The organism is Sphaerimonospora mesophila (assembly GCF_001417795.1).
GTDB classification, from domain to species: Bacteria; Actinomycetota; Actinomycetes; order Streptosporangiales; family Streptosporangiaceae; genus Sphaerimonospora; species Sphaerimonospora mesophila.
The window spans coordinates 114,643-225,128 of record NZ_BCBX01000033.1 but is presented as its reverse complement, the minus strand read 5'-3'; the positions used below and the strand labels follow the sequence as shown (position 1 = coordinate 225,128).

Genomic DNA, 110,486 nt, shown 5'->3' with positions numbered 1-110,486 from the left:
ATGGCCTCTGCCGTGGCTGGCTGGCGCTCGTAGTCGCGGGCCAGGCGGCGGTGGCTGGTCAGCCAGGCCAGCGACCGTTCGACGACCCAGCGTCGTTCGATCACCGCGAATCCGATCTGTCCCGGTGCCTTGCGGACGATGTGCAGCACGGTTCGCAGCACGCGCTGGGTCCAGTCCACCAGCATCCCGGCGAAGCCGGCGTCGGCGAAGACGTACTGGACCGGCGTGACCAGGTACATGCTGAGCAGAGTGGTCTTGGCTCCGTCGCGGTCTTGGACGGAGGCGGCCATCACGCAGACGACCAGCAGCAGTCCGAGGGTGTCGGTGACGTGAACCGCTTGCGTCCGTTGACCTTGTTCCCCGCGTCGTAACCGCGGCTGTCGCGGCCGATGGTGTCGGTGACGTGAACCGCTTGCGTCCGTTGACCTTCTTCCCCGCGTCGTAACCGCGGCTGTCGCGGCCGATGGTGTCGGCGCCCTTGACGCTCTGGGAGTCGATGATGCCCGCGGTTGGTTCCTCGGCTCGCCCCTATGCCGCCCGGACCCGGCGCCGCAGTACGGCGAGGATCCGCTCGGTGACCTTGGCTTCTTCCCAGCGGACGAAGTACCAGTACACGGTCTGCCAGGGCGGGAAGTCGAACGGCAACTGCCGCCAGGCGCAACCGGTACGCACCACGTACAGGATCGCGTCGACGATGTCCCGGCGCGGATGCTTCTCCGGCCTCCCTCCCGTGTTCGGCGCAGGTAGCAGTGGCTCGACCAGCGCCCATTGCGCGTCGGTCAGGTCGGAGGGGTAGCGGCGCTCGCGTGGCACTCGGTCATGATCGTGACCTGACGGCAGTCACGGTGGCAAGATGCGCACACCGTTATCAAGCCTTCTCAAACACGCTCTAAGGACCATGAATATCTGATCGCGACCTCGCTGCATGGTGTTCCCGCACCACCCCACAAAACTTGTCCCCCAGGTCGGCGGCCCGGCCGCGCCGCCCGTAGCGCTCCAAGGTGACCCGGCGGCGCACATCCGGCGGGCGCGCTTTTTCCCATCACCGGCCGACCCGGTGGTCACAGAACGCAACCATAGGCCGCTACTAAATGTACATATCTGACCACAGAATCTGCTTCAGTGCGTAGAGGTAGAGCCTAATATTGGTCGCCACTTGGACCATTTGAGGCACATCCGGAAAATACCGAGCACTCCAAGCCGACACCCGCTGAACTTTGTTGCCAATCTGTTACCAAAGGTCGTCAATTATTCTTTACTTACATACACACTTCGTGCAAAGATGCATATCACCCCCTCAAGCGCTTCAGAGAGCGCATTCGTCTCATTCCAGGGGTGGCCATACCATCGGCGACGAAAGGGTTACCATGTGTTTACCTGGTCAGGAAATGTACACAACGGCCTGCATCACAGCCTCGCCTGGTAGCTGCGAAGCTACCAACCGCAAGTACCTGCAGGGTCGCACGTACGCCTGCTACGACGGCCAGTGGTTCGAGGTAACGGCTCTGCGTAGGTTCATACGCTGCGGCTGCTAGTCACAAGACGACCGTCCGGCAGCCGACGGAGATGCGCTGTGACGAAGGCTCATAAACCTCCGGCGTAGCGCCTGGTGCCGACGCTCCGTGCCGTTCAAGAGCCAGCCGAGGAGGCATGGAGCGTCGGCCTTTAAGTGTACTGAGCCTTGAGGAGGCGAAGTGTCAACTACGGCATATTTCGCCACGATTGTTGAATTTATCCTTGGGTTGCTGTTCGCTGTCACCGCTGGCGGCAAGTTGGTGTCCCGTGCACATCGGCAGGCATTCACGAACCTTGTAGCCCAGCATCTGCCAGCCCCTCTAATCGGCGTCATCGGGGGCGCATGGGCGCGCCACACGGCCGCATGCGTAGCAGCAGTGGTCGTTGCTGCAGAGGCCGCAACAGCCATCCTTCTCCTTATCGGTCCTTCGGCTACACGCAGCTGGGGATTGCTGGCCGCAGGGGGCCTCCTGGTGGCCTTCGCCGTCGTCGTCGCCCACGCACTCGTCGGACGCCAGAACCTGACATGCCGCTGCTTCGGCGCCAAGGGGCGGACCTACTCTTGGAGGCATCTACTCCGCAACGTCGTGCTGGTCCTGGCGACGCTGGCCGCCTGGCATGTTCGGCTTGTGGTCCCAGCTGGCGAAGTCCAGGTGAGCGAGGCGGCAATGTGCCTGGCTGTTGCGGCCGTCATCGTTGCGATCATCATTCTGAATGAGACCATCCAGATTCCCTCCGACGAGAGAGCAAACACGCGCTCATGGTGATTTTGTATGTCCTTTGCTGCGTCCTCGCAACCGGGCTAATCATCAATATGGCGGTGACGTCCAAGCTGAGCGGTGCAGTGTCCGCACTACGCAAGGACCTTGACCATTCCTATGCGGAGCAGCTCGCCACCCCCCACCTACTCGGATCAACTGTTGCACACTTTATGACCCACAGCACGCAAGGAGCGCCGATTGACTCGACCGCCTTGAGCGAGGAGTTCGTGGTAGGCTTTTTCATGATCGGCTGCCCGCCCTGCAAAACGTCCTTACCACTGTTCGTCGATGTCTGCAAGCGGATACGCACCGACGGGACACAAATCGTCTCTGTTATTCGCTATGAATCCGGTGAACTGGACGACGAGGCTCGTGCTGAAGAGTTACGCAAACTCACCAGCCGGCTGGAAGAGTGCTCGCACGTGGTCACCGAGGATGGCGACCAGGAGGTCATCTCCGCCTTCGGTGCCACCGCATTTCCGGCGTTCTACCGAGTTCAAAACCGTCAGGACGGGCTATATATCGCCACCGAGGCGCCTACTGCGATGCACCTGTCCGCGCTGGAGCGCGTGTAGTAGTAACGGCATGCACATGATCCTCCCGAACGCCAAAAACGTGCTCACGGCGACGCTGGCAGCGCTCGGGCTGGTGCGCCAGGCGGCACCAGCCCATATGATCACCTATGGTGTACTTACACTGGCCTTCGCGGGCACACCGCTGGCGACCGCCTGGGCAACCAAGTTTCTTATTGACGGCCTGACACGCATTGCCCCCATCACCGAGTTGATGGGTTCCCTGGCTGTCGTCGCCGGTACTGGCCTGTCTACCGCGTTTATCCCCGGTGCGCAGCGCTACCTACTCAAAGAGATGCATCGCCGCGTTACCCTGACCGCCACCGAGTTGCTGTATGGCCTGGTGAACCGTTTCGGTGGCCTGCGCAACTTCGAGTCTCCGTTGATGGCGGACCGTATCAAGCTGGCCCAGTCGGCGGCAACCTCTTCCCCTCTCGAGGCGCTGGAAGCCTTCGCTGGTGCAGTGACGTCGGTCATCACGCTGGTAGGGTTCGGCGCCACGCTGGTGATACTCAGCCCAATATCCGCAGTGGTCGCCACTGTGGGTGCCGCACCCGCCCTCGTGCTAGAGGTACGCGTTAACCGGCAGCGCGTACGCAACATGTGGGAGCTCAGCCCGCTGCAGCGCAAGCAATTCTTCTATTCCGAGCTACTGACCAGCCATCGGGCAGCCAAGGAGATCCGGCTGCTGCGGACCGCCCCCTACCTGGTAAAGCAAGCCCTCAGGTACATCACACAGGCCAACGGTATCGCCCGCAAGCTGGATCGGCGCGTTCTCACCTATGAGGTTGCCGGCGAAGCGTTGACTTGGGCCACAACGGCCGCATGCTTGCTGTGGGCCGCCTATGAGATCAGCAACGGCCACGGCACCGTCGGCGACCTGACGATTCTTCTGGCTGCCCTCTCATCGGTGCAGGGCGCCGCCGGCACAATCGCCAACGATGTGGCGCTCTGTTACGGGGCCCAGCTAATGTTTCGCAACTATCTGGACTTGGCTAACGTGCCACAAGACCTACACACGACCGACAAGCCGACGCCGGTCCCCCCCTTGCGGCAGGCAATTCGCTTTGAGGATGTCTGGTTCCGATTCTCCGAAGATCAGCCATGGATCCTGCGTGGCGTCAGCTTGACGATCCCGGCCGGCGCGACAACCGCTCTGGTCGGAGAGAATGGCGCAGGCAAATCCACCATAATCAAGCTATTATGCCGCTTCTACGATCCCGAGAAAGGGCGCATCCTGTGGGATGGATTCGACATCCGCATCTTCGCCCTAAAAGAATACAGGGCGCATATCGGTACAGTATTCCAAGACTTCATGGAATACGACTTGACTGCCAGGGAAAACATCGGTTTAGGCGACGTATCAAAAATCACCGATATGGCGGCTATCACCCAGGCGGGCAGCCACGCGGACGTTCATGACGATCTGGAGGAGCTGCCGTACGGCTATGAGACGACCCTCAGTCTGGTGTTCCTGCCCAACCAGGACAAGGACGACCCACGTAACGGTCGCACCCTTTCGGGGGGGCAATGGCAGCGGGTCGCACTCGCGCGCAGCCTGATGCGCCGCGAGGTGGATCTACTCATGCTGGACGAACCGAGTTCCCGGCTGGACGCCGAGGCCGAACATCGCTTACACACCAAGCTCAAGGCGATGCGCGAAGGTCGCACAAGTGTCATGGTCACACACCGTATGGCTGCCGCAAGGAACGCCGAGCAGATCGTCGTACTCGCCGACGGCGTAATCGCCGAAGTGGGCAACCACAATGAACTAATGGCGCTCGACAGCCTCTATGCGCGGATGTACGCCGTGCAGGCCGAGGCCTATATGGACCCCTGAGCCTCGGGGATACAGGATTGCCTGACGACAGCCTTGAAACCACGACAGCAAACGGAGACCCCATGGGGGCTCAGCGGCGTATCCGGAGATTGACGACGGTGGCCATATACGGGCCTCATGTCCGGTTTGACCTGGCCGCGAGTTTGTGCCAGCCTGCCGATCCACGGCTCTGCCAAGGTCGCCGCCCCGAAAGCCTCGTGCGAGTGTGCATTTCGTCTCCAGTTGGGTTGTGCACGCATCTGTCGGGAGTTAGTGACCGCCGATGAGATCCATCCGGTTCAAGAATGACTAGAAAAGGAGCAATGGATATGACTATCGCTATTCTCGGAAGGAGTGGCGCGACACTACACTAGTCGGCCACATAATGCCGCGTCAGCACCCCCCGAAAGAATATAAGGAATCATTCCACAGGACACTGGATCCGCTAGGCAGCCAGCCCTAGAAGTCTGGCCTCCAAGATTGCCAGGAAAGTCCACGCCATACACTTAAAATGCCACAGGAAACACCAGTATCCCTACCGCCAAAAAGCATAGTTGAGCCAGGCATCTTGCCTTTCGTTCTATATGGCCTAACCCAACCCCTTGCTTCGATTCCTACTCTCAAAGCATTGATTTCAGGAGATCGTATGTTGAAGAAGATTTTTGCGTTTTTCGCCGTCGCGTTCTTGGGCCTCACGGCTTGCGCTTCCCCGTCCATCCCGAGCATCGCCCCCTCACCTCACGTCGACAAGCAGGGAAAGCGGCGTCAGATCGAAGCTATCCGCGCCGATTGCATGAAGCAGAAGGGGTTCAAGTACATTTCGAACGTTCCTCCCCCACGGGCGATCAGTGAGAAGCAACGGAAGATAACATCAGGCGACTACGCGGCAATGAAGGAGTACCGTTCAAAATACGGATTCGGCGTATTCGCCAAATATGTATACCGAACGGACCCCGAAGTCTCCGGAGTTGACGTCCCAGGAGGAGATCCGAACAATTCGACCCTGATGTCACTCCCGCCTGCTCAACTAAAGGCGTATAACGCTGCAGATGATCTCTGCTATGGGCAGGCCATCAAATCCGTCCTACGCAAGACGGTATCCTCCCAAAAAGACTTCTTCGATCAGCTCAACAAAGTATCCGAGCAGCGGTCGACCCGTGAACTTGACGGCGATCCCGAACTCGTCGAACTCGCTGGAAAGTTCGGGACCTGCCTCAAGGGAAAGGGTTACCAGGTCACACAGCTGCGGCCGACCTCGATCGCAGGACGCGGCGGACAGACCTTCATGCAGGAGGAGTCAGAGCTGGGCCGGAAGGAGTTCAAGGATCCGGAGCCCGGAATGCACTACATGCCGAATCTGACCAGCGACCAAGCCAGGCCGTATCTGAACCGCGAGATCAAGGCCGCGCTCGATGATCTTGAATGCGGCAAGGACTTCTACGCCGTCTATCAACCGAAGGCCTCCACCATCGGTCAGGAGACATTCCGTGAGTTCGGCATGGACGACTGGCTGTGATGTCCCGGCGACGGATCCTGATCGGTGTCTTAACAGTCATCGTGGTGATCGCGGGAGCCGCCTGGGCAGTGGGGACACGTTTGCGGTCGCCTGCCGACGAGGCGGCGTTACGACGGGCGCCGGAAGCGTCGCTGGTCACCGTTCCTGTGATGCGGCGGAAACTCACCAGCACGGTCGCCGTCAGCGGAACACTGGCGTACGGCTCTCCGCTGCCAATCTTCCTGGCCGGCGTGGTCGGGGGTACTACCGATTCCCAGCGGGTCACCAGAGCACCTCGCCCCGGCCGCCTAAAAGAGGGCCAAGTGCTGATGGAGGTCAACGGACGGCCGGTGTTCGTGCTACGAGGCAAGGTGCCGATGCACCGGACCATGACCCCCGGGGTGAACGGCGCCGATGTACGGCAGTTGCAAGCCGCGCTGAGAAGGCTTGGCATCAAGGCGCCGACTACCGGAGTGTTCGATCAGGCCACCATTACGGCCGTCGAACGCTGGTATGCCAAGAACGGTTACCAGGCCCAGAAGCCGGATCTAACGGCCAGGCAGACGCTGGAACAGCTACGCGAAGCCGTACGGACCGCGCAGGAGACTCTCGCCGCCGATCGGAAGGCACTCGACAACAGCGGCGAAGTCACCTTGCTGAAACTCAAGCTGGCGAACGTCCGCGCGGATCTGCGAACAGCCGACAGCGCGTTGAAACAGGCCGAGGAGCGGGAGGTGACACCGGAGGACGCCCAACAGTACGAGGCATTGAAGCGAGCCGTCCGGTCGGCAGAGGAGGATCTGCTCGCAGCGGAACAGGCGCTGGAGGCAGCCAAGTCGAAAGACGATATGAGCAACCCGAAAGACAACACACCCAAGCCGGAACCCAACACGGCCAACCCGGAAGGCGACACAAGGCTGCTGCAGCTGAAAGTGGACAATGCCCGGGCGAACCTCCGCTCGGCGCAGCACGCGTTGTATATCTTCAGTGAGCAGGCGGAGCAGGCTAGGCAGAAGCGGTTGACGGAGTTGCGCGCGACGGTGCGCACGGCCAAGGAGAACGTGGCCGCCGCGAAGCAGGCGTTGCGTGAGGCCCGCAACGTTTCACCGCTGAGGCTGAAAGTGTCCAATGACCGCAGGTCGCTCGCGGCCGCACAGTCGATCCTGGCTGAGTATCTCACCACCTACGGCGTGAGCATCCCTCCTGGAGAGGTGGTCTTCCTGGCTTCGCTGCCGGCGCGTCTGGACAAGGCCGCGGTGAAGCCGGGGGTGGTGATCGACGGCAAGATCGGCACGGTTACCAGTTCGACGTTCGCGGTGTCAGGCTCGGTGGACAGCGATGAGGCCAAGTTGCTGCGTACGGGCATGAAGGCCGTCATCGAGACCGCCGATGGCCAGACGTATCCGGCCCGGCTGACCGCGATCGGCAAGGCCGCCGAGGCCAAGGACGCGACCGCCTCCGCGGGGAGTGAGAGCGGCGGCGACGCTGCCGACGGCTCTGCCACGGGCGTTGGCTCCGTACCCGTCCTGCTCACCCCTATAAAGACGACGAAAGGCCTGCGTGATCTGGTCGGCGTCCCGGTCACGGTCAAAATCGCCGTCGGCGCCACTGAAGGAGACGTGCTGACCGTCCCCGTCGCCGCCGTCATCACCTCCGCTGACGGCCGCCCCCGCGTTCAGGTCGAGCGGCCTGGCGGCAAAGCCGTCGACGTCGAAGTCACCACTGGCCTCACCGCGGACGGCAAAGTGGAGGTCACCCCGGTCGAGCCGGGGACCCTCACGGATGGCGACCGTGTCGTGGTGAGCGATGCGTGACTTCAGGACGGCTGACGAGGCGGTCGAAAGTAAGGCGCGGCTCCGGGAGGGTATGCCACCGGACGGCTCGGCGACGGCCGCCGAGGAACCGGTGATCAAGCTGACCGCCGTAAGCCGTTCGTTCCCCACTGATCCGCCGGTCCACGCCCTCCGCGACGTCTGCCTCCGCGTCGATCCGGGCGATTATCTGGCGATCGTGGGCCCGTCAGGATCAGGGAAATCGACGTTGCTCAACACCCTCGGCCTACTCGATCGCCCCACCTCCGGCTCCTACCTACTCGAAGGTGTTGAGACGACGACGCTGAAGGACGGTGCGAGGACCAGGCTGCGCGGCCGAGCGATCGGGTTCGTCTATCAGTCCTTCCATCTGCTGGCCCACCGCACCGTCGTAGAGAACGTCATGCTCGGTGAGGTGTACGGCGGGCACAGCTGGAAAGGCCGACGCCAACGCGCCGAGGTGATGCTGGAGAAGGTGGGCATGGGGCATCGGCTCGGTTTCCTGCCCGACCGCCTGTCCGGTGGCGAGCGCCAGCGTGTGGCCATCGCCCGGGCTCTCATGGGCGGCCCCTCGCTCCTGCTTTGCGACGAACCCACCGGCAACCTCGACAGCAAGAACACCGGCGCCGTGCTCGACCTGTTCGACGATCTGTGTGCCCAGGGACTCACGCTCCTCGTCATCACGCACGAGATCGAAGTGAGCGGTCGCGCTCACCGCCGTGTCCGCATCAGCGACGGCGTCCTGACGGAGGAGTGACCGATCATGGACCCCCGCGATCTGTGGAACGAGGCGCTGGCCGGCATGCTGGCCCGCCCTGTCCGCACCGCGCTCACCACTCTGGGCACCGTCCTGGGCATCACCACCCTGGTGATCACCCTGGGCATCGCCGGCACCGCCGGCAATCAGATCGTCGGTCGGTTCGACGAGCTCACCGCCACTGCGATCACCGTTGAAGTGCCGCAGGGCCGCGACCCACTCGTCGCCTGGGACGCCCTCACCGACCTGGCCCGCCTGCACGGCGTCGAGTCGGCCTCCGCACTCGCCCAGAACGACAAGAGCTCGAATCTCTCAGTCACCGCCAACGCACTGATCGACCCCACCAAGGTCACCTACCAGACGCTGGCCGTGGTGGCCACCACGCCCGAGCTTCCCAGCACCGTCCAGGGCCGCATGATCGGAGGCCGGTTCTTCGATACCGGGCATATCCGACGCCGGGACAAGGTCGTCGTGCTCGGCGAGCAGGCCGCCAAGATGCTCGGCATCACCCGCCTGAACAACGCGCCCGCTGTCTTCATCAAGGATCACGCGTACACCGTCATTGGAATCCTCGGCGACCTGCGGCGCGAGCAGATCCTGTCCACCGCCGTCATCGTCCCACCCACCATCGGGGCGGACTTCGGCCTGCGGGACGTCACTCGGGTCCTGATCAACACCAGTCTCGGTGCCGCCGACCTCATCGCCCGCCAGGCTCCGCTCGCGCTATCGCCGAACCACCCCGACGATCTGCAGGTCATCGCCCCGCCCACCCCCAAACGGGCCCGGGAGGGCGTCCAGGACGACGTCAATGGCCTGTTCCTCATCCTCGGTCTGGTCTCCCTCGTCGTGGGGGCGGTCGGCATCGCCAACGTCACTCTGGTCACCGTCATGGAACGCATCGCGGAAATCGGCCTGCGCCGGTCTCTGGGCGCGGCCCGCCGCCACATCGCCATGCAGTTCCTGCTCGAATCGACCATGACCGGCCTCGCCGGCGGCGTGATCGGCGCGGGCGTCGGCACCATCGCCATCGTCGCCGTCTCCGCCGTCAAGCAGTGGACCCCCGTCCTGGACGTACGGCTGGCCCTGGCGGCCCCGGCCGCCGGCGCTCTGGTTGGTCTCCTCGCCGGTCTCTACCCCGCGCTCAGGGCCGCCCACATGGAACCCGTCGACGCCCTGCGCTGAGCGCATTGACAGCAGGGCGCCCTCAGCCGCGGAAGTGGTCCCAGCCACCGGTCGTCTCGTCCATTGTGGTGGTGTGTCCGGTGACCTGGACGCCTTCGCCCTCGGTGACGTCGCCGATGGGCGTCCACTCGGGCGGGAGCCGCACGTCCGGAGGGAACGTCGCGGCGAGGGCGTGGTCGTCGCCGCCGGTCAGCACCCAGCCGAGCGGATCCGTGCCGTCGCCGAGCACAGCGGCGGCCTCGGCGAAGACCTCGGGGAGCGGCAGCGCGGCGGCGTCCACCCGGACGGTCACCCCGCTGGCCGCCGCGACGTGCCCGAGGTCCTGCAGCAGCCCGTCGCTCACGTCGAGCATGGCGGTCGCGCCGAGCCCGGCCGCCTCGGGCCCCCGGGCGTACGGCGGCTGCGGACGCCGGTGCGCGTCGATCAGCGCCACCAGGCCCGGCGACGCCCCCTCGCCTCCCGGCAGGGTGGCGGGCGTGAGCCCGGCCCGCAGCAGGGCCAGTCCGGCCGCCGCGTAGCCAAGCCGGCCGGTGACGGCGACGATGTGTCCCGGGCGGGCGCCCGACCTGGTCACCGGAGGCCGGCCGCCGAGGTCTCCCAGCGCGGTCACGCCGATCATGACGATCTCCGACCCGGCGATGTCGCCGCCGGCCACACCGGTTCCGGCCAGGGCGCACTCGTCGCGGAAGCCGTCGGTGAGCGCGTCGAGCCACTCGATCGCGGTGTCGGCCGGCAGCCCAAGACCGACGACGAGCGACGTCGGCTCGGCGCCCATGGCGGCGATGTCCGCGAGGTTCTGGGCCGCCGCCTTGCGGCCGATGTCGTAGCCGCTCGACCAATCACGGCGGAAATGTCTTCCCTCTATCAGAACGTCGGTGGTGACCACGACCCGGCCGTCGGGCGCGCTCAGGACGGCGGCGTCGTCACCGGGTCCGAGCAGCACGGCAGGGCTTTGCGATAGACGACCCGATATTCGGCTAATTACTCCGAATTCACCGAGTTCTCCGACTGTGATGACACACCCCCTGTGTATTCGAGGTACGGTTACGCTCCGGCACTGATCTCCATCAGGGAGGACGCATGGTCCAGGCCTATATCCTTATCCAGACCGAGGTCGGCAAGGCGGCCGACGTCGCCGGTGAGATCTCCTCGATCCCCGGCGTGACCAAGGCCGAGGACGTCACCGGCCCGTACGACGTGATAGTCCGCGCCGAGGCCAACAACGTGGACGAGCTGGGCAAGCTCGTGGTGGCCCAGATCCAGGGTGTCGAGGGGATCACCCGTACGCTAACCTGTCCGATCGTTCACATCTGACGAGGGAGCCGGGCAGTCGATCCGGCCCGATCGGGTGGCTATGCGAAAACCGGCCTTTCTCTCGGGGGCAGCAGCCGTCATGGCCGTGATGTCGGCCGTTCTGGCGGGGTGCTCCACCACCGTCCAGGTCGAACCGCCGACGCCGACCGGCGCGGCCGCCGAGGTCTGTCGCAGGCTCGGCGCCATACTCCCCCACAATCTGGACGGCGCCAACCGCACGATCTTCGAGCCCGCCTCGCCGTACGTCGCGGTCTGGGGGGACGGGGAGATCGCGCTGCGCTGCGGTGTGCCCCGGCCCGGCTCGATGACGGCGACCGCCGAGGTTCTCGACGTCAACGGCGTCGGCTGGTTCCGTGATCCCCAGCGACCGGCGCTGTTCACCGCCGTCAATCGATCGGCGTACGTCGAGGTGACCATCTCCAACAAGCACGTTTCCGGTGCGGTCCTCGTCGATCTCGCCGACCCTATCAAGAAGACCATCCCGGAATAGCCCGTCACCGTCTGGACCGGGACCGGCGGGAGTGCTTCCCCGACGTTCGGCGGGATCGAGAGAGCGGAGCGGGAGGGAGCGAGGACCGCACACCGAGCCCCGCGTGACGGGGCCCGGCAGTGGACCGGAGCTTCCTCCCGGCGCATCGTGGGTGGAGGGACCGCGCCGATCAGGCATCGAGGCCGGGGTTCATCGTCACCGCGCTAGCGCAGGCCGACCGGGCGGTTCAGTGCGAGCTGGATCATCCGGTCGACCAGTTCCGGGTACGGCAGACCGCTGGCGGCCCACAGCTTCGGGGCGACCGACTGGGCCGTGAACCCTGGCATGGTGTTTATCTCGTTGACGATGACCTCGCCCGAGGGCGTGAAGAAGAAGTCGACCCTGGCCAGCCCCTCGCAGCCGAGGGCCTCGAAGGCGCGCACCGCCATGCCGCGCATCGTCTCGGCCACCTCACCTGGGATGTCGGCGGGCACGTCGAGCCGCATTCCGTCGGGGAAGTACTTCGCCTCGAAGTCGTAGAACTCGTGGTCCTCGCGGACGTGCACCTCGCCCGGCATGCTCGCCTCGGGCACGGCGTCCCCCAGCGACTCCAGCACCGCGCACTCGATCTCCCGGCCGGTGATCGCGGCCTCGACGAGCACCTTCGGGTCGTGTTCGCGGGCCAGCTCGACCGCGGTCTCCAACGAGGCGGCATCGTGCGCCTTGGAGATGCCCTGGGACGACCCGGCGCGGGCGGGCTTCACGAAGACCGGCCAGCCGAGCTCCTCGACCTCTTTGAGCATCCGCGCCCGATCCGTGCGCCAGTCGCGGTCGCCGATCACGACGAACGGCCCGACCGGCAGCCCGGCACCCCGCAGGACCAGCTTCATGTACGCCTTGTCCATGCCGATCGCGCTGGCCAGCACACCCGAACCGACGTACCGGACCCCCGCCATCTCCAGCAGGCCCTGAATCGTGCCGTCCTCGCCGAACGGCCCGTGCAGGACGGGGAACACCACGTCCACCTCACCGAGCGGGCGCGGGATCTCGCCGGGCTCGAGGGCGACGAGCGAGGCGGACTCCGACGGCAGCGCGAGAGCCGTTCCCGACTCGTCCACGGAGGGCAGGCGGTCGCCCTCGATCGCGTACGCCTGGCTGCCGGGGACCAGCACCCACCGCCCGTCCTGGGCTATCCCGATGGGGACGACGTCATACCTCGACCGGTCGATCACCTCGAGCACGCTGCCCGCTCCCATGAGGGAGACGGCGTGCTCGGAGTTGCGGCCGCCGAAGACGACTGCCACGCGCACACGTGGCCCGGGCCGGCGATCCTCGTTCGTGGTGTCCGAGTTCATGGTGTCCGAATCTACCGCCTCTTGCCGGGCAAAACGGCTCGTCAGCCGCAGGCCCGGCCAAGGGTACGACCAAGCTATGACCAGGCGTCACAGACCGTAGCGCTCGGGCTTGGGAGCCCGGGACATCAGCAGCGCGGCCGCCTCGGGAGGCGTCATGCCGCCGTGGACGACGCCGACCACCACCTCGGTGATGGGCATCTCCACGTTGTGCTTGCGCGCCAGGTCGAGCACCGATTCGCAGGACTTGACCCCCTCGGCGGTCTGCCTGGTCGCCGCGACGGTCTCGGCGAGGGTCATCCCGCGCCCCAGGTTCTCCCCGAAGGTGCGGTTGCGGGACAGCGGAGACGTACAGGTCGCGACGAGGTCGCCCATCCCGGCGAGGCCGGCGAACGTGTGCTGGTCTGCCCCGAGCGCGGCGCCCAGGCGGGCGATCTCGGCAAGCCCGCGGGTCATCAGCATGGACTGGGCGTTGTCCCCCAGGCCCATGCCGGCCGCGACGCCGACGGCCAGCGCGATGACGTTCTTGACCGCGCCGCCGAGCTCGACCCCGATGACGTCCGGATTGGTGTAGGTGCGAAACCACGGCAGGTGGCAGGCCTCCTGGAGCCGGTCGGCCACCTCGGCGTCGGAGCAGGCGACGACGGTGGCGGCGGGCTGGCGCCGGGCCAGCTCACCGACCAGGTTCGGCCCCGACACGACCGCGACCCGCCGTTCCGGCACCTCGGCCACCTCGCGGATGACCTCGCTCATCCGCTTGCAGGTGCCGAGTTCGACGCCCTTCATGAGGCTCACGAGCACGGCACCGCCGGGGATGGCGTGTTTCCATTCCACGAGGTTGGACCGGAGCGTCTGCGCCGGGACCGCGAGCACCACGTAGTCGGCGCCGTCCATCGCCTCGGCCGGGTCGGTGGTCGCGCGCAACGTCTCGGGGAGCCGCAGGCCGGGCAGGTAGTCCGGGTTCTCGTGCCTGTCGTTGATCGCGTCCACGACCGCGCCCCGCCGACCCCACAGGGTCGTGCGGGTGCCCGCCTCGGCGAGGATCACCGCGAACATGGTGCCCCACGAGCCGGTTCCGAACACGACCGCCTTGCTCACTGGCCGCCCCGTCCCTCCTTGTCACACCGGGCTCGCTCCCGGTCGTCCCCACCGTACGCCCTGTCAGGCGCTCTCACCGTTCTTGGGGTCGTACGGAACGTCGGGGGCCTTCTCGTCACGGATCTCCGCGAGGAGGTCGGTGATGGCCGCCATGATGTCGGCCGTCGCGGCCCGGAGGATCGAGGCCCGCATGGGCTGACCGGCGTACTGGGACAGGTCCACCGGCGGCCCGGCGATCACCTCGAACTTCTTGCGCGGGAACAGCCGCGGCTTCTTCGCGCCGTACGGCAGGAGCTCCTGGGCCCCCCAATGGGCGATCGGGATCACCGGGACCCCGGTGGCGAGGGCCAGTCGGGCGACGCCGGTCTTGCCTGCCATCGGCCACATGCCGGGATCCCGGGTGATCGTGCCCTCCGGATAGAACAGAATGCACGCGCCCGCGCGCAGCCGCTCCTCGGCGATCTTCAGCGATTGGGTGGCCTCGGTGCTGCCGCGGTGCACGGGGATCGCCTGGAGCTGGGTGACCGCGTGGCCGAGGAAGCGCACCTTGAAGAGCCCCGCCTTGGCCAGGATCGTCGGCCAGCGCCCGGTGTTGTAGAGATAGTGAGACAGCAGCACCGGGTCCGACCAGGACAGATGGTTGGCCGCGATGATCAGTCCGCCCTCACGGGGCACATGCTCGCCGCCGCGCCACTTCCGTTTCACGAACAGCCGGGACAGCGGTTTGACGACGACGACCGCCAGGGCCTCCCAGAAGCGGGGCGGGCGTCCGGCACGGCGGCGGCTGGGCTGGGTCACTGGTTCTCCAAATCGGCGGGATCGGCACAAGTCTCCCGGTTGGCCATCGGAAATGTCGAGGCGGGATGCTTGACGGCATGCAGTGCGCGCGATGGACCATTGTGGTGCCCGTCAAGACCCTGATCCGGGCGAAGACACGCCTGGCCGCTGCGGCCGGGCCGTACCGGACCGACCTGGCCGTGGCGGTCGCGTCCGACACGGTGTCGGCGGCGCTGCGCTGCCCGCTCGTGGCACGTGTGGTGGTGGTGACGGCGGACCCGGTGCCGGCGCGGCGCCTCGCACTGTTGGGCGCCCACGTGGTGAGCGACCCGGACCGGGGCCTCAACACGGCGCTGCGCCACGGCGCGGCCGAGGCCGTACGGCTCGCGCCCGCGGACGCGATCGGGGCGTTGCAGGCCGACCTGCCGGCGCTGCGGCCCGGCGAGCTGGAGACGGTGCTGACGGCGGCCGCGGAGTTCGAGCAGTCGTTCGTGCCCGACGCGGCGGAGGTGGGCACCACCTTCTACGGCGTACGGCCCGGCGTGCCGTTCCGGCCCGGTTTCGGTGGCGAGTCGAGGGCGCGGCACCTGGCCGGCGGGGCCAAGGAGCTGACGCTCGACGGCATCCCCTCGGTCCGCCGGGACGTCGACACGGTGACTGACCTGCGCGAGGCGCTCGCCCTGGGCGTCGGCCCCGCCACCGCTGCGGTCGCCGCACTCCTCGCACTCGGCGAGACGCCGTCCGGACCGCCCGAGGCCGGGCGTCGTTCGTCGGCCGAGCCGGCGGACGGGCACGAGTAGGCTGATCGCGTGCAGGCCACGGTCAAGACGTTCGACGCCGCGACGCGCTCGGGCTCGGTGTTCCTCGACGACGGGACGGAGATCCCGTTCGAAGCGGAGGCGTTCGACGCCGGACCACTGCGGCATCTGCGCTCCGGCCAGCGGGTCAACATCGTCCTGACCGCTGGTCGCGTCACGTACGTCACCCTCTCCACGTTTCCCACGCCCTGATCGGCGGCGAGAAGACGAGTGGCGCCCGAATGACCATCCGGGCGCCACTGCGGATCGGTTACGCTCACCGTTCCGGCCGGTTGCTACAACTTCTTCTGTGCCGAGGCCTTGCCGCCTGCGTTGACCTGCTCCTTGAACTCGGCGCCTGGGCGGAACCTGGGTGCCCAGCTCTCCTCGACCTTGATGGGGTCGCCCGTCGAAGGGTTGCGAGCCGTACGAGCGGGCTTGTGCACCATCTCAAAGGCGCCGAATCCGGTGATCGAGACCTTGTCGCCGCTGGCGACGGCGTGCTGGATCGCATCGAGAACGGCGTTGACCGCCTCGGTCGCCGTCTTCTTGTCACCGACGCGATCGGTGATCGCCTCGACGAGTTCCTTCTTGTTCATTTGGTTCCCTCCCCCTTACGCGCTTGAAGTTAGGGGACGAGGTCTCGGGACTCAATCACCGGGCGGCATGTTTCGCCTGCTCGGCGTGTCGGATGTGCCGTCCAGATAGGCGATGAAGGCATCCAGCCGGCGGGCCGCATGGGCTATGTCCCGTTTTGCCACGTCAGAGATCGCGAGCAGCCGACGCGTCAGACGGGCCCGCTCCTCCTGTGGTAAGGCTAACGCCCTGACGCGGCGATGCGCATCACGCAGTCGCCGCGCCAGGCGGTCTTCCGGGGTCTGAGGCTCGCTCAGACGGTCGTCGGCAGCCATGGCTGCCGTCCATTCTCGTACACCTCGATGTCGGCCGCGTGACGCAGGGTCAGCCCGATGTCGTCCAGGCCCTCCATGAGCCGCCAGCGGGTGTAGTCGTCGATCTCGAAGGAGAACGCGAGGTCGCCGAAGCGCACCTGGCGTTCGACCAGGTCCACGGTCACCTCGGTGGCCGGGTCGGCCTCGACCGCCGTCTGCAGGCGCTCGACGACGTCCTCGGGGAGCACGACCGGCAGGAGGCCCATCTTGGTGGAGTTGTTCCGGAAGATGTCGCCGAACCGCGAGGCGATCACGGCGCGGAAGCCGTACTGCTGGAGCGCCCAGACGGCGTGCTCGCGGGACGATCCGGTGCCGAAGTCCGGGCCGGAGACGAGAATCGTGGCCCCCGCGTACGCGGGGTCGTTCAGGACGAAGGACGGGTCCTCACGCCAGGCGGAGAACAGGCCCTTCTCGAAACCGGTGCGGCTGACCTGCTTGAGCCAGACGGCCGGGATGATCTGGTCGGTGTCGACGTTGCTGCGGCGCAGCGGAACGGCCCGGCCGGTGTGCGTGGTGAAGGCTTCCATCAGTGGTCTTCCCTGGTCTTCCCTGTCGGATTTCGAAGTCTCGGCGGGTCTCAGCGCGTCTCAGAGGTCGGCGGGCGCGGTGAGCCGGCCGGTGACCGCGGTCGCGGCCGCGACGGCCGGCGAGACGAGGTGCGTGCGGCCGCCCTTGCCCTGGCGGCCCTCGAAGTTGCGGTTGGAGGTCGAGGCGCTGCGCTCGCCCGGCTTGAGCGTGTCGGGGTTCATGCCCAGGCACATCGAGCAGCCCGCCTCACGCCACTCGGCGCCGGCCTCCTTGAACACCTCGTGCAGGCCCTCCTCCTCCGCGGCCTTCTTGACCTGCATCGAACCGGGCACGATCAGCGTGCGGGTGACGACCTGGCGACCACGCAGGATCTCGGCGGCGGCCCGCAGGTCCTCCAGCCGGCCGTTGGTGCAGGAGCCGACGAAGACCGTGTCGACCTCGATCTCGCGCAGGCGGGTGCCCGCTGCGAGACCCATGTACTCCAGCGCGCGCTCGGCCGCCGCCCGCTCGACCGGGTCGGCGAAGTCCTCCGGAGACGGTACGGCCGAGCCGAGCGGCGCACCCTGCCCCGGGTTGGTGCCCCAGGTGACGAACGGCGTCAGCGTCGAGGCGTCGATCTCGACGACCTTGTCGAACACGGCGTCGTCGTCCGTGCGCAGGGTCTTCCAGTACTCGACGGCCTGGTCCCAGGCGGCTCCGGTGGGCGCGTGCGGCCGGCCGCGCAGGTATTCGAAGGTGGTCTCGTCCGGGGCGATCATGCCCGCCCGGGCGCCCGCCTCGATCGACATGTTGCAGACCGTCATGCGGCCCTCCATGGAGAGCCTGCGGATGGCCTCGCCGCGGTACTCCACGATGTGGCCCTGACCGCCGCCGGTGCCGATCTTGGCGATGATGGCGAGGATGAGGTCCTTGGCGGTGACGCCGACCGGCAACTCCCCCGCGACCTCGATGGCCATCATCTTGGGCCGGTAGGCGGGCAGCGTCTGGGTGGCCAGCACGTGCTCGACCTCGGACGTGCCGATGCCGAACGCGATGCCGCCGAACGCGCCGTGCGTCGAGGTGTGGGAGTCGCCGCAGACGATCGTCATGCCGGGCTGGGTGAGGCCGAACTGCGGACCGATGATGTGGACCACGCCCTGGCCCGCGTCGCCCATCGGGTGCAGCCGGATGCCGAACTCGGCCGCGTTCTTCCGCAGGGTCTCGACCTGGGTGCGCGAGACCGGATCGGAGATGGGCCCGAGCACGGTCGGCACGTTGTGGTCCTCGGTGGCGATCGTCAGGTCGGGACGGCGCACCGGCCTGCCGGCGAGCCGAAGGCCGTCGAACGCCTGTGGGCTGGTCACCTCGTGGACGAGGTGGAGGTCGATGTAGAGCAGGTCGGGCTCGCCCTCGGCACGTCGTACGACGTGCTGCTCCCAGACTTTCTCGGCCAGTGTGCGACCCATGGTGAAACGCCTCCTTGCGCTCGGCCCCCGGGTTACGTCGTCTCGAATATCGAGACAGGGATATCGGGATATGGACACTTTATATGCTGAATTCCCCTATTGCGTTTGCATCTCGGATACCGAGACGGCAGTATCGGGGTATGGACAACTCTAGCGGGGTCGGAGTACTCGACAAGGCCGTTCTCGTACTCAACGCCCTGGAGGCGGGCCCCGCTTCCCTGGCGCAGCTCGTCCAGGCGACCGGTCTGGCCAGGCCCACCGCCCACCGGCTGGCCGTCGCGCTGGAGCACCACCGCATCGTCTCCCGTGACACGCAGGGACGTTTCGTCCTCGGGCCGCGGTTGTCCGAGCTGTCCACGGCCGCCGGCGAGGATCGGCTGCTCGCCGTGGCGGGGCCCGTGCTCACCCAGCTCCGCGATCTCACCGGGGAAAGCGCCCAGCTCTACCGGCGGCAGGGGGACGAACGGGTCTGCGTGGCCGCCGCGGAACGCGCCAGCGGCCTGCGCGACACCGTCCCCGTCGGCTCGGCGCTGCCGATGACCGCGGGATCGGCGGCACAGATCCTGCTCGCATGGGAGGACCCGGACCGGCTGCACCGTGGCCTGCGCGGCGCCAAGTTCACCGCCACGACGCTGTCCAGCGTACGCAGGAGGGGCTGGGCGCACAGCGTCGGCGAGCGCGAGCAGGGCGTCGCCAGCGTGTCCGCCCCGATTCGCGGCTCCGGCGGCAAGGTCGTCGCGGCCATCTCCGTCTCCGGTCCGATCGAGCGGCTCACCCGCACACCCGGGCGGATGCACGCCGGTCCCGTCGTGGCGGCGGCCGAGCGGATCACCGAGGCGATGCGGCGGGCAAACTGATTAGAGACCGGCTCCGGATGCCTCTAGTCTGGCGGGGTGACCGATCGCATCGAGGCAGCCGCCGCTGAACTGCGTCCTCTGCTCCAAGAATTCATTCTCTGGGTGCCGGACAACGCACCGGGCAGCGATCCCGAGCTCGTGGGACCCGCCGCACTATGGCATCGCCTGGCCGTCCGAGACGAGGCGGGGCTGTGGAAGCGCGGTGACCTGCGCACCGTGCTGCTCGAACACTTCCCCAAGGCGGTGGAAGACCCCGAGGCGGCCGCCGACGGTCTGATGCCGGCGATGCGGTCCTATCTGACGTTCCTGTCGTCGACCGGACGGCTGTCGCCGCGCGCCGACGCCCTGGACGTCCTGCTCGCCGAGCTCGACGAGCTCGAGGACGACTTCGTCGACGCGATGGAGGACATCCTGGACGGGAGTCCCTGGGACGACGACGAGGACGACGAGGACGACGAGGACGAGTTCGAGGAGGTCGGCGAGAGCCTGGGCGACTTCGAGCCGTTCGCCGAGGAGATCGCGGCGCTGCCCACCATCCGCCTGCGCTCCGACGCCGAGCTGGCCGAGGCCGCCCGCGGGGTCCCGCTGATCGCCCAGGCTCGCGACCTGGCGCTGTGGGTCGGGACGGGCCGCAAGGTCGGCACCGAGACGCTCCTGTCCGACGACGAGGTGAGCGAAGCCGTACAGGCGCTCGGCCTCCCGGACGCGCAGTATCTGTGGAACATCTGGAACCTCGCCATCGACCTGGAGTTCCTCGCCCCGGACGGCAGCGACACGGTCAGCGTCGACCCCGACACCTCCGGCTGGCCGTTCGAGGACGACGAGGACGTCCTCGACGTCTGGACGACCGGCCTGCACTCGATCGACTACGGCGACCCCGAGCTCGACGACGACGATCTGACGCTGGCGCTGTCCGGGCTGACCCGCGCGCTGCTGATCCAACTGCTGCTCAACCAGGGCACGCGGACCCTCGCCGAGCTGCGGGAAGAGCTGGCCCAGGCCGTGTCGGAGTACGACGATCTCGGTCTGGACGCGTGGGCGGCGGCCGGTGATCCGCTCGCCTCCGTCGTGGCGTGGCTGAGCGGGTACGGCATGGTCACCGTCGACGACGGCGTGATCTCACTGACCCCGCTCGGCACCGACGGCGTGGTGCACCTGCTCGACGACGAGGACGTCGAGGTGAGCGCCCGGCCCGCGATCGACGCGATGTCGGCGCTCGACCTGCTGTCGCTCAGCGCCGACATGACCGAGGAGGAGGCGGACGCCGAGTTCGCCTCGTGGCTCGCGCTGCGCACACCCGCCCAGGCCGCCTCCGAGCTGCTCGCGGCCGCCGCCGACGACGAGTCGGACGCGCTCGTCCGCGTCCAGGCGGCCAGCCTGGTCGGCTCGCTCGGCGAGGCGGCCGTGCCCGCCTGGCATGAGGCGGCCAAGGAGCCGTCGCTGCGTCCGTACGCCGCGACCCACCTGACCCAGATGGGGATCGAGGGAGCACCGGAGCCGACCCCGGCGGACACCCACTGGCTGATTCTCGACATGTGGACGATCTCCGCCGGGCTCGGCCGGGCCGAGTTCCTGAGCAGCCTGCACGAGATCGGCCCGGCTCAGACGCTCGTCGGGATACTCGACGGCATCTGGAAGATCCGGCACCCGCATCTGGAGGAGCTGCTGGAGGCCATCGCCGACGCCCATCCCGACAAGCAGGTGAGCAAGGCCGCCAAACGCGCCCTGTTCAAGGCCCGCTCCGGGAACTGACACTCTCCGGGCGCCCCTCGGGGATCCCTCTGCGCGTCCGTCCACAGAACGACGTGGGCGGACGCGCGACGTTCCCGGAGACGACGCGCGCGGTTCCCGGAGACGCGACGTTCCCGGAGACGCGAAAGCGGACATGAGAAAACCCCCGGCGCCAGGAGTACCGGGGGTTTTCTTACGTGTAGCCCCGACCGGATTCGAACCGGCGCTACCGCCTTGAGAGGGCGGCGTCCTAGGCCACTAGACGACGGAGCCTTCACCATGGAGCCTCTACAACAACGCACAGGCTCACAGTGGTAGTCCCGAGCGGATTCGAACCGCCGTTACCGCCTTGAGAGGGCGGCGTCCTAGGCCACTAGACGACGGGACCGTTCACTGTGTGTCGCATCGCTGCGATTTTCCAACCGAATCCCTTGGGGGGGATCCAGCTGGGGTACCAGGACTCGAACCTAGACTAACGGAGCCAGAATCCGTCGGGCTGCCAATTACCCCATACCCCATCCGCTCACCGGGCTCACCGCCCCGCTTGCGACTCCGAAAGGATAGCCCAGCTTGGGACCCACTACCAAAACGATTGCGGCGTGCCGCGCGACATCGTCGTAGGCGATGGTTGTGCGAGGCTGAAAGCGTACGGCGCCGGCCGTCCCCTGGACCGCCGGTGCGCAGTCGGGACAACGGGGAGCCGCCGCGGACCTCCTCCCCACGACCCACGCTCAAGGAGATTCGATGCAGCCGGCCGACAACCCCTTCTTCAGCCCCAGCGACCTGCCCTACGGGCTGCCGCCCTTCCGTGAGATCGAGGAAGAGCACTACGCGCCGGCGTTCGAGCGGGGCATGGCCGAGCACCTCGCCGAGGTCGCGGCGATCGCGGACGATCCCGAACCGCCGACGTTCGAGAACACGATCGAGGCGCTGGAGAGATCGGGCCGGCTGCTCGACCGGGTCAGCACCGTCTTCTTCAACCAGGCGTCCGCCGACGCCACCCCCGGCATCCAGAAGATCCAGCAGGACGTCACCCCGAAGCTGGCCAAGCACGCGGACGCCGTACATCTCAACGCGAAGCTGTTCGCCCGCATCCGGGCCGTGGAGGCGGACGGCGAGGAGGAGCGGTGGCTGCTCGACCGCTACCTCACCGACTTCACCCGGGCCGGCGCCCTGCTGGACGAGGCCGACCAGGAGCGGCTCAGGCGGCTCAACGAGCGGCTGTCGGAGCTGGCGACGACCTTCCAGCAGAATCTCCTCGCGGACACGAACAGCCGGGCCGTGGTGGTCGATGAGGCGGCCGAGCTGGACGGCCTGACGGAGGACGCGATCCGGGGGCTCGCCGAGACCGCCGCCGAGCGCGGCCTGGACGGCAAGCATGTGATCTCGCTGGTGCTGCCGACCGGGCAGCCGTCGCTCGCCTCGCTGACCGACCGGTCGCTGCGTGAACGCGTCCACGCCGCGTCCGTCGGACGCGGCGGCACGGTCAACACCGAACTGATCAGGGAGATGGCGCTGCTGCGCCGGGAGCGGGCCCGTCTGCTGGGCTATGCCGATCACGCCGAGTACGTCCTGGCGGACCAGACGGCGGGCACCACCGGGGCCGTCACCGAGATGCTGGCCAAGCTCGTCCCGCCCGCCGTGGCGAACGCCCGCAGGGAGCAGGCGGAGCTGGAGGAGCTCGCGGGCCATGCCGTACAGCCGTGGGACTGGGCCTTCTACGCCGAGAAGGCGCGCAGGGCGCGCTACGACATCGACGGCGCCCGCCTGCGGCCGTACTTCGAGCTGAACACCGTCCTGGAGCGTGGCGTCTTCTACGCGGCCACCCGCCTTTACGGGATCACCTTCGCCGAGCGGAAGGACCTGCCCGGCTATCACCCGGACGTGCGGGTCTTCGAGGTGTTCGACGCGGACGGCGGCCCGCTGGGCCTGTTCCTCGGCGACTTCCACGCCAGGGCCGCCAAGCGGGGCGGCGCGTGGATGAACAGCCTGGTCAGGCAGTCGGCGCTGGAGGGCACCCGGCCGGTCGTCGTGAACAACCTCAACATCGTCAAGGGCGAGCCGACGCTGATGACGTTCGACGAGGTCAACACGATGTTCCACGAGTTCGGGCACGCTCTGCACGCGTTGTTCTCGGACGTGCGCTTCCCGCGCTTCTCGGGTACGGCCGTGCCGCGCGACTTCGTCGAGTATCCGTCCCAGGTGAACGAGATGTGGGCGACCCACCCCGAGATCCTGGCCAACTACGCGAAGCACTACGAGACGGGCGAGCCGATGCCGCGGGATCTCGTCGACCGGCTGCTGGAGTCGCAGAAGTTCGGCCAGGGATTCGCCACGGTCGAATACCTCGCCGCCACGCTGCTCGACTGGGCGTGGCACACCGCCTACTCGGGGGAGGACCCCGAGGAGTTCGAGGCCGGGGCGCTGGCCGAGGCCGGCGTCGCCCTGCCGGCCGTTCCGCCGCGCTACCGCAGCACGTACTTCGCCCACATCTGGGCGGGCGGCTACAGCGCGGGTTACTACTCCTACATCTGGAGTGAGGTCCTCGACGCCGACACCGTCGAGTGGTTCAACGAGAACGGCGGGCTGCGGCGCGAGAACGGCGACCGGTTCCGCCGTGAGCTGCTGTCCAAGGGCGGCGGCGTCGACTCCATGGCGGCCTTCCGGGCGTTTCGGGGCCGGGACCCCGAGATCACGCCTCTGCTGGCCCGCCGCGGCCTGCTGTGACCCACGGGGCCGTACGCCATGGCCGCGGGGTGACCCCCGCGGCCGTGGCCCGGCCACGCGTCAGGAGAGCTTGGCCAGAGCCGTACGGAGCCGGTCGAGGGCGCGCTCGCGGCCGAGGACCTCGATCGACTCGAACAGCGGCAGGCCCACGGTCCGGCCGGTGATCGCCACACGCACCGGGGCCTGGGCCTTGCCGAGCTTGAGCCCGCGGGCGGCGCCGACCTCCTCCAGGGCGACCTTCAGCGACTCGGGGTCCCAGGCGACGGACTCCAGTCGCTCGGCATATCCGGCGAGGATCTCCGCAGCGCCCGGCTTCATCGCCTTGTCCCAGGACGGCTGGTCGAAGACGGGCTCGTCGAGGAAGAGGAAGTCGACGTTGGCCGTGACCTCGGACAGCACCGCCACCCGGGTCTGGACCAGGGGCGCGACCCTGGCGAACACGTCCCGGTCCCAGGACGGGTCGAGCCACGGCTCGCAGCGGCCGATGAAGACGTCCGGCGGCAGCGCCCGGATGTACTCGCCGTTGAACGCGCGTAGCTTCTTCTCGTCGAAGAACGCCGGCGACGGGTTCACGTCCTCCAGCCGGAACAGCGGCATCATCTCCGACCAGGACATGATCTCCCGGTCGTCCCCGGGCCCCCAGCCGAGCAGCATGAGGTAGTTGACCATCGCCTCCGCGAGATAGCCCTCGTCCCGGTAGGACTCCAGCGCGACCTTGTCCCGGCGCTTGGACAGCTTCTGCCGCTTCTCGTTGACGATGACGGGCACGTGCGCCCACACCGGGGGCGGCGCGCCGAGCGCCTCCCACAGGAGCTGCTGCTTGGGCGTGTTCGACAGGTGCTCCTCGGCGCGGACCACATGGCTGATCCGCATCTCCATGTCGTCGACCACGTTGGCGAGGATGAACAGCGGCGATCCGTCACCGCGCACGATGACGAAGTCCTCCATCGACGCGTTCGGGAACTCCACCCGCCCGCGTACGAGGTCCTCCACCACGGTCACGCCCACGTCGGGGCTGCGGAACCGTACCGCGCCCTCGGTCAGGCCCAGGTCGCGGCAGTGGCCGTCGTACCCCTGGTGTTCCGAGCCGGTCCTGGCCTTCACGACGTCCCGGGTGCAGGTGCAGTGGTACGCCTTGCCGTCCTTGAGCAGCCGTGCCGCCGCCTCGCGGTGCTGCTGCTCGTAGGCGGACTGGAAGTACGGACCCTCGAAGTTCGGCGAGTCGCCGTTGATGCCGATCCAGGCCAGGGCCGAGATGATCCCCTCGGTCCATTCCGGCCGGTTGCGCGCGGCGTCCGTGTCCTCGATCCGGAGCACGAACTTGCCGCCGGCCTGCTCGGCCAGGGCCCAGTTGAACAGCGCGGAGCGGGCCCCTCCGACATGGAACATGCCGGTGGGCGAAGGGGCGAAGCGCACCCTAATCACGTGAGATCACCCGGTTTGTAAGAGTTCCGATTCCTTCGATGCCGACGCTCACCTCGTCGCCCACGGACATCGGGCCGACCCCCGCGGGTGTGCCGGTCAGGATGACGTCGCCGGGCAGCAGGGTCATGACCGCGCTCACGTACGCGATGAGCGCTGGGACGTCGTGCAGGAGCTGGGAGGTGCGCGCGCTCTGCCGCAGTTCCCCGTTGAGCGTGGTCGTGAGCGCGAGGTCGGCCGGGTCAAGCGAGGTCTCGATCCACGGGCCCAGCGGGCAGAACGTGTCGAAGCCCTTCGCCCTGGACCACTGTCCGTCCCTGGACTGCAGGTCGCGGGCGGTCACGTCGTTGGCGCAGGTGTACCCGAAGATCACGTCGTGGGCCCGCTCGGCCGGCACGTCGCGGCACAGCCGTCCGATCACCACGGCCAGCTCGCCCTCGTAGTCGACCCGTTGGGACAGCTTCTCCGGGTAGGCGATGGGCTCCCCCGGCCCGATCACCGATGTGCTGGGCTTGAGGAAGACGACCGGCTCTGCCGGCGCCTCGCCGCCCATCTCCCTGGCGTGGTCGGCGTAGTTCTTGCCGATCGCGATGACCTTGCTGGGCAGCATCGGGGCGACCAGGCGGACCTCGGCGAGCGGATAGCGCTCGCCGGTGAACTCGACCCCGCCGAACGGGTGGCCCGCGACGTGGGCGATGACCTGCTCGCCCTCTTCCAGCACTCCGAACGCGACCCCGTCGCCCTTGGAAAACCTCGCGATACGCACGTCACGAGCCTAGTGCCCCGGCCGCCGAGGTTCGCCCATAAGGCGTGGTGTCCAGGGCGGTGCGTCCCGCGGGGGCGAGGGCGGTACCTCCGTATGGTGGTGCTGAACGGCCGCGCAACCGGGCGGTGAGAACCGAGTCGTACGGGGGTTCCTGTGCCTTCTGTCGTGAAGATCAACGTGCTGACGGTGCCCGAGGAGATGCGGCAGGAACTGGAGCGGCGGTTCGCCGGCCGGGCCGGGATGGTCGAGTCGTCCGACGGGTTCGAGTGGTTCGAGCTGCTGCGGCCCGTCGAGGGGACCGACCGCTACCTCGTCTACACCCGGTGGCGCAGCGAGGAGGACTTCCAGCGCTGGCAGCAGAGCCAGGCCTTTCAGGCCGGCCATGCCCAGGCACAGGGCGAGGCCCAGGGGCACGGACCGGGCCACGGCCACGGCCACGGACATCAGGACCACGGGCAGCAGGGTCACGGACACGGCGGGGGGCCGGCGGCCTCGGCCTCCGAGGTGTGGTCGTTCGAGGTCGTCCAGACCGCCGCCCCCACCCCCAAGCCGTGATCTCGCGAATACCGGCAGACCTGCCGCTTGAGCTGCACGAACACCTTTCGTGATCTTGCAGAAACTCGCACGCGACGCCCTCCACCTGGCGTTGTTCAATTCGTGATCTTGCACTGCGAGATCACGAATGGCGAAGCCGCAGGCAGCTCGAGGCCCCTGCGAGTTTCTGCAAGATCACGGGAAGGGAAATCCCAGGTCAAGGCGCATCCGTGCGAGAAATCTCAAGATCACGGCGAGGGTGGGGAGGGGGTGGGTGGGGATGTGAGTGATGTTAACGATGTGATCAATGCGACTTGACCGCATTGCCGTGATTCGGCCAGCATGGCGCTTCCCGCCTTGAATCTTGCCGGAAGGAATCTGGCGTGCGCGGCCGCACTCACGTCCTCAGGAAACACGGCCTAGGCCTGTCCGCTCTGCTCCTCGTGGGCAGCGTGTCCGCCCTGGCTCTTCCGGGCGGCGCGTCGGCGACCACCGCGCAGGCCACGGCCGGCGTGAAACGGACCGCCGAATGTCAGGGGGACTGGCTGCCGGCCACCCCCACCGCGCCGGAGATCATGGACGGCAAGCTGTCGTTTCTCGACTTCCCCGCCGTCAGCGTCGGCAAGAACGTCAACTGGCGGGCGGATCCGTACCGGAACCGCTCCTGGCAGATGGTCTTCCAGTCGCTGCGCTGGATGGGCCGGCTGGTCGCCGACTACGAGACGACCGGCAAGGAGGAGTACCTCAAGCGGGCGACCGAGATCGCCAAGGACTGGGTGGCGGACAACCCCTACGGCGGGCGCGGCACCGCGAAGTACGCCTGGGACGAGCACCCCATCGCGCTCCGCGCTCCGGCCCTGGTCTGCCTGAGCAGGCACGTCAAGGGCACCTGGCTCACCCGCAGCCTCGCTCGGCACGCCAAACTGCTGGCCGACCCGAGCAAGTATGAGGAAGGCCACAACCACGGGCTCGACCAGGACATCGGCCTGCTGCGGATCGGCTGCCGCTACGGCAACAAGGGCTGGAAGAACCTCGCCATGCGCCGAATGGTCAAGTCGATGAAGCTCGACATCGACTCCGAGGGCGCGCTCATGGAGCAGGCCCCGCGCTACGCGATCTACGTCCATGAGCGTCTCAGGGTCGCCATGGACACGATGGCCGACTGCGGGATCAAGGCGCCGGCCACGCTGGTGCGGCGGTGGAACAGCCTGACCGGACACATCGCCGCCGCCACCATGCCGAACGGCTATCTGGTGCCCATCGGGGACGGCCCGGCCGACATCCAGCCGAGCGGCTTCGACCACGGCAAGAAGACCGTCGAGGTCTTCAGGGCCGGGTACGTCTTCGGCCGCACCACCTGGGACGACCCGCAGTCGGCGTACTATTCGATCCGCTTCGGCCCCGGCCGGAAGTTCCACGGGCACGAGGATCACCTGGGCGTGACCTACTACGCCCAGGGCCGTTCCATCCTCACCGAGGTGGGCTTCCACTCCTACGAGAACACGCCGTACCGCCGCTGGACGATGACCCCGGAGGCCCACAACGTGCCGGTCATCGTGGGCAGGAAGTTCCGCGGGCACACGGCCACGGCCCTCACCCGCCGCTCCATCGGCAAGGACCGGCAGTCGTTCACGCTGACCGACCGGGCGTACGGCGTGCGCCGCACCCGGTCCGTGCTGGTCAACCACCACGACGACGTGATGGCCGTGCTCGACACCGGGGGCGGGAAGCTGCGCAACCTGTGGCACCTCGACCCGGCGTTGAAGGTCGTCTCCTCGGAACGGGGACGGATCGTGATGGCGGACGGCAACTGGCGGGCCACGCTCGTGCAGCTCGAGATGCCGTCGTGCAAGCCGATCGGCGGGCAGCGGGTGGTCACCGGCCAGACCGGCCCCTACCAGGGGTGGATCTCGCCTGGCTACATGAAGAAGGAGCGCGCCCCGGCCGTGGTCTCCCCTGCGGCCGAGGCGCTGCTGACGCTCATCGTGCCCGGCACGGACAAGCCGAGTGTCACCTGCTCCGGCCGCAGCGTGGCCGTCCACACCTCCGGCGGCAAGGTGACCCTCCGGGTGGGCACCTCGGGCACCCTGTCGTAACGACCACTCCGTCGTGGCCGAAGAGTGGGTCCGCCCGGCCGCGGCCTGACCACGGGTCAGGCCGCGTGCTCCGCACCGGCATCGTGGTCAGGCCTCATGCCCCGCACGGAGGAGTCCGTACGTCACGGCCTGCTCGAGGGCCTGCCAGGACGCCTCGATGATGTTCTCGTCGACGCCGACCGTGGCCCAGTCGCCGGTCGAGTCGCTGGAGGTGATCAGAACGCGGGTGATCGCGCCGGTGCCCTGCGTGCCCTCCAGGATGCGGACCTTGAAGTCGATGAGCTGGACGGCGGCGAGCTCGGGATAGAGCTTCTCCAGGGCCAGCCGTACGGCCTTGTCCAGGGCGTTGACCGGTCCGTTGCCCTCCCCGGTCGCGACGATCCGCTCGCCCTTGGCCTGCAGCTTCACCGTGGCCTCGCTCGCGACCTCGAACGTCGTGGAACCGGTGGCCGGGTCGAGGACGGGGCGGCGCTCCACGATGACCCGCCAGGACTCGACGGTGAAGTATCGCCTGCGCTCGCCGGCGACGGTGTCGCGCAGCAGAAGCTCGAAGGAGGCGTCGGCCGCCTCGAAGGTGTGCCCGCGCGACTCCAGGTCCTTGACCCGCTCGACCAGTTCGCGGGACTGCTCGCCGGTGAGGCGGTAGCCCAGCTCGCGGCCCTTGAGCTCCACCGAGGCCCGTCCGGCCATGTCCGAGACCAGCATCCGCATGTCGTTGCCGACCAGGCCGGGATCGATGTGCTGGTAGAGGTTGGGGTCCACCTTGATCGCCGAGGCGTGCAGCCCGGCCTTGTGCGCGAAGGCGGAGGCGCCCACATAGGGCTGGTGCGAGTTGGGCGTGACGTTGGTGACCTCGGTGATCGCATGCGCGATGCGCGTCATGTCGGCCAGGGACTGCGGCGGCACGAGGTCGAATCCTCGCTTGAGCTGGAGGTTGGCCACGACCGTGAAGAGGTTGGCGTTGCCCGAGCGCTCGCCGTACCCGTTCGCGCATCCCTGCACATGGGTGGCGCCCGCCTTGACCGCGGCCAGCGTGTTGGCCACGGCGCAGCCGGTGTCGTCGTGGCAGTGGATGCCGATCCTCGCACCGGTGCCGACCGCCTCGTGGACGACCTCGGCGAGCTCGTCGGGGAGCATGCCGCCGTTGGTGTCGCACAGCGCGACCACGTCGGCGCCGGCCTCGGCCGCCGCGCGCAGCACCTCGAGGGCGTAGGCGGGGTTGGAGCGGTATCCGTCGAAGAAGTGCTCGGCGTCCAGGAAGACGCGCCGGCCCTCCGCACGAAGGTGGGAGACCGTGTCGCGGATCATCGCGAGGTTCTCCTCCAGCGTCGTGCGGAGGGCCAGCTCCACATGCCGGTCGTGGCTCTTGGCGACGAGCGTCACGACCGGCGCTCCGGATTCGCGCAGGGCGGCCACCAGCGGATCGTCGGCGGCCTTCACACCGGCCCGGCGGGTCGCGCCGAACGCGGCGAGCTGCGCGTGCTTCAGGTCGAGCTCGGTCTGAGCCCGCCGGAAGAATTCGGTGTCCTTGGGATTGGCGCCCGGCCAGCCGCCCTCGATGAAGCCGACGCCCAGGCCGTCCAGGTGACGAGCGATCGCCATCTTGTCGGCGACCGAGAGGTTCAGCCCCTCCTGCTGGGCCCCATCACGGAGCGTCGTGTCGTACACGTGGAAGCCGTCGTCGGTCATCTCTTCGTCTCCTTCGCGGGTCCGGTCGTCGCCGCGCGCTCATCGGCCCAAACAAAAAGACCCCTCACGGACGTGAGAGGTCTGCGCGCCGGCGTTGTCCCTTGTCTAGCCGGCGCGCCTGCCGATAATGAGCAGACCGTAGAACATGATGCCCAGCAGTCTGCCACATGCTCCCAGCCACTGGCACATTGATCTCAGACTACGAGACGGCGACGAGTGCCACGACCACGCTCCGTCCGCTCGGGGACCACCGCGATTAGGGTGATGACTATGAAGGTTGCCGAGTTCATCGATCCCGCAGTGGCCGAGTACACCATCGCGCACTCCACCCCGCCAGACGACCTGCTCCGTGCCCTCACCGAGGAGACGCTCCGGCTCGTCGGCGACCGCATCTCCATGCAGATCTCCGCAGAACAGGGCACGTTGCTCACCATGCTCGTCGGCCTCTCCGGGGCTCGCCGGGCCGTCGAGGTCGGCACCTTCACCGGCTACTCCTCGATCTGCATCGCCAGGGGCATGCCGGCGGACGGTCGGCTGATCGCCTGCGACGTCAGCGAGGAGTGGACCTCCGTGGCCCGCCGCTACTGGGACAAGGCGGGTGTCTCGGACAAGATCGAGCTCCGCCTCGGGCCGGCGGCCGACACCCTGCGGGACATGCCCCGCGAAGAGTGGATCGACTTCGCGTTCATCGACGCCGACAAGGCCGGCTACCCGGTCTACTACGAGGAACTTCTCGTACGGCTCAGGCCCGGCGGGCTGATCGCCGTGGACAACACGCTGCAGCATGGCCGCGTCGTCGACCCCTCCGCCGGGGGCGTCGTGCCCGTCATGCGGGAGTTCAACGACCTGGTCGCCGGTGATTCGCGGGTGACCTCCGTCCTACTCCCCTTCGCCGACGGCCTGACCCTGATCCGTAAGAACTGATACACCAGGTCGAAGTGACCCTGGGCAAGCCGCTGGAACCGCCCGAGCCGTGGGATCCGACGATCGACACCGGCAAGCTGGTCGAGGCGTGAGCCGTATGAGGCGACGGGACGGGGGCCCGGCCGGACGGTTTCGGACCGGACCGGGCCCGTGCTCTCGGCGACTCAGCAGATCTTGTGGATCCAGTCGCGGGTGTCGGGGCGGGTGCCGTACTGGATGCCGACGAGCTCGTCGCGGATCTTCATGGTGACCGGGCCCGGGGTGCCGTCGCCCACGGTCCAGGCGCGGTCGGCGCCCTTGACGGAGCCCACGGGGGTCACCACGGCGGCGGTGCCGCAGGCGAAGACCTCCCTGAGCTCGCCCGACTCGCAGGCCGACTGCCAGTCCTCGATCGAGATCCTGCCCTCCTCGGGCCGGAGGCCGAGCTCCGTGGCGATGCTGAGGATCGAGTCGCGGGTGATGCCCGGCAGCAGGGTGCCGGTCAGCGCGGGGGTGACCAGGCGATCGCCGAAGACGAAGAAGAGGTTCATCCCGCCCATCTCCTCGACCCAGCGGTGCTCGAAGGCGTCGAGCCAGACGACCTGGTCGCAGCCCTCCTGTACGGCCTGGCGCTGGGCGACGAAGGCCGCGGCGTAGTTGCCGCCGCACTTGGCGAAGCCGGTCCCGCCGGGAGCGGCCCGGGTGAACTCCGTGGACAGCCAGACCGAGACGGGCTTGACACCGCCGGAGAAGTACGACGCGGCGGGTGACGCGATCACCATGTACTTGTAGGAGTTCGACGGGTGGTTCACACCGAGTGCCGCCTGCGTAGCGATCATGAAAGGCCGCAGGTAGAGGCTGTGGCCTTCGGTGGTGGGCACCCACTCGCGGTCGGTCTGGACGAGCAGTTCCAGCGACTGGACGAACACGTCCTCGGGCAGCTCGGGCATGGCCATCCGGGTCGCCGACCTGTTGAAGCGCGCGGCGTTGGCGTACGGCCGGAAGGTGACGATCGACCCGCCCGCCTGCCGGTACGCCTTGAGCCCCTCGAACAGCTCCTGTGCGTAGTGGAAGACCGACGTGGCGGGGTCGAGGAGCAGCGGGCCGTACGGCTGGAGCCTGGCGTCGTGCCAGCCGCGTCCCTCCGTCCAGTCGATGGAGATCATGTGGTCGGTGAAGGACTGCCCGAAGCCGGGATTCGCCAATACCTCCGCGCGCTCCCCCGCGCTGCGGGCTCGCGGATTGAGCTGCACATCGAAGCTGAGCTGAGTGGTCATGGCGAAGATCCTTTTCTCGACGTCGTCGTCACGTTCATTGTGCGGCGGCGACCTTCCAACGGAAAACTACGGCATTGGGCGGGTACAAAAAAGCGCATGGCGACCCCAACGGGCCGCCATGCGCGTCGATCGGCGCCTTGATCAGATAGCGGCCCGGATCAGCCCGCTACTCGTCCGGCGATGTCGTCGCCGATCTCACGAGTCGACCTGGCGGTCCAGGCTCCCTGCCGTTCGAGCAGGTCGTCCGCGACGGCCTGCTCGACCCGGGTCGCGGCCTCGGCGAGCCCGATGTGGTCGAGGAGCATGGCGATGGACAGGATGGTGGCGGTGGGGTCGGCCTTGCCCTGGCCCGCGATGTCGGGGGCGCTGCCGTGCACGGGCTCGAACATCGACGGTGCCGTACGGGCCGGATTGACGTTACCACTGGCGGCGAGGCCGATGCCCCCGGCGATGGCCGCGCCGATGTCGGTGAGGATGTCACCGAAGAGGTTGTCGGTGACGATCACGTCGAAACGCTGCGGTTGGGTGATGAAGAACATCGAGGCCGCGTCCACGTGGCAGTAGTCGGTCTCCACTTCGGGGAACTCCCGGCCCACCCGGTCGACCGTACGGGCCCAGAGGTCACCGGCGAAGGTGAGCACGTTGGTCTTGTGGACCAGGGTGAGCTTGCGGCGGGGCCTGGACCGCGCCTTCTCGAACGCGTAACGCACGACTCGCTCGACGCCGAAGGCGGTGTTCAGGGACTCCTGGGTGGCGATCTCCTGCTCCGTGCCGCGGCGCATCACGCCTCCGGCGCCGGCGTACGGACCCTCGGTGCCCTCGCGGACGACGACCATGTCGATGTCCTCGGGACGGGCCTCGCCGAGCGGGGTCGTCACCCCGGGGAACAGCTTGACCGGACGGAGGTTCACGTAGTGGTCCAGTTCGAAGCGGAGCCTGAGCAGCAGCTCGCGCTCCAGGACACCCGGCGGGACGCTGGGATCGCCGACGGCACCGAGCAGAATCGCGTCATAGCCGCGCAGCTCCTCGAGCACCGCGTCGGAGAGGGTCTCCCCGGTCGCGTGATAGCGCTTCGCCCCGAGATCATATTCGGTCGTCTCGGCCTTGACACCGATGGCGTGGAGGACCTTGAGGCCCTCAGCGACGACCTCGGCGCCGATCCCGTCACCGGGGATGACTGCCAGACGGATGTTGCTCGACTCCATGGGAGTACCTTACCGGGGGTCTCGGAGATCGAACACCGATCTCACCATCCGGACATAATGCCCGATCGCGGACGCGATCTCCCCGGGCCACGGCCGCTACCGCCGTGACCTCCGGGCGCTCCGTGCTTCAGCGCGCCGGCAGGCCGCCGTTGTCCCGGCGGTCGAGCGCGGTCTGCAGCGCGGTGGTGGCCTCGTCTTCGGTGTCCTCAGGACTGTTCCAGGGATACATCTCGTACATGACGGATCTCATTCGCGAAGAAGGACTGGAAAAGAAAGAACAGATCCGGTCGCGGATCCCGGATTGCCGGCTCCGACTCTGCGCGGGTCACGCGCTCTCGGTCTGAGGAACCGACGGCCGGCGGCGCACAACGCCGCACACCGCGGCGGGCCGGCCCACCCTGATCAGGCCCCGCCGCGGCAGGTAATGAGTACGAGTACCTGGCGCGTCATACCGCTTCAGGTTACCGCAGAATCTTGTAGGACGACCTAGTATCTCATTATTCGAGACAAAAAGAGGCCCGTACGGCGGGGACACCGCCGTACGGGCCGAGACGACGAGGGCGAACCGGATCCGCCGGTCCGCGTATCCCCCCTCGGGGGCCGCTCAGTCCTCCAGGTCGACCGTGCGGCCGCTGTCGGCGCCGATCTCACCGGCGATCTGCTCGACGACGTCGGACGGGATCGCCGAGTCGACGGTGAGCGCGATCAGCGCCCGGCCGCCCTTGACGTCACGCGACACCTGCATGGAGGCGATGTTGATCCCGTGCTCGCCGAGCAGGCGCCCGACGACGCCGACGATGCCGGGCCGGTCGGCGTACGTGAAGAAGGCCAGGTGATCGGTCGGCTCGATCTCCATGGCGAAGCCGTTCACCTCGACGATCTTCGTGATCTGCCGGGGGCCGGACAGCGTGCCGGAGACCGAGACCGTACGGCCGTCGGCCAGCACCCCGCGCACGGTGACGACGTTGCGCCAGTCGGGGCTCTCGGAGCTGGTGACCAGTTCGACCACGGTGCCGCGGTCCTGGGCGAGCAGCGGGGCGTTGACGTAGGTCACCGCGTCCTCGACCACATCGGTGAAGACGCCCTTGAGCGCGGCGAGCTCCAGCACCCGCACGTCCTGGGAGGCGATCTCACCGCGGATCTCGACGTCGAGGCGGGTGGCCACCTCGCCGGCGAGCGCGGTGAAGATGCGGCCGAGCTTCTCGGTGAGCGGCAGGCCCGGCTTGACGTCCTCGGCGACCGCGCCGCCCTGGACGTTCACCGCGTCCGGCACGAACTCGCCGGCCAGCGCGAGCTTGACGCTGCGGGCGACCTGGGTGCCGGCCTTCTCCTGCGCCTCGTGGGTGGAGGCGCCGAGGTGCGGCGTGACCACGACCTGGTCGAACTCGAACAGGGGGCTGTCGGTGCACGGCTCCTTGGCGAACACGTCGATCGCGGCCCCGCCCACACGGCCCTCCTTGAGGGCGGAGTAGAGCGCGTTCTCGTCGATGATGCCGCCGCGGGCGACGTTGATCAGACGGACGGTCGGCTTGACCATGTGCAACTCACGGTCGCCGATCAGGCCGATCGTCTCCTTCGACTTGGGCAGGTGGACCGTGATGAAGTCCGCCTGCGCCAGGACCTCCTCCAGCGACAGCAGCCGTACGCCCATCTGGGCGGCCCGGGCCGGCTGAAGATAGGGGTCGTAGGCGACGATCTCGACGCCGAACGGCTGCAGGCGCTGGGCCACGAGCTGGCCGATCTTGCCGAGGCCCAGGATGCCGACGACCTTGCCGTCGAGCTCGATGCCGGTGTACTTGGACCGCTTCCACTCGCCGTTCTTGAGCGCGGTGTGCGCCTGGGCCACGTTGCGCGCCCCGGCGAGGATCAGCGCGACGGTGTGCTCGGCCGCACTGGTGATGTTGGAGGTCGGCGCGTTGACGACCATGACACCGGCCTTGGTGGCCGCCTCGACGTCGACGTTGTCGAGGCCGACGCCCGCGCGGGCGACGACACGAAGCCTGGGCGCGTTCGCGATGGCCTCGGCGTCCACCTGGGTGGCGCTGCGGACGATCAGGGCGTCCACTTCGGCGAGAGCAGGCAGGAGCTGCGAGCGGTCCGCTCCGTCGGTGTGACGGACCTCGAAGTCCGCGCCGAGCACGGCGAGACCCGCGTCGGAAAGCTCCTCTGCGACAAGAACGACGGGCTTGTTCACTGGTGAGTCCTTCGAAAAGTTCGAGAAGTGCGACAGCACGGACAGTCGTCGAGTCTATCCGGGCTTGTGAAAGCTCTCACGAGCGATCCGACATCCGAGACGGCCACCGGGTGTCCCGGATCTGTTGAGGCTCTTGAGACTCGTGTGGAAGCGGAGCGTGATGACCCCATGGCACTCCGCGATTATTTGGATCGGTCCAATACGCCCGGGCAGCCATCTCAGGTATTGATAGCACCCAATCTTCGCGATTAGCCTGATTCGCTATGGTTCACCCCCTATTGTTCGGCCTATGAGCATCGGGAACCCCTCTCTGGGTGACGTTCTCGCGCGGCACGGCAGCGCTCAGCAGTTGCTGTCCGCCCTAGCCGAGCGGGGCATCCTGGTGGCCGTCCGCCCCGACCGCTCCGTGGTGCTCGGCACAACGCAGAACGGTGATCGCGTCCTGCTCGGCTACACGACGCCGGCGACCTACGCCCGGCACCGTGGCAGCCATACGCTGTCGGCCTGCGACGCCGACACCATCCTCGACATCCAGCAGGTCACCGGCGTCCGAGACATCGTCATCGACGCCGCAGGGCCGGCGGCCGCCGCCGTACCCATCGACGACCTGCGCCGCTACCTCCGGTCAAGCCGGACCGGCCCCACTCCGGCGGTCTCGGCGATGCGCTCGGCCGCCGCCCCGACGGCGTACGCCACCGGGGCCATGGCCACGGTGACCCGCTCGCAGGTGACACACGCCGCTCCCCCGGCGGCCTCCGCCGGTCCACCGCTCCCCCCTCCGCTCGCCGCCCCGACGGCGTCGGCCCCTGCCCGGGAGCGGGCTCCGGCCGCTTCCGGTTCCATCCCGCCCGCCTGGGTCCCGGCGCCCCGCCAGCACCTGTCCGGTGCCATGCAGGTCGTCGACCCCGGCTATCGCAGGACGAACCATCCGATCCTGCCCGCCCTTCGGGTAGCGGTCTCCGAGTTGCTCCGCGACTACCCGCACGTGCACCACGTATGGATCTCCGAGGCCCGGACGGTCTCCGGATCATGGGGGCTGATGCTGCTCGTCAGGGTGAACACGGAGACCGGCGAGGAGATCGTGAGGGACGTGCACCGCCGGGTCCGCGCCCGGCTGCCGCAGCTGGCGGCCAGCGGGGCTCCGGTGCTCATGGCGCGGGTCACCGACGCGCACACGGAACGCCGGATGATCGAGATCGGCGCCCACGTCGTCTGCCCGGACGTCAGAGGCTGACCTTCCGGGGAGGGCCCGGGGGTTCCGCCCCCGCCCTCCCCTCCCGGTCTTCACGGCGACTCGTACCGTTCGATGGGGTCCGCGGCGTGCTCGGTGTGTTCTGTGCGTTTGCACGGGAGGCGCGTGGCATGTACGCGCTTGAACGGTCGGACCGAAATGTCGGAGCGAAGATCTTCCTGTCGAATGCCCGCTGGGCTTGAATATCGGCATGGTCTCCTCGGCCGCGACGCCACCCCCCGTGACCGTCTCACGCGGCGTGCGCCTCGGATATGCCGTCGGCTCGTTCTGCACGGCCAACTTCTCGACCATCCCCGGCCTCCTGCTGCTCTACTACATGACGAACGTGCTGGCGGTGCCCGCCGTGCTCGCCGGCGTCGTGCTGTTCCTGCCGAAGGCGTGGGATCTGCTCGTCAACCCCCTGGTCGGCCAGTGGTCCGACCGCACCTCCTCGCGCTGGGGACCGCGCCGGCCATGGCTGCTGGCCGGGGCCGCCGTGCTCCCGGCGTCCTTCGCCGCGATGTTCAGCGGGCCGCCGCTCACCGGCGTCCCCGCCGCCGTCTTCGTGGGCGTCGCGTTCCTGTTCGCGTCGACCGGATACGCCCTCTACGAGGTTCCGTACAAGGCGATGCCTGCCGAGATGAGCGCCGACTATCACGAGCGGACCTCGCTGCTGCAGTGGCGGATGATCTTCGTCGCGGCGTCGGTCGCGCTCAGCGGGGTCGTCGCGCCGATGCTCGCCGGCCATTCCGCCGACGGCTACCGCCTGATGGGCGTCACGTTCGCGGCGATCCTGCTCGCCGCCATGATCGGGTCGTTCGTCGGCACGGCTCGCGCCCCCTTCATCGGGCGGCAGCGGTCGGAGCGGACCCTGCGGTCGCAGCTCGCCGCCGCCAGGGCGAGCAGGCCGTTCCTGTGGCTGCTCGGCCTCAGCTCGGCCCAGAACCTCGCGGCGGGGGTCATGCTCGCCGGAGCCCCCTACTTCGCCGCCTACGTCCTGCACGACACCGCCGCCACGAGCACGCTCTTCGCCGCACTCGTCGGGCCGATGCTGGTCACGATGCCGCTGTGGGTGCGGCTGGCCCGCAGGCTCGACAAGCGGGGCGCGATGGTCCTGGCCGGATCGCTGTTCATGATCGGCGCCGCGCTGCTCGGCGCCTCCCCGGTGCTCGGGTCGCTCTACGCGCATCTCGCCGTCGTGTCGGTCGGATTCGGCTACGCGGGCCTCCAACTGCTGCAGTTCTCCATGCTCGCCGACGTGATCGCCTACGACAGCGAGGTCAGCTGCGAGCGCCGCGGAGGCGTCTTCACCGGACTGTGGACGGCGATCGAGAACGCGGTGTCCGCCCTGGGCGCCACCGTCTACGGCGCCGTGCTCGCCGTCGGCGGCTTCATCTCCTCCGATCCGGAGACTCCGGTGACGCAGCCGGGCAGCGCGCACACGGCGGTCCTCATCGGCGTGACCCTCGTGCCCGCCCTGATGTCGCTGGCCGCCGTACTGATGACGCTGAGGTACGACCTCACCGCCGAACGTATCGCCACGGACCGTATCGCCACGGACCGTATCGCCGCAGACCGGCGCACCACCGACCGGCTGGCCGCTCCGGCATGCGATGACACGGCGGGCGACGCCGCCGGGGGCACCCCCGCCTGATCATCTCCTGACCTCGGAACCGTTACCAGGGGTGCCGGAGTGGTGGCTGAGCGAGTTTGGAACGTTGGTATTTTCCTGACTTCTGTGAATTTTTCGGACATGAGGGGTTGTGGCCACCATATGCGGTTCTCAACCAGCCCCTTCGGGCCGTGTCTCCCTCGCCCCCGTGAGGGGGCGGCCCAGGGGGTGTCACGCGGATCTCGCCTTGAGCAGCACCCGCGACGGTGGCGAGATCCCGTGGCCGGACCTATCCCCTCACCTGGAGGACAAGATCGTGAACAGAGCGCTCGGAGCGGCCCTGTGCCTCGGGAGCCTCACGGTGGTCGGCCTGCCCGCCGGCACGGCCCAGGCGACGACCGACAACCTGGGCTGCCGGGTCGCCGCCGCCAAGCCGTACGTCACGGAAGGCGGGAAGATCCGCGCGAACGGTTACCGGATCGGGTGCAGCGGCCCCGCGAAGCTGCGGGTCCGCATCTGGAAGGCCGTGCCGGGCCCGGACCGCGTGGTGAAGAGCGGAGCCAGGGCCGTCGAGAGCGGGCGCCTCGCGCTGGCCGTGCGCTGCGCGAACGGCGTGTTCTACACGACCGTCACCGACTATCGCGGCCACACGTCGCGGTCCAAGGCCACCCGGGTGAAGTGCGGCTCGAGGCCGACCGGCGGAAACGGCGGGCCCTCGACAGGGGGCTCCTCCACTGGAGGCTCCTCCACCGGCGGCTCGACGGGCGGCGGTTCGACGACGGGGTCGGGCACCGTCGGCACCGAGTTGGAGAACGAGGTCGTACGCCTCACCAACGCCGAGCGGGCCAAGGTCGGCTGCGCCCCGCTCAAGCACGACGCCAAGCTGCATGCGGCGGCCTACGCCCACACGGCCGACATGTCCGCCAAGAACTACTTCAGCCACACCTCGAAGGACGGGCGTTCCTTCGCCGACCGCATCAAGGCGGCCGGATACTCCTACCGCGCGATCGCCGAGAACATCGCCAAGGGCTACCAGACCGCCGAAGCCGTGGTGCAGGGGTGGATGAACAGCCCCGGCCACCGCGCCAACATGCTCAACTGCGACTACACCGACATCGGCGTGGGCTACGTCAAGGCCGGCGGCCCGTACTGGACCCAGGACTTCGGCAGGCAGTGACCCCCACCACCACCCCGGCGTGATCTTGCGAATTCTCGCGGCATCCGACCCTGACCTGCACAGATCAACCTCGTGATCTTGCAGTTCTTCGCAGGCAAATCCTCTGAGGTGCGCTTATATGCCGGCTGATCTTGCGGTCGGCGTGAAGTGCAAGATCACCGAAATCGTTTTGGCCGGTCAGCGGGGAATCCTGCGAGAAACTGCAAGATCACGAACGCGAAGTGGCTGTTCTCGGGCCTAAATGCGAGTTTTCGCAAGATCACGCCGGGGTGGTGGTGGTGATGGTGGTTCAGGGTTGTGGCCTGACGGCTTCCGCAAGATCGCGGTACCGTGGGTGAGGCGGAAGCCGTGGGCTACTGGAATGAGGTGGAATGCAAGGGTCTGCTGGACACTCCGCCCGGCTGCGTCGGATACTCCAATCATGAGCTCTCCCCCGGTTCGCGCCTCGGACGGGGACCGTGACCGCGCGCTCGACGAGCTCCGCAACCGCGCCGCCGAGGGCCGGCTGTCCATGGACACCTTCATCGGCCGGGTCGACATGGTGCTGCGCGCGCAGAGCCGCGGCGAGATCGACGAACTGGTCGCGGATCTCCCGCAGCGCGGGCGCTGGCGCAGGCGGATCACGGAGGCCGTGGCCGCGGTGTCGGACCTCAGCAATCGGATCGAGTCCGCCTGGCGACGTCCTCGCCTCCCGAGGTTGGCACTGCCCGCCGACGACCGTCTCCGGTATGTGGTGGGCCGTGGCCCGACCTGTGACCTGGTGCTGACGGATCTCACGGTCTCCCGGGTGCACGCCGAGCTGCGCCGCGAGGAAGGTTCGTGGCTGCTGGTCGATCTCGGCTCGATGAACGGCACCCGGCTGAACGGCTGGCGGCTGGTCGGGCCGGCCCGGGTGCGGGCGGGCGACGAGATCGCCTTCGGCGACTGCGCGTTCCTCGTGTCCGTCCCCGCCTGAGCACACCCCAACACTCACTGAGCACCCGTCGACGCCGTCGGTGCGACGGCCGTACGAAACGACGTCGGAGCCGTACGGAACGACGTCAGAGCGGCGCCGCCGAAGGGGCGACGCCGCTCTCACACGTCAACCGACCCGATCAGGCCGCTCCGATCAGGACTGCGCTATCAGGAGGACTGGGCGCCCTTGAGCCAGCTCATCATCGGGCGGAGCTTGGCGCCCGTCTGCTCGATCGAGTGCCCGGCCAGCTCCTCGCGGTAGCGCTTGAAGTTGGTCTGGCCGGAGTCGAACTCCTCGACCAGCTCACGGGCGAAGCGGCCGTCCCGGATCTCGTCCAGGATGCGGCGCATCTCCTTCTTGGTCTCCGCGTTGACGACGCGCGGGCCGCGGGAGTAGCCGCCGTACTCCGCGGTGTCGGACACCGACCAGTACATCTTCGAGACCCCACCCTCGTACATGAGGTCCACGATCAGCTTCATCTCGTGGAGGCACTCGAAGTAGGCGACCTCGGGCTGGTAGCCCGCCTCGATCAGGGTCTCGAACCCGGCCTTGATCAGCTCGGAGACGCCGCCGCACAGCACGGCCTGCTCACCGAACAGGTCGGTCTCGGTCTCCTCGGTGAAGGTGGTCTTCAGCGCGCCGGCCCGGGTGCCGCCGATGCCCTTGGCGTACGAGAGAACGAGCGGCCACGCGTTGCCGGTGGCGTCGCGCTCCACGGCGACCAGGCACGGCACACCGCGGCCTGCGGCGTACTGTCGGCGGACGAGGTGGCCGGGACCCTTGGGCGCGACCATGGCCACGTCGACGCCCTCGGGCGCCTCGATGAGGCCGTAGCGGATGTTGAGGCCGTGGCCGAAGAACAGCGCGTCGCCCTCGACGAGGTTCGGCGCGACGTGCTCGGCGTAGAGGTGCCGCTGGATGTGGTCCGGCGCGAGGATCATCGTGAGATCGGCCTCTTCGACGGCCTCACCCGGCGTGAGCACACGCAGCCCGTCGGCCTCGGCCTTCTCCCGGCTCTTGGACCCCTCCGGCAGCCCGACCCGCACGTCCACGCCGGAGTCGCGCAGGCTCAGCGCGTGGGCGTGACCCTGGCTGCCGTATCCCAGAACGGCGACGTGCCGACCCTGGATCACCGACAGGTCGGCGTCGTCGTCGTAGAAGATCTCAGTCACATGCTTGCCTTTCCGAATCGATGGCCGCGACGTTGGCGGCCGCGACGTGCGCTTCTGTACACCGGGTGCGGCGCCGGCACGGCACCGCCGTACGGCTCACGCGCTGCGGTCGAGCGCCCGGAGCGAGCGATCGGTGATGGACCGGGCGCCGCGGCCGATGGCCACCATGCCCGACTGCACGAGCTCCTTGATGCCGTACGGCTCCAGGACCCGGACGAACGCCTTCAGTTTGTCACTTGTGCCGGTGACCTCGATGGTCACCGCGTCAGGGGCGACGTCGACGCACCGCGCCCGGAAGAGGTTGACCACCTCCAGGACGTGGGAGCGGGTCTCGTCGTCGGTCCTGACCTTGACCAGCATCAGCTCGCGCTGCACCGATTGGGCGCTGTCGAGCTCCACGATCTTGATGACGTTGACCAGCTTGTTGAGCTGCTTGGTGACCTGCTCGAGTGGCAGGGCCTCAACGTTGACGACGATCGTCATGCGGGAGATGTCGCCGTGCTCTGTGGGCCCGACGGCCAGCGAGTCGATGTTGAAACCGCGGCGGCTGAACAGCGCGGCGACCCGCGCGAGCACGCCCGGCTTGTTCTCGACCAGGACGGACAGCGTGTGAAGGCTCATGCCGCCCCTCCCCTCCCATCGGCGCAGGTCCGGTTGCCCCGCTCGCTCATTCTTCGCTCTCCCACTTCGGCGCCATGTCACGGGCGTACTTGATGTCGTCGTTGCTGGTCCCGGCTGCGACCATCGGCCAGACCATCGCGTCCCGGTGGACGACGAAGTCGACCACGACCGGCACATCGTTGATCTCCATCGCCTTGCGGATGGTGGCGTCGACGTCCTCGGGCCGCTCGCAGCGCAGGCCGACACAACCGTACGCCTCCGCGAGCTTCACGAAGTCGGGAATCCGCTTGACCTGCTGGAGGTCGGTGTTGGAGTACCGCTCGTCGTAGAACAGCGTCTGCCACTGCCTGACCATGCCGAGGCTACCGTTGTCGATGACCGCCACCTTGATCGGCACGCCCTCGATCGCGCAGGTCGCCAACTCCTGGTTGGTCATCTGGAAGCAGCCGTCGCCGTCGATGGCCCACACCGTCGAGTCCGGCCGGCCCATCTTCGCGCCCATCGCGGCCGGAACGGCGAAGCCCATCGTGCCGGCCCCGCCCGAGTTGATGAACGTGCCCGGGTGCTCGTAACCGATGAACTGGGCCGCCCACATCTGGTGCTGGCCGACGCCCGCGACATAGTACGCCTCGGGGCCGACGATGGCGCTCAGCCGCTCCATGACGTACTGCGGGGCGAGCGAGCCGTCGGCGAACTGCTCGTAGCCCAGCGGGTAGGTCTCCTTGTAGCCGTTGAGAATCCGCCACCACTCGGCGTAGTCGCCCTTGCGGCCCTCGGCCTGCTCGTTGCGCACGGCGGTGATCAGATCGCCGATGACCTCACGACAGTCGCCGACGATCGGCACGTCCGCGTGGCGGTTCTTGGAGATCTCCGCCGGGTCGATGTCGGCGTGGATGACCTTGGCGTGCGGCGCGAAGCTGACGAGCTGCCCGGTCACCCGGTCGTCGAACCTGGTGCCGAGCGCGATCAGGAGGTCCGACTGCTGGAGCGCGCCGACCGCCGAGACCGTGCCGTGCATGCCCGGCATGCCCATGTGCTGGGGATGGCTGTCGGGGAAGGTGCCGCGCGCCATGAGCGTGGTGACGACGGGGATGCCGGTGATCTCGGCGAGCTCGCGCAGTTCGGCCGAGGCGCCGGCCTTGTGCACGCCGCCGCCGACGTAGAGGACCGGTCGCCGGGCCTCCGTCATCAGCCTGGCCGCCTCACGGATCTGCTTGGAGTGGGGCCGGGTGACCGGACGGTAACCGGGCAGCTGCATGACCGGCGGCCAGGAGAAACCCGCCCTGGACTGGAGCGCGTCCTTGGAGATGTCCACCAGCACCGGGCCGGGGCGGCCGGTGGAGGCGATGTGGAAGGCCTCGGCGATGGTCCTGGGGATGTCCTCGGCCCTGGTGACCAGGAAGTTGTGCTTGGTGATCGGCATGGTGATGCCGGCGATGTCCGCCTCCTGGAAGGCGTCCGTCCCGATCAGCGGACTGGCCACCTGCCCGGTGATCGCCACGATCGGCACCGAGTCCATGTAGGCGTCGGCGATCGGGGTGACCAGGTTGGTGGCCCCGGGGCCGCTGGTCGCCATGCAGACGCCGACCCGTCCGGTCGCCTGCGCGTATCCCTCGGCCGCGTGGCCGGCGCCCTGCTCGTGCCGTACAAGGACGTGCCGGACCTTGGTGGAGTCGTAGAGGGGATCGTAGGCGGGGAGGATGGCGCCGCCCGGGATCCCGAACACCGTGTCGACCCCGACGTGTTCCAGCGCCCGGACGAGGGCCTGAGCACCTGTCATCTGTTCGGTCATCGGCTCGTTCCTTGTGGAGAGCTTGTGGCTGGTGGTGTCTGCTGGCACAAAAAACGCCCCATCCGCTGAGCGGAGCTGGGGCGCGCGCAGGACCGAGGGCTTCGTCAGGCTGCGCGCCTGCGAAGTACTACGAGGATCCCACCGCTATGCATGCCTACACGATGTCCGATCGACCCTCCCGGAGTCAAATCATGTGGAATCCCCGTCTCACGATCCGAGATCGGGCCGGCGAGCCCCGGCGGCGGGCGCCTCACCGGGTGTTCTGCAAGGTAGTGAGCTTGAGGGAGTCGATCCCACGGGCCGGGGTCGGGCGGCCGACCAGGTAGCCCTGGCCGCGCGTGCAGCCCATCTCACGCAGCAGCTCCAGCTGTTCGGGACGCTCGATGCCCTCCGCCACGACGATCAGCCCCAGGTCGTGGCCGAGCCGTACGATCGTCCGGGTCAGCAGCGTGAGGGTGTCGTCGCGGCCGAGTCCTGAGACGAACGACGGATCGATCTTGATCATGTCCACATGGACCTGCCGGAGGAACGCGAGCGAGGCGTAGCCGGTGCCGAAGTCGTCGATGGCGAGCCGTACGCCGAGGGCGCGCAGCCGCGACAGCTTGCCGATCGTGTCCTCGGCGTTCTCGACCAGCATCTCCTCGATCACCTCGAGGGTCAGCGCGTCGGCGGGCAGGCCGCTTTCCGCCAGCGCCTCCGACACCGTCTCGACGAACCGCGGAGCGGTGATCTGGCGGACCGACAGGTTGAGCGACAGGCCGATCTCCCAGCCCTGCGCCCGCCACGCGGCGACCTCGCGGCACGCCTCACGCAGGATCCACTCGCCCAGCGGCACGATGAGCCCGGTGTCCTCGGCCGGCCCGAGGAACTGCTCCGGCGGCACGAACGCGCTGCCCCGGCACCAGCGGACCAGCGCCTCGACCGCCGTGACCCGCGCGGTGGCCAGGTCCACGATGGGCTGGTACTCGATCGCGAACTGGTTCTCCACCAGCGCCCGCTGCAGATCGGAGGCGATCTCCAGGCGGCGTACGACGTCGGCGTGCATGTGGGTGGCGAAGACCTCGACCCGCCGCCCGCCGAGATCCTTGGCCCGCGACATCGCCACGTCGGCGTTGCGCAGCAGGTCTCCGGCGGTCAGCCCGTCCTCGGCGAACGCCACGCCCACGCTGGCGGTCAGCGCCATGTCCCGGTCGGCGACCCGGAACGGCTCCGACGACACCGCGCGGACGAGCCGTTCCGCCAGGTCGACCGCGGTCTGGGCGTCGCCGCCCGACGTGCCGACCTCCAGCAGCACGGCGAACTCGTCGCCGCCCCAGCGGGCCAGCGTGTCGTCGGATCGTACGGCCGAGCGCAGCCGCCGGGCGGCCTGGCCGAGCAGGTAGTCGCCGCTGGCGTGGCCGACGGAGTCGTTCACCGCGGTGAACCCGTCGAGGTCCAGAAAGATCACGGCGGCCCCGCCGGCGCCGCGATGGGTGAGGACCTCCCGGGCGCGCTCCTCGAAGTAGGCCCGGTTGGGCAGCCCGGTCACCCCGTCGTGGAAGGTGAGGTGGGTGACCTGGTTGCGCAGCGCCACCTGGTCGCTCATGTCCCGCACGGTGACCAGGATCAGGTCGTCGCCGCGTATGTGCGGGGTGGCGACCGACTCGCTCGGCCGCCAGGTGCCGTCGGCCGCCCTGACCCGGCAGGCCACGCGGCGGCTCGAGCGCGGCTCCCCGTCCTCGTCGCCGTCGGCGATGCGGCGCAGCAGCGCCTGCAGGTCCGGTACGTCCTCCGGATGGATGTAGTCGAAGATCGAGCGGCCGACCGGCTCGTCCGCGCGGTAGCCGTACATCGCCTCCACGTCCCGGCCGATCTCGTCGATGACGCCGTCGTGGTCGCAGACGAGCACGACGTCGCCCGTGTTCTCGGCGAGCCGGCGCAGTTGCCGCTCTCCCGCGTCCACCAGGTGGCGCATCCCGTCGGTCTCGACGAGGAGCACGAACAGCCGGCCGAGCAGCACGAGCACGGTGGAGCCGGCCGCCACGGCCAGCGTCCCGTCCCGGCCGGTCACGCCGTACATGGTGATCACGACCGTGGCGACGGCCACCAGGACGAGCGGGATCGCCGCGGTCAGCACGCGGGAGGGCACGGCGGCCAGGGCGGGCGGCGGCTTGCACGGCCGCTCCCGCTGCGTCCACGGGGCGGCGGCGAGGACGAGGAAGGCCGCGGGGGCGACGAGGCCGATCGCCAGCGGCGGAGCGTCCCCCTCCAGCCGGGCGAGCGCCGTGGCCAGCTCGGAGACGGTAACGGCCCCGAGCACGCCGACGCCGGTGAGTCCCACGACGCGGTTGCCCGATCGGGACGCGACGACCGCGGGGGCCACGGCACACGCGGCGAGAAGACAGACGACGGGAAGCGCCATGGTGAAGAGGAAGGCGCCGGCGTCCTGAGCCTTGCGGAAGGCCGGCCCGAGCAGGGTCAGCCAGCCGACCGCGAAGATCGACGCCGCGCTCAGGTAGGCGTCGGTGGCCTGTCTTATGACCCCCCTGCTGTACGCGGGGGGTTTCACGGACAGGCCGCATCCGATCGCCACGAGCAGCGACCCCACGAGCATCAGCAGGTCGGCGAAGGTGAGCACGAACGGGGTTCCGTCGGCCACCGGCCGCACGCCGACGCCGAGCAGCCAGGTGAGCGAACCGGCGGCGAGCCAGCGCCAGGCGGCGGGCTGCCGCCGGTGCTCCGGCGCGATCCGGGCCGCCGCCGTGATGAGCGAGCCCGCCGCGAGCAGACCTGTGAGGACCCCGGCGATGGCCACGGTCAGGGGGGACGCGCCCCCCAGGAGCAGGGCGGCGACGATGCCCGCAGCGCCGAGGCCGCCCGCGGCGGCCACCGCGGCCCAGGGATGACGCCCGCGGGTCGCCCGCTTCGCCTGTGTCGCCGCTGCTCCTGCCGGATCCGTCGCCGACGCGTCCGATCCGGCCGCGGACGCTTCTTCCGCGGCGGAATCTTCCGCGGCCGGCCGGGAGTCCGCCACGCCGTCCGCCGTACCGGTGGCGGGGGATGGAGCCGCGCCGGCGTCGTCTCCGGTCGGGTGCGATGTCACTGCCCCTCCCCTTCCTAGAGACCCGGCCGTTCCCAGAGACTCGGCCGTTCCTCGACTCGGCCGTCCTCGACTCGGCTTTACTCTCCCTGTCACAGGGTCAGTGTGCGCACAGCCGCCGACCGAGAGCGGGACAACCGCCGAGTCGTCACCGATCTGATAACCGGCCGTACACGATGGAGTTAACGCTACGCACCCGAGGTCACGGGGTAGCCACGTTCCGGAATCCTTTGAACCGGTGCCGCGTTCTGTGCCCGATCAGTACTCGCCGGTGATCATGTTAGCGAGTGGACGGCCGCTCAGATAACGGATGACCTGCTCCCTGACCAGTTTTCTGATGCGGCGCGCGGAGGCGGGGGTGCTGCCGGCGACATGCGGAGTGATGAAGACTCCGGGGGCGGTCCACAGCGGATGCTCCGGCGGCAGCGGCTCGGTGGGGGCCACGTCGAGGACGGCCCGCAGCCGTCCGCCGCTCACCTCGGGAAGCAGCGCGTCGACGTCGACGACGGAGCCGCGCGCCGCGTTCACCAGGACCGCGCCGTCCTTCATCTCGTCCAGGAAGTCGGCGTCCACCATGCCATAGGTGGCGGGGGTGGCGGGCACCAGCAGCACGACCACGTCGGCCTTCGGGAGCAGCTTCGGCAGCGCGTCCTGACCGTACACATTCTCGCTCTCCCGGGCGGCGCGCGCCACCCGGATGATGTCCACCTCGAACCCGGCCAGGCGCCGCTCCACCGCCTCGCCGATCGAGCCGTACCCGACGATCAGCACGGTCGAGTCGGCCAGCGCCGCCGTGTGGTGGTAGTCCCACTCGCGCCGCTGCTGCGCGAGGGCGAAGCCGGGGAACTCCCGGAGCATGGCGATCATCGCACCGACCACCCACTCCGCCGTCCCCGCGTCGTGTACGCCGCGGGCGTTGCAGAGCACCGCATGCTCGGGCAGATAGGGCCGGTACGCCTCGACGCCCGCGGTCACGGTCTGCAGGAGGCGCAGTCCGCGCATGCGGCCGAGCAGGGCCGGGATCCCGGGGATCCAGCCGAGCGGCGGCACCCAGATCTCGACGTCCTTCGGCTTACCGGGCAGGGCTCCGTTGCCGTCGTAGATCGAACAGTCCGGCTCAGGCAGGCCCTCCGGAAGATCGGTCAGCGCGTCCATGATGTCCTGCGTGGGGACCCAGATCTTCATGGCATAAACCTTAGGTCGTGTCGCTCCGGAACCTTCCGTACGGACCGGGAGTATGGGGGGGAGGAGGTCGAAACGATGATCACAGCGGGTAGGGCGGGGACGAGGCCGTTGGCGGTGTTGGCCATGGCGGCGGTCAACGTGCTCGTCGCGGCGACGGCCGCGTGTTCGGGGGCGGACGGCGGGACATCGGGGCCTGCGGCGACGGCCGCGCCGTCCCGGGCGGAGAGCGAAGCGGCCACCCGGCCACCGGCGCAGAGCGAACCGGCCGCCGTCGACAGGCCGCGCACGCTGATCAGCGGACTCTCCGTACCCTGGGCGATCGCCTTCCTGCCCGGTGGAAACGCGCTCGTGACCGAGCGGGGCTCGGGGCGGCTGCTTCAGGTCACGCCGCAGGGCCGGACCCTACAGACCGATGTGATCGAAGGGGTGTCCCCGAGCGGGGAGGGCGGCCTACTCGGGGTGGCCGTGTCCCCTGATTTCGCCACCGACCGCTACATTTTCGTCTATTTCACCGCTGATGACGACAACCGGGTGGTCCGGTACCGCTACGGCGACCGCGGGCTCTCCGACCCGGTCGCGATCGTGACCGGCATCCCGAAGGGAGACATCCACAACGGCGGCCGGCTGGCGTTCGGTCCCGATGGGTACCTCTACGCCTCGACCGGCGAGATTGGCGACGTGGGACACGCCCAGGACCGCGACTCGCTCGCCGGCAAGATCCTCAGGATGACGGTCGACGGCAGGCCCGCCCCCGGAAACCCCTTCGGCAACCTCGTCTGGACGTACGGTCACCGCAACGTCCAGGGCCTCGCCTGGGACCGGCACGGCCGGATGTACGCCACGGAGTTCGGCCAATACACCTACGACGAGATCAACCTGATCGAGAAGGGCCGCAACTACGGCTGGCCCCAGGCGGAGGGCATGGGCGGGAAGCCGGGGTTCACCGACCCGCTGCTCACCTGGACCACCGACGAGGCGTCTCCATCCGGTCTCGCGTACGCCGACGGCGCCCTGTGGGCGGCGGCGCTGCGCGGACGGCGGCTGTGGCGCGTTCCGCTGGACGACTCGGGCAGGACCGGCCGTCCCGTCGCCCTGTACACGGGTGACTACGGCAGGCTGCGGGCCGTGGTCACCGCTCCGGACGGGATGCTCTGGGTGAGCACCAGCAACTGGGACGGCCGGGGCGACCCACGCGACGGCGACGACCGGATCCTGGTCGTCCCGCCGGCGACGTCAGCGGACTGACGGGCAGACCACCTCGGCGCGCGGCTCGTACACGGTCCGGAACTCCTGCCGGCGCACGACCGCGCCGTTCTCCCGCAGGACGCGCGTCACCTGGGCGGTGAACCCGTCCCGCCCCGGGCTGGGGACGCAGGCGCCGGCGGTCCCGGTCACGGCGGTGAGATGGGTGATGGCACCCGTGACCGGCCCCTGGATCTCCACCTCGTACCGCTTGGTGCTCCAGAGGGCGATCCGCAGCGCGCGTTCGGTGGTGTAGGCCTGGACCAGCACGGCGTGGGGTGAGTCGTTCCGCCATCTCAGGTCGGGCACCGGATAGGAGACGGCGGCCTCCAGGCCGGTCGGCGCCCCCGGCTCGTGGACATCGGGCGGCGTGTGATCGACGATCTCCAGCCCGGCGCGCACCACGGCGTTCAGCATGGCGGTGGCGAACACGGAGGTCCCGGGCACGTCCGTGCCCGTCTCCCCGCGGATCACGGTCGTACCGATCACTCCGCCGAACCCCGACCCGGCGTCCCGCCTGCCGAGGACCTCGTTCAGCGAGAACGTCTCCCCCGGCATGACGAGGTGGTGGTTCACGAGCCGGGCCGCGGCGGCGACGTTGTCCGTACTCGGCGAGCAGCAGGCGTTGGCCATGGTGAACCTGGCGATCTCCTTCTCGACCCCCGCCTTCAGCGCGTCCTCGTCCGACAGCCGGGGCGGCCCGCTGGTCACGACCACCCGGATCGTACGGCTTCCGCCGCCGAGCGCCTCGATCACGTCGGCCGCCAGTCGGTCGGTGTCGACACGCTTGCCCGGCCGGGCGTGGACCAGCCGTGGCCTGCCGCCGACGATCGCGAAGGTCGCGTCCCGAGCCGCCTCCCGCCGATCGACGAACCATCGGCCTGTGGTCCGCCGTTCCAGGCGGGCGACCGCACGTCGCGCGTCGAACCTCGGGCGAAGGTCGTCGCCCTCGGGCGCGAAGGTGAGGTAGCCCGCGATCGCGTCGGGCGGGAGCTCGACCGAGGTCACCCCGTCGGTGAGCGTGATCGGCGCGGCGACGGCCTGCCTGGCCCAGTCGAGCGTGCGTCTCACCTCGGCCCTGGTGATCTTCGGCCGGTCCACCTGGGTGACCACGGGAACCGTGACCTCCGGGGTGAGATAGGCCTTCTCGATCTGCCGGGCGACCGTCTCCCGGTCGATCCGGTGGCCGACTCTGGGATATACCGGAACCGGGGTGACTCCCCGGAACACGACGTCACCCTCCCGTCCCTTGACCTCCACGGCCGCGGCGATCTCCCTGCTGACCGCGGCGGCCAGGGTGTCGCGGTGGACGGAGATCACCGGACGGATCTCCCGCCCGCTGGTCAGCGCGCTCCAGACCTCCGCCGGGCTGGGGAAGCCCGTCTCCGCCCGTGCCAGCGTGGCGGCCACGTCGAGGCCCAGGCCCGCGTCCTGCGGATTCACGGTCAGCCGCCGCGTGCCCTGCCGGATGATGATCGGCGCCCTGGTCTGGGCGTACAGTCTCTCGCGCAGGTCATCGGCCGCCTCCTCCCTGGTCTGCCCGCCGATGTCGACGCCGAGCACGGTGGTGCCCGGCAGGATCCGCCCGGACATCACGAAGGCAGGCACCAGGTACGCCAGCAGGAGCATGCCGAGCACGCCGATCAGGATGTAGCGGAAAAGCGCGCTCTTCGGCTCCGGGAGGGGGTCGAGCACGGGCGGCGGAGGCTCCTCGCGAACCGTCCTGTCGGCGACGGGCCACGGTTCCACGACCGGCGGCGGGGGCGGGGGCAGGCTGCTCGGCCGGTCGGTCCGGACCGGCGCGGCCGGATGCGGGGTGCGTTCGCCGAAGATGTCGGCCGACACTCCGCGGGGCAGCGATGCCGTCCCGGCGCGTACCGGATGTTTCCTGCCGGCCGGGGACGGCGACGAGGCCGTGCCCTTCTCTGGGGACGCCGACGGCGCGGGCGGAGCAGGCGGAGTGGACTGGTCGGCCGTGGGCGGAGTGGAGTCGGGCCGGGGTGGGACAGCCGACGGCGGCACCGCCGCGAACGGATCCGACGGCGGATCCATGGACGCTCCGGCGTTCCGCACGCCTCGGTCTCCTCCGGCTCAGGGGTAACTTCCTTCAGTTAACCGTAAAGCCCCCTTCGCTGGATACCGCGAAGCCCCCTCCGCCCCCCTCGGCCATGATCTTGCAGATACTCGCACTCGATGCCGGGAGCAGGCACTTCCCGTCCGTGATCTTGCAGTTTCTCGCAGGCATACCCTCTGAGCAGCGAAAACGCTGTCCGTGACCTTTCACTCGTGAGTGCAAGATCACGGAATACATAACCGCAGGTCAGTCGATCCGCCTGCAAGTATCTACAAGATCACGACATCGATCGAGGCAGGTCAAGGAGCGTCCCTGCGAGAATTCGCAAGATCACGGGGAAGGGGTCAGGGCTGGACGCCGAGCTTCTCCAGGATGAGCTCGCGTGCCCGGCCGGCGTCGGCCTTGCCCCGGCTCGCCTTCATCACCCCGCCGACCAGTGCGCCCACCGCGGCGATCTTCCCGCCGCGCACCTTGTCGGCGGCGTCGGCGTTGTCCGCCAGCACCTGGTCGATGATCGCCGACAGCTCGCCCTCATCGCTGACGATGCGCAGGCCGCGCTTCTCGACGACCTCGTCCGGGGTGCCCTCTCCGGCCAGCACACCCTCCAGCACCTGGCGTGCCAGCTTGTCGTTCAGCGCCCCGGAGGCCACCAGTTCGGTCACCTTGGCGACGTCGCCGGGCGTGATCGGCAGATCGGCCAGGGCCGTACCCGCCTCGTTGGCCCGCCGGGCCAACTCGCCCATCCACCACTTGCGGGCGTCCCCGGCCGGAGCGCCGGCCGCGACCGTGGCCTCGACCAGGTCGATCGCGTCGGCGTTGTGCATGGCGGCCATGTCCAGGTCGGACACGCCCCACTCCTGCTGGAGGCGCTTACGCCGTACCGACGGCAGCTCGGGCAGCGCGGCCTTCAGCGAGGCGACCCACTCCGGGTCGGGCGCGATCGGCAGCAGATCGGGCTCGGGGAAGTAGCGGTAGTCCTGCGCCTCCTCCTTCGAGCGGCCCGAGGTGGTCTGGCCGGTGTCCTCGTGGAAGTGGCGGGTCTCCTGGACGATCCGGCCGCCCTCGGCGAGGATGGCGGCCTGGCGCTCGATCTCACCCCGGACCGCGCGCTCGACGCTGCGCAGCGAGTTGACGTTCTTGGTCTCGGTGCGGGTGCCCCACTCGGTCGAACCGCGCGGCATCAGCGAGACGTTCACGTCACAGCGCAGCGAGCCCTGCTCCATCCGGACGTCGGAGACGCCGAGCGAGCGCATGACCTCGCGCAGCTCGGTGACGTACGCCCTGGCGACCTCGGGGGCGAGCCGGTCGGTGCCCGTGATCGGCTTGGTGACGATCTCCACGAGCGGGATGCCGGCCCGGTTGTAGTCGACGATCGAGTAGTCCGCGCCGTGGATCCGGCCGGTGGCCCCGCCCACGTGCGTCGACTTGCCGGTGTCCTCCTCCAGATGGACCCGCTCGATCTCCACCCGGACGATCTTGCCGTCCACCTCGACGTCCAGGTAGCCGTCGGTGCACAGCGGCTCGTCGTACTGGCTGATCTGGTAGTTCTTCGGCATGTCCGGATAGAAGTAGTTCTTCCGGGCGAACCGGCACCAGGTCGCGATCGAGCAGTTGAGCGCGAGGCCGATCCGGATCGTCGACTCGATCGCCTTCTCGTTGGCCACGGGCAGCGACCCGGGCAGCGCGAGGCATACCGGGCAGACCTGCGTGTTCGGCGGCGCCCCGAACGTCGTGGAGCAGCCGCAGAACATCTTCGACCCGGTGCCCAGTTCGACGTGCGTCTCCAGCCCCAGCACCGGCTCGAAGCGCTCCAGCGCCTCGTCGTACGGCATGAGCGTCGCGGTATCAGCCATACTGGTAACCCAGTCCTTCCAAAGCTTCGATCATGTCATTCCACCATCGCCGGAAGGCGGGCACCTTCCGCAGTTCCTCTATGTCAGTGGTCTCGGCCACCGACACGTAGAAGTTCCTGAGCACGCCGTGCTTTTTCGAGTTCATCCCGGCCTCGTCTCTCAGCAGGGTCTCGATCACCGCCTTGGGGTCGCGGCAGGCCTCCACCTCCGGTCCCGAGACGGCCACCCGACCGAGCCTGCGCACGTTGAGCACCCGGGCGAGGGACTCGTGGTCGACCAGCAACCACGCCTCCGTCTCCCGCATCGGCACGACGGCCACGAGAGGTTCGTCGAACGCGCTCGCTTTCCAAGTCTGCCGCATCCGCTCGATTACAGGGTCCGACTTGGCCGCGGGGGCGCCGTCGTGGTGATAAAGCACCACGTCGAAGGTTCCCCGCTCCCGTTCCAGGGCGGCGAGCACGGAGTCGGGGTGCTGGTCGCCGGCCTTCGGCAGGCTGCGCACCTCCTGTACTTCGCGGCAGGCCGGGAAGTTCTCGATCGCCATGGTCTCCAACGCTCTGCGCAGCAGGATCGGCAGGATCGTCCAGGCCGCGGATGGCCGCCGTCGCCACGAAGTTCAGGGCGTCGAGCAGGTTGGACTCGCCGCTGGCGTTGGCGCCGATAAGGACGAGGAACGGCGGCACGTCGAGCTGGAAGTCCAGGAAGGACTTGAAGCCGTCGATTTCGATGCGGGTGATCACGCCGCCGTTCCTCCTCTCGGCAAACCGCTAGAGCGCGGGGGCCTTGGCCAGCAGCGGGCCGCCCCACCGGCTCTCGTACGCCTTCTCCACGGCGGCGCCGACACGGTAGCAGCGGTCGTCGCCCAGCACCGGGGCCATGATCTGCAGCCCGACCGGCAGGCCGTCCTCGTCGGCGAGGCCGCACGGCACGGAGATCGCCGCGTTGCCGGCCAGGTTGCTCGGGATCGTGCACAGGTCGGCGAGGTACATCGCCATCGGGTCGTCGGCCCGCTCACCGATCGGGAACGCCGTCGTCGGCGTCGTCGGCGACACCAGCACGTCGACCTGGTGGAAGGCCGCCTCGAAGTCCCGCATGATCAGCGTGCGGACCTTCTGGGCCTGGCCGTAGTAGGCGTCGTAGTAGCCCGACGACAGCGCGTAGGTGCCGAGCATGATGCGCCGCTTGACCTCGGGGCCGAACCCGGCCGCCCGGGTCAGCGCCATGACCTCCTCGGCGCTGCGGGTGCCGTCGTCGCCGACGCGCAGGCCGTACCGCATGGCGTCGAAACGGGCCAGGTTGGACGAGCACTCGGACGGCGCGATCAGGTAGTACGCCGGCAGCGCGTACGTGAACGAGGGGCAGGAGACCTCGACGACCTTCGCGCCGAGGGACTCCAGCAGCTCGACGGCCTCGTGGAAACGGGCCAGGACGCCGGGCTGGTAGCCGTCTCCGCCGAACTCCTTGACGACGCCGACCCGCAGGCCCGCCACGTCCGCCTGCCTGGCGGCCTCGGCGACCGGCGGAACCGGCGCGTCGATCGACGTCGAGTCGAGCGGGTCGTGACCGGAGAACGCCTCCTGCAGCAGCGCGGCGTCGAGCACGTTGCGCGCGAACGGGCCGGGCGTGTCCAGCGACGACGCGAAGGCGATCAGGCCGTACCGCGAAGAACCGCCGTAGGTCGGCTTCATGCCGACGATGCCCGTCACCGCGGCCGGCTGGCGGATCGAGCCGCCCGTGTCCGTGCCGGTCGACAGCGGCGCCTCGTACGCCGAGACGGCAGCAGAAGAACCGCCCGACGAGCCGCCAGGAATGCGGGACCGGTCCCACGGGTTGTGGGTCACCCCGTATGCGGAGTTCTCCGTGGAGGAGCCCATCGCGAACTCGTCCAGGTTGGTCTTGCCCAGGATGACCAGCCCGGCCTCGCGCAGGCGGCGGGTCACGGTCGCGTCGTACGGCGGCCGCCACCCTTCGAGGATCTTCGACCCGGCCGTGGTCGGCATGTCGGCGGTGGCGAAGACGTCCTTGTGCGCGACCGGCACGCCCGCCAGCGGACCCGGCCGCTCGCCCCGGGCGAGCCGCTCGTCGACGGCACGGGCCTGGGCGAGCACCGACTCCGCTTCGACGTGCAGGAACGCGTTGATCTCGCCGTCGACCTCGGCGATGCGGTCGAGGTGGGCCTGGGCGACCTCGACGGCGGACGCCTCCCTGGCGGCGACCAGCCTGCCGAGCTCGGCCGCGGTCTTGTGGATCAGGCTCATGCTTCCTCCCCCAGGATCCGCGGCACGCGGAACCGGTCCTCCTCGACGGCGGGCGCGCCGGCCAGCGCCCCCTCGGGCGAGAGGCCGGGCCGCACCTCGTCGGGACGGAACACGTTGGTCAGCGGCAGCGCGTGCGAGGACGGCGGAATGTCCTCGGCCGCCACCTCGGAAACGCGGGCGACCGCGCCGACGATCTGGTCAAGCTGGGCTGCGAAGTGGTCGAGCTCGTCGTCGGCCAGCGCCAGCCGGGACAGCCGGGCGAGGTGAGCGACCTCATCGCGGGTTATGGCGGACATGAGTCGTCGAACCCGTTTCGTGGATGGAGATTGGACCTTGGACCTTCCCATCCTAGGGCTCGCCTGGGCCGACGCGTCCGCATCGGCGTACCACCGGTCAGTGGCGCGGGGCGAGCCGGGCGGCGTCCTTGGGACGCTCGGTGAACGCCTCGCTCAGGCGGCTGCGCAGCCAGACCGTCGCCTCCTCCGGGGGCAGCGGCTTGGCCAGCCACCAGCCCTGTCCCGCATGGCAGCCCATCTTGTGCAGCCGCGCGGCCACCTCGGCCGACTCGACGCCCTCGGCGACCGAGCGCAGTCCCAGGGAACGGACCAGATCGATGATCGACTGGACGATGCGCTCGTCGTCGGCCGACTCCTCGACCCGCCGGATGAACGACGCGTCGATCTTCACCTCGGCGACCGGCAGCCGCTGGAGGCGCACCAGGGAGGAGTAGCCGGTGCCGAAGTCGTCCAGGGCCAGCTGGATGCCGAGACCGGCCAGGGTGCGTACGGTGTCCGCCGTGTAGGCCTGATCGGTCATCAGGATGCGCTCGGTCACCTCGAGCTGGATCGCCGCCGCAGGCAGGCCGTACTCACCGAGTCCGGCCTCGAGCTGCTCGGGGAGGCTGGAGTCGAGCAGGTCGCGCGCCGACACGTTGACCGAGATCGGCACCTCGATCCCCTCGCGCCACCACCGGTCCGCCTGCTCCAGCGCCCGCTCGATGACGTTCCGGGTGATCTCGCGCATGAGGTACGACTGCTCGGCCAGCGGGATGAAGTCGGCCGGGGCGACCGAGCCGCGCGCCGGATGCCACCAGCGCAGCAGCGCCTCCACGCTCTCGACCCGGCCGTCGTCGAGACTCACCTTGGGCTGGTAGTGCAGGCCCAGTTCCCCGCTGTCGACCGCCCGCCGCAGGTCGCCCAGCAGGCTCAGCCGCTCGGGCGAGTTACGGTCCTTGTCGGGCACATAGAACTCGACGCCCGTACGGCCCTCCTTGGCCAGGTACATCGCCACGTCGGAACGTTGCAGCAGCAGTTCGAAGTCTGGCGCGTGATCGGGGTAGAGGGCGATGCCGATCGAGGCGTCGATGTCGAAGGTCATCCCCTCCAGACGCACCGGCTCGGTCAGCGCCACCCGCAGCCGCGAGGCGACCTCCCTGGCCGCGTGGGCGTCCCTGATCGACGGCAGCAGCACGGCGAACTCGTCACCGCCGAGCCTGGCCACCATGTCGCCCGGCCGCACACTGTGGGTGAGCCGGTGCGCCACGATCTGCAGCAGGCGGTCGCCCACCGGATGACCGAGTGTGTCGTTGACCTCCTTGAACCTGTCCAGGTCGAGCAGCAGCAGCCCGACCCGCTGCTGCGCGCGGCCCAGATGGCGCCTCGCCGCGTTCTCGTCGTCGCCCGTAGGCTCTGCTACGGGCTCCTCCTCGGCCTTGCGATGCATCCATCTGGATCCGCGCTCGCGACGGACAGCATTCGTCAGACTTCCCCTGGCTTCGGTCAGCGCCTCCTCCGTGCGCAGGATCAGCATCTTCCGGTTGGGCAGGCCGGTGAGGCCGTCATGGGTGGCCTGGTGGTCGCGGCGCAGCGAGAGCATGGCGGTGAAGTAAATGGCGATCAGCGGCGCGATGAACAGGGGGATCAGGGCCGGCGAGTGCGCCATCACGACGGCCACGAGCGGCGCGAGGCCGAGCAGCGCGCCGTACCCGAGGGACTGCGGGCCGATCGAGGCCCGGATCACCCGGCCGACCGGCCTGCGCTCGTGCAGCGCCACGGCGCCGCAGACGAGCCAGCCGCGGACCACGAAGTACGCCAGACCGGCCAGGACGATCGCGGGGATGCCGGCGCCGTCCGGAACCCATGCGGAGCCGGGGCTCGGACGGATGCCGAACGCGGCCAGCACCACGGCGGCCGCCGTGCACGCGAGCATCACCGTGGCGAGGTTGAACAGGATCCGGTGCCAGGCCCTGTGGTGCGCCAATCCGGTGACGATCACCGCCACGGCCTGCATCAGCGCGGCCGTCGGCAGGCCGTAGTGCATGAGCGCGGCGAAGGCGAACATCGTCGAGGTGGGAGTGCCGCCGACCAGGGAGGCGGAGGAGTTGACCATGACCGGCCGCAGTTCGCCCAGCACGACGAGCACCAGGACGAGCCACAGCAGCGGCGTTTTCGCGGCCTCGGCCAGCCCATCGAGGCCTGGCCTCACCTGCGCGATCACCAGCGCCAGGATGCCCGCCGCGCTGACCGCGGTCAGGTAGGCCCACAGGGGCGAACCCGGGCGGGGACCCGAGTCCCGCGTGTCCAGCGGACTCGGATTCGGGCTCGTGACCCCGGCGATCTCGGACACAGGCCGGAGATTACGCGGGAAAGCGGCAAGTGGCAGGAGACCACGAGAATGTGTCATGAGTAAGAAACCCCCCAAGAGGTCACTATGGGAGGGTACGACCTCCGGGCCACTTCGCGAAACCGGTTGCGTACCGTCCGTTACCGGAGATTTCGCCTGATGTGCCGCCATAGGCGCTTCGACTCGTCAACCACGGTGAAACTTTCAGGTCCGAGAGGAGCCGCCAGGCCCGTTCATCTGCGGTTATTATGTTGGATCCCTGGCCTTATCGGCGAGGGCCCTTCGTTCGACGCATCCTTGGTACCTACCATCCGAGAAGTCTAGTGGGAGCGCTCCCACACTACTCGGACGGAGTACTTCATGTCTCGCAGAAGGCCCTTGATCTCGGCGGTCCTCACCGCGGCCGCCACGGCCGGGGTGGGGGCGGCCGTCTTCACCTCGCCGGCGGCATACGCCGCGGACTCCGCTTTCTACGTGGATCCGACGACCAACGCGGCCAAGTGGGTGGCCGCCAACCCGGGCGACAGCCGCACCCCCGTGATCAGGGACCGGATCGCCGCCGTCCCGCAGGGCAGGTGGTTCGCCAGCTACAACCCCACGACGGTGCGGAGCCAGGTCGACGCCTACGTCGGCGCCGCGGCGGCGGCGGGCAAGATTCCGATCATGGTCGTCTACGAGATGCCGAACCGCGACTGCGGTGGTGCGAGCGCCGGCGGCGCCCCGGACCACACCGCGTACCGCGCCTGGATCGACCAGGTCGCCGCCGGCCTCGGCGGACGCCCGGCGACCATCATCCTGGAGCCCGACGCCCTCTCGATCATGCCCAACTGCATGAACGCCTCCGAGCAGGCCCAGGTCCAGGCCTCCATGGCGTACGCCGGAAAGAAGTTCAAGGCCACCTCGCCGCAGGTGAAGGTGTACTTCGACGCTGGCCACGACGCCTGGGTCAGCGCCTCGGACATGGCGAACCGGTTGAGGGGCGCCGACATCGGCAACAGCGCGGACGGCATCGCGCTCAACACCTCCAACTACCGCTTCACCACCGGCCTGGTGTCGTACGCCAAGAGCGTCATCTCGGCCACCGGCCTGTCGAACCTGCGCGCGGTCATCGACACCAGCCGCAACGGCAACGGCCCCGCCGGCAGCGAGTGGTGTGACCCGGCCGGCCGGGCCACCGGCGCCTGGAGCACGACGAACACCGGCGACTCGATGATCGACGCCTTCCTGTGGGTCAAGCCGCCGGGTGAGGCGGACGGCTGCATCGCGGGCGCCGGCCAGTTCGTGCCGCAGCGGGCCTACGACCTGGCCATGGCCGCCCCGTACACCCCCACGCCGACCCCCACTCCCACTCCGACACCTACTCCCACCCCGACGCCTACTCCCACCCCGACTCCCACGCCGACCCCGACACCCACACCGACGCCTACTCCCACGCCGACTCCGACACCGGGCGGCAACGGCTGCACCGCCACTTACACGGTGGTCAACCAGTGGCAGGGCGGCTTCCAGGGTGAGGTCGCGGTCAAGGCCGGCGGCAGCGCGATCAGGGGCTGGACGGTCAAGTGGTCGTTCCCGAACGGGCAGTCCATCAGCCAGCTGTGGAACGGCACCGTCAGCTCCAGCGGCTCCAACGTCACCGTCACCAGCCTGGACTGGAACGGCAACCTCGGCGCCGGCGCGTCCACCACGTTCGGCTTCCTCGGCAACTGGTCCGGCGGCAACGGCACCCCTTCCTCCGTCACCTGCACGGCCTCCTGATCATCTCCTGATCGGAACGCCGAGGATCCAGGGCGTGTCGTACGGCTCACAGCCGTACGGCACGCCCTTCCGTTTTCCGGCTTCCGGGTCAGCCAATCGCGAAAGGTCGACGCTACGACTTACGCCACAGCTGAAGGCGGTAGAGCTGGATCTTGTAGATGTCGTCGGGGAAGTCCGGCTCCTCGGTGTTGCTCATGACTCTGGTTAGCACCCGCACAGGCCAGGACAACCCTTTTTCTCCAGAAAATCCTCTGGAAATCCGTCAGGAATCCACCTCTGAGATAACGATCGCCCCGGATTCGATTTGCAACTCTCCGATCCAGAGTTCGTCCCAGATTTAAAGCGGTCGGGGCGGGCGTCCCACAGTTCATAACGAACGAAGTGCTCGAAACCACTCCCGATCCGGCTGGTCAGGATGAGGCCGCTCGGGCCCGCCTGTATATCCGGACCAGCTACGGGGGCGGGGTCGCCCGGGCCGGGATTGCCGGTGATCTGGCCGTCCGTTATCTCGGCGATAACGAACATGTCACCCCACACGTCGACTTTGATCTTGTCCACCATGCCGGTGAGTAGATTCGCCACAACCGTTCAATCCTCTTTGGGTTGACAATCAATCGATCATGACGTTGTTGCTACGAAACCCGCGTTTTTCCAGCAACAACGTCATGATCGATGAAGAAGCCGCACACCCGAGGGCGCAACACCTCTGACAAAACACACAAGTCGGAACGTTCCGCAGCGAGCGCACTGATCGGGGACACCCACACACGGTGATCAGTCGACACCGGAATGCACTTGGAGGGAATATTTACATTTGAACGGCACACGAAACGTATATGCCGTCCGCGCCGATCCGGACGATGCGAGATCCAAGATTAGATATGGTCGTAGAAATAACGCGTGTGCCGGCGCCTCAGCCATTCCGTCGTCAGCCGTACGCCCGTGATCCGCTCAGCCAGGATGAGCGCATGCACCTTCCACTCACTCGACGACGCGTCTCGCAACTGAGACAGATCCGTGAGATGACGCTCAAGGGCGCCGATGTCGCCGACAGGTCTTCCAGCCAGCGGAGACAGCAGAGCGTCTGACCGCTAGTTCTCCATAATATATGAATAGGACTCTTCATCGGCTTCAGAGGGTGCGAGCCTCGGCACTCAGGAGGTCTCCACCGAGAAGACCAGCGAGTTCGCTGACGCCGTCCGCCTGACCCCACGTCAGACATGTTTGAACAAGGTCCGCTTCGTGCCGATCCAGGATATATTGGTAATCAACTTCACGCTCGTGGAGCATGATTCTCTCTCGACTTGAATGATTGCGGCAGGGCGCTCCAAATTCAGATCAGAGGGGCGTGCCGTACGGCTCACAGCCGTACGGCACGCTGTTCCGTTTCCCGGGTCAGCCGATGGGGAGACCGGTGTAGTTCTCCGCGAGTTCGGTGGCCGCGGCCGTGCCGGTGGCGATGCGGTCGAGCTGGGAGAGCTGCAGCCGGGTGTCGAACGGCGACTGGGCCGGATCGAGATGCAGCGTCGTCGTCATGAAGTAGGAGAAGTGCTCGGCCCGCCAGACGCGCCGCAGGCAGGTGGCCGAATAGGCGTCGAGCAGCTCGGCCGAACCGGTCGCGTTCAGGTGTGCGAAGGCCCTGGCGAGGACGACGACGTCGCTGAACGCGAGGTTCAGGCCCTTGGCCCCGGTCGGCGGCACGATGTGCGCGGCGTCGCCGGCCAGGAAGATCCGGCCGTGCCGCATCGGCTCGGCGACGAAGCTGCGCATCGGCAGCACCGACTTCGCGGTGATGGGGCCGCGTTCCAGCTTCCAGTCGCCCTCGACCGCGAACCTGGCGTCGAGTTCGTCCCAGATCCGCTCGTCGGGCCAGTCCGCCGGGTCCGTACCGTTCGGCACCTGGAGGTAGATGCGGCTCACCGTGGTGGAGCGCATGCTGTGCAGCGCGAACCCCCGCTCGGAGTGCGCGTAGATCAGCTCGTCGCACGACGGCGGCACGTCGGCCATGATGCCGAGCCATGAGTACGGATAAGTCCGTTCGTAGGTGGTGAGATCCGGAATGGCGGCCCGGGCCACCCCGTGGAAGCCGTCGCAGCCGACCACGTAGTCGCAGGTGAGCGTCTGCTCGCGGCCCTCGTGGGTGAAGTGGACGGCCGGCCGGTCGGTGTCGATGCCGGTCACCGCCCGGACATGCGCCTCGAACAGCAGCGGCCCGCCGCCCTGTCGCAGTTGCAGCGAGATCAGGTCCTTGACGACCTCGGTCTGGGCGTAGACCATGACGCGGCGCCCACCACCGAGGGGGCCGCCCGTGAGCGAGGGGAAGTCGATCCGGTGCGAGCGCCGGTCGAAGCGCAGCTCGATGCCGTCGTGGACGAGACCCTCCCGGTCCATCCGCTCCCCCGCGCCGCACTCGCGCAGCACGTCGACCGCGCCCTGTTCCAGGATGCCGGCGCGCTGACGCTGCTCGACGTAAGCCCGGTCGCGGCTTTCCAGTACGACGCTGTCGATGCCGGCGAGGTGCAGCAGCCGGGCGAGGAGCAGCCCGGACGGGCCGCCGCCGATGATGCCGACAGTGGTGTGCATCAGCCTTCCCTCTCTTCTCTCAGGATCCGGTCGGCGACCGCGAACGCCGAGTTGGCCGCGGGCACCCCGCAGTAGACGGCCGTCTGCAGCAGGACCTCTCTGATCTCCGCCGGCGTGAGACCGTTGCGCAGCGCCGCGCGGACGTGCATGCCGAGCTCGTCGTGGTGGCCGTGCGCCACCAGTGCCGTGAGCGTGATGCAGCTGCGGGTCCGGCGGCTCAGCCCGGGCCGGGTCCAGATCTCTCCCCAGGCATAGCGGGTGATGAAGTCCTGGAAGGGCGCGGTGAAGTCGGTGGTGCGCGCGATCGCCCGGTCCACGTGCTCGTTGCCCAGTACGGCCCGCCGTACGGCCATGCCCGCCGCGTGGCGGGAGGCGTCGTCGCGGGGAGCCGCTTCAGCGGCGGTGTCCGCGAGATGCCCGAGCAGGGCGGCGAGCACCGCCTTCGGGCGCTCGACGTTGGCGAGGTGCGCCGCGCGCGCGACCTCGACGAGCGAGGCGCCGGGGATGCCGTCGGCCAGCTCACGACCGTGCGTCGGCGGGGTCGCGGAGTCGTCCCGCCCCGCGATCACAAGGGTGGGTACGGCGATGCGCGCCAGGTCGCCGCGCAGGTCATAGGAGGCGAGCGCGTCGCAGCCTGCGGCGTAACCGGCGGGGTCGGCGGCGCGCAGGTCGTTTATCAGCGCCTCGGCCCGCGACTCCGGAAAGCCCCCGGACTCCGGAAAGCCCCGGGACTCCAGAAAGCTCGGGGTGAACCACCGGGTGGCGCTCATCTCCACGAGCGGGGCGGTGCCCTCGGCCCTGACCAGGGCCGCCCGCTCGTGCCAGGCCGCGGGTTCGCCGAAGCGGGCCGACGAGCAGACCATGGCGAGCGAGGCGACGCGCTCGGGGTGATGCACGGCGAGCCAGGCGCCGACCGCGCCGCCGATCGAGATCCCCGCGTAGTCGAAGCGGTCGACGCCGAGGGAGTCGGCCAGCGCGAGCACGAGCCGTCCCAGGTCGGCGATCGTGGTCGCGCCCGGTGTGGTGTCCACAACGTCGGCGGGAGATCCGCCGTGGCCCGGCAGGTCCCAGCGGATGACCCGGCGGTCCCTGGCGAGCGCGGGCACCTGGGGGTCCCACACGGCCAGGGACGTCCCCATCGAGGGTCCCAGCAGCAGCGGCAGGCCCAGGTCGCGGCCCTCCGGCGGGGGGCCGTCGATCCGGTGGTGCACCATTTCTGTCATCGTCCCTCCTCGACGCCCGGTTCGGAGCCCGGTTCGGAGCCCGGTGAAGGGCCTGGTGAGAGGCCCGGTGAGAGGCCCGGTGAGAGGCCCAGTGCGCGGTCCACGAGGTGGCCCGCCAGGCCCGTGTACCGCGCCGGATCGGTCAGCTCGCGCAGGCTCTCCTCGGAGAAGGCCTCCGCGACGGCCGGATCGGCCAGGAGCGCAGCCACCAGGTCGGCTCCGCCGTCCCGTACAACATGGGCGGCCGCCTTGACGACCCGGGCGGCACGGCCGCGGCCGATCTCGGCGGCGAGCGCGGCGCTGAGCCGCTCAGAAACGATCAGCCCCCCGGTGAGATCGAGGTTGTCGCGCATCCGCCGCGGATGCGCCCGCAGCCCGAGCTCGGCCGCGACCGCGGCGGCGCCGCCGACGAGGCGCAGCGCCTCCCGCATCGGCTGCCACTCGGCGTGCCAGGCTCCGGGCGGGCGTTCGTCCTCGGCCGCGAGTGATCCGTACAGCACGGCGGCCAGGGCCGGGACCTGCCGGGCGACCGCGGCGATCAGGACGGCCCCGACCGGGTTGGCCTTCTGCGGCATGGCCGAGGATCCGCCGCCGGTGCCGCCACCGGTGTCCACTGAGATCTCGCCGATCTCGGTGCGCGACAGCACCAGCACGTCGGCGGCGAACTTGCCCAGCGCGCCGGCGGTGAAGGCCAGCGCGCCGGCGAGGTCGGCGACGGGCGTGCGCAGGGTGTGCCACGGCAGCACGGGCTCGGCCAGGCCGGTTTCCGCCGCGTACGCCGCGGGCAGCCGCAGCACGTCCTCCGCGTCCCCCTCCCGGGGGGAGTATTCGCGGAAGGCGGCCAGCGTGCCGGCGGCCCCGCCGAGCTGGACGGGCAGCGCGGCCCGGACGGCCGCCAGACGGTCGCGGGCGGCCGCCACGAGGCTACGCCAGCCGGCCGCCTTCAGGCCGAACGTCGTCGGCACCGCGTGCTGGGTGAGGGTCCGGCCCGGCATCGGGGTGTCGCGATGCGCGGCGGCCAGGCGGGCGAGGGCGGCGGCCGTACGATCCAGGTCGGCCAGGACCGGCTCGAGCGCCCGCACGGTGACGAGCATCGCGGCGGTGTCCCAGATGTCCTGGCTGGTGGCTCCCCGATGGACGTACGGCGCGGCCTCGGGGTCGTGCTCGGCGACGGCGGCGGTCAGGTCCGTCACCAGCGGGATCACCGGGTTGCCCCCGGAGCGGGCCCGCAGCGCCAGATCGCGGACGTCGAACCGGGAGGTCCGCCCGGCCACGGCGGTGACGGCCGCCGCGGCGGCGGGCGGGGCGAGCCCCAGCGCGGCCTGTGCCCGGGTCAGCGCCGCCTCGGCGTCGAGCATGCCCCGGACGAACGCCGCGTCACCGGTGAGCGCCTCGACCCGCGAGCCGACCGCGACCGGGGCGAGCAGCCCGACATCCGCCGGATCGAGGTCGCTCGAAGGCTCGCCGTCGCGAGTGCGGTCGTGAGAAGGCTCGCGGTCGCGGGTGCGGTCGCGAGAAGGCTCGCGGTCACTCGAAGGCAAGGAAGACCGTCTCCTCGTGGACCCCGTCGGCCTGGAGCCGTACGTCGAAGCGGTAGACGCGCTCGCGCTCCGGCACGGCGAGCAGGGTGGCCCTGCGGTGCGGCGGCAGCGCGGCCAGCAGCGGCTCGGCCTCCAGGCCGGCCTGATCGGGCGCGTCGGCCAGGCCGGGCAGATAGGCCCGGGTGAACAGGTGGTGCAGCAGACCGCGGGCGAAGACGCACACCGAGATGTACGGCACGCCGCCGGGCGGGAGCGTACGCAGCAGGTAGTGGCCGTCGGCGTCGACCGCGACGCGGCCGAACCCGGTGAAGGCGAGGCCGTCGCGGCCGACCACCGCGCCGGTGACCGGATCGCGGCGCAGCGAGCCCGGCGCGCCCGCCCGCGACCCGTCGGGAGCGGGCTGCCAGAACTCCAGCAGCGCGTCCGGGATGGGGACGCCGGCGCCGTCGTAAACCGTGCCGTGCAGGGTGATCGTGTCCGGATGCCCGGCGGGGGCGACGTCGCCGCCGCCCGTGAACGGCAGGGCGTACCCGAAGAACGGGCCGACGGTCTGGGACGCCGTGGGCGGCAGGCTCACCGGCGCCTTCGCAGATGACGGGGTCGTGCTCATCGGCCCTCCTCCATCCAGGTCGCGGCCGGGCCGTCCAGCACGATGTCCCAGCGGTAGCCGAGCGACCACTCCGGCGTCGACAGGTCGTGATCGTAGTCGGCGACCAGGCGGCGGCGCGCCGAATCGTCGGTCACCGCCTGCATGATGGGATCGAGGTCGAACAGCGGGTCGCCCGGGAAGTACATCTGGGTGACCAGCCGCTGGGCGAACGCCGTGCCGAACAGCGAGAAGTGGATGTGCGCCGGCCGCCAGGCGTTGTCGTGGTTGCGCCACGGGTAGGGGCCGGGCTTGATCGTGACGAAGGAGTACCGGCCGTCGTCGTCGGTGAGGCAGCGGCCGACTCCGGTGAAGTTCGGATCGAGCGGAGCGGGATGCTGGTCGCGCTGGTGGGCGTACCGCCCGGAGGCGTTGGCCTGCCAGATCTCGACGAGCTGGTCGCGGACCGGGCGGCCGGCCCGGTCGAGCACGCGTCCGGTGACGAGGATCCGCTCACCCAGCGGCTCCCCGATGTGCTGGCGGGTGAGGTCGTGGTCGATCGCGGTGACGTCGGTGACGCCGAAGACCGGGCCGGTCAGCTCGGCCGCCTCCGGATCGCGCGGCACGACGAGGGCGTGCTTGGGATGGCGCAGCAGGCTGCTGCGGTAGGGCGGATAGTCGCGGTCGGGGTGAGCACGCCGCGGCGCGCCGTCCGCCACGGCCTTGCCGTACGCGCCGCGGATCTCGGCGATCTCCGCGCTGATGGTCTCCTGCGTTTCGACCCCGGGTGGTTGTGGTGGTGTTCCGGGCGGGTTCGTCATGGTCGGCTCCTTTTTCTGAACGTGTTACCGCTCAAGCACGAGGGCGAGGCCCTGTCCGACGCCGATGCAGAGGGTCGCCAGGCCGGTGCCGGAACCGGCCGCGGCGAGCTGGTGGGCGACCGCCCCGGCCAGCCGCGCCCCCGACGCGCCGAGCGGGTGGCCGATGGCGATGGCGCCGCCACGCGGGTTCACGATCGACGGGTCGAGCTCGGGCCACTCGCGCAGGCAGCCGAGCGCCTGGGCGGCGAACGCCTCGTTGAGCTCGACGACCGCGAGATCGCCCCAGTCCTTTCCCGCCCGCGCCAGCGCCCGCCGGGCCGCCTCGACCGGGCCGAGTCCGTAGAGCTGGGGTTCCACACCGGTCACCGCCGAGGACCTGACGCGGGCCAGCGGCTCGCGGCCGACCACGCGCAGCCCCTCCTCGTCGCACAGCAGCAGGGCCGCCGCGCCGTCGTTGAGCGGCGAGGAGTTGCCCGCCGTGACCGACCCCGCTGTGACAGTGCCGCCTGTGACCGATCCCCCCGTGACCGACCCTGCTGTGACAGTGCCGCCTGTGACCGATCCCGCCGTGACCGTGCCGGCCGGGGTGCCTTTACGGAAGGCCGGTTTGAGCTTGGCGAGCGCCGTCATGGACGTGTCGTCGCGGATCGTCTCGTCGCGCGGCAGGTCGACTCCGTCGAGTGGGACGATCTCGGCGTCGAACGCGCCGTCCCGCCAGGCGCGGGCCGCCTTCTCGTGGCTGGCCAGCGCGAACGCGTCCTGGCTCACGCGGTCGATGCCGTACCGGTCGGCGATCAGCTCGGCGCCCTCGCCGAGCGCGACCGTCCACTCGGCCGGCATGCGCGGGTTGACCATGCGCCAGCCGAGCGTGGTCGACAGCAGCCGCTGGTCACCGGCCGGGAAGGCGCGGTCGGGCTTGGGCAGCACCCACGGCGCACGGGACATCGACTCCACGCCGCCCGCGATCACGATCGAGGCGTCGCCGACCGCGATGGCGCGATATGCCTGGATCACGGCCTCCAGCCCGGAGGCGCACAGCCGGTTGACCGTGGTGCCGGGGACGGTGACCGGCAGCCCGGCCAGCAGAGCGGCCATCCGGGCGACGTTGCGGTTCTCCTCTCCCGCGCCGTTGGCGTTGCCGAAGAAGACGTCGTCGATCCTGGCCGGGTCGAGGCCGGGGGCCCGGCCGGTCAGCGATCGGATGACGTGGGCGGCCAGGTCGTCGGGCCGGATCCCGGCCAGCGCCCCGCCGTACCGGCCGAACGGGGTGCGTACGGCATCGACGATGTAGACGTCGTTCACTGCTGCATCATCCTCAAGTCGTGCATCGCCGGATCAGGCCGCCTTCAACGTACGGAGCGCGGCCAGCTCGGCATCGGTCGGCGGCGCGGTGACCGCCACGTGGTCGGCGGTCTTCAACGGCCAGCCGGTCGCGGCGCGGGCCTGGTCGACCGTGACGCCGGGGTGCAGGTCGGTCAGCACCAGCTCGGCGGTCTGCGGGTCGGGACGCATGACGCCGAGGTCGGTGATGACCGCGACCGGGCCCCGACCGCGCAGGCCGAGCCGTTCACGATCGCCGCGTCCGGTGCCGTGACCGACCGAGGTGACGAAGTCGAGCCGGTCGACGAAGTTGCGGGTGGAGTGGCGCAGCACGATGAGCACCTCGCCGCAGTTCGCCGCGATCTCCGGCGCTCCGCCTGCGCCGGGCAGCCGGCCGGGCGGCCGGTCCTGGCCGCGATCGACGAGCGTGGTGTTGATGTTGGCGAAGCGGTCGACCTGGGCCGCGCCGAGGAATCCGACGTCGATCCGCCCGGCCTGCAGCCAGTAGTTGAACATCTCCGGCACCGAGACGACCGCGTCGGCGGTGTCGGCGAGCTCACCGTCCCCGATGGACAGCGGCAGCCTGGCCGGTTTCGCGCCCACCGCCCCGGACTCGTAGATCAGGACGAGGTCCGGGCGGATCGTACGGCGGGCCAGGTTGGCCGCCGCGCTGGGCAGGCCGATGCCGACGAAGCAGCTCCGCGCGCCGGCCAGCGCCCGTGCCGCGTTGACGGTCATCAGCTCATCGGAGGTCCAGTCGCTCATGGTGCCGCCGCTCATGGTGCCGTCACTCATGGGGCCGTCGCTCCCTCGCTGTCCAGGACGTGCTCGCGGATCCAGGCGGTGAACCTGTCGCGATCACGCGCGATCGGGTCCCACGCCTGGTAGAAGTCGTTGTCGCGGACCGAATACCCCGCGGCGTAGGACGGATGGGCTCCGCCCGGCACCCGCGCCACCGCGGTGACCACCCAGCCGGGCAGCACGACCCCGCCGGGATGCGGCGTCAGCTCCTCGACGGTCTCCTCGACCGTGACGAGCACCCGCCGGGCCGCCAGCGCGGCCTCCTTCTGCACCCCGGTCAGTCCCCACAGCTGCACGTTGCCCTCACGGTCGGCCTGCTGGGCGTGGATGACGGTCACGTCGGGATTGATCGCTTTGACGGCCGCCAGTTCCTCGCCGGTGAAGGGGCACCTCACCGTGGCCACGGTGTCGGTACGGCCCGCCAGATCGGTGCCGCGATAACCGCGCAGCACCGCGAACGGCAGGCCGGAGGCGCCCGCCACATAGCGGTTGGCCATCCCCGCGTGGCTGTGTTCGTCCAGCTCCAGCGGTCGCGGCCAGCCGTTCTCGACGGCGTCGCGGAAGCGGTGCAGCGAGCCGACACCGGGGTTGCCGCCCCAGGAGAAGATCAGCTTCTTCACCAGGCCCGCGCCGATGAGCTGGTCGTAGATCACATCGGGGGTCATCCGTACCAACGTGAGATCGGTGATGCCCTGGCGGATGACCTCGTGGGCCGCGGCGAACGGGATGAGGTGGGTGAAGCCCTCCATGGCGACGCAGTCGCCGTCATGGATCAGCTCCGCCACCGCCTCGGACAGGGTGCGGATATCGGCCATTCCGTCGTCGTCTCTCATCCTCACGTGGATCGCGACCCGGCGGAGGCCGGATCTTCCTTCACAATTGTTCGCATAGCGAACTCTAGTTCATTATTGTCGAGGTAAGTTTCGTCCACGGCTGCGCAGGTGTCAACGGCCGCGCTTCGGTGGGAGTGTGTACGGCGCGAGGCCGTAGGGGGAGAGCACGATGTCAGAGGCGACGACCGGCGAGCGGTTGCCGACGGACGACCCGCCGAAGGAGGCAGGCGATCAGCCGAAAGAGGCAGGCGACCCGCCGAAGGAGACAGGCGACCCGCCCAAAGAGGCGGACGATCTACCCAAGGAGGCGGGCGATCTGCCGAGGGAGGCGGTCGGCCCGCTGATCCGCGGCCTGACCGTGATCCGGCGGCTCTCCCTCGCCGGGGGACGTCGCACGGTGAGCGATCTGACCCGGGACACGGGCCTCGCCCGATCGACCGTCGATCGGGTGCTCGCCACGCTCACCCGGCTCGGCTACGTGCGGCTGGTCGGCCGCGACGCGGCGCTCGCCCCGGCGCTGATGGAGCTGGGCAACGCCTACCTGGCCGCATCACGGCTGCCCGGGCTGCTCGGGCCGTACGCCGACAGGCTCGCCGACGAGCTCGACGAGTCGGTGTCGCTCGCCGTGCCGGACGCCGACGGGGTCCGATTCGTACACCAGGCGCCGCGCCGCCGCAGGATGACGGCCACGTTCCGCGTCGGCGACCTGCTCCCCGCCGAGTCGGCCGCGCCGGGGGCCCTGTTCGCCGCCGGGTGGTCCCCCGGCGAATGGGAGAGCTGGCACGCCCGGGTGGCCGCCGATCCCGGTTACACCGGTTTCCCGGTGCTGCCTCCCGATCGGGACGGCGCTCACGGCGTGGACTCGTTCGAGACCCGGGCCGCCCTGGCCCGGCGGGAGGGTTGGTCGATCGACGACCAGCTGATCGAGCCGGGGCTGATCGCGGTGGCCGTACCGGTGCGCGACGACACCGGGGCCGTGCTCTGCGCGGTGAGCGTGGTCAGCCACACCAGCAGGCACGATGCCGCGTCCCTGCGTGACGCGATGCTGCCGAGGCTGCGTGAGACGGTCGCGGCGATGGAGCGCGCGTTCGCCGCTCCCCCGGCCGCCGAGCCGGTGGGTACGCCACGGGCACCGGTGACCGGCTCCGGCCCGGAGTTCGTCGAGTCCCTCGCCCGGGGCCTGGCCGTGCTCACCGCCTTCACGACGGCCGGGATGTCGCTCTCCGCTCTGGCCGAGGCCGCAGGACTGCCCAGGGCAACCGTACGGCGGGCGCTCATCACGCTGACGCACCTGGGCTACGTGGCGGCCGAGGGGCGGCTGTTCCGGCCGACGCCGCGGGTGCTCGACCTCGGGTACGCCTGTCTTGCCCGGCTGACCCTCCCCCGGATCGCGGAACCGCACCTGGCCAGGCTGGCCGGCGAGGTGCACGACTCGGCGTCGATGGCCATCCTGGCCGAGGACGACATCCGGTACGTCGCACGGGTGCCCACCGAACGGATCATGAGTGTGGACATCACGGTGGGCACCCGCTTCCCCGCGTACGCGACGTCCATGGGCCGGGTCCTGCTCGCCGGCCTGTGCGATGCCGGCCGCTCCGCCTACCTGGCCCGCGCCGACCTGCGCCCGCTGACCCGCCACACGGTGACCTCGCCGGTACGGCTCGGCACGCTGCTCGACCAGGCGGCGCGGGACGGGTACGCCCTGGTCGACCAGGAGTTGGAGGAGGGACTGCGGTCCGTGGCCGTGCCGGTGCGCGACCGCGCCGGCGAGGTCGTCGCGGCCGTCAACGTCTCGACGCACGCCCATCGGCAGGCCGCCGACCAGACTCGCGAAGCCGTGCTGCCCGCGCTGCGCGAGGCCGCCGCCCGCATCGAGCACGACCTCCACATCGCCACCCGGTTCGCCCGCGTTCCGACGGTCTGATCACTCCGGTGCCACGCTGATCGCCGCGGCGTCCCCGCGCTGCTCGTGCACGGGCCCCGGTACGGCTCCTACCTCGGAATGTCAGCCGCCCTCCGTAGGCTCAGCGACAGACGAAGGAGGAGGAGAGCATGACGGCACGACCTCACGAGTCACCGAGCAGTGGGCGCATGCCGTCCGGCGGTCTCGGGTCGGCCGTGTGCCTCATCCTCGACGAGCATCGCCTCGTGCACATCCTCCGGATCGAACCGGGCTGACCACGCCTTGGCCGCGTTCGCCCCCGAACATGAGATCGAACAGAGTGGAGACATGATCGACCAGGGTGCGATATCACCGCCATCGAAATGGGAGCACTGCGAGACGACGGCGCTGGGGGTGCTGCTGCGCCACGAGGGGCTCGATCTGTCCGAGCCGATGCTGTTCGGGCTGGGCTCCGGTCTGTCGTTCCTCTACTGGGACGGCAAGAACATGGACTTCCCATTCCTCGGCGGCCGGGTCAAGCCTTTCGAGCTCACCAAGAACCTGGCCGCCAGACTCGGGCTGACGTTGTGTGTCCAGGAGACCACCTCTCCGCGCAAGGCGTGGCAGAACGTGGTGACCCACATCGACGCGGGACGACCGGTCGGGCTGCAGCTCGACTCCTACCACCTGGACTACTTCACCTCGAAAGTGCACTTCGGCGGCCATGTCGTCGCCATGTACGGCTACGACGAGCAGCACGCCCACCTGGTGGACACCGGCCAACAGGGAGGAGCGGTGACCACCAGCCTGACCAGCCTCGCCGCGGCCAGGGCCGAACGCGGTCCGATGACGGCCAGGAACCGGTCCTTCACCATCACGGCGTCCGGCGCCGTGGCCGTGTCTCGTGACCAGATGATCGGCGCGATCAAATCCTGCGCCGAGGCGTTCCTCGCCCCGCCCATCGCGAACCTGGGCCATCGCGGCATCGCGAAGGCCGCCGGTCAGGTGCCCAGGTGGCTGCTCCGCGCCGCCGACCCGCACCGGGACCTGTCGCAGGCCGCGATGCTCATGGAGAAGGCCGGCACGGGCGGCGCCCTGTTCCGCAACCTCTACCGCGATTTCCTCGGCGAGTGCGCCCAGTCGATCGACGACGGCGGCCTGCGCACCGGTCAGGCGCTGTACGCCGAGGCCGCGTCCCTGTGGACGGAGGTGGCCACGCTGATCGCGAAGGCCGGGGAGACCGCCGACGCGACGTATCTCGGACAGGCGGGGACCATCCTCCATGACCTCTCGCGGGTGGAGACGGATGCCATGAAGGCGCTGAGCGCCTGCGGTGACTGACCGTACGACCGCTCAGGAGCGGCCGGCGTGCCGGCGCAGGAGCGGGGTGATCCGGTAGTCGACCAACTCCCGCATGACGAGCGCGGTTGTGGAGCGTTCGACACTGGGAATGGCCAGGATCTGACCGGCGATGCGGTACAGGTCCTCGGCGTTGGCGGCGACCACGTGCACGAGAAGGTCGAGCTGGCCGGAGATGCCGTGCACCTGGAGGACCTCCGGGATGGCGGCGAGCGCGTCGGCGGTCTCCGCCAGCCGGCGCTGGACGACCTGGACCGTGATGAACGCGGTGAGCGGGTAACCGAGCGCCCTGGGGCTGATGCGACGCTCGAAGGAGTCGAGCGCCCCGTCCTGCTCCAGCCTGGCCAGCCGCGCCTGTGCGGTGTTTCGGGAAATACCGACCTGCTCCGCCAGCGCGACGGTGGTGGCGCGCGGGTGTTCGGCGAGCTCCAGCAGGAGGCGCGCGTCGATGGAGTCGATCGGCTTGTTACTGGGCACCATGCTCATGCTCTCCGGGCCGACAAGTGATCATTATGGGCAGAACGCTCAATTTTTCGAACGCGTATTGTCTATCAGGTCGCCTCCTTGCTTCACTCCTGGTCAATCGGCTTCTTGTCGCCGGGCATGCGCCGGCGTACCTGGAGGACAGTCCTTATGCGCACGTCAACGCTGACCACTCGGCCTCCGAACGTGGAGTACGACGTGCTCCGGCGGATCGAGGACCGGGTGCTGTGGCTGTCGACGGCGATGGTCCACCATGCGAACCGGGTGCGGCCCAACCCGTCCGGGCTGAAGGTCGGCGGGCATCAGGCCTCGTCGGCGTCGCTGGTGTCGATCATGAGCACGCTGTGGTTCAGGCACCTGCGCCCCCAGGACAGGGTGTCGGTGAAGCCGCACGCGTCTCCGGTGCTGCACGCGATCAACTACCTGCTCGGGGAACTGGACGCGTCCTATCTGACCCGGTTGCGGGAGTTCGGCGGCCTGGAGAGCTATCCGAGCAGGATCAAGGACCCGGATCCGGTGGACTACTCGACCGGATCGGTCGGCATCGGCGCCACCGCCCCGATCTGGGGGGCTATCGCCCGCCGCTACGTGGACAGCACATTCGGCGGCTCGCACGGGGGGCGGCAGTACTCGCTGGTGGGCGACGCCGAGCTCGACGAGGGAGCGGTCTGGGAGGCGATCCTCGATCCCAGCGTGTCGGAGCTGGGAGAGGTCGTCTGGGTGGTCGACCTCAACCGCCAGTCGCTGGATCGCGTCGTGCCGCACCTCGCCGCCGACCGCCTGCGCGGGATGTTCGCCTCCGCCGGATGGCAGGTGCTGACGCTGAAGTACGGCGGACTGCTCGAGGAGCTGTTCTCCCAGCCGGGTGGCGGTGCCCTGCGCGCCAGGATCGACGCGATGCCCAATCCGGAATATCAGCGCATGTTGCGCTGCGACGCGGCACAGTTGCGCGAGCGGCTTCCCGGTGACGGCGCCGATGCGGGCGCGATCGCGGAACTGATCACCCGGCTCGACGACTCCGCCCTGCTCGCCGCGATCAGAAACCTCGGCGGTCACGACCTCGGCACACTCGACCGCGCCTTCGCCGCCATCGACGACACCAGGCCCACGGTGATCTTCGCCTACACCATCAAGGGGTACGGCCTGGCGACCGAGGGGCATCCACAGAATCACTCCTCCCTGTTGACGACCGACCAGATGCGGGAACTGGCCGAACGACTGGGCGTCGATCCGGACGAGCCGTGGCGGCGGTTCCCCGACGGCGGCGACGCGGCGATCCTGTGTGCGACGGTGGCCGACCGGCTCCGCCGGCAGCCCACGTCGGCGCGGCGGCCTCCGGCCGTACCGACCGACTTTGGCCGCACCCCGTCCGGCACCTCGACCACCCAGGCCGCGCTGGGAAGGGCGCTGCTGGACCTGACCCGCGCGGCGCCCGAGGCGGCCCAGCGGGTGGTGACGGTCAGCCCGGACGTCAGCTCGTCGACCAACCTGGGCGGCTGGGTGAACAAGGTCGGGGTGTGGTCGGTCACCGAGCGTCGCAACTGGTTCGCCGACGACGCGGAGACCATCCTGCACTGGCGGGAGAGCCCGGCCGGGCAGCACATCGAACTCGGCATCGCCGAGACCAACCTGGTCGGCCTCATCGGTGAGCTGGGCACGACCTGGAGCCGATGGGGAGAGCCGCTGTTCCCGATCGGCGTGGTCTACGACCCGTTCGTGGGGCGAGCCCTGGAGCCCTGGTCGTACGGCATCTACGCGGGCGGCCAGTCGATCCTCGTCGGCACGCCCTCCGGGGTCAGCCTCGCCCCCGAGGGCGGGGCGCATCAGTCGATCATCACGCCGTCCATCGGGATGGAGCAGCCCGGATGCGTCGCCTACGAACCGGCGTTCGCGATCGACACCGAATGGGTGCTGCTGGCCGGTCTCGCCCGGCTGGGCAGACCCGACGGCTCCTCCGTCTACCTGCGGCTGTCGACGCGGCCCGTGGACCAGACGCTCGCGGCGGTGCCGGCCGACCCGGCCGCACGCGAGCGACGCAGGCGCCAGGTGGTGGCGGGTGCGTATCCGCTCCGGCATGCCGAGAGCCCGAAGGTGACCATCGCCGCGATGGGCGCGGTCGTCACGGAGGCACTGGCCGCGGCGGACCGGCTGGACCGGATGGGCGTTCCCGCCGATGTCGTCTGTGTGACCAGTCCCGACCTGCTCTACCGTGCCCTGCGCGCCCGCCAGGGGCACGAGCAGGCCGAGAACTGGATCCTCGATCAGGCCTTCCCCGCCGAGCGGGCCGCCCCGCTGGTCACCGTGCTCGACGGCCACCCCCATACGCTGGCCTTCCTCTCCGCCGTCCACCGCGTGCCGATCACCTCGCTGGGGGTGACCGATTTCGGCAGGTCGGGCTCGATCGAGGACGTGTATCGCCACCATCGCCTCGACACCGACAGCATCATCCAGGCCGCCCTCGACGTCGCAGGATGACCGTCGCCGCCGCCCACGCTGGACGGACGCATTCGAGCGGCGGCCCGCGAGGGCATCGCGGCGAATGAGCACGGCCCTCGACGCCCCCTACTCGAGCGCATGAACGATCGGGCCGGCCGGGGTCGCGTCGACGCACTGGACGGCCGACGGGTCGAGATGAAAGTTTCATGCTCTTTCCGGGATCGGCGGCTGCTCGACCGAGTTCCGACACCAGCTCAGCACCCACGACCGGACGAGTGACCGCGGCATGAAAGGCCGGGCGCCTTGACCGTCCCCCGGGGTACGGAGTTGGCTCCACATGTGGCGGCCTCCGCGGTCGCTGACGCACACCGTGCGGGGCAACCCAAATGTTAGCGCTCACACAGTCGTGTCTTGTTAGCGCTAACAGGACAGCGAAGGGTCTCGGTGATGAACCCCCGGCCAGACCGGTCAGGGACGCGACCGGCCACGGCGCTCGCCGGAGAAACCGCTCCGCCATCAGACCACGCCCAAGGTGAGTGACCACCACATCAGGAGGCGCATGTGAGATACGCGTTATCACTTTCCAGACGCACAGCCGCCTGGATCGTCGGCCTTTTCTGTGTCATGGCGTTGCTTCCGGTCACGGCGGCCAGGGCGGACAATCCGATCGTCCAGACCATCTACACCGCCGACCCGGCTCCGCTCGTCCACAACGGCCGCGTGTACCTCTACACCGGACATGACGAAGACGGCTCGACCTGGTTCACCATGAACGAGTGGCGGGTCTACTCCTCGACCGACATGGTGAACTGGACCGATCACGGCTCCCCGCTGAGCGTGGCCAGCTTCAGCTGGGCGAAATCCGACGCCTGGGCCGGCCAGGCCATCTACCGGAACGGCAAGTTCTACTGGTACGTCCCGACCACCAACCGGGCGACCGGCCGGATGGCCATCGGCGTGGCCGTCTCCGACAGCCCCACCGGCCCCTTCAAGGACGCCCTGGGGCACCCCCTCGTCGAGAACGGTGAAATCGACCCCACCGTCTTCATCGACGACAACGGGCAGGCCTACCTCTACTGGGGCAACCCCAACCTGTGGTACGTCAAGCTCAACGCCGACATGACCTCCTACTCCGGCAGCCCGACCAAGATCTCCCTCACCACCGCCGGATTCGGCACCCGCACCGGGGACGCCAACCGCCCCACCCTTTACGAAGAGGGCCCCTGGGTCTACAAGCGGGGCGGCCTGTACTACAACGTCTTCGCGGCCAAATGCTGCTCTGAGTTCATCGCCTACTCGACCGCCCCCGGTCCCACCGGGCCATGGACCTACCGCGGCACGATCATGCCCACGCAGGGCGGCAGCTTCACCAACCACCCCGGAATCATCGACTTCAACGGGGGCTCGTACTTCTTCTACCACAACGGCGCGCTGCCGGGCGGCGGCGGCTTCACCCGTTCCGTGGCGGTGGAGAAGTTCAGCTACAGGGCCGACGGCACGATCCCGACGATCAACATGACCACCACCGGGGCGCCCCAGATCGGCACGCTCAACCCCTACGTCCGCCAGGAGGCCGAGACCATCGCCTGGGAGTCCGGCGTGGAGACCGAGACTTCCAGCGAAGGCGGGATGAACGTCGGATTCATCGAGAACGGCGACTACATCAAGGTCAAGGGCGTCGCCTTCGGCACCGGTGCGAAGACCTTCACCGCGAGGGTCGCCTCGGCGAGCAGCGGCGGCAGGATCGAACTCCACCTGGGCGGAGTCAACGGCACGCTGGTGGGGTCGTGCAGTGTTCCGGGCACCGGCGGCTGGCAGACCTGGACGAACGTGTCCTGTCCGGTGACCGGCGCGACCGGCACCCACGACCTGTACTTCAAGTTCACCGGCGGAAGCGGCTACCTGTTCAACATGAACTGGTGGCAGTTCACCGGCAGCGGCGAGCCGACCCCGACCCCGACACCTACTCCCACACCGACCCCGACACCCACACCGACGCCTACTCCCACACCCACACCGACGCCGACACCGACCCCCACGCCGACCCCGGATGACGGCACCTGCAGCGCGAGCTACCGCACCACCAACTCATGGCCCGGCGGCTATCAGGGCGAGGTCACGGTGACGGCCGGCGGTGCACCGATCAACGGCTGGACCGTCAAGTGGAACCTGAGCAACGGCCAGACCATCAGCCAGGTCTGGAACGGCTCGCTGAGTGCCACCGGCTCGGCCGTCTCGGTGAGCAACGTCTCCTACAACGGCTCACTGGGAGCGTCCGCCTCGACGACGTTCGGCTTCACCGCCGGCGGTACGCCGTCGACGCCGTCCCTCACCTGTACGAGCCCGTGAGGACGATCCCCTGAGGTCATACGGCAGACGAGCCGCTCTGGCAGGGCGGCCTTCCCCGACGGGAAGGTGTTCGCGGAAGGCCGCCCACGCCCAGTGCGTTTCCCTTGCCACCCTGCCCGGCCTGCCGAACTGAGTTCGCGCCACCACTGGGAAACGATCACGCTCACCGGATCGCGTCCTTCCATCGCTCGTGACGGACCCGGGACCGAGCATCCGGATGCCGGATGTGGGCAGATCTTGGCCTGATCGGAACAGAAAACCACTCGCCGAGCCGTACCACCAGGCAGCTGTACGGCTGGCGCCACGAGCGCTGCGGTGCGCGTCGATTCGCCCCCGCTGGGTAGTGGTCGGCGGATGAAGGCTGAGTCTGGTGTGATCGGTCGGGTGAAGCAGCGGTTCGCCGCCGTCAAGGAGTGGGGCCGGAAGTTCGTCGAGCGGGAGCGGTTCCGCTACCTGTGGGTCGACCATCTCATCCGGACCGTGCAGCGGTACCACGTGCGCAGGGGCGATCGGCTGGCGGGCGCGCTGACCTATTTCGCGTTCCTGTCGTTCTTCCCGCTGCTGGCGCTGGCGTTCGCCCTGTTCGGCTTCGTCGTGACGTTCCAGCCCGATGCGCTGGCGACATTGATCAAGGCGATCAACGCGCAGCTTCCCGGGCTCGCCGAGCACCTGCGCATCGACCAGCTCGCCGGGGCCCGGGCCCGTGCGGGCGTCATCGGCCTGCTGGGCCTGCTGTACGCCGGGCTCGGCGCGATCGACGCACTGCGCACCGCGCTGCGCGACATCTGGATGACCAGCCGCCCCGAGCCGAGCTTCCTCGTCGCCAAGCTTCGCGACCTGGTCACGCTCGTGCTGCTCGGGGTGATCATGCTGGTCTCGGTCGTCGTCAGCGGTTTCGCCACCGGCGCGACCGGGACCGTGGCCGGCTGGTTCGGCCTGGAGGATTCGGTGCTCGCGGAGTTCACGGTACGGCTCGCCGGGGCCGGCGCCTCCCTGCTCGCCGATCTGTTGATCTTCATCGTCATCCTGGGCTGGCTGGCCAGGGCGCGGCCGTTCCGGGTCGCGTTCAAAGGGGCCCTGCTCGGCGCGGTCGGCTTCGGGCTGCTCAAGCAGCTCGCGGCGCTGATCCTGTCGGGGACGCTGCACAATCCCATCTACGGAACGTTCGCCGTGATCGCGGGGCTGCTGCTGTGGATCAACCTGTCCTCCCGGTTGATCCTCTACACCGCCGCCTGGACGGCCACCGCGACGCTCGGCCCGCCGCCCGAGCCCACGCCGGTGCCCATCGGCGGAGTGCCGAGTGACACCTGATCCACTTAGATTTCGATATTCCTTCAAGAACTTTCGACAACCGACTACCGCCCCTCCAAGCCTCTGATCACGTAGGCGAACATTTCATCGGGGTCGGGCTTCGGCATGCACGGACCGTCCCGGGCCCGGCCTCGGCCAGAGGTTCACGTCCGGTTCGTCGGCACGGACCGGACATGAACGACTCGGGTTCGGTCCCCGGGAACGGTGGCCGCATACTGGTTGAGGCGCCCCGGCCTGCGGTGGAAGGAGTCTGGTCAGTTGGCACGGCGATCACCTCACCCGGCGGAATCCGAGTGTGGCGGCACCCCCGATCTCGGTGAGCTGCTCGGCCGGGAGCTCAGCACCGCCGTGGTGATGTTCCACGAGGCGGTCGCGGCCCGCCGCGGCCTGACCGCCACCGAGAACAAGGCTCTCGACCTGTTGGCCCGCCGCGGCCCGGTCACCTCGGGCGATCTCGCCAGGGAACTCGGGCTCACGCCCGGGGCGGTCACCGGCCTGGTGGACCGCCTCGCCCGCGCGGGGTACGCCCAGCGCCTTCCCGACGCCGCCGACCGGCGCAAGACCCTGGTCGCCGCCGATGTGGACCGGCTCACCGCCGAGATGCGACCCATCTTCGCACCGCTCAGAGAGGCCGTGGAGAAACTGGCGGGCGACTACACCCCCGCTCAGCTCGCCACGATCGAGCACTTCGTCACCGAGGTGGCCGCCATCATGCGCGACCAGACCGCCCGTCTTGTGGAGGAAGGCAGAACCTGAGCGAGCGGCTTGCCGCGCAATAGTTTAGCGAGCTAAACTTTTTAGCATGCTGAACTATTGCGGAGTCATCCATGGCCGCCGCGGCTGAAGTGGCCGTCCGTGCGACGCTCTCGCGCCTCGCCGACGCGTGGGGCGGGGGCGACCCGGACCACTACGCCGCCCTGTTCACCGAGGACGCCGACTACACCGCCTTCGACGGCACCCGCGTGGCGGGCCGGCGGGCGATCGCCGACGGACACCGGGCGCTGTTCGCCGGCATCATGCGCGGCTCGCGCATGACCATGCCGGAGCCGAACATCAGGTTCGTCACCCCCGATGTCGCCGTCGTGTGCGCGCTGGGCGGCATCATCATGCGCTGGCAACGTGGCCGCACCCGGCCATCGGCCAAGCGCCTCTCATCGGTCACGTTCGTCCTGGTACGTCACGATGACGCCTGGCTGGTGACCGCGTTCCAGAACACCCGCCACCGGCCCTGGTCACGAACCCTGATGGGACGGCTGATGGCCCTGATTTCACGAGGAGGAGACCGGTGAACATCACCGTGATCGGCTCGACCGGACGCACCGGCCGGCAGGTGCTCGTCGAAGGCCTGCGTCGCGGTCATCACATCACCGCGTTCACCCGGCGGCCGCAGTTCCTGCCGACGGTACCGGCCCCGACGAAGGTCGTCACCGGCGACGGACGCGACCCCGAAGCGGTACGCACGGCGGTCGCCGGCGCGGACGCGGTCATCGCGGTCGTCGCCGCCGCAGGTCGCAAGGGCCCCCATCACACCGCGGCCGTGGCCCGCGTCCTCACCGCCGCCATGGCCGAAACCGGGGTGCGCCGGCTCGCCATCACCAGTGCGTACCCGATAGTCGGCGTACGGCCCCGCCTGCCCATGGCGCTGCTGCGGTGGATGCTCGCCGACGCCTACGCGGACACCGCCCAGATGGAGGAGATCGTCTCCGCCACCGATCTGGACTGGACGATCGTGCGGCTCACCCGCCTGATCGACCAGCCCGCCCGTGGCGGGGTGCACATCAGCCGCGGCCTGCTGGACCGCCCCGGCACCCTCACCCGCGCCGATGTCGCCGCGACCCTGCTCGACACCGTGGCGGACACCACGTACGCGCGCACCGCCATCAACATCACCGGCGGATAGAAACCGACCGCGAATCTCCGACGTTCTTTCCCGATGGATCCGGCCTGACGCCCTCCTGGGCGACAATCGACACTCGGTGAGTCAGCCTTCGTGTGCGCGCTCGTAGGCGAGCAGGATCTCGGGACGGAGCCTGCCGCGATCGGAGACATCGAGACCGTTGTCCCGAGCCCATCGGCGGCTACTCCCCCAACTGCCCTGGAACTCCATCAGGTCGCCTCGCACATACGTAGAACGAATCTAACGACAGAGGGCCTGGGCGGCACTCGTGGGCTGACAAGCCACCTCCCACTCCCGAAGGGTCCTGTCAGCGGTCGGTAGCGGGGAGCGCACGTTCACCGCCATCGCCACCGAGGCGGGCGGCGCCGCTCCCCTCGCTTCGGGCACGCTCTCCCCACTCCTGTCCACTCTCGTGGACAAGCGTGTGCTGGCCGTCGACAGTCCCCTGTCGACCAAGCCGGACACGAAGAACAAGCGCTACCGCATCGCCGATCCTTACCTACGGTTCTGGCCCGCCTTCCTGGATCGCGGCATTCCACTGGTCGAGCGCGGCCGGGGCGAACTCCTCCTGGCATCCGTCGAACGCTCCTGGACCTCTTGGCGTGGCCGCGCTGTCGAGCCGGTCATCCGTGAAGCCCTGCTGCGGCTACTGCCCGACGACCGATGGCCCGAGACTGAGGCCATTGGCGGATGGTGGAACCGTCAGAACAACCCCGAAATCGACCTGGTCGGCGCGGACCGCGAGCCTGTCGCCCGACGCGTCCACTTTCTCGGCTCGATCAAGTGGCTGGAGAACGCACCCTTCGGCCGGCATGAATACGGAAGCCTGCTGCGCGACATGCTCGCCGTCCCGGGCGCCGATCCCAAGATTCCACTGGTGGCCGTTTCACGATGCGGTGTCGCTGACGGCCTACCGCTCGCCGCGCACTGGGGCCCCGAAGACCTGTTGGGCGCCTGGCAGTCGTGAGGTGAACGGCCCGGAGCACCCTCTTTGCCGCCCAAGAGCTGGCACGTGAACATCGGCTGAATGTCGCGGCCGACATCGCCCTTTGTGCTGCCCCTTGGCAGTCTTTGTGCTTCCCCTGGTCAGCACTTGACCCTATTTTGGCCTTTGTTAGCTCTTGTCCGAACGCACGGGAGGCACCGTATGCGCCTGCGAAGGCGTGTGGCGCCGTTGGTCGCGATGACCACGATGGCCGCGATGGTGGGGATCGGCCTGATCGGCGCGCCGGCGGCGCTCGCCGATGACACCGTCACAATCGACATCCTCGGGATCAACGACTTCCATGGCCGGCTGACGGCGAACGGCCAGGAAGCGGGAGCCGCGGCGCTGGCCACCGCGGTCAAGGAGATGCGGGCGGAGAACCCCAACACCATCTTCGCCGCGGCGGGGGACCTGATCGGTGCCTCGACGTTCACCTCGTTCATCCAGCAGGACAACCCGACCATCGACGCGCTCAACGCGGCCGGCCTCGAGGTCAGCGCGGTCGGCAACCACGAGTTCGACCGGGGCTACGACGACCTGATGAACCGGGTCATCCCGCGGGCCACGTGGGAGTACATCGGCGCCAATGTCAGGGTCAAGGAGGAGCTCCGGGACAGATATCGGGAGCTCACCAGGTCCTGGGTCAAGGAGATCGACGGGGTCAAGGTCGGCTTCGTCGGCGCGGTGACCGAGCACCTCGACGAACTCGTCACCCCCTCGGGCATCTCCATGCTCGACATCCTGGACATCCCGCGCACGGTCAACGAGGTCGCCGACGAGTTGAAGGCCAAGGAGGGGGCCGACATCGTCGTGCTGCTCGTCCACGAGGGCGCGGCCACCACGGCATACGAGTCGGCGGTCGACCCGGCGAGCGACTTCGGCAAGATCGTGACCGGGGTCGACAAGAACTTCGACGCGATCATCTCCGGCCACACCCACCTGTCCTATGACCACGAAATCCCGGTCAAGGAGTGGCAGGACGAGAAACGTCCGGTGACCGTGCGCCCGGTCGTGTCGGCGGGACAGTACGGCTACAACCTCAACAAGATCACGTTCACGTACGACAAGGTCAAGAAGCAGGCGGTCGACGTCGACTCGGAGATCGTCCCGCTGACCGAGAGGCAGGCGGACGGCTCGTGGAAGCCGCTCTATGGCCCCGATCCGTCGGTCAAGGGAATCGTGGACGACGCCGTCGAGGTGGCCGGCAGGGAGGGCGCGCGGAAGCTCGGTGAGATCACCGCGGACTTCAACCGGGCCCGCCAGTCCAACGGCACGACCGAGAACCGCGGCGGCGAATCGACCCTGGGCAACCTCGTCGCCGACGCGCAACTCGCGGGTGCTCGCGCCACCGACCCGGCCACCGAGATCGCTTTCATGAACCCGGGCGGGCTCCGTACGGACATGAGGTACCGGACCGAAGGCGAGGAAGACGGCACCGTCACCTACAAGGAGGCGGCCGAGGTCCAGCCGTTCGCCAACACCCTGGTCACGATGACGCTGACCGGTGAGCAGATCGTCCAGGTGCTCGAGGAGCAGTGGCAGCCCGAGGGGGCCAGCCGTCCCTTCCTCAAGCTCGGCGTGTCCAAGGGGCTCTTCTACACCTACGACCCGGCCGCGCCCAAGGGCCGGCACATCACCTCGGTCACCCTCGACGGAAAGCCGCTGGACCCGGCCAAGTCCTACCGCGTGGTCGTGAACTCGTTCCTCGCCTCGGGAGGGGACAACTTCGGCACCCTGAACGAAGGGGCGGACAAGCGGGACACCGGCCAGGTCGACCTGCAGTCCATGGTCGCCTACCTGGGCGAGAACTCCCCCGTCGCTCCTGATCACGCGCAGCGCGCGGTCGGCGTGCGGTTCGACGCGCCATCGGGTGGCTTCAAGGCCGGTGACCCGGTGACGGTCGGCCTGTCGTCGCTGCTGTTCACGACCGTCGAGCCGAAGGACGAGAAGGTCACGGCCACGTTCGCCGGCCGGGAGGTCGGCACCTTCGCGGTCGACGCCACGGCCGACGCGAGCACCGACAACACCGACGAGGTCGGCCGTACGACCGTCGAGTTCGCGGTGCCCGCCGACGCCGCGCAGGGGGGCGCGACGAGCGCGGACCTCGTCGTCACCGGCAAGACGACCGGCACGACGGTCACCGTGGCGATCCCACTGGCCGCCGACACCGGGCCCACCTGCACGGTCACGATCACCGGCCGCCACGCCGGCCCCCTCGTGGCGGGTTCCGGCGTCACCTGCCTACGGGACGGAGCAGCGGTCTCCGGACCGGTGACCGTCCGGAAGGGCGCGAGCCTCTACGCGACCGGCGCCACGGTCAGCGGGCCGATCAGCGCGTCGAAGGCCGCCGATGTCTCGCTGGACCGGGCGACGGTCAACGGTCCGGTGACGGTCAACGGCGCGACCGGCAGGCTCACCATCCTGGACTCCACGGTGAACGGTCCGGTCAGCCTGACCGGCAACCGGGTGGCCGACACGCCGATCGTGTCCGGCAACCGGATCAGCGGGCCGTTGAGCTGCAGCGGAAACTCCCCGGCGCCGACCGACGACGGCAAGGTCAACACCGTGTCCGGTCCCAGGACCGGACAGTGCGCGGGGCTTTGACCCACGAGGCGGCGGTCCAAGCCGTATCAGGGGCGGTGGCGTGGACGAACGTTCTGCGCCATCGCCCCTCGCACCTTCATGGCACCGCGCACTCATGACACCACTCACTCGGGGGCCTCAGCACCACCGACGAGAAGAGGGACAGGATGCGTTTAAGGCGGCGCAGTGCGCCATTCGTCGCCACCGCCACCGCCGCGGTCGTGGCGATGACCGGGCTGGTCTCCGTACCCACGGCGGCGGCCGAAGAATTCACCCCGTTCATCAGCGAGATCCACTACGACAACGTCGGCGCCGACCAGGGCGAGGCGGTGGAGATCGAGGCACCGGCCGGTTTCGATCTGACCGGCTGGAAGATCGTCCGCTATAACGGCAACGTGGCCGACGCGGCCGTCGTCTACACGTCGCCGGGCACGATCAACGGCACGAGCGAGGACCTGTCCGGCAACGCGCCGGCCGCCGGAGTCGTGGTCGTCGAGTACGCCCAGAACGGCCTGCAGAACGGACCGCGGGACGGCATCGCCCTGGTCGATCCGGACGGGCAGGCCGTCGAGCTCATCTCCTACGACGGCGTGTTCACCGGGTCGAACGGTCCGGCCGCCGGGATGACCTCGACCGACATCGGCGTCAGGGAAGCCTCCGGCACGCCGGTCGGCAACTCTCTGCAGAAGATCGACGGGAAGTGGACGGGTCCGATCCCGAACACCCTCGGGTCACGCAACGGCTCCGGCGGCGGTCCAAGCCCAGACCCCGGCCATGTGCCGATCGCGGAGATCCAGGGCACCGGCGCCTCGTCGCCGTACGAGGGCAGGACCGTCACCACGTCCGGCGTCGTGACCGCGACCTATCCGACCGGTGGATTCAACGGCTACTACATCCAGACCCCGGGCACGGGCGGGGACTCGGACATGAGCGGGCGCACCGCCTCAGACGCGATCTTCGTGTTCTCCTCCGGCTCCGCCGACCAGGTGCGGATCGGCGACCACGTCCGGGTCACCGGCAAGGTCAGCGAATACTTCGGGCTCACCGAGATCACGGTCCCGGCGTCCGGCCTGACGATCCTCGACGAGCCGGCCGAGGCGGTCAAGCCCGTGCAGTTCGTCCTGCCCCGCGACGAGGTCACCCGGGAGAGGTTCGAGGGCATGCTCGTCCGGCCCACCGGCGCGTACACGGTCTCCGACACGTACGACCTCGGCGGATGGGGCGACAACGCGTTCGGGTCGATCACCCTCGCAGCCGGGGACACGCCGCTGCGTCAGCCCACGGACGCCGCCCGCCCGGGAGCCGAGGCCGACGCGGTGGCGGCGGACAACCGGGCCCGCCGGGTGGTGCTCGACGACGGCCGGTCGGCTCGTACGCCCGGCAGCGGTCAGGTTCCGTACCTCACCAGGACCACCCCCGTGCGCACCGGAGCCTCGGTCGTCTTCTCCGAAGCGATGATCTTCGACTACCGCAACGACGAGTGGAAGTTCCAGCCGACCGGGCCGCTGACCGGCGGGGCGTCGGACGCGGTGGCGTTCCGGAACACCCGCACCACGTCGCCCGAGCCGGTGGGCGGTGACGTGCGGCTCGCCACGTTCAACGTGCTGAACTACTTCACCACGCTCGGGGTGGATCTGCCGGGCTGCAGGGCCTACACCGACCGCGACGGCGACCCGATCTCGGTCAGCGGAGGCTGCGATGCCCGCGGGGCGTGGGACACGCAGAACCTCGAACGGCAGCAGGGCAAGATCGTCAAGGCGATCAACAGCCTCGACGCCGACGTGGTGGCGTTGGAGGAGATCGAGAACTCCGCCAAGTTCGGCAAGGACCGCGACGACGCGCTGTCCAAGCTGGTCAACGCGCTCAACGCCGACGCCGGTCCCGGCACCTGGGACTATGCGAGGTCGCCGGAGAAGCAGCCGGACCTGACGGACCAGGACGTCATTCGCAACGCCTTCGTCTACCGTCCGGCAGCGGTCACGCCGGTGGGGTCCTCGACGATCCTCACCGACTCCCCCGCCTTCCACAACGCCCGTGAGCCGCTCGCCCAGCAGTTCGCCGCGGTCGGCAGCGGCAAACGCTTTCTCGTCATCACCAACCACTTCAAGTCCAAGGGGTGCGGCGGCACGACCGATCCGGGTGACGGGCAAGGCTGCTGGACCCAGGACCGGGTGCAGCAGGCAGGGGCACTGGTCGACTTCGCCGATTCCCTGGTCGCGGAGACCGGGACGCGGGCGGTGTTCCTGCTCGGCGACTTCAACGCCTACACGCAGGAGGACCCGATGCGGGTCCTCTACGACGCGGGCTACACCGACCTGAACGCGGAGTTCGCGAAGGAGCACACGTACGTCTTCGATGAGACGGTGGGCTCGCTCGACCATGTCCTCGGCAACGCCGCGGCACTCGCCTCCGTGCATGGCGTGGACGTGTGGAACATCAACTCCGTCGAGTCGGTGCTGACCGAATATTCGCGCTACAACTACTTCGCCGGCGACCTGTTCGAGCCGGCCACGCCGTACCGCTCCAGCGATCATGACCCGATCCTCGTCGGCGTGCGGACTCTGCCGGTCTGCACCAAGACCATCGGCGGCCGGCACAGCGGCCCGCTGACGGTCGGTTCGGGGATCACCTGCCTGGACGGTGCGACGGTGTCGGGTCCGGTATCGGTACGGCCGGGGGCCGGTCTGTTCGTCACCGGATCGCGGGTCAGCGGGCAGATCAGCGCCTCGGGGGCAGGACAGGTGACGCTGCTGGAGACGACGATCAGCGGGCCGATAACGATCTCCGGATCCGAAGAGGTGACACTGGACGGGCTGACCGTCAGCGGTCCGGTGCGCCTGGACGGCAACCGGGCGCCGATGGTCGCCGGCAACCGGATCAGCGGACCGCTGTCGTGCACCGGGAACTCCCCCGCGCCGATCAACAGTGATCGCCCGAACACGGTGACCGGTCCCAGGACCGGACAGTGCTCGGGGCTATGAGCCGCTGACGGACGGTCGGCGGTGGCCGCCCCGCTGGTCTCGGCCACCGCCGCCCGACCGCTCCTGGTTCATTCCTCTGGGGTGACGGCAAGGGGGCGGGCGGCGTCGGGCCCCTTCTCCAGGAGGACATGGAAGCCCTCCTCATTGAGGATGGGGATGCCGAGCTTGACGGCCTTCTCGTATTTGGAGCCGGGGTTGTCCCCGACCACCACGAAGCCGGTCTTCTTCGACACCGCCGAGGTGACCTTGCCACCTCGGCCGGTGATCGCCTCGCTCGCCTCGTCGCGGCTGAAGTCGGCCAGCGTGCCGGTGACGACGAACGTCAGGCCCTCCAGTGTCCGCACCTCCAGCCCGGCCGGGGCCTCGTCGGCCATGCGCACCCCGGCGGCCCGCCACCTGTCGACGATCTCGCGGTGCCAGTCGACCTCGAACCACTCACGGATGGTGGCCGCGACCCGGGGGCCGATGCCCTCGACGGCCGCCAACTCCTCCTCCGAGGCCGACGCGATCGCGTCGAGGGAGCGGAACTCCTCGGCCAGCGCCCGCGCGGTCGGCGGCCCGATGTGCCGGATACTCAGCGCGACCAGCACCCGCCACAGCGGCTGTGCCTTGGCCTTCTCCAACTGCTCCAGCATCGTCTGGGCGTTCTTGCTGGGATCGCCCGACTTGTTGGCGAAGAAGCTGACGACCTTCTGCTCTCCGGTCTCGGGGTCGGTCTTCGGCAGGCCGGTGTCCGGGTCGCGGACGACCGACCGGATCGGCAGCAGCCGGTCCATCGTGAGGTCGAACAGGTCGGCCTCGGTGCGCACCGGCGGCTCCTGCGGCGGCAGCGGCTGGGTCAGCGCGGTGGCCGCCACATAGCCCAGCCCCTCGATGTCGAACGCGTTGCGCCCCGCCGCGAAGAAGATGCGCTCACGGAGCTGGGCCGGGCAGGCACGGGCGTTCGGGCAGCGCAGGTCGGCGTCGCCCTCCCGCTCGTAGGCCAGCTCGGTCTGACACTCCGGGCAGTGGGTCGGCATCGTGAACGCCCGCTCGGTGCCGTCCCGCAGGTCGGCCACCGGACCGACGATCTCGGGGATGACATCGCCGGCCTTGCGCAGCACTACGCTGTCGCCGATGAGCACGCCCTTGCGCTCGACCTCGAAGGCGTTGTGCAGGGTGGCCCGCTCCACGGTCGAGCCGGACACCACGACCGGCTTCATCACGGCGTACGGCGTGACGCGGCCGGTGCGGCCGATCCCGACCTGGATGTCGAGGAGCTTGGTGGTGACCTCCTGCGGCGGATATTTGAACGCGATCGCCCATCGCGGCGCCCTGCTGGTCGAACCGAGCTGCCGCTGCACGGCGATCCGGTTCACCTTCACCACCACGCCGTCGATCTCGTACTCCGGATCGTGGCGGTGCTCGGCGTAGTGCGCGACGAACTCGCGGACCTCGTCCAGCGTCCGGACGACCCGATAGCGGTCGCTGACCGGGAAACCGTAGGAGCCGAGCAGCTCGTACATCTCCGACTGGGTCTTGGGCGGCTGAGCGCCCTCCCACTTTCCGACGCCATGGACGATCATCCGGAGCGGCCGCTGCGCGGTGACCCGGGGATCCTTCTGCCGGAGCGAGCCCGCCGCCGAGTTGCGCGGATTGGCGAACGGCGCCTTGCCCGCGTCCATGAGCTGCTCGTTGAGCCGCGTGAAACCCTCCACCGGCAGGAAGACCTCGCCGCGCACCTCCAGCAGGTCGGGCACGTCGTCGCCGGTCAGCCGGTCCGGCACATCACGCAGCGTGCGGACGTTCGGCGTGATGTCCTCACCTGTGCGTCCGTCGCCACGGGTGGCGGCGCGCACCAGGCGTCCTTTCTCGTACACGAGCGCCACGGCCAGGCCGTCGATCTTCAGCTCGCACAGGTAGGGCCCCGGGTCGGCCTCGATCAACCTCTGGGCTCGCGCCTCCCAGCCCGCCAGATCCTCGTCGTCGAAGGCGTTGTCGAGGCTCTCCATCCGCTGCAGGTGGGTGACGGCGGCGAACTCGGTGGAGATCGGCGCACCCACCTTCTGCGTGGGGGAGTCGGGCGTGCGCAGGTCGGGGTGCTCCTCCTCCAGCGCCCTGATCTCTCCCATCCACCTGTCGTATTCGGCGTCGCTCACGGTGGGCGAGTCGAGCACGTAGTAGCGCCAGTTGGCATCCTCGATCAGTTCCGCGAGCTCGGCGTGCCGTTCCCGCGCCGCCGACGGCGCGGCCTCAGCCGGCGCGGCCTCGACCACCGCGCCCTCGTTCACCTGCTCGGTCACGCCCGTCTCCCCTCGTCAGCTGCCCAGATGGACGACCCAGGGAAAACGGTATCTCCGCCGACCGACATTCGACGCCGCGACCGCCCACAAGCGGTGCGGGAGCCGCACCGAGGACAGGGTGCGGCTCCCGCTGATCGGCTCCGCCGAAGGTCGCGCCAGACCACGCGGCACCTCGGCTCAAGAGCGATCCAGAAATACGGTAGACCGCTCCTAGCCGACTTTCATTCCGTTTTGTCCGGCCCCCTCGGCTCCGTGACCGGCTCGGCTGAGGGTCACCTTCCGCCCTGGGCCCAGACCTGCCGCCACCGCGAGCACTTCCCGGTGATCCTCTTCGAGGTGCCCCGGCAGACCTGGGCGTTGGCGAGCAGTATGTATCCCGTGTTCACGCGGAACGCGCGCGGCTTGGAGTGCGAGCAGTTGCGGAACTTCGCGGTGCGGTACCTGCCGCGGTCCGTCAGCCACTTGATCTTGATCCAGGTGCACGTACGGGCCCCGCTTCTGTCGTAGAGATCGCCCGAGATGCGCATGCCCGACCTGCCGGACCTGACGTTGCCGATGGCCCAGCCTCTGGCGTCCGAGGACGCGAACGGCCCCCAGCGCCAGACGGAGGCGGCCGAGGCAGCGGAAGCGCTGGAAGTGGCGGAGGTGGCGGAGGCGGTGGACGCGGTGGACGCGGCCGAAGCGGCGGACGGGTAGGTGGCGACGAGTCCTGCGCCGAGAACCGTGGACAGAGCTGCGGTGAGCAGAAGGCGCGGAGCGCTTCGCATGGATCTTCTCCTGAACTGTGGACTACCAGCACGTCAAGAGATAGGCGATCGCGCTTGCAGAACACTTACAGATGAGCCTGGCCCCCGGCGGCACAACCGTGTCGTCCGTCGCTCCCGACCGTCATCTCACCCGTCAGCGGGGTCTTCGCGCAGCACCCGGGCGGCGTCCCGGCAGCGGGCTAACGCGGCACGCGCATAGCGCGGCGAGGCCCCGGCGAGCCCGCACGCGGGCGTGAGCACCACCTGCTCGGCGAGCCGCGCGGGGGTGAACCCGAGCCGGCGCCACAGCTCCAGCGCGGGCTTGGCCACCACACCGACGTCGGGAAGCCTGCTGTCGGTCCCCGGCACGACTCCCAGGAAGAACGCGACGCCCGCCTCGATCGCCTCGCCGATCGCGTCCTCGTCCCGCCGCCGCAGCAGCGACGCGTCGAGCGAGATCCCACGCGCCCCGGCCGTACGGAGCACCTCGAACGGCACGTCCGGCGCGCAGCAGTGCACGATCGGGAAGACGCCGTCGCCCAGCGCGGAGAGCACCGCCCTGAGCCGCTCGCCCGCGATCACGGCCTCGACGGCCGGCAGCCGCCCGAACCCGGAGGAGGTCGGCACCGTGCCCGCCAGCGCTCCCGGCAGGCCGGGCTCGTCGAGCTGGACGACCACACGGGCTCCCGGGACCCGCCGTCGCACCTGCGCCACGTGCCCGGCGATCCCCTCGGCGAGCGACTCGGTCAGGTCCCGTACGGCTCCCGCGTCGGCGAGGGCCTTGTCACCGTGCCGCAGCTCGACGGCCCCGGCGAGGGTCCACGGGCCGCACGCCTGGATCTTCAGCGGGCCCGCGTATCCCTGGGCGACCTCCTCCAGCCCGTCGAGGTCGCGGGCGAGGTGGTCGCGGGCGCGCTTGAGGTCGCGGCCGACCCCGTCGGTGAACCGCCACCCCGACGGCTGCACCTCCACCGGCAGCTCGACCAGCAGCGAAGCGCTCCTGCCGATCATGTCGGCGCCGACGCCCCGGCCGGGCAGCTCCGGCAGATACGGCATCGGCAGCTCGCCGAAGGCCGTACGGAGGGCCTCCATGTGGGCCTCGCGGTCGTCGCCCGGATGCGAGCCCACGCCGGTGGCCGTGGCCTCCTCCCATGGATAATCCTGCACGGCACTAGCTTAGGCACTATGAGACTCACCAAACTCGGGCACGCGTGCTGGCGGCTGCAGAAGGACGGTTCGACCCTGGTGATCGACCCGGGATCGTTCAGCGGGGAGGGGCTGCTCGACGAGGCGAGCGCCGTACTGATCACCCACGAGCATTTCGACCATGTGGACGCCGAGCTGCTGCGCAAGGCGGCCCCGGACCTGGAGATCTTCACCTGTCGGTCGGTGGCCGATCAGCTCGGCGAGATCCCGGCGAAGATACAGGTGGTTCGGGACGGCGATGCCTTCACGACGGCGGGGTTCGGGGTGAAGGTGGTCGGCGAATGGCACGCGCTCAACCATCCGGACGTGCCGGTCGTGCAGAACGTCGGTTTCCTGGTGGACGAGGAGGTCTTCTACCCCGGTGACGCGTTCACCCCGCCCGGCGTCGAGGTGCCCACGCTGCTGGTGCCGACGAACGCGCCGTGGATGAAGACGACCGACATGGTCGCCTACCTCCGCGAGGTCCGCCCGCAGCGGGCCTACAGCACGCACGACGGCCTGCTCAACGAGGTCGGGCTGAAGGTCGTCGACAACTGGATCGGCATGGAGGCCGACCGTCAGAAGGCCGACTTCCGCCGCATCCCGGTCGGCGAGTCCGTCGAGGTGCCCTAGAGCATCGGTCAGGTGTCGTCACCGCTGCCGCGGCTCCGGTCACTGCGCCGGGAGGAAGCTCCGGTCCACTGCGAAGCCCGCCGGTCGCGGGCTTCCCGTGCGGTCCTCGCTCCCTCCCGTTCCGCTCCCTGCCCCCGGATGGCAGCTACCTGATCGACTCTCTAGTCGATCGGCCGGTCCGTCAGGCGGCCGAGGCGATCGTGGCCGACCCGATGACCACGTCGCCGTCGTAGAGAACGGCACCCTGGCCGGGGGCGATGCCCGTGGCCGGGGTGTCGAGCTCGATGTGCAGCTCGCCGCCCGACAACTGGGCGCGGCAGCCGTACACCTCGCCGTGGGCGCGCAGCTGCACGGCACAGACGATCGGCTCGTACGGCTCGGGCAGCGGGCCGTTCCAGACCGGCCGCCCGCCCACGATGATCCGCACCTGGAGGGAGTCGCGCGGCCCGACCGTGACCGTGTTGGACACCGGTTCGATCGACAGCACATAGCGCGGCCGTCCGTCGGCGGCCGGGTGATCGATGTGCAGGCCCTTGCGCTGGCCGATGGTGAAGCCGTACGCACCCTGGTGGTTGCCGACGACGCGGCCGGTCAGCGCGTCGACGATCGGCCCGTCCGCGGCTCCGAGGCGCTCGGCGAGGAACGCCTGGGTGTCGCCGTCGGCGATGAAGCAGATGTCGTGGCTGTCCGGCTTGTCCGCCACGGACAGCCCACGCCGGGCGGCCTCGGCCCGCACCTGTGCCTTGGTCGAGTCGCCGAGCGGGAAGATCGCGTGGGCGAGCTGCTCACGGGTGAGCACGCCCAGCACGTACGACTGGTCCTTGCCCTCGTCGACGCTGCGCCGCAGCACGCCGTCGACGAGCCGCGCATGGTGGCCAGTGGCGACCGCGTCGAAGCCCAGTGCGAGGGCCCGGTCGAGCACGGCCTCGAACTTGATCTTCTCGTTGCAGCGCAGGCACGGGTTGGGGGTGCGGCCCGCCGCGTACTCGTTGACGAAGTCCTCGACCACGTCGCGGTGGAACCGTTCCGCCATGTCCCACACATAGAAGGGAATGCCGATCACGTCGGCGGCGCGCCGGGCGTCGCGGGCGTCCTCGAGAGTGCAGCAGCCGCGCGCGCCGGTCCGGTACGACTGGGGGTTGGACGAGAGCGCCAGGTGGACGCCGGTGACGTCGTGGCCGGCCTCGGCGATCCGGGCGGCGGCCACGGCGGAGTCCACCCCGCCCGACATGGCCGCGAGCACGCGCAGCCGGCGACCGGGCCGGCCGGCGCCAATGGGGTCCCCTGTGGTGTGAGCCATAGCGTTTCGAGATTACCTCCGCAGCGGGCCCACGTTGGCATCGGCGGTGTGGAGCTGGGAGGATGCGGGGTCATGCGATTGTTCGGGCGCGAGAACACGCCGGCCGATGCGGCCAAGGCCATGGCGGATTTCTGGACCTGGTGGGCGCAGGCCCGCCCGGAGATCGACGCGCAGGTCGAGGCGGGGAACGCCGAGGCGCTCGCGGAGGCGCTCGAATCGGCCGTCAACGCCATGCACCCGTCCCTGGTGTGGGAGATCGCACCGGGCGGCACGGCAAAGTACGCGCTGGTCGTCAGCGCGTGCAACGACCCCGAGCTGCGGTCGTTCACCCACCGGTGGGCGCTTGCCGCGCCGCCCGCCGACGAGCTGTGGGAGTTCCACCCGTCCAGGCAGGCCAAGCCGCAGGCGGCGGAGCTGTCCGTCGAGGTCGAGGGCCGGGAGTTCGACCTGAACCGGCTGGTGGTGGCCGTACAGGCGCCGCCGAACGCCCCCCGCGCCGAGGTTTCCGTCTTCCATCCGATATTTCCGGACCTGGAGGACGAGGCCCGGATGGACGCCTCGCTCATGGCGCTCGACTGGCTGCTGGGCGAGGACGACGTGGCCCGCTGGGTGGGCGAGATCGTCCCGGCGGAGTTCGAGCCGATCGACGCGTTCCCCGCGATCCACCTGCCCGGTGTGATCGCCGATCTGGCGAAGGGCTTCGCGGACGAGCAGTGGATGCTGATGGAGGGCAAGACCGCCACCGGCAGCCGGGTGACCGCCCTCGCCCGCTATCCGCTCCGGCCCGTCGACCACCCGCTCAACGACCAGCACATCGCGATCGGCCTGCCGTACCGGAACTCCGACTCCGACGGGCAGCCCTCGGGCGAGTCTCTCGACGCGCTGCGCGACTTCGAGGAGCGGCTCACCGGCCTGCTCGGCACGCTCGGCACGGCCGTGCTCGCCGCGCACATGAGCGCCGACGGCGTGCGGACCCTGCACGTGTACGCCGATCCGAAGGGCGAGGCGGCGAGCGCGATCAACGATCTCGCCGCGACCTGGAAGGAGGGCAAGGCCGAGGTCGAGGTGGCCGACGACCCCTCCTGGAGCGAGGTCGCCCACTTCCTCACCTGAGGGACGAAGGCGCGAGCCCACCCCTCACCCCGTGATCTTGCGATTTCTCGCAGAAACCAGCGGCTAGCTGCGGCGACACCTCCAGTGATCTTGCAGAAATTCAGTGGATGGCCGTGCGACCTGGGATTTCAAAGTTCGTGATCTTGCAGTCCGCCGCAAACTGCAAGATCACGGACCCTGTTTCCGCAGCTCAAGAACGATCCGTGCGAGTTTCTGCAAGATCACAAAAGGCGTTCTCGCAGGTAAAGCGGGACGGGTGCGAGAAACTGCAAGATCACCGCGGGATGGTCGGCATCAGATGAGGATGCCGGCACGTCTTGCCCGTTCGACGACGTGGCCGATGACCTCGGCCACGCGGTCGACGTCCGCCTTCGTCGAGGTGTGACCGAGCGAGAAGCGCAGCGAACCGCGGGCGCGGACACCGTCCTGTCCCATGGCGAGCAGCACGTGTGACGGCTGGGCCACGCCCGCCGAGCAGGCCGAGCCGGTGGAGCATTCCACGCCTTTGGCGTCGAGGAGCATGAGCAGCGCGTCACCCTCGCAGCCGGGGAAGGAGAAGTGGGCGTTCCCGGGCAGCCGATCGACCGGATCGCCGTTCAGCACCACGTCGGGCACGGCCTGCCGGACACGCTCGATCAGGTCGTCGCGCAGTGTCGACAGCCGTTCCGCGGTGGCGGCCCGGCTCTCGACCGCGGCCTCTACGGCCGCAGCGAACCCGGCGATCGCCGGGGCGTCGAGCGTCCCGGAACGCACGTCGCGCTCCTGACCTCCGCCGTGCAGTACGGGCACCGGGTCGGCGCCCCGGGCCAGCAGCAGCGCGCCGACGCCCATCGGCCCGCCGACCTTGTGGCCGGAGACCGTCATCGCGTCTACGCCCGACTCGGCGAACCCGACCGGAAGCTGGCCGACGGCCTGCACCGCATCGGTGTGCAACGGGACCCCGTGCTCGTGGGCGATGGCGGCGAGGATGCGGATCGGCTGTACGGTCCCGACCTCGTTGTTGGCCCACATGACGCTGACCAGGGCCACGTCGTCGGGGTCGCGCTCGATGGCCGCACGCAGCGTGTCGGGATGCACCCGCCCGTGCTCGTCGACCTCGAGCAGTTCGACGATCGCACCGTGCCGGTCGGCCAGCCACCGGGCGGGGTCGAGGGCGGCGTGGTGTTCGACCGCGCTGATCAGGATGCGTCGGCGTTCGCGTGCCCAGAACAGCCCTTTGATGGCCAGATTGTCGGCCTCTGTGCCGCCGGCGGTGAACACGACCTCGCTCGGGCGGGCGCCCAGCGCGCTCGCGATCGTCTCACGTGACTCCTCCACCACGCGGCGGGCGCGACGGCCGGCGGCATGCAGGGACGACGGATTGCCCACCTGTCCCAGCTGCGCTGTCATGGCCTCGATCGCCTCAGGAAGCATCGGCGTGGTCGAGGCATGGTCAAGATATGCGGTTCCCACGGCCCCTCCAGACCCGGCCTCAGCTGAACAAGCCTATCCGGGACCGCCGTTCAGGCGATCCCCGGATTCGCATACTGAACCGTCCAGACGGTATAGTACGGTCCATGAGAAGGGACGAGCTACTCGACGCGGCGGAGTGCCTGCTCGACGATCAGGGCGTCCAGGGCCTGACCCTGGCCGCGGTCGCCGAGCGCGCCGGCGTCAGCAAGGGCGGCCTTCTCTATCACTTCGCGAGCAAGGAAGTCCTGATCAAAGCCATGATCGAGCGCTTGATCGCGGATTTCGACGCGCTGGTCGAGGCGCAGCACGAACCCACGTACACCCGGGCCTACCTGGCCGCCACGTTCGAGGCCGTCGAGAGCGGCCGGCTGCGACGCTGGGCCGTGGTCACCGGGGCCGCGGGAGACCCCGGGCTGCTCGCACCGCTTCGCGAGGCGATGGCCCGCTGGCATACCCACGGGCTGGACGACGAGCCCGATCCGCTGACGTCCCAGGTCGTACGCCTCAGCTGTGAGGGTCTCTGGGACGTCGCCACCCACAGCCCCTCGACCATCGATTACGCGGCGGTCCACCGGCGGTTGCTCGAATTGCTGTAGCCGATCGTCATAACGACTCCCCGTAACGCCTGACCGCATCGCACCCGCCTCGCACCGCATCGCACGACCGCCCTGCCGAGCCGTACAGGTGCTCCGGCGGACACGTCTCGCCGTACGGCACCCGCCGCGCGCCTGCGCGCGGCCACGCGGTGGCGCCGGCCATCCTGCGCGGATCTCGGCCGCGCTCTCCCATCCCCCTCATCTCACACGCTTGAAAACTTCCAGGAAAGGAGGCCGTGATGACCCGCGCCCTGGGGGCGGCCCGTTACGGGTCGGTCCTCACGTTCGCTCTGGCCGGTCTGCTGTGCGGGACGTTCACCGTACGTCTGCCCGCGCTGGTCCACCGGCTCCAACTGACCGAGTCGTCGGTCGGCGTCGCGCTGCTCTGCTGGGGGCTCGGTGCGCTGCTCACCATGCAGCTCATGCGCGTCGTCATGGCCAAGGTCGGCAGCAGCGGCGTGCTCAGGGTGGCCGCTCCCCTGTGCGCCGCCTCGCTGGTGCTCGTCGCGGTGGCGCCCTCCTTCCCGACCATGGTCGCGGCCGCGACCCTGTTCGGCATGGCGTTCGGCGTCGTGGACGTGGGCATGAACGCCCAGGGCTCGACCGTCGAGCAGGCGTACGGCAGGCCGCTGATGAGCGGGATGCACGCCGGCTGGTGCGTGGGCGCGATCTCGGCGGGATTGCTCGGCACGGCGGCGATCGCGGCCGGCCTGTCCTTCACCGCCCATCTCGTGATGATCGCCCTGGTGTCGTTGCCCGCCTCGCTCGCGATCGGCCGCACCTACCTTTCGGAACCGGCCGCCGAAGGCACCTCCGGCACGAGGGGCACGTCGGGCAAACGGGGCAGAATGCCCGGCATCGTCTATCTGCTCGGCGCGATCACGTTCGGCGCTTTCATGATCGAGGGAGTCGTGGCCGACTGGAACGGCCTGTATCTCCTCGGCACGCTCGGCGCCCCCGAGTCCGTGGCCGCACTCGGCTACCCCGTGTTCGAGGCGGGCATGCTGGCGGCCCGGCTGAGCGGGGACCGGCTCCGCGACCGGTACGGCGCACGCGGCCTGATCGTCACCTCTGGGGCCGCCGCTGCGGCGACGTTCCTCCTCGTCATCGCCGCGCCGTCCGCTCCCCTCGCGGTGACCGGGATGTTCTTCGTCGGCCTCTCGGTGGCGACGATCTCGCCGATGGCGCTGTCGCTCGCCGGCACCGCGACCGACCGGCCGGGGCCGGCGATCGCCCAGGCGGGCGCGATGGGCTACGCCGGGCTCCTGCTCGGCCCGGTCGTCGTCGGTTTCCTGTCGACCGCGACCTCCCTGCGCGCCGCGCTGGGCATCGCGGTCGCGCTCGGCCTCCTCGTCGCGGTCGCCGGTCGCTTCCTTCCGGCGGTCATGAGGACCGCCGCCCCGCCCGCCGGGCGCGCGCGGCCGCATGAAACCGACGGCACGGCCGGCGATGCGGCCGACAAGACGGCGGCCGATGCCGGCGGGGTCCCCGAGCACCTGCCCGTCGCCGCGTGAATCCGGTCGGATCGACGGCCTCCCTGCCGGGAAGAGAGCGGCCCCCGACCGGGAAGAGAACAGCCCTCGGCCGGGAAGAGAGCAGCCCCCGCCAGGAAGAGAGCGGTCTCCCAGCCGTGAGGACACGAAACGCGAACGGCGCCGCACCACGGGTGGTGCGGCGCCGTCCGGCGTTTCGTTTCGGCGAACCGTGTCCGATCAGCCCGTTTCGCCATGCCCCATTGCGCTGTTTCCCATCAGCGCCGGGTCCTGTTCGCGCTGTGTCCCATCGCGGTGTGTCCCATCGCGCTGGGTCCCATTAGCGCTCTGCCCATCGCGCTGTGCCCGGCAACCCGGCGGCCGGGCGGCGTACGCGCGAGGGCTACTTGCGCTTCTCGATCTCCTCGGTGAGCTGGGGGACGACCTGGAAGAGGTCGCCCACCACGCCGTAGTCGGCGATCTCGAAGATCGGCGCCTCGGCGTCCTTGTTGATCACAACGATCGTCTTGGATGTCTGCATGCCGGCCCGGTGCTGGATCGCGCCGGAGATGCCGGCCGCGATGTAAAGCTGCGGCGCCACGGTCTTGCCGGTCTGCCCGACCTGGAACTGGTGCGGGTACCAACCGGCGTCGGTGGCGGCACGCGAGGCGCCGACCGCCGCGTCGAGAGAGTCGGCGAGCTTCTCGATGAGGGCGAAGCTCTCGGCCGACCCCACACCCCGGCCACCGGAGACCACGACAGCGGCCTCGGTCAGCTCCGGACGGGCGCCCTTCTCCTGCTTGACCCGCTCCACGATCCGCGCGGCACGGGCGGCGTCCGACAGGGCGACCTCCACCTTCTCCTCGGCGGCGGCACCGGCCGTCGCGACGGGAGCGGCGGAGTTGGGACGCACCGCCACGATCGGCGTGCCCTTGGCGACCCGGCTGCGCACGTTGACGCCACCACCGAAGATCGACTGGTCGGCGACGAAGCCCTCACCCAGACCCACCGCATCGGTGATCACACCGGAGTCCGTCTTGACGGCCAGCCGACCGGCGATCTCCTTGCCCTCGGCCGTGGCCGCGACCAGGACACCGGCCGGCGCCTTGTCCGCCACGAGCTTGGCCAGCAGCTCGGCCTTGGGCGCCACGACGTAGCCGGTGATCTCCTCGGCGTCCGCCACGTAGATCTTCTCCGCGCCGTACTCGGCGAGCTTGGCCTTGGCGGCGTCCGAGTAGCCGGGCCCGGCCCACACGGCGGCCGGCGCGCCCAGCGACCGGGCCAGCGTCAGCAGTTCGAGGGTGACCTTCTTGACATCGCCGTCGACATGCTCGACGAGAACCAGAACCTCACTCATTCCAAGCCCCTCACACGAACTTCTTCGACGCGAGGAACTCGGCGATCTTGGCGCCGCCGTCGCCCTCGTCCTTGACGATCGTCCCGGCCGCACGCGGCGGCGCGGCCGCGAAGTCGACGACCTCGCTCCACGCGTTCGCCAGCCCCACCTGGTCAGCGGAGATCTCCGCGTCGGCGATGCCGAGCGTCTCGACCGGCTTCTTCTTGGCCGCCATGATGCCCTTGAAGGACGGGTAACGCGGCTCGTTGATCTTCTCGACCACGGACACGACGGCCGGCAGCGAGGCCTCGACCTTGTCGTACCCGTAGTCGGTGAGGCGCTCGATGGCGATGGCCGACCCGTTCACCTCGACCTTCTTGGCCAGGCTGAGCTGGGGGACGCCGAGGCGCTCGGCCAGCATCGCGGCGAGCACACCGGTGCGGGCGTCGGTGGACTCCGAGCCGAGGACGACCAGGTCGAAACCGATCTTCTTCAGCGCCTGGGCCATGGCGTACGAGGTCGACAGCGCGTCCGAACCGTGCAGCGCGTCATCGCTGAGGTGGACGGCCTTGTCCGCGCCCATGGCGAGCGCCTTGCGGATGGTCTCGGTGGCCTTGCCCGGGCCCATGGTGAGCACCGTCACTTCGCCCCCGTGGGCCTCCTTGAGCTTCAGCGCCTCCTCGACCGCGTATTCATCGAGCTCGTTGACGACGCCGTCGGCGGCATCGCGGTCGAGTGTCTTGTCATCGGACCTCAGCTTGCGCTCGGTCGCCGTGTCGGGGACCTGCTTCACGCAGACGACGATGTTCATGGCCGGTGGCCGACCTCCCCTTTCCGTACGGCTGACGCCGCGATTTCGTTCCGTGCCGTGGGGTACGCACACGCTGGACGCACGACTTCCAAATGGGAGCCAAGGCTATGTTACCCGCGAGTAGCTTAGCCGCACCTCTCCATCGCCATCACGATACCGAAGCATGTTCCGGACCTATCGCAGCCCTCCTCCCCATCCGGCAAGCGCTGCCCACAGTCACATGCGCTTGGAGCCACAGGGGCTACGGACCGGATCAGCTCGCGACGACGAGGGTGATCAGCAGGAACAGCACGGTGGCGACGGCGAAGAGCAGCGTCATCGTGCTGAACAGCGAGCTGAGCAGTGCATAGACGGCGACGACGCCGACCCCGCCCGCGGCGTCGACGACCAGCCTGGCCCGCGCCCTGGCGGCCAGGCCGAAGGCGGCGTCGATCAGCACGCCGATGCCGTACAGCACGAGCAGGAGCAGTGAGATCTCGGGGAGGTTCCGCGAGGCCGCCGCGGCGAACAGGCCGACGACGAGGGCCGATCCGATGACCCACCGCCGGTGCAGCTTCTGCCGGTGCTTCGCCCGCGCGTCGAGGTGCCCCGCGTCGGGGCGCCCCTCCGGACGTCTCTCCCGGGGCCGCCACTCCCTGGTGGGCGCGGAGCCACGCGCACCGGGCAGCCCCTCGGCGAGCCCACCGGCGGGCCCGTCGAGCGCGGGCACGGCCGAAGGCAGCGGGGCCCGGACGGGAGAGGACACGACGGGCGAGGCGGCGGCGAGCCTGGCCACCAGGCTCGCCGCCGTCGGCCGCGCTCCGGGATCCCTGTCCAGGCACTCGGCCAGCAGCGGGGCGAGCCAGGACGGCACACCGGAAAGGTCGGGTTCGTGGTGGACCACCCGATAGGCGACGGCCGTCACGGGCCCGGTGCCGTACGGCTGCCGCCCGGTCGCGGCGAAGGCCACCGTCGCCGCCCAGGCGAACACGTCGGCCTCCGGCCCGGCGGCCCAGCCCTCCAGCACCTCGGGCGCCAGGTAGCCGGGGGTGCCGACGACCGCTCCCGACGCCGTGACCGACGCGGACTCCAGCGCGCACGCGATGCCGAAGTCGATCAGGTACGGCTCGCCGTCGGCGATGATGACGTTGGCGGGCTTGAGGTCTCGGTGCACGATCCCGGCGGCGTGGACACATTCCAGCGCCTCGGCCAGTCCGCGCGCGAGCCGGACGAGATCGTCCCCCTCGATCGGCCCACCATCGGCCATGACGACGCTGAGGGCACGACCCTGGACATATCGGGTCACGATGTATGGCCGGGAGCCGGTCAGGGAGGCGTCGAGGATCTCGGCGACGTGCGGGCCGCGCACCCGGCGCATGGTCTCCACCTCGCGCGCCAGGCGGGCGATCGCGCGGGAGTCGGAGGCGATGTGCGGGTGGAGCATCTTCACGGCGACCGTGCGGCCCTCCGGGTCGAGGGCCAGATGCACCTCGCCGAATCCGCCGGAGCCGAGCGTGGAGAGCAGGCGATACGGGCCGAGGAGCGCGGGTTCTGTCTCGAGACCGGATTCCGCGGCCTGGTCCGGCTGCTCGGAGTTCCCCTGATGGCTCCCCTGACGGTCCCCGTGTCGGGGGTGAGGGCTCAGGTGTTCCGGTGAACCCATTCCGCTCCTCCGCTCCTCCTCGGCTCCCTCCCGGGCGTCGGGTCAGTTCCAGAAGGTGAGGAAACCCAGGCCGATCCTGTCCATGATGTCACCGATGAGGCCGCCGACGAGGTTGACGACCGTGTCCTCGCCCCTGCGCCTGAGATCTGCCACGACGTGGTCGATCGCCACCGAGGGCGGTCGCCACGGAGCCCAGGAGGCGTCGGCAGACATCGCCGTCATCACCGCGAACAGCGCGACGGTGCCCACCGTGATCGTGATCACCATGCCGGCGCCGGGACTGCGGATCGCCGAGCTGAGCGCCCGCGAGACCGCCTTCCGCGGCGCCGATCCGCCCGGCAGGACGAACAGCCCCGCGACGAACGCTCCCGCGGCGTAGGCCGCGGCCGGATCGGTGCCCATCTTTCCGATGTACACGAGCCCGCCCCACACGCACATCGCGAACATCGCCGCCAGCGGGACCTGGATGAGCGTGGCGAGCGCCGACTTGATCAACGCCCAGGGTGTGCCCAGGATCGCCAAGAAGGGGTCCGCTCCGCTGCTCCCCCTGATCGATCGGCGTGCCGCGAGGTCGCTCAGCAGATGATGGCCCACGCGCAGGCACAGCGCCGCCACGACGGCGAACAGGCTCACGGTGACCGGCAGCAGGCAGGCCAGGGCCACGAGCACGACCAGGAGCAGCCCCGCGAGGACCGGGTGCGCGGCACGGTAGCGCGGCCGCGACGGGTCCCGCCCGTACGGCACGGCCTCCGCCGGCGGGGCGGTCGGACGCGCGACCGCCTGCGGCGGCACGGGCGGCGCGGTCGGCGGTGCCGCCACCTGAGGGGGTGGCGGGTAACCGGCGACCCGCTGGTCGGGATATGGCTGGTAGACGGCCGGCGGCGGGCCGTACCCCGGCGCGTAGCCGGGCTGGGCGTAGGCGGGCGGGCCATAGGCCGGCTGAACGTACCCGGGTGCCTGGCCGTGCCCCGGCGGGCCGTAAGCGGGCGGGACCGGTGCTGGGCCGGGTGCGGAAACGGGCCGCTGTCGCGTGTCCCGGCGGGGGCGCTCCGGCTCGACGTAGTTGACCGGCGGAAGCAGGTCGGCGTAGTCGTCGGAGCGGCCGTCCGGCAGGACGCCGGTCCGATCCGGCCGTGCCGAGGCGCTCGAATGTGCGGCCGCCTCGTCGATGACCGCGGTCTCGTCGTAGGCCGCCGGGCCGGGGCCCGCCCTGTCGCCGTCGAGGCTCGTGGCGTCGAGCAGCCGGGTGCCGCCGTCGCGCGCGCCGTTCTCGTGGAACGTGGTCACCGAGGGATCGAGCGCCCGTGACAGCTTGAGCAGCGAGGCGGCAGCCGGGCGGGCCTCGGCCTCCTTGGCCAGGGCCATCCGGAGCCACTCCCGCAGCCAGGCGGGTGCGAGGTCGAGCTGCGCTTTGCCCTCGAGCACGTTGTAGCAGACCGACTCGAACGTGCCGGATCCGAACGGCGGCCGCCCGGTCGCCGCGAAGAACACGGTGGCCGCGAGCGCGTGCACATCGGCCGCCTGGGTGATCTCGGTGTCCCGGATGATCTCGGGGGCGAGGTAGCCGGGGGTGCCGACGAACATCCCGGTCTGCGTCAGCCGGGTGGCGTTCACCAGGTGCGCGATGCCGAAGTCGATCACCAGCGGTTCGCCGTCGACGAGCATCACGTTGGCCGGCTTGAGGTCACGGTGGATGACGTCGGCCGCGTGGATGGAGACCAGGGCCTCGCACAGCCCGCGGGCGAGCCTGACGATGCCGCCGTCGTCGAGCGGCCCGTCCTCCAGCACGGTCTGCTCCAGCGTCCGCCCGGGGGCGTACCTGGTCACGATGTACGGCGAGGCGCCGGTCAGGTCGGCGTCGAGAACCTCGGCGACCCGCCTGCTGCGCACCCGGCGCATGGTCTCGACCTCGCGGGTGAGCCGGTCACGTGCCTTGAGGTCGGTCGCGACGTGCGGGTGCAGGACCTTGACGGCGACCTCGCGGCCCTCGCCGTCCAGACCGAGATGGACGACCCCCATGCCGCCCTCGCCCAGCCGGCGCAGCAGCCGGTAGGGCCCGATCCGCTCCGGAGCCTCCGGAGCTTCGATTGTCGACATGTCGTCCCCCGTCACCGGCTCCCCATGTGGACCCGCAGCTCCGAAAGGCGTTCTACTAGGGACAGAACGTCCACAGGCCCCCAAAAGTGCCCAGCAGTCTGTTTACCCACCAAACTCGCCAGTGCGACGAGCCCCACGAGCACGACCGCGGCCCCGATCCCCCAGACCATCCCGCGCGCCCCGCCGTCCCCCGGGGCGAGAGAGGTGAACGTCCGCCGCAGCTGACGGCGCGGCCCCTCGACCCCGGGCCCGGCGCAGACGGTCCACAGCGCCACCGCGAGCCCCCAGCTCAGCGCGGCCAGGACCGATGCCGACGGCACCAGCAGGGTCAGCAGCACCGTGACGGGCAGGCCGAGGACCAGTCCGTACGGCAGGAGCGCGATCGTGACGCCGATCGACTTCACGATCGCGTCCGGGCGGCCGAGCACCCCGATCAGGTCGGTGGGCGCGGCGCCGGCCGGCTTTCGGGTGTCGAGCCGCGATTGGACGATGTCGGCGGCCCGCAGCAGCACGACGGCCGGCAGCGCGAACACCCACACCAGGAGCGGCGCGATGACCGCTGCGCACGCCATGAGCACGAACAGCAGCACGGCGGCCACGGCGTACGTCTTGGATCGGTGCAGCACGACGCCGCCCGCGTGCGGCTGCGCCGGCGGCTGGAACGGCTGCTGGTACGGCCCCTGGAGATGCTGCTGGTGATGGGGCCGATAGGGCGGCACCTGGGCGGTGGGCAGAAAGGGTGCCTGCTGCGACTGCGGGATGTGCGGGGTCTGCTCGAAGACCTCCGCGGCCTTCCTGAAGATCTCGGGGGTCCGCTGCGCCTGCTCGGGGAAAGACTGCGAGACCGCCTGGCGTAATTCCTCCGAGGTGACCCGTCTGGTCGGGATGTCGCCCTCGGAGGTGACCCGCCTGGTCGGAATGTCCCCCTCCGGGGAGGTGGACGGCCGCGGCTGGATCGGACCGCCGGGCCCGATGCCCGCCCGGCGCAGGTCCTCGCCGGTCACCCGTACCGTCGGGAACGGATCGCCGCCCTGAGCCTCGGGCCGACCACCGGGCTGACCGGGGTGGACGGGTTGGACGGGCTGGACGGGGGCGGCACCGGATCCCGGTCTGCCGCGGAACACGGGGGTGTCCATGATCCCGGCCGTGTTCCCCTGGCCCCACGGCCCGCCGGAGGCCGGGACACCACCGGGAGCCGTGGCACCGCCGGGGGCCGTGGCACCGCCGGGGGCCGTGGCACCGCCGAGCGCGGACGTGCCGTCGAGGCCGGGTGAGTCCCCGAGCAGCGAGACGAACTCGTCCCGTCTCGGGGCGGAGGCCCCCGGGCCGGGGACGGCGACGCCGGGCGCGGGCCTGCTGCCGGTGTCGTCGACGTTCGGCACGGTGGTGATCTCGTCGGGCACGCGGGGTCGGCCGGTGGCCGGACCGGTGAGCCTGGCGACCCAGCCGGCCAGTTCCACCGCCGTGGGCCGTCTCGCCGGGTCGCGTTGGAACGCCGCACGCAGCAGCGGCTGGAGCGGCTCGGGAGCGGCCGCCACGTTGGACCGGCCGGAGGTGATGTTGTAGAAGATCATCTCCAGCGTGCCCTTGCCGAACGGTGACTGGCCGGTCGCGGCGAACAGCAGCGTGCCCGCCCAGGCGTGCACGTCCACCTCAGGACCCGCCTCGTGCCCCTCGATGATCTCCGGGGCGAGGTAGCCGGGGGTGCCGATGAACATGCCGGTCTGGGTGAGCCGGGTGGCGTCGACGGCCTGGGAGATGCCGAAGTCGATGAGCACGGGCCGGCCGTCCAGCATCAGCACGTTGCCCGGTTTGAGGTCGCGATGGACGACCCCGGCCGCGTGCACCGCCGCGAGCGCCTCGGCGATGCCGCCCGCCACCTTGAGCAGGGCGTCCAGGCCCAGCGGACCGTCCTGCTTGACGATCTCGTCGAGCGGCCGGCCGGGCACATAGCGCGTCACGATGTACGGCCGCAGGCCGGTGACGTCGGCGTCCAGGACCTCCGCGATGTGCGGGCTGCGCACCCGCCGCATGGTCTCGACCTCGCGGGAGAGCCGCCTGCGCGCGACGTCGTCCCCCGCCACGTCGGAGCGCAGGACCTTTACGGCCACCTCTCTGCCGCGTGGGTCGAGGGCGAGGTGGACCACGCCCATGCCGCCCTCACCGAGCCGCCTCAGCAGCCGGTACGGTCCCAGCCGGTCGTCCTGATTCATTGTCTAAGCACCATACCGACTAAAAGAACGCCCATGAGCGCACCAACGCGCCACATCCCTGGTCCACTCAACGGTCGGCATGGGACAGGGGTTTCCCAGGGGGTGGTCAGAGCGTGAGGGCGATGATCTCCGCGTTCGTCGCCTCGGCCAACTCCTTCCCGGAAAGTGCCAGCTTGGAACGGCGCACCCCGCTGCCGATCACGACGAACGACCGGTCGATCACATTTCGGTCAACGAGCACGGGCCACTCCTCGGGCAGCCCGATGGGGGTGATGCCGCCGTACTCCATGCCGGTCAGCGCGACGGCCTCGGGCTGCGGCGCGAACGACGCCTTCTTGGCCCCCAGGTGGCGGCGGACGACCCCGTTGATGTCCGCCCGGTGGGTGGCGAGGACCATGACGGCGGCGTATCGGGTCTCGCCGCCCCGTTTGGCCGCGACGATCACGCAGTTCGCCGAGTCCGCCAGGGCCACGCCGTACCGCTCGCAGAACGCGGCCGTGTCCGCGAGCTCGGCGTCGATCGGGGCGACCCGCGCCGCCACTCCTGTGATCGCCTTGGCCACCGGTTCCGCGAGCAGGTCGAGGCCGTCGGCGACGGGCATCCAGTCGAGACTCATTCAACCGTCCTTGATCACGCGTTCGTGCAGTTGTGCGACCACATTACGGGCGGATTCCAACGCCCCGGCCTGCCAGGCCACGAGGTGGGTGAGCCAGTCTCCGGCGAAGTAGACCCGCCCGGCCGGCCTCTGGAGCAGGCCGAACCCGCCTTCGTAGGACGGCCAGGCCGCCCACCCGCCCTCGATGTGCGGCTGGCGGCGCCAGTCGATCGAGACGCTCGACACCAGCTCGGTCCGGTACTTCTCCCCGTGGATCTTCATGCCCTGCGTGACCGCGCGTTTCTGCCGCTCCGCGTGGGTCAGCCGGCCGTAGGCGTCGGCGTCGGCCCCGAGGTTGTAGTAGCCGACCAGCAGCCCCCGTCTGCCGTGGAAGTCGTGTGAGGGGTACCAGATATGCGAGATGTCCAGATCGGTCTCGGTGATGCCGCCGTAGATCCGGTCGTCGGTCTCCCACCAGCGGCTGCGGTACTCCAGCCCGATCTTGCCCGCCGACACGGGCTGCGGGCTCCGCAGGGCGGCGACGACCCGGGCGTCCAGGTTGCCGGGGATCCGGGCCAGCACGTGCGGCGGGAGCGCGGCCACGCAGTAGTCCGCCCTGATGGCCGAGCCGCCCGAGTGCTCGATCTCCACGCCGTCGGCCAGGTTGGTGATCTTGTTGACCTCGGTCGAGGTGTGGATGCGGTCGCGGCCGACGGCGTCGGCCAGGCCGGTCACGATCGCGTCCATCCCGCCGACCGGCTGGAACATCGGCATCGCCTGGTCATAGGCGAGGGGGAAGCCGATCGTACGGCCGAGGCCGTACCCGAGCACCTCCGACAGCGGCGGCGGAGCGCCGAGCGGCACACCCTCCTCGATGCCGGGGTTCACCCGCAGGCCGCGCCGGTCGGAACCGGCGTAGTCGTAACTCCCGCCGATGTCTCCGAACCCGGACAGGAAGTCGAGCAGGGCGGCCTTGTCGCCGGAGGTCAGCCGCCTGTCGAGTGCTCCGGCGTTCGTGGCCTTCGCCAGAAGTTCACTGATATATCCGTACATGTCGGCACGGGCCGTACGCGCCCGGACCGGCGCCTCCATGCGTCTGTTGAAGACGTACGCGCTGGGGTTGTCGTTGACGAACAGCTCGATGGGCACGCCGAGCTCGCGGCAGTAGTCGAGCGTGACCATCCACTGGGCGATCCTCGCCGGTCCGGCGTTGAAGTAGACGCCCTCGCCGAACCGCGCCTCCTGAGTCCTGGCCTCCTGGGTCCTGGCCTCCCGGGTTCCGGCGGTCCCCTGTGCCCGCACCTGCCGCGCTCCCCCGCCCCCGGACGACGCGAGCGGATCGGGGAGCTCGGGCAGCAGGTCGCCGCCCCGGAGGGTGAGGTTGCGTCCGCCCACCCGGTCGCGGGCCTCGAGGACCGTGCAGTCGTACCCCGCCTTGCCCAGCTCGTAGGCGACGGCGAGCCCGGCGACCCCCGCCCCGAGGATCACCACCTTCGCCGCCGCCCGGCCGCGCAGCGCGAAATCGGACCGCTGGGGCGGCGTGTAGTCGCGCTCCTGGCGGTCGGGGGCGAGCCCGAGCACCCCCATGGCCGCGTACATCGCCCCCGCTCCCCCTGCGACGCCGAGCCCCACCAGGAGGGAGCGCCGCGTCAGTGATCCCCCGTCTCCCCTTTCACTCCTGCCCCCGTCCTCACCCTCGACCATCGGACCTCGTCACTCTCGAATCAGGCGTGCTTGGATCAGCCGTAGACGCCGCTGCCGCACGCCACCTGGCCGCCGATCATCGAGAAGATCCCGAACAGCGCCATGATGTCGTGGTAGTCGTCCGTGGTGAACTCGATGTGCCGTGGGCCCGCCTGCTTCACGCCCGGAATGATCGCGCAGGCCGCGGCGATCGCCGTGGAGTTCCACTCCACCCCCAGCGTGTACGGCGCGGGCACGACGTAGGGCCGGAAATCCGGCAACCGGCCGAGCGCCCGGGCGGCCCCCTCCCGGATCCGGCGCTGCGCCACGCCCGGCGGCAGCAGCTCTGCGGAGAACTTGTCGACGCCCTTCTTCACGGCGACGGTCTCGACATCGCCGAGCAGGTCCCTGGCCTCCTCGCAGACCGCCTCGTCACCGGTGACGAGCGCCACGGGCACGCCCAGCGAACCGGCGAATCCGGCGACCAGCCTGGTCTCGCCGCAGATCTCGCCGTTGAGGTGGACGTTGTGGATCTCCTTGCCCATCCACGTGTGGTTGAGCACGCCGTGCCGTACCCCTGCCCTGGCGTGGTAGCCGGCGAAGCAGGCGGCGGCGAAGTCGGGCGTCAGTCCCTGCCCCATGCGGTGCGGCTTGCCCGGCCCCCTGATCAGCGTGGCCCGCT

At 69.5% G+C, this 110,486-nt stretch carries 89 protein-coding genes, 3 tRNA genes and 3 pseudogenes (1 of these 95 running past the window's edge); 40 read left to right on the top strand and 55 right to left on the bottom strand.

Translation table 11 applies throughout. The features are described 5' to 3' along the window. From AP234_RS39485 to AP234_RS39475, 3 pseudogenes are all read right to left on the bottom strand, one after another. Positions 1-362, bottom strand: a pseudogene (locus tag AP234_RS39485) (transposase); the annotation flags it as partial. 46 nt (positions 363-408) lie between these two features. After that, positions 409-507 (bottom strand): annotated as a pseudogene (locus tag AP234_RS39480) (IS5-like element IS4811 family transposase); the annotation flags it as partial. A 104-nt stretch (positions 508-611) separates the two neighbouring features. After that, a pseudogene (locus tag AP234_RS39475) lies at positions 612-813 on the bottom strand (transposase); the annotation flags it as partial. An 881-nt stretch (positions 814-1,694) separates the two neighbouring features. On the opposite strand from AP234_RS39475, the gene AP234_RS36105 reads away from it, so the two are divergent. The 7 genes from AP234_RS36105 (at position 1,695) to AP234_RS10985 (ending at position 9,912) form a co-directional block, all read left to right on the top strand. After that, complete coding sequence (locus AP234_RS36105) at positions 1,695-2,282, top strand: MauE/DoxX family redox-associated membrane protein (RefSeq protein ID WP_152990354.1); 588 nt, start codon at positions 1,695-1,697, stop codon at positions 2,280-2,282. After that, the gene (locus AP234_RS11010; RefSeq protein ID WP_055479497.1) at positions 2,276-2,851 is read left to right on the top strand and encodes a redoxin domain-containing protein; all 576 of its coding nucleotides are present in this window, start codon (positions 2,276-2,278) and stop codon (positions 2,849-2,851) included. Before AP234_RS36105 ends, AP234_RS11010 begins: the two co-directional genes overlap by 7 nt. A 10-nt stretch (positions 2,852-2,861) precedes the next feature. Beyond that, on the top strand, positions 2,862-4,688 hold the full coding sequence (locus tag AP234_RS11005) for an ABC transporter ATP-binding protein (protein ID WP_055479496.1): 1,827 nt from the start codon (positions 2,862-2,864) through the stop codon (positions 4,686-4,688). Between the two features lie 625 nt (positions 4,689-5,313). Then, positions 5,314-6,183 carry a hypothetical protein gene (locus AP234_RS36100; protein ID WP_152990353.1) on the top strand — a complete coding sequence of 290 codons (870 nt, stop codon included), beginning with the start codon at positions 5,314-5,316 and terminating at the stop codon, positions 6,181-6,183. Continuing rightward, a complete protein-coding gene (locus AP234_RS10995) occupies positions 6,183-7,976 on the top strand; it encodes a peptidoglycan-binding protein (protein ID WP_083501992.1) in 1,794 nt (597 codons plus the stop codon). The genes AP234_RS36100 and AP234_RS10995 overlap by 1 nt, the downstream gene beginning before the upstream one ends. Then, on the top strand, positions 7,969-8,730 hold the full coding sequence (locus AP234_RS10990) for an ABC transporter ATP-binding protein (protein WP_431998420.1): 762 nt from the start codon (positions 7,969-7,971) through the stop codon (positions 8,728-8,730). Before AP234_RS10995 ends, AP234_RS10990 begins: the two co-directional genes overlap by 8 nt. A gap of 6 nt (positions 8,731-8,736) precedes the next feature. Continuing rightward, positions 8,737-9,912 (top strand): ABC transporter permease, encoded by a 1,176-nt coding sequence (locus AP234_RS10985; protein WP_055479493.1) that lies wholly within the window; start codon positions 8,737-8,739, stop codon positions 9,910-9,912. A 22-nt stretch (positions 9,913-9,934) separates the two neighbouring features. On the opposite strand, the gene AP234_RS10980 is transcribed toward AP234_RS10985, so the two are convergent. After that, a complete protein-coding gene (locus AP234_RS10980) occupies positions 9,935-10,945 on the bottom strand; it encodes a thiamine-phosphate kinase (RefSeq protein ID WP_083501991.1) in 1,011 nt (336 codons plus the stop codon). 47 nt (positions 10,946-10,992) lie between these two features. Here AP234_RS10980 and AP234_RS10975 point away from each other — a divergent pair, with 47 nt between their 5' ends. Continuing rightward, positions 10,993-11,226, top strand: coding sequence for an Lrp/AsnC family transcriptional regulator (locus AP234_RS10975; RefSeq protein ID WP_055479491.1), 234 nt, complete (start codon positions 10,993-10,995; stop codon positions 11,224-11,226). Between the two features lie 88 nt (positions 11,227-11,314). After that, entirely contained in the window at positions 11,315-11,716 is a 402-nt protein-coding gene (locus AP234_RS10970) for a DUF3515 domain-containing protein (protein WP_235558106.1), read from the top strand. Positions 11,717-11,919: 203 nt separating this feature from the next. Here AP234_RS10970 and AP234_RS10965 read toward each other — a convergent pair whose 3' ends face one another. The 3 genes from AP234_RS10965 to AP234_RS10955 form a co-directional block, all read right to left on the bottom strand. Beyond that, positions 11,920-13,050, bottom strand: coding sequence for a D-alanine--D-alanine ligase family protein (locus tag AP234_RS10965; RefSeq protein WP_055479489.1), 1,131 nt, complete (start codon positions 13,048-13,050; stop codon positions 11,920-11,922). Positions 13,051-13,137: 87 nt separating this feature from the next. Further along, complete coding sequence (locus AP234_RS10960; RefSeq protein ID WP_055479488.1) at positions 13,138-14,145, bottom strand: NAD(P)H-dependent glycerol-3-phosphate dehydrogenase; 1,008 nt, start codon at positions 14,143-14,145, stop codon at positions 13,138-13,140. A gap of 63 nt (positions 14,146-14,208) precedes the next feature. Beyond that, positions 14,209-14,943 carry a lysophospholipid acyltransferase family protein gene (locus AP234_RS10955; protein WP_055479487.1) on the bottom strand — a complete coding sequence of 245 codons (735 nt, stop codon included), beginning with the start codon at positions 14,941-14,943 and terminating at the stop codon, positions 14,209-14,211. Between the two features lie 77 nt (positions 14,944-15,020). Here AP234_RS10955 and cofC point away from each other — a divergent pair, with 77 nt between their 5' ends. Together cofC and AP234_RS10945 are read left to right on the top strand one after the other, a co-directional pair. Continuing rightward, positions 15,021-15,722, top strand: coding sequence for a 2-phospho-L-lactate guanylyltransferase (gene cofC, locus AP234_RS10950; protein WP_083502024.1), 702 nt, complete (start codon positions 15,021-15,023; stop codon positions 15,720-15,722). Positions 15,723-15,731: 9 nt separating this feature from the next. Beyond that, on the top strand, positions 15,732-15,932 hold the full coding sequence (locus tag AP234_RS10945; protein ID WP_055479485.1) for a cold-shock protein: 201 nt from the start codon (positions 15,732-15,734) through the stop codon (positions 15,930-15,932). Between the two features lie 83 nt (positions 15,933-16,015). Here the strand turns inward: AP234_RS10945 and AP234_RS10940 are convergent, their stop codons facing one another. From AP234_RS10940 to leuC, 4 genes are read right to left on the bottom strand one after another with little or no spacing between them, the layout of a single operon-like run. Then, on the bottom strand, positions 16,016-16,318 hold the full coding sequence (locus AP234_RS10940) for an HU family DNA-binding protein (RefSeq protein WP_055479484.1): 303 nt from the start codon (positions 16,316-16,318) through the stop codon (positions 16,016-16,018). A gap of 51 nt (positions 16,319-16,369) precedes the next feature. Further along, a complete protein-coding gene (locus tag AP234_RS34845; protein WP_083501990.1) occupies positions 16,370-16,630 on the bottom strand; it encodes a hypothetical protein in 261 nt (86 codons plus the stop codon). Continuing rightward, complete coding sequence (gene leuD, locus AP234_RS10935) at positions 16,609-17,196, bottom strand: 3-isopropylmalate dehydratase small subunit (protein ID WP_055479483.1); 588 nt, start codon at positions 17,194-17,196, stop codon at positions 16,609-16,611. Before leuD ends, AP234_RS34845 begins: the two co-directional genes overlap by 22 nt. A gap of 60 nt (positions 17,197-17,256) precedes the next feature. Beyond that, positions 17,257-18,642, bottom strand: a complete 1,386-nt coding sequence (gene leuC / locus AP234_RS10930) for a 3-isopropylmalate dehydratase large subunit (RefSeq protein ID WP_055479482.1) — start codon at positions 18,640-18,642, stop codon at positions 17,257-17,259. A gap of 140 nt (positions 18,643-18,782) precedes the next feature. Here leuC and AP234_RS10925 point away from each other — a divergent pair, with 140 nt between their 5' ends. Further along, on the top strand, positions 18,783-19,499 hold the full coding sequence (locus AP234_RS10925; RefSeq protein WP_055479481.1) for an IclR family transcriptional regulator: 717 nt from the start codon (positions 18,783-18,785) through the stop codon (positions 19,497-19,499). A 36-nt stretch (positions 19,500-19,535) separates the two neighbouring features. Then, positions 19,536-21,251: a hypothetical protein gene (locus AP234_RS10920; RefSeq protein WP_055479480.1), complete on the top strand. Its 1,716-nt coding sequence runs from the start codon at positions 19,536-19,538 to the stop codon at positions 21,249-21,251. 179 nt (positions 21,252-21,430) lie between these two features. On the opposite strand, the gene AP234_RS10915 is transcribed toward AP234_RS10920, so the two are convergent. The 3 genes from AP234_RS10915 to AP234_RS10905 form a co-directional block, all read right to left on the bottom strand. Continuing rightward, positions 21,431-21,503: transfer RNA gene (locus tag AP234_RS10915), tRNA-Glu, on the bottom strand. Between the two features lie 39 nt (positions 21,504-21,542). Continuing rightward, positions 21,543-21,618, bottom strand: a tRNA-Glu gene (locus AP234_RS10910). Between the two features lie 58 nt (positions 21,619-21,676). Next, a tRNA-Gln gene (locus AP234_RS10905) sits at positions 21,677-21,748 on the bottom strand. Between the two features lie 226 nt (positions 21,749-21,974). Between AP234_RS10905 and AP234_RS10900 the strand changes: the two genes are divergently transcribed. Beyond that, positions 21,975-23,957, top strand: a complete 1,983-nt coding sequence (locus tag AP234_RS10900; RefSeq protein ID WP_055479479.1) for a M3 family metallopeptidase — start codon at positions 21,975-21,977, stop codon at positions 23,955-23,957. Between the two features lie 60 nt (positions 23,958-24,017). On the opposite strand, the gene gltX is transcribed toward AP234_RS10900, so the two are convergent. Further along, positions 24,018-25,346, bottom strand: a complete 1,329-nt coding sequence (gltX, locus tag AP234_RS10895) for a glutamate--tRNA ligase (protein ID WP_055479702.1) — start codon at positions 25,344-25,346, stop codon at positions 24,018-24,020. Between the two features lie 28 nt (positions 25,347-25,374). Then, positions 25,375-26,145 (bottom strand): fumarylacetoacetate hydrolase family protein, encoded by a 771-nt coding sequence (locus tag AP234_RS10890; RefSeq protein WP_055479478.1) that lies wholly within the window; start codon positions 26,143-26,145, stop codon positions 25,375-25,377. Between the two features lie 153 nt (positions 26,146-26,298). Here AP234_RS10890 and AP234_RS10885 point away from each other — a divergent pair, with 153 nt between their 5' ends. Both AP234_RS10885 and AP234_RS10880 read left to right on the top strand, forming a co-directional pair. Continuing rightward, positions 26,299-26,700, top strand: a complete 402-nt coding sequence (locus tag AP234_RS10885; RefSeq protein ID WP_200926403.1) for an antibiotic biosynthesis monooxygenase family protein — start codon at positions 26,299-26,301, stop codon at positions 26,698-26,700. A 362-nt stretch (positions 26,701-27,062) separates the two neighbouring features. After that, positions 27,063-28,775, top strand: coding sequence for a heparinase II/III family protein (locus AP234_RS10880; protein WP_083501988.1), 1,713 nt, complete (start codon positions 27,063-27,065; stop codon positions 28,773-28,775). A gap of 87 nt (positions 28,776-28,862) precedes the next feature. On the opposite strand, the gene cimA is transcribed toward AP234_RS10880, so the two are convergent. Continuing rightward, positions 28,863-30,464, bottom strand: coding sequence for a citramalate synthase (gene cimA / locus AP234_RS10875; protein WP_055479477.1), 1,602 nt, complete (start codon positions 30,462-30,464; stop codon positions 28,863-28,865). A 270-nt stretch (positions 30,465-30,734) separates the two neighbouring features. Between cimA and AP234_RS10870 the strand changes: the two genes are divergently transcribed. After that, positions 30,735-31,388 (top strand): O-methyltransferase, encoded by a 654-nt coding sequence (locus tag AP234_RS10870; RefSeq protein ID WP_055479476.1) that lies wholly within the window; start codon positions 30,735-30,737, stop codon positions 31,386-31,388. A 164-nt stretch (positions 31,389-31,552) separates the two neighbouring features. Here the strand turns inward: AP234_RS10870 and AP234_RS10865 are convergent, their stop codons facing one another. The 3 genes from AP234_RS10865 to serA form a co-directional block, all read right to left on the bottom strand. After that, entirely contained in the window at positions 31,553-32,644 is a 1,092-nt protein-coding gene (locus AP234_RS10865) for a branched-chain amino acid aminotransferase (RefSeq protein WP_055479475.1), read from the bottom strand. Between the two features lie 158 nt (positions 32,645-32,802). After that, the gene (locus AP234_RS10860; protein ID WP_055479474.1) at positions 32,803-33,849 is read right to left on the bottom strand and encodes a 3-isopropylmalate dehydrogenase; all 1,047 of its coding nucleotides are present in this window, start codon (positions 33,847-33,849) and stop codon (positions 32,803-32,805) included. 604 nt (positions 33,850-34,453) lie between these two features. Next, a complete protein-coding gene (gene serA / locus AP234_RS10855; protein WP_055479473.1) occupies positions 34,454-36,043 on the bottom strand; it encodes a phosphoglycerate dehydrogenase in 1,590 nt (529 codons plus the stop codon). Between the two features lie 289 nt (positions 36,044-36,332). Here serA and AP234_RS37155 point away from each other — a divergent pair, with 289 nt between their 5' ends. The 4 genes from AP234_RS37155 to AP234_RS10835 all read left to right on the top strand — a co-directional run bounded on the left by AP234_RS37155 (position 36,333) and on the right by AP234_RS10835 (position 41,018). Further along, positions 36,333-37,277, top strand: coding sequence for a hypothetical protein (locus AP234_RS37155; protein WP_055479472.1), 945 nt, complete (start codon positions 36,333-36,335; stop codon positions 37,275-37,277). Positions 37,278-37,515: 238 nt separating this feature from the next. Then, a complete protein-coding gene (locus tag AP234_RS10845; RefSeq protein ID WP_235558105.1) occupies positions 37,516-38,928 on the top strand; it encodes an MFS transporter in 1,413 nt (470 codons plus the stop codon). A gap of 274 nt (positions 38,929-39,202) precedes the next feature. Then, positions 39,203-40,063, top strand: a complete 861-nt coding sequence (locus AP234_RS10840; protein WP_235558104.1) for a CAP domain-containing protein — start codon at positions 39,203-39,205, stop codon at positions 40,061-40,063. Between the two features lie 421 nt (positions 40,064-40,484). Then, on the top strand, positions 40,485-41,018 hold the full coding sequence (locus AP234_RS10835; RefSeq protein ID WP_055479469.1) for an FHA domain-containing protein: 534 nt from the start codon (positions 40,485-40,487) through the stop codon (positions 41,016-41,018). Between the two features lie 167 nt (positions 41,019-41,185). Here AP234_RS10835 and ilvC read toward each other — a convergent pair whose 3' ends face one another. From ilvC to AP234_RS10810, 5 genes are all read right to left on the bottom strand, one after another. Beyond that, positions 41,186-42,181 (bottom strand): ketol-acid reductoisomerase, encoded by a 996-nt coding sequence (gene ilvC / locus AP234_RS10830; RefSeq protein ID WP_055479699.1) that lies wholly within the window; start codon positions 42,179-42,181, stop codon positions 41,186-41,188. A 105-nt stretch (positions 42,182-42,286) separates the two neighbouring features. Next, entirely contained in the window at positions 42,287-42,811 is a 525-nt protein-coding gene (gene ilvN, locus AP234_RS10825) for an acetolactate synthase small subunit (RefSeq protein WP_055479468.1), read from the bottom strand. Between the two features lie 46 nt (positions 42,812-42,857). After that, positions 42,858-44,651: an acetolactate synthase large subunit gene (locus tag AP234_RS10820; RefSeq protein ID WP_268778042.1), complete on the bottom strand. Its 1,794-nt coding sequence runs from the start codon at positions 44,649-44,651 to the stop codon at positions 42,858-42,860. Positions 44,652-44,853: 202 nt separating this feature from the next. Continuing rightward, complete coding sequence (locus AP234_RS10815) at positions 44,854-47,685, bottom strand: putative bifunctional diguanylate cyclase/phosphodiesterase (RefSeq protein WP_235558103.1); 2,832 nt, start codon at positions 47,683-47,685, stop codon at positions 44,854-44,856. 255 nt (positions 47,686-47,940) lie between these two features. Beyond that, a complete protein-coding gene (locus AP234_RS10810; protein ID WP_055479466.1) occupies positions 47,941-48,867 on the bottom strand; it encodes a 2-hydroxyacid dehydrogenase in 927 nt (308 codons plus the stop codon). A 75-nt stretch (positions 48,868-48,942) separates the two neighbouring features. On the opposite strand from AP234_RS10810, the gene AP234_RS10805 reads away from it, so the two are divergent. Further along, a complete protein-coding gene (locus AP234_RS10805; RefSeq protein ID WP_235558102.1) occupies positions 48,943-50,112 on the top strand; it encodes a PQQ-dependent sugar dehydrogenase in 1,170 nt (389 codons plus the stop codon). Here the strand turns inward: AP234_RS10805 and AP234_RS10800 are convergent. The 3 genes from AP234_RS10800 to AP234_RS10785 all read right to left on the bottom strand — a co-directional run bounded on the left by AP234_RS10800 (position 50,101) and on the right by AP234_RS10785 (position 54,601). Next, the gene (locus AP234_RS10800) at positions 50,101-52,182 is read right to left on the bottom strand and encodes a VanW family protein (RefSeq protein WP_152990351.1); all 2,082 of its coding nucleotides are present in this window, start codon (positions 52,180-52,182) and stop codon (positions 50,101-50,103) included. The two genes, AP234_RS10805 and AP234_RS10800, sit on opposite strands and share 12 nt — an antisense overlap. A gap of 345 nt (positions 52,183-52,527) precedes the next feature. Beyond that, positions 52,528-54,036, bottom strand: a complete 1,509-nt coding sequence (gene gatB, locus AP234_RS10790) for an Asp-tRNA(Asn)/Glu-tRNA(Gln) amidotransferase subunit GatB (protein ID WP_055479462.1) — start codon at positions 54,034-54,036, stop codon at positions 52,528-52,530. After that, positions 54,029-54,601: a DUF4276 family protein gene (locus AP234_RS10785; RefSeq protein ID WP_268778049.1), complete on the bottom strand. Its 573-nt coding sequence runs from the start codon at positions 54,599-54,601 to the stop codon at positions 54,029-54,031. Before AP234_RS10785 ends, gatB begins: the two co-directional genes overlap by 8 nt. A 29-nt stretch (positions 54,602-54,630) precedes the next feature. Between AP234_RS10785 and AP234_RS37150 the strand changes: the two genes are divergently transcribed. Beyond that, positions 54,631-54,807: a hypothetical protein gene (locus tag AP234_RS37150; protein WP_160330411.1), complete on the top strand. Its 177-nt coding sequence runs from the start codon at positions 54,631-54,633 to the stop codon at positions 54,805-54,807. Here the strand turns inward: AP234_RS37150 and gatA are convergent. From gatA to AP234_RS10770, 3 genes are all read right to left on the bottom strand, one after another. After that, the gene (gene gatA / locus AP234_RS10780; RefSeq protein ID WP_055479460.1) at positions 54,804-56,294 is read right to left on the bottom strand and encodes an Asp-tRNA(Asn)/Glu-tRNA(Gln) amidotransferase subunit GatA; all 1,491 of its coding nucleotides are present in this window, start codon (positions 56,292-56,294) and stop codon (positions 54,804-54,806) included. The two genes, AP234_RS37150 and gatA, sit on opposite strands and share 4 nt — an antisense overlap. Further along, positions 56,291-56,590, bottom strand: coding sequence for an Asp-tRNA(Asn)/Glu-tRNA(Gln) amidotransferase subunit GatC (gene gatC / locus AP234_RS10775; RefSeq protein ID WP_055479459.1), 300 nt, complete (start codon positions 56,588-56,590; stop codon positions 56,291-56,293). The genes gatA and gatC overlap by 4 nt, the downstream gene beginning before the upstream one ends. Before the next feature lie 97 nt (positions 56,591-56,687). After that, positions 56,688-58,919: an EAL domain-containing protein gene (locus AP234_RS10770; protein ID WP_235558101.1), complete on the bottom strand. Its 2,232-nt coding sequence runs from the start codon at positions 58,917-58,919 to the stop codon at positions 56,688-56,690. 357 nt (positions 58,920-59,276) lie between these two features. Here AP234_RS10770 and AP234_RS10765 point away from each other — a divergent pair, with 357 nt between their 5' ends. Next, on the top strand, positions 59,277-60,674 hold the full coding sequence (locus AP234_RS10765; protein ID WP_055479458.1) for a glycoside hydrolase family 6 protein: 1,398 nt from the start codon (positions 59,277-59,279) through the stop codon (positions 60,672-60,674). Positions 60,675-60,878: 204 nt separating this feature from the next. Here AP234_RS10765 and AP234_RS36080 read toward each other — a convergent pair whose 3' ends face one another. The 9 genes from AP234_RS36080 to AP234_RS10725 form a co-directional block, all read right to left on the bottom strand. Beyond that, on the bottom strand, positions 60,879-61,235 hold the full coding sequence (locus AP234_RS36080) for a hypothetical protein (protein WP_152990350.1): 357 nt from the start codon (positions 61,233-61,235) through the stop codon (positions 60,879-60,881). 834 nt (positions 61,236-62,069) lie between these two features. After that, entirely contained in the window at positions 62,070-63,257 is a 1,188-nt protein-coding gene (locus tag AP234_RS10760) for a 4-hydroxybenzoate 3-monooxygenase (RefSeq protein ID WP_055479457.1), read from the bottom strand. After that, on the bottom strand, positions 63,257-64,480 hold the full coding sequence (pcaD, locus tag AP234_RS10755; protein ID WP_055479456.1) for a 3-oxoadipate enol-lactonase: 1,224 nt from the start codon (positions 64,478-64,480) through the stop codon (positions 63,257-63,259). The genes AP234_RS10760 and pcaD overlap by 1 nt, the downstream gene beginning before the upstream one ends. Then, positions 64,477-66,021, bottom strand: a complete 1,545-nt coding sequence (gene pcaB / locus AP234_RS10750; RefSeq protein ID WP_083501985.1) for a 3-carboxy-cis,cis-muconate cycloisomerase — start codon at positions 66,019-66,021, stop codon at positions 64,477-64,479. The genes pcaD and pcaB overlap by 4 nt, the downstream gene beginning before the upstream one ends. Beyond that, positions 66,008-66,631: a protocatechuate 3,4-dioxygenase subunit alpha gene (pcaG, locus tag AP234_RS10745; protein ID WP_055479455.1), complete on the bottom strand. Its 624-nt coding sequence runs from the start codon at positions 66,629-66,631 to the stop codon at positions 66,008-66,010. Before pcaG ends, pcaB begins: the two co-directional genes overlap by 14 nt. Continuing rightward, complete coding sequence (gene pcaH / locus AP234_RS10740; protein ID WP_055479454.1) at positions 66,628-67,428, bottom strand: protocatechuate 3,4-dioxygenase subunit beta; 801 nt, start codon at positions 67,426-67,428, stop codon at positions 66,628-66,630. The genes pcaG and pcaH overlap by 4 nt, the downstream gene beginning before the upstream one ends. 24 nt (positions 67,429-67,452) lie before the next feature. Continuing rightward, on the bottom strand, positions 67,453-68,730 hold the full coding sequence (locus AP234_RS10735) for a thiolase family protein (protein WP_055479453.1): 1,278 nt from the start codon (positions 68,728-68,730) through the stop codon (positions 67,453-67,455). A 33-nt stretch (positions 68,731-68,763) separates the two neighbouring features. Beyond that, positions 68,764-69,543 (bottom strand): CoA-transferase, encoded by a 780-nt coding sequence (locus AP234_RS10730; RefSeq protein WP_235558100.1) that lies wholly within the window; start codon positions 69,541-69,543, stop codon positions 68,764-68,766. Further along, positions 69,540-70,382, bottom strand: a complete 843-nt coding sequence (locus tag AP234_RS10725) for a CoA transferase subunit A (protein WP_431998411.1) — start codon at positions 70,380-70,382, stop codon at positions 69,540-69,542. The genes AP234_RS10730 and AP234_RS10725 overlap by 4 nt, the downstream gene beginning before the upstream one ends. A 169-nt stretch (positions 70,383-70,551) precedes the next feature. Between AP234_RS10725 and AP234_RS39470 the strand changes: the two genes are divergently transcribed. The 3 genes from AP234_RS39470 to AP234_RS10715 all read left to right on the top strand — a co-directional run bounded on the left by AP234_RS39470 (position 70,552) and on the right by AP234_RS10715 (position 73,605). Next, a complete protein-coding gene (locus AP234_RS39470) occupies positions 70,552-72,306 on the top strand; it encodes an IclR family transcriptional regulator domain-containing protein (protein ID WP_083501984.1) in 1,755 nt (584 codons plus the stop codon). A 128-nt stretch (positions 72,307-72,434) separates the two neighbouring features. Beyond that, a complete protein-coding gene (locus AP234_RS39160) occupies positions 72,435-72,560 on the top strand; it encodes a hypothetical protein (protein WP_268778041.1) in 126 nt (41 codons plus the stop codon). Positions 72,561-72,612: 52 nt separating this feature from the next. Beyond that, positions 72,613-73,605 carry a BtrH N-terminal domain-containing protein gene (locus tag AP234_RS10715; RefSeq protein ID WP_055479451.1) on the top strand — a complete coding sequence of 331 codons (993 nt, stop codon included), beginning with the start codon at positions 72,613-72,615 and terminating at the stop codon, positions 73,603-73,605. Positions 73,606-73,617: 12 nt separating this feature from the next. On the opposite strand, the gene AP234_RS10710 is transcribed toward AP234_RS10715, so the two are convergent. Then, positions 73,618-74,103 (bottom strand): Lrp/AsnC family transcriptional regulator, encoded by a 486-nt coding sequence (locus AP234_RS10710; RefSeq protein WP_235558099.1) that lies wholly within the window; start codon positions 74,101-74,103, stop codon positions 73,618-73,620. Positions 74,104-74,256: 153 nt separating this feature from the next. On the opposite strand from AP234_RS10710, the gene AP234_RS10705 reads away from it, so the two are divergent. The 6 genes from AP234_RS10705 (at position 74,257) to AP234_RS10680 (ending at position 82,102) form a co-directional block, all read left to right on the top strand. Further along, positions 74,257-76,581, top strand: a complete 2,325-nt coding sequence (locus tag AP234_RS10705; protein ID WP_055479450.1) for a transketolase-like TK C-terminal-containing protein — start codon at positions 74,257-74,259, stop codon at positions 76,579-76,581. Between the two features lie 585 nt (positions 76,582-77,166). Then, positions 77,167-78,891, top strand: a complete 1,725-nt coding sequence (locus AP234_RS10700; RefSeq protein WP_083501983.1) for a family 43 glycosylhydrolase — start codon at positions 77,167-77,169, stop codon at positions 78,889-78,891. Between the two features lie 384 nt (positions 78,892-79,275). Next, positions 79,276-80,202, top strand: a complete 927-nt coding sequence (locus AP234_RS10695) for a YihY/virulence factor BrkB family protein (RefSeq protein WP_235558098.1) — start codon at positions 79,276-79,278, stop codon at positions 80,200-80,202. A 258-nt stretch (positions 80,203-80,460) separates the two neighbouring features. Further along, on the top strand, positions 80,461-80,958 hold the full coding sequence (locus AP234_RS10690; RefSeq protein ID WP_235558097.1) for a MarR family transcriptional regulator: 498 nt from the start codon (positions 80,461-80,463) through the stop codon (positions 80,956-80,958). 71 nt (positions 80,959-81,029) lie between these two features. Then, a complete protein-coding gene (locus AP234_RS10685; protein WP_055479447.1) occupies positions 81,030-81,491 on the top strand; it encodes an SgcJ/EcaC family oxidoreductase in 462 nt (153 codons plus the stop codon). After that, a complete protein-coding gene (locus AP234_RS10680; protein ID WP_055479446.1) occupies positions 81,488-82,102 on the top strand; it encodes an NAD(P)H-binding protein in 615 nt (204 codons plus the stop codon). The genes AP234_RS10685 and AP234_RS10680 overlap by 4 nt, the downstream gene beginning before the upstream one ends. 81 nt (positions 82,103-82,183) lie before the next feature. Here the strand turns inward: AP234_RS10680 and AP234_RS39465 are convergent, their stop codons facing one another. Continuing rightward, positions 82,184-82,309 carry an Lsr2 family DNA-binding protein gene (locus AP234_RS39465; RefSeq protein WP_083501981.1) on the bottom strand — a complete coding sequence of 42 codons (126 nt, stop codon included), beginning with the start codon at positions 82,307-82,309 and terminating at the stop codon, positions 82,184-82,186. 202 nt (positions 82,310-82,511) lie between these two features. Here AP234_RS39465 and AP234_RS10675 point away from each other — a divergent pair, with 202 nt between their 5' ends. The 3 genes from AP234_RS10675 to AP234_RS10665 all read left to right on the top strand — a co-directional run bounded on the left by AP234_RS10675 (position 82,512) and on the right by AP234_RS10665 (position 88,648). Beyond that, positions 82,512-83,066, top strand: coding sequence for a DUF234 domain-containing protein (locus tag AP234_RS10675; protein WP_235558096.1), 555 nt, complete (start codon positions 82,512-82,514; stop codon positions 83,064-83,066). 180 nt (positions 83,067-83,246) lie between these two features. Beyond that, positions 83,247-85,688: a 5'-nucleotidase C-terminal domain-containing protein gene (locus AP234_RS10670; RefSeq protein ID WP_055479445.1), complete on the top strand. Its 2,442-nt coding sequence runs from the start codon at positions 83,247-83,249 to the stop codon at positions 85,686-85,688. Positions 85,689-85,834: 146 nt separating this feature from the next. Beyond that, positions 85,835-88,648: an ExeM/NucH family extracellular endonuclease gene (locus AP234_RS10665; protein ID WP_055479444.1), complete on the top strand. Its 2,814-nt coding sequence runs from the start codon at positions 85,835-85,837 to the stop codon at positions 88,646-88,648. A 68-nt stretch (positions 88,649-88,716) separates the two neighbouring features. Here the strand turns inward: AP234_RS10665 and ligA are convergent, their stop codons facing one another. The 3 genes from ligA to AP234_RS10650 form a co-directional block, all read right to left on the bottom strand. Further along, complete coding sequence (ligA, locus tag AP234_RS10660) at positions 88,717-90,930, bottom strand: NAD-dependent DNA ligase LigA (protein ID WP_055479443.1); 2,214 nt, start codon at positions 90,928-90,930, stop codon at positions 88,717-88,719. 272 nt (positions 90,931-91,202) lie between these two features. Then, positions 91,203-91,697 carry a hypothetical protein gene (locus tag AP234_RS36075; protein WP_152990349.1) on the bottom strand — a complete coding sequence of 165 codons (495 nt, stop codon included), beginning with the start codon at positions 91,695-91,697 and terminating at the stop codon, positions 91,203-91,205. A gap of 126 nt (positions 91,698-91,823) precedes the next feature. Further along, the gene (locus AP234_RS10650) at positions 91,824-92,843 is read right to left on the bottom strand and encodes a methionine synthase (RefSeq protein WP_055479441.1); all 1,020 of its coding nucleotides are present in this window, start codon (positions 92,841-92,843) and stop codon (positions 91,824-91,826) included. A gap of 18 nt (positions 92,844-92,861) precedes the next feature. On the opposite strand from AP234_RS10650, the gene AP234_RS10645 reads away from it, so the two are divergent. Beyond that, positions 92,862-93,494 carry an MBL fold metallo-hydrolase gene (locus tag AP234_RS10645; RefSeq protein ID WP_055479440.1) on the top strand — a complete coding sequence of 211 codons (633 nt, stop codon included), beginning with the start codon at positions 92,862-92,864 and terminating at the stop codon, positions 93,492-93,494. 181 nt (positions 93,495-93,675) lie between these two features. Here AP234_RS10645 and mnmA read toward each other — a convergent pair whose 3' ends face one another. Further along, positions 93,676-94,725, bottom strand: coding sequence for a tRNA 2-thiouridine(34) synthase MnmA (gene mnmA, locus AP234_RS10640; protein ID WP_055479691.1), 1,050 nt, complete (start codon positions 94,723-94,725; stop codon positions 93,676-93,678). Between the two features lie 141 nt (positions 94,726-94,866). On the opposite strand from mnmA, the gene AP234_RS10635 reads away from it, so the two are divergent. Then, positions 94,867-95,907: a DUF695 domain-containing protein gene (locus AP234_RS10635; RefSeq protein WP_055479439.1), complete on the top strand. Its 1,041-nt coding sequence runs from the start codon at positions 94,867-94,869 to the stop codon at positions 95,905-95,907. A gap of 294 nt (positions 95,908-96,201) precedes the next feature. Here the strand turns inward: AP234_RS10635 and AP234_RS10630 are convergent, their stop codons facing one another. Then, positions 96,202-97,359, bottom strand: a complete 1,158-nt coding sequence (locus tag AP234_RS10630; protein ID WP_083501978.1) for a cysteine desulfurase family protein — start codon at positions 97,357-97,359, stop codon at positions 96,202-96,204. A gap of 104 nt (positions 97,360-97,463) precedes the next feature. On the opposite strand from AP234_RS10630, the gene AP234_RS10625 reads away from it, so the two are divergent. Together AP234_RS10625 and AP234_RS10620 are read left to right on the top strand one after the other, a co-directional pair. After that, complete coding sequence (locus tag AP234_RS10625) at positions 97,464-97,955, top strand: TetR/AcrR family transcriptional regulator (RefSeq protein ID WP_055479438.1); 492 nt, start codon at positions 97,464-97,466, stop codon at positions 97,953-97,955. A 239-nt stretch (positions 97,956-98,194) separates the two neighbouring features. Beyond that, positions 98,195-99,469, top strand: coding sequence for an MFS transporter (locus AP234_RS10620; protein WP_063842857.1), 1,275 nt, complete (start codon positions 98,195-98,197; stop codon positions 99,467-99,469). 361 nt (positions 99,470-99,830) lie between these two features. Here the strand turns inward: AP234_RS10620 and AP234_RS10615 are convergent, their stop codons facing one another. The 8 genes from AP234_RS10615 to AP234_RS10580 all read right to left on the bottom strand — a co-directional run. Then, positions 99,831-100,784 (bottom strand): electron transfer flavoprotein subunit alpha/FixB family protein, encoded by a 954-nt coding sequence (locus AP234_RS10615; RefSeq protein WP_055479437.1) that lies wholly within the window; start codon positions 100,782-100,784, stop codon positions 99,831-99,833. Positions 100,785-100,794: 10 nt separating this feature from the next. Further along, positions 100,795-101,574 carry an electron transfer flavoprotein subunit beta/FixA family protein gene (locus AP234_RS10610; RefSeq protein WP_055479436.1) on the bottom strand — a complete coding sequence of 260 codons (780 nt, stop codon included), beginning with the start codon at positions 101,572-101,574 and terminating at the stop codon, positions 100,795-100,797. 253 nt (positions 101,575-101,827) lie between these two features. Next, positions 101,828-103,216, bottom strand: a complete 1,389-nt coding sequence (locus AP234_RS10605; RefSeq protein ID WP_083501977.1) for a serine/threonine-protein kinase — start codon at positions 103,214-103,216, stop codon at positions 101,828-101,830. Positions 103,217-103,258: 42 nt separating this feature from the next. After that, positions 103,259-105,313: a serine/threonine-protein kinase gene (locus AP234_RS10600; RefSeq protein WP_055479688.1), complete on the bottom strand. Its 2,055-nt coding sequence runs from the start codon at positions 105,311-105,313 to the stop codon at positions 103,259-103,261. A gap of 11 nt (positions 105,314-105,324) precedes the next feature. Then, positions 105,325-107,526: a serine/threonine-protein kinase gene (locus AP234_RS37895; RefSeq protein ID WP_055479435.1), complete on the bottom strand. Its 2,202-nt coding sequence runs from the start codon at positions 107,524-107,526 to the stop codon at positions 105,325-105,327. A 106-nt stretch (positions 107,527-107,632) separates the two neighbouring features. Continuing rightward, positions 107,633-108,142, bottom strand: coding sequence for a YbaK/EbsC family protein (locus AP234_RS10590; RefSeq protein WP_055479434.1), 510 nt, complete (start codon positions 108,140-108,142; stop codon positions 107,633-107,635). Next, positions 108,143-109,825, bottom strand: coding sequence for an FAD-dependent oxidoreductase (locus AP234_RS10585; RefSeq protein ID WP_055479433.1), 1,683 nt, complete (start codon positions 109,823-109,825; stop codon positions 108,143-108,145). 35 nt (positions 109,826-109,860) lie between these two features. Continuing rightward, positions 109,861-110,486, bottom strand: the 3' portion of a protein-coding gene (locus tag AP234_RS10580) for a M55 family metallopeptidase (RefSeq protein WP_055479432.1). It continues 217 nt past the right edge of the window; the window shows 626 of its 843 coding nt (coding positions 218-843); its start codon lies beyond the right edge, outside the window; its stop codon occupies positions 109,861-109,863.

Excerpts from the sequence above, each read along its gene's own strand:
- AP234_RS10995 (WP_083501992.1), top strand. The coding sequence starts at position 6,183 with ATGTCCCGGCGACGGATCCTGATCGGTGTCTTAACAGTCATCGTGGTG.
- AP234_RS11010 (WP_055479497.1), top strand. The coding sequence starts at position 2,276 with ATGGTGATTTTGTATGTCCTTTGCTGCGTCCTCGCAACCGGGCTAATC.
- pcaD (WP_055479456.1), bottom strand. The coding sequence starts at position 64,480 with ATGACAGAAATGGTGCACCACCGGATCGACGGCCCCCCGCCGGAGGGC.
- AP234_RS10805 (WP_235558102.1), top strand. The coding sequence starts at position 48,943 with ATGATCACAGCGGGTAGGGCGGGGACGAGGCCGTTGGCGGTGTTGGCC.
- AP234_RS10925 (WP_055479481.1), top strand. The coding sequence starts at position 18,783 with ATGGACAACTCTAGCGGGGTCGGAGTACTCGACAAGGCCGTTCTCGTA.
- AP234_RS36075 (WP_152990349.1), bottom strand. The coding sequence starts at position 91,697 with ATGCGAAGCGCTCCGCGCCTTCTGCTCACCGCAGCTCTGTCCACGGTT.
- AP234_RS10705 (WP_055479450.1), top strand. The coding sequence starts at position 74,257 with ATGCGCACGTCAACGCTGACCACTCGGCCTCCGAACGTGGAGTACGAC.
- AP234_RS10725 (WP_431998411.1), bottom strand. The coding sequence starts at position 70,382 with ATGAGAGACGACGACGGAATGGCCGATATCCGCACCCTGTCCGAGGCG.
- AP234_RS10970 (WP_235558106.1), top strand. The coding sequence starts at position 11,315 with ATGTCGGCCGTTCTGGCGGGGTGCTCCACCACCGTCCAGGTCGAACCG.
- AP234_RS36100 (WP_152990353.1), top strand. The coding sequence starts at position 5,314 with ATGTTGAAGAAGATTTTTGCGTTTTTCGCCGTCGCGTTCTTGGGCCTC.
- AP234_RS10600 (WP_055479688.1), bottom strand. The coding sequence starts at position 105,313 with ATGTCGACAATCGAAGCTCCGGAGGCTCCGGAGCGGATCGGGCCCTAC.
- AP234_RS10865 (WP_055479475.1), bottom strand. The coding sequence starts at position 32,644 with ATGACCACTCAGCTCAGCTTCGATGTGCAGCTCAATCCGCGAGCCCGC.
- AP234_RS10635 (WP_055479439.1), top strand. The coding sequence starts at position 94,867 with ATGCGATTGTTCGGGCGCGAGAACACGCCGGCCGATGCGGCCAAGGCC.
- pcaH (WP_055479454.1), bottom strand. The coding sequence starts at position 67,428 with ATGACGAACCCGCCCGGAACACCACCACAACCACCCGGGGTCGAAACG.
- mnmA (WP_055479691.1), bottom strand. The coding sequence starts at position 94,725 with ATGTCGGGCGGGGTGGACTCCGCCGTGGCCGCCGCCCGGATCGCCGAG.
- cimA (WP_055479477.1), bottom strand. The coding sequence starts at position 30,464 with ATGACCGACGACGGCTTCCACGTGTACGACACGACGCTCCGTGATGGG.
- AP234_RS39470 (WP_083501984.1), top strand. The coding sequence starts at position 70,552 with ATGTCAGAGGCGACGACCGGCGAGCGGTTGCCGACGGACGACCCGCCG.
- AP234_RS10860 (WP_055479474.1), bottom strand. The coding sequence starts at position 33,849 with ATGGAGTCGAGCAACATCCGTCTGGCAGTCATCCCCGGTGACGGGATC.
- cofC (WP_083502024.1), top strand. The coding sequence starts at position 15,021 with ATGCAGTGCGCGCGATGGACCATTGTGGTGCCCGTCAAGACCCTGATC.
- AP234_RS10870 (WP_055479476.1), top strand. The coding sequence starts at position 30,735 with ATGAAGGTTGCCGAGTTCATCGATCCCGCAGTGGCCGAGTACACCATC.
- AP234_RS10765 (WP_055479458.1), top strand. The coding sequence starts at position 59,277 with ATGTCTCGCAGAAGGCCCTTGATCTCGGCGGTCCTCACCGCGGCCGCC.
- AP234_RS10710 (WP_235558099.1), bottom strand. The coding sequence starts at position 74,103 with ATGGTGCCCAGTAACAAGCCGATCGACTCCATCGACGCGCGCCTCCTG.
- AP234_RS10665 (WP_055479444.1), top strand. The coding sequence starts at position 85,835 with ATGCGTTTAAGGCGGCGCAGTGCGCCATTCGTCGCCACCGCCACCGCC.
- AP234_RS37155 (WP_055479472.1), top strand. The coding sequence starts at position 36,333 with ATGAGCATCGGGAACCCCTCTCTGGGTGACGTTCTCGCGCGGCACGGC.
- AP234_RS10715 (WP_055479451.1), top strand. The coding sequence starts at position 72,613 with ATGATCGACCAGGGTGCGATATCACCGCCATCGAAATGGGAGCACTGC.
- AP234_RS10610 (WP_055479436.1), bottom strand. The coding sequence starts at position 101,574 with ATGAACATCGTCGTCTGCGTGAAGCAGGTCCCCGACACGGCGACCGAG.
- AP234_RS10625 (WP_055479438.1), top strand. The coding sequence starts at position 97,464 with ATGAGAAGGGACGAGCTACTCGACGCGGCGGAGTGCCTGCTCGACGAT.
- AP234_RS10965 (WP_055479489.1), bottom strand. The coding sequence starts at position 13,050 with ATGAACTCGGACACCACGAACGAGGATCGCCGGCCCGGGCCACGTGTG.
- AP234_RS10605 (WP_083501977.1), bottom strand. The coding sequence starts at position 103,216 with ATGGGTTCACCGGAACACCTGAGCCCTCACCCCCGACACGGGGACCGT.
- leuC (WP_055479482.1), bottom strand. The coding sequence starts at position 18,642 with ATGGGTCGCACACTGGCCGAGAAAGTCTGGGAGCAGCACGTCGTACGA.
- AP234_RS10990 (WP_431998420.1), top strand. The coding sequence starts at position 7,969 with ATGCGTGACTTCAGGACGGCTGACGAGGCGGTCGAAAGTAAGGCGCGG.
- gatC (WP_055479459.1), bottom strand. The coding sequence starts at position 56,590 with ATGTCCGCCATAACCCGCGATGAGGTCGCTCACCTCGCCCGGCTGTCC.
- AP234_RS36080 (WP_152990350.1), bottom strand. The coding sequence starts at position 61,235 with ATGGTGGACAAGATCAAAGTCGACGTGTGGGGTGACATGTTCGTTATC.
- AP234_RS10810 (WP_055479466.1), bottom strand. The coding sequence starts at position 48,867 with ATGAAGATCTGGGTCCCCACGCAGGACATCATGGACGCGCTGACCGAT.
- gatA (WP_055479460.1), bottom strand. The coding sequence starts at position 56,294 with ATGAGCCTGATCCACAAGACCGCGGCCGAGCTCGGCAGGCTGGTCGCC.
- AP234_RS10685 (WP_055479447.1), top strand. The coding sequence starts at position 81,030 with ATGGCCGCCGCGGCTGAAGTGGCCGTCCGTGCGACGCTCTCGCGCCTC.
- AP234_RS10585 (WP_055479433.1), bottom strand. The coding sequence starts at position 109,825 with ATGGTCGAGGGTGAGGACGGGGGCAGGAGTGAAAGGGGAGACGGGGGA.
- AP234_RS37150 (WP_160330411.1), top strand. The coding sequence starts at position 54,631 with ATGGCCGCCGTCGCCACGAAGTTCAGGGCGTCGAGCAGGTTGGACTCG.
- AP234_RS10670 (WP_055479445.1), top strand. The coding sequence starts at position 83,247 with ATGCGCCTGCGAAGGCGTGTGGCGCCGTTGGTCGCGATGACCACGATG.
- AP234_RS10620 (WP_063842857.1), top strand. The coding sequence starts at position 98,195 with ATGACCCGCGCCCTGGGGGCGGCCCGTTACGGGTCGGTCCTCACGTTC.
- AP234_RS10975 (WP_055479491.1), top strand. The coding sequence starts at position 10,993 with ATGGTCCAGGCCTATATCCTTATCCAGACCGAGGTCGGCAAGGCGGCC.
- gatB (WP_055479462.1), bottom strand. The coding sequence starts at position 54,036 with ATGGCTGATACCGCGACGCTCATGCCGTACGACGAGGCGCTGGAGCGC.
- AP234_RS10615 (WP_055479437.1), bottom strand. The coding sequence starts at position 100,784 with ATGAGTGAGGTTCTGGTTCTCGTCGAGCATGTCGACGGCGATGTCAAG.
- AP234_RS39465 (WP_083501981.1), bottom strand. The coding sequence starts at position 82,309 with ATGGAGTTCCAGGGCAGTTGGGGGAGTAGCCGCCGATGGGCTCGGGAC.
- AP234_RS10835 (WP_055479469.1), top strand. The coding sequence starts at position 40,485 with ATGAGCTCTCCCCCGGTTCGCGCCTCGGACGGGGACCGTGACCGCGCG.
- AP234_RS10645 (WP_055479440.1), top strand. The coding sequence starts at position 92,862 with ATGAGACTCACCAAACTCGGGCACGCGTGCTGGCGGCTGCAGAAGGAC.
- gltX (WP_055479702.1), bottom strand. The coding sequence starts at position 25,346 with ATGTTCCATGTCGGAGGGGCCCGCTCCGCGCTGTTCAACTGGGCCCTG.
- ilvN (WP_055479468.1), bottom strand. The coding sequence starts at position 42,811 with ATGAGCCTTCACACGCTGTCCGTCCTGGTCGAGAACAAGCCGGGCGTG.
- AP234_RS39160 (WP_268778041.1), top strand. The coding sequence starts at position 72,435 with ATGACGGCACGACCTCACGAGTCACCGAGCAGTGGGCGCATGCCGTCC.
- AP234_RS10900 (WP_055479479.1), top strand. The coding sequence starts at position 21,975 with ATGCAGCCGGCCGACAACCCCTTCTTCAGCCCCAGCGACCTGCCCTAC.
- AP234_RS10730 (WP_235558100.1), bottom strand. The coding sequence starts at position 69,543 with ATGAGTGACGGCACCATGAGCGGCGGCACCATGAGCGACTGGACCTCC.
- AP234_RS10985 (WP_055479493.1), top strand. The coding sequence starts at position 8,737 with ATGGACCCCCGCGATCTGTGGAACGAGGCGCTGGCCGGCATGCTGGCC.
- AP234_RS11005 (WP_055479496.1), top strand. The coding sequence starts at position 2,862 with ATGCACATGATCCTCCCGAACGCCAAAAACGTGCTCACGGCGACGCTG.
- leuD (WP_055479483.1), bottom strand. The coding sequence starts at position 17,196 with ATGGAAGCCTTCACCACGCACACCGGCCGGGCCGTTCCGCTGCGCCGC.
- AP234_RS10700 (WP_083501983.1), top strand. The coding sequence starts at position 77,167 with ATGGCGTTGCTTCCGGTCACGGCGGCCAGGGCGGACAATCCGATCGTC.
- AP234_RS10590 (WP_055479434.1), bottom strand. The coding sequence starts at position 108,142 with ATGAGTCTCGACTGGATGCCCGTCGCCGACGGCCTCGACCTGCTCGCG.
- AP234_RS10940 (WP_055479484.1), bottom strand. The coding sequence starts at position 16,318 with ATGAACAAGAAGGAACTCGTCGAGGCGATCACCGATCGCGTCGGTGAC.
- AP234_RS10760 (WP_055479457.1), bottom strand. The coding sequence starts at position 63,257 with ATGCACACCACTGTCGGCATCATCGGCGGCGGCCCGTCCGGGCTGCTC.
- AP234_RS37895 (WP_055479435.1), bottom strand. The coding sequence starts at position 107,526 with ATGAATCAGGACGACCGGCTGGGACCGTACCGGCTGCTGAGGCGGCTC.
- pcaG (WP_055479455.1), bottom strand. The coding sequence starts at position 66,631 with ATGAGCACGACCCCGTCATCTGCGAAGGCGCCGGTGAGCCTGCCGCCC.
- AP234_RS34845 (WP_083501990.1), bottom strand. The coding sequence starts at position 16,630 with ATGGCTGCCGACGACCGTCTGAGCGAGCCTCAGACCCCGGAAGACCGC.